The 113,532-nt window shown below is 73.1% G+C and carries 108 protein-coding genes (2 of these 108 running past the window's edge); 56 read left to right on the top strand and 52 right to left on the bottom strand.

Annotated features, from left to right (window positions below):
• From ggt to IEX42_RS15860, 5 genes are all read right to left on the bottom strand, one after another.
• Positions 1-1,113, bottom strand: the 5' portion of a protein-coding gene (gene ggt / locus IEX42_RS15880) for a gamma-glutamyltransferase (RefSeq protein WP_188780652.1). It extends 699 nt beyond the left edge of the window; only the first 1,113 of its 1,812 coding nucleotides appear in the window; it begins with the start codon at positions 1,111-1,113; its stop codon lies beyond the left edge, outside the window.
• A gap of 246 nt (positions 1,114-1,359) precedes the next feature.
• The gene (locus IEX42_RS15875; protein WP_188780651.1) at positions 1,360-2,925 is read right to left on the bottom strand and encodes an alkaline phosphatase D family protein; all 1,566 of its coding nucleotides are present in this window, start codon (positions 2,923-2,925) and stop codon (positions 1,360-1,362) included.
• Positions 2,926-2,979: 54 nt separating this feature from the next.
• Positions 2,980-3,756: an SDR family NAD(P)-dependent oxidoreductase gene (locus tag IEX42_RS15870; protein WP_188780650.1), complete on the bottom strand. Its 777-nt coding sequence runs from the start codon at positions 3,754-3,756 to the stop codon at positions 2,980-2,982.
• 21 nt (positions 3,757-3,777) lie between these two features.
• Entirely contained in the window at positions 3,778-4,677 is a 900-nt protein-coding gene (gene dapF, locus IEX42_RS15865) for a diaminopimelate epimerase (RefSeq protein ID WP_229660915.1), read from the bottom strand.
• Between the two features lie 62 nt (positions 4,678-4,739).
• On the bottom strand, positions 4,740-6,437 hold the full coding sequence (locus tag IEX42_RS15860) for a CapA family protein (protein ID WP_188780649.1): 1,698 nt from the start codon (positions 6,435-6,437) through the stop codon (positions 4,740-4,742).
• 81 nt (positions 6,438-6,518) lie between these two features.
• Here IEX42_RS15860 and ccmA point away from each other — a divergent pair, with 81 nt between their 5' ends.
• Entirely contained in the window at positions 6,519-7,151 is a 633-nt protein-coding gene (gene ccmA, locus IEX42_RS15855; RefSeq protein WP_373286194.1) for a heme ABC exporter ATP-binding protein CcmA, read from the top strand.
• Entirely contained in the window at positions 7,148-8,611 is a 1,464-nt protein-coding gene (locus IEX42_RS15850) for a DUF6297 family protein (protein ID WP_188780648.1), read from the top strand. Before ccmA ends, IEX42_RS15850 begins: the two co-directional genes overlap by 4 nt.
• Here the strand turns inward: IEX42_RS15850 and miaA are convergent.
• Entirely contained in the window at positions 8,571-9,527 is a 957-nt protein-coding gene (gene miaA, locus IEX42_RS15845; protein WP_188780647.1) for a tRNA (adenosine(37)-N6)-dimethylallyltransferase MiaA, read from the bottom strand. The two genes, IEX42_RS15850 and miaA, sit on opposite strands and share 41 nt — an antisense overlap.
• An 88-nt stretch (positions 9,528-9,615) precedes the next feature.
• On the opposite strand from miaA, the gene IEX42_RS15840 reads away from it, so the two are divergent.
• From IEX42_RS15840 to IEX42_RS15835, 3 genes are all read left to right on the top strand, one after another.
• Positions 9,616-9,801 (top strand): antitoxin, encoded by a 186-nt coding sequence (locus tag IEX42_RS15840; protein WP_188780646.1) that lies wholly within the window; start codon positions 9,616-9,618, stop codon positions 9,799-9,801.
• A gap of 97 nt (positions 9,802-9,898) precedes the next feature.
• Complete coding sequence (locus IEX42_RS18265) at positions 9,899-10,033, top strand: hypothetical protein (RefSeq protein ID WP_268236447.1); 135 nt, start codon at positions 9,899-9,901, stop codon at positions 10,031-10,033.
• A 28-nt stretch (positions 10,034-10,061) separates the two neighbouring features.
• Positions 10,062-10,316: a hypothetical protein gene (locus tag IEX42_RS15835; RefSeq protein ID WP_188780645.1), complete on the top strand. Its 255-nt coding sequence runs from the start codon at positions 10,062-10,064 to the stop codon at positions 10,314-10,316.
• Positions 10,317-10,323: 7 nt separating this feature from the next.
• Here the strand turns inward: IEX42_RS15835 and miaB are convergent, their stop codons facing one another.
• From miaB to IEX42_RS15820, 3 genes are read right to left on the bottom strand one after another with little or no spacing between them, the layout of a single operon-like run.
• Positions 10,324-11,820, bottom strand: a complete 1,497-nt coding sequence (gene miaB / locus IEX42_RS15830; protein WP_188780644.1) for a tRNA (N6-isopentenyl adenosine(37)-C2)-methylthiotransferase MiaB — start codon at positions 11,818-11,820, stop codon at positions 10,324-10,326.
• A gap of 46 nt (positions 11,821-11,866) precedes the next feature.
• The gene (locus IEX42_RS15825; protein ID WP_188780643.1) at positions 11,867-12,004 is read right to left on the bottom strand and encodes a hypothetical protein; all 138 of its coding nucleotides are present in this window, start codon (positions 12,002-12,004) and stop codon (positions 11,867-11,869) included.
• Between the two features lie 47 nt (positions 12,005-12,051).
• The gene (locus IEX42_RS15820; RefSeq protein ID WP_188780642.1) at positions 12,052-12,516 is read right to left on the bottom strand and encodes a hotdog fold domain-containing protein; all 465 of its coding nucleotides are present in this window, start codon (positions 12,514-12,516) and stop codon (positions 12,052-12,054) included.
• 248 nt (positions 12,517-12,764) lie between these two features.
• Between IEX42_RS15820 and IEX42_RS15815 the strand changes: the two genes are divergently transcribed.
• Together IEX42_RS15815 and IEX42_RS15810 are read left to right on the top strand one after the other, a co-directional pair.
• Positions 12,765-14,462: an alkaline phosphatase D family protein gene (locus tag IEX42_RS15815; protein ID WP_188780641.1), complete on the top strand. Its 1,698-nt coding sequence runs from the start codon at positions 12,765-12,767 to the stop codon at positions 14,460-14,462.
• 55 nt (positions 14,463-14,517) lie between these two features.
• Positions 14,518-15,648 carry a glycoside hydrolase family 3 N-terminal domain-containing protein gene (locus IEX42_RS15810; protein ID WP_188780640.1) on the top strand — a complete coding sequence of 377 codons (1,131 nt, stop codon included), beginning with the start codon at positions 14,518-14,520 and terminating at the stop codon, positions 15,646-15,648.
• Positions 15,649-15,656: 8 nt separating this feature from the next.
• Here IEX42_RS15810 and IEX42_RS15805 read toward each other — a convergent pair whose 3' ends face one another.
• The 3 genes from IEX42_RS15805 to IEX42_RS15795 all read right to left on the bottom strand — a co-directional run bounded on the left by IEX42_RS15805 (position 15,657) and on the right by IEX42_RS15795 (position 19,689).
• Positions 15,657-16,199: a regulatory protein RecX gene (locus IEX42_RS15805; RefSeq protein WP_188780639.1), complete on the bottom strand. Its 543-nt coding sequence runs from the start codon at positions 16,197-16,199 to the stop codon at positions 15,657-15,659.
• A 292-nt stretch (positions 16,200-16,491) separates the two neighbouring features.
• Positions 16,492-17,538: a recombinase RecA gene (recA, locus tag IEX42_RS15800; RefSeq protein WP_188781187.1), complete on the bottom strand. Its 1,047-nt coding sequence runs from the start codon at positions 17,536-17,538 to the stop codon at positions 16,492-16,494.
• A 306-nt stretch (positions 17,539-17,844) separates the two neighbouring features.
• Positions 17,845-19,689 (bottom strand): bifunctional metallophosphatase/5'-nucleotidase, encoded by a 1,845-nt coding sequence (locus tag IEX42_RS15795; protein WP_188780638.1) that lies wholly within the window; start codon positions 19,687-19,689, stop codon positions 17,845-17,847.
• Positions 19,690-19,822: 133 nt separating this feature from the next.
• Here IEX42_RS15795 and IEX42_RS15790 point away from each other — a divergent pair, with 133 nt between their 5' ends.
• Together IEX42_RS15790 and IEX42_RS15785 are read left to right on the top strand one after the other, a co-directional pair.
• Positions 19,823-20,017: a DUF3046 domain-containing protein gene (locus IEX42_RS15790; protein WP_188780637.1), complete on the top strand. Its 195-nt coding sequence runs from the start codon at positions 19,823-19,825 to the stop codon at positions 20,015-20,017.
• Between the two features lie 23 nt (positions 20,018-20,040).
• On the top strand, positions 20,041-20,511 hold the full coding sequence (locus IEX42_RS15785) for a GNAT family N-acetyltransferase (RefSeq protein ID WP_229660914.1): 471 nt from the start codon (positions 20,041-20,043) through the stop codon (positions 20,509-20,511).
• 11 nt (positions 20,512-20,522) lie between these two features.
• Here the strand turns inward: IEX42_RS15785 and IEX42_RS15780 are convergent, their stop codons facing one another.
• Positions 20,523-20,999 carry an SRPBCC family protein gene (locus IEX42_RS15780; RefSeq protein WP_188780636.1) on the bottom strand — a complete coding sequence of 159 codons (477 nt, stop codon included), beginning with the start codon at positions 20,997-20,999 and terminating at the stop codon, positions 20,523-20,525.
• 55 nt (positions 21,000-21,054) lie between these two features.
• Between IEX42_RS15780 and IEX42_RS15775 the strand changes: the two genes are divergently transcribed.
• The 5 genes from IEX42_RS15775 to IEX42_RS15755 all read left to right on the top strand — a co-directional run bounded on the left by IEX42_RS15775 (position 21,055) and on the right by IEX42_RS15755 (position 25,054).
• Complete coding sequence (locus IEX42_RS15775) at positions 21,055-21,432, top strand: ankyrin repeat domain-containing protein (RefSeq protein WP_188780635.1); 378 nt, start codon at positions 21,055-21,057, stop codon at positions 21,430-21,432.
• Between the two features lie 235 nt (positions 21,433-21,667).
• Positions 21,668-22,621, top strand: a complete 954-nt coding sequence (locus tag IEX42_RS15770) for an ABC transporter ATP-binding protein (protein ID WP_188780634.1) — start codon at positions 21,668-21,670, stop codon at positions 22,619-22,621.
• Complete coding sequence (locus IEX42_RS15765) at positions 22,618-23,379, top strand: ABC transporter permease (protein ID WP_188780633.1); 762 nt, start codon at positions 22,618-22,620, stop codon at positions 23,377-23,379. Before IEX42_RS15770 ends, IEX42_RS15765 begins: the two co-directional genes overlap by 4 nt.
• Positions 23,376-24,449 (top strand): sensor histidine kinase, encoded by a 1,074-nt coding sequence (locus tag IEX42_RS15760; RefSeq protein WP_188780632.1) that lies wholly within the window; start codon positions 23,376-23,378, stop codon positions 24,447-24,449. The genes IEX42_RS15765 and IEX42_RS15760 overlap by 4 nt, the downstream gene beginning before the upstream one ends.
• A complete protein-coding gene (locus IEX42_RS15755) occupies positions 24,446-25,054 on the top strand; it encodes a response regulator transcription factor (RefSeq protein ID WP_188780631.1) in 609 nt (202 codons plus the stop codon). Before IEX42_RS15760 ends, IEX42_RS15755 begins: the two co-directional genes overlap by 4 nt.
• A gap of 9 nt (positions 25,055-25,063) precedes the next feature.
• Here IEX42_RS15755 and IEX42_RS15750 read toward each other — a convergent pair whose 3' ends face one another.
• The 3 genes from IEX42_RS15750 to IEX42_RS15740 form a co-directional block, all read right to left on the bottom strand.
• Positions 25,064-26,323 carry an ABC transporter permease gene (locus IEX42_RS15750; protein WP_188780630.1) on the bottom strand — a complete coding sequence of 420 codons (1,260 nt, stop codon included), beginning with the start codon at positions 26,321-26,323 and terminating at the stop codon, positions 25,064-25,066.
• Positions 26,320-26,775, bottom strand: coding sequence for a MarR family winged helix-turn-helix transcriptional regulator (locus IEX42_RS15745; protein ID WP_188780629.1), 456 nt, complete (start codon positions 26,773-26,775; stop codon positions 26,320-26,322). Before IEX42_RS15745 ends, IEX42_RS15750 begins: the two co-directional genes overlap by 4 nt.
• A 93-nt stretch (positions 26,776-26,868) precedes the next feature.
• Positions 26,869-27,726, bottom strand: a complete 858-nt coding sequence (locus IEX42_RS15740) for a S1 family peptidase (protein WP_229660913.1) — start codon at positions 27,724-27,726, stop codon at positions 26,869-26,871.
• A 117-nt stretch (positions 27,727-27,843) separates the two neighbouring features.
• Between IEX42_RS15740 and IEX42_RS15735 the strand changes: the two genes are divergently transcribed.
• From IEX42_RS15735 to IEX42_RS15725, 3 genes are all read left to right on the top strand, one after another.
• On the top strand, positions 27,844-32,472 hold the full coding sequence (locus tag IEX42_RS15735; protein ID WP_229660912.1) for an ATP-dependent helicase: 4,629 nt from the start codon (positions 27,844-27,846) through the stop codon (positions 32,470-32,472).
• 221 nt (positions 32,473-32,693) lie between these two features.
• Positions 32,694-33,464 carry a DNA-formamidopyrimidine glycosylase family protein gene (locus IEX42_RS15730; RefSeq protein ID WP_188780627.1) on the top strand — a complete coding sequence of 257 codons (771 nt, stop codon included), beginning with the start codon at positions 32,694-32,696 and terminating at the stop codon, positions 33,462-33,464.
• A gap of 36 nt (positions 33,465-33,500) precedes the next feature.
• The gene (locus IEX42_RS15725) at positions 33,501-34,541 is read left to right on the top strand and encodes a hypothetical protein (RefSeq protein WP_188780626.1); all 1,041 of its coding nucleotides are present in this window, start codon (positions 33,501-33,503) and stop codon (positions 34,539-34,541) included.
• Between the two features lie 173 nt (positions 34,542-34,714).
• Here IEX42_RS15725 and IEX42_RS15720 read toward each other — a convergent pair whose 3' ends face one another.
• Both IEX42_RS15720 and IEX42_RS15715 read right to left on the bottom strand, forming a co-directional pair.
• Entirely contained in the window at positions 34,715-35,371 is a 657-nt protein-coding gene (locus IEX42_RS15720) for a response regulator (protein WP_188780625.1), read from the bottom strand.
• Positions 35,368-36,633 carry an ATP-binding protein gene (locus IEX42_RS15715; protein ID WP_188780624.1) on the bottom strand — a complete coding sequence of 422 codons (1,266 nt, stop codon included), beginning with the start codon at positions 36,631-36,633 and terminating at the stop codon, positions 35,368-35,370. The genes IEX42_RS15720 and IEX42_RS15715 overlap by 4 nt, the downstream gene beginning before the upstream one ends.
• 143 nt (positions 36,634-36,776) lie before the next feature.
• Between IEX42_RS15715 and IEX42_RS15710 the strand changes: the two genes are divergently transcribed.
• The 5 genes from IEX42_RS15710 to IEX42_RS15690 all read left to right on the top strand — a co-directional run bounded on the left by IEX42_RS15710 (position 36,777) and on the right by IEX42_RS15690 (position 40,849).
• Positions 36,777-38,009 (top strand): PspC domain-containing protein, encoded by a 1,233-nt coding sequence (locus IEX42_RS15710; protein ID WP_188780623.1) that lies wholly within the window; start codon positions 36,777-36,779, stop codon positions 38,007-38,009.
• Complete coding sequence (locus IEX42_RS15705) at positions 38,006-38,290, top strand: hypothetical protein (RefSeq protein WP_188780622.1); 285 nt, start codon at positions 38,006-38,008, stop codon at positions 38,288-38,290. The genes IEX42_RS15710 and IEX42_RS15705 overlap by 4 nt, the downstream gene beginning before the upstream one ends.
• On the top strand, positions 38,287-38,505 hold the full coding sequence (locus IEX42_RS15700; protein WP_188780621.1) for a PspC domain-containing protein: 219 nt from the start codon (positions 38,287-38,289) through the stop codon (positions 38,503-38,505). The genes IEX42_RS15705 and IEX42_RS15700 overlap by 4 nt, the downstream gene beginning before the upstream one ends.
• Before the next feature lie 116 nt (positions 38,506-38,621).
• Complete coding sequence (locus tag IEX42_RS15695) at positions 38,622-39,287, top strand: sortase domain-containing protein (RefSeq protein ID WP_188780620.1); 666 nt, start codon at positions 38,622-38,624, stop codon at positions 39,285-39,287.
• Entirely contained in the window at positions 39,284-40,849 is a 1,566-nt protein-coding gene (locus IEX42_RS15690; RefSeq protein WP_229660911.1) for a spermidine synthase, read from the top strand. The genes IEX42_RS15695 and IEX42_RS15690 overlap by 4 nt, the downstream gene beginning before the upstream one ends.
• Positions 40,850-40,970: 121 nt before the next feature.
• Here the strand turns inward: IEX42_RS15690 and IEX42_RS15685 are convergent, their stop codons facing one another.
• Entirely contained in the window at positions 40,971-41,711 is a 741-nt protein-coding gene (locus IEX42_RS15685; RefSeq protein ID WP_188780619.1) for a MerR family transcriptional regulator, read from the bottom strand.
• Positions 41,712-41,831: 120 nt separating this feature from the next.
• On the opposite strand from IEX42_RS15685, the gene lon reads away from it, so the two are divergent.
• The 3 genes from lon (at position 41,832) to IEX42_RS15670 (ending at position 45,899) form a co-directional block, all read left to right on the top strand.
• Entirely contained in the window at positions 41,832-44,234 is a 2,403-nt protein-coding gene (lon, locus tag IEX42_RS15680) for an endopeptidase La (RefSeq protein ID WP_188780618.1), read from the top strand.
• Between the two features lie 160 nt (positions 44,235-44,394).
• Positions 44,395-45,168: an MBL fold metallo-hydrolase gene (locus IEX42_RS15675; RefSeq protein ID WP_188780617.1), complete on the top strand. Its 774-nt coding sequence runs from the start codon at positions 44,395-44,397 to the stop codon at positions 45,166-45,168.
• 17 nt (positions 45,169-45,185) lie between these two features.
• Positions 45,186-45,899: a sulfotransferase family protein gene (locus tag IEX42_RS15670; RefSeq protein ID WP_188780616.1), complete on the top strand. Its 714-nt coding sequence runs from the start codon at positions 45,186-45,188 to the stop codon at positions 45,897-45,899.
• A gap of 1 nt (position 45,900) precedes the next feature.
• On the opposite strand, the gene IEX42_RS15665 is transcribed toward IEX42_RS15670, so the two are convergent.
• The 3 genes from IEX42_RS15665 to IEX42_RS15655 are packed head-to-tail and all read right to left on the bottom strand — an operon-like array spanning position 45,901 to position 48,378.
• The gene (locus tag IEX42_RS15665; RefSeq protein ID WP_188780615.1) at positions 45,901-46,335 is read right to left on the bottom strand and encodes an SRPBCC family protein; all 435 of its coding nucleotides are present in this window, start codon (positions 46,333-46,335) and stop codon (positions 45,901-45,903) included.
• Position 46,336: 1 nt separating this feature from the next.
• Positions 46,337-47,176, bottom strand: coding sequence for a phosphoenolpyruvate hydrolase family protein (locus tag IEX42_RS15660; RefSeq protein WP_188780614.1), 840 nt, complete (start codon positions 47,174-47,176; stop codon positions 46,337-46,339).
• A complete protein-coding gene (locus IEX42_RS15655) occupies positions 47,173-48,378 on the bottom strand; it encodes a Tm-1-like ATP-binding domain-containing protein (RefSeq protein ID WP_188780613.1) in 1,206 nt (401 codons plus the stop codon). Before IEX42_RS15655 ends, IEX42_RS15660 begins: the two co-directional genes overlap by 4 nt.
• A 53-nt stretch (positions 48,379-48,431) precedes the next feature.
• On the opposite strand from IEX42_RS15655, the gene IEX42_RS15650 reads away from it, so the two are divergent.
• On the top strand, positions 48,432-48,818 hold the full coding sequence (locus tag IEX42_RS15650; RefSeq protein WP_188780612.1) for a VOC family protein: 387 nt from the start codon (positions 48,432-48,434) through the stop codon (positions 48,816-48,818).
• A gap of 18 nt (positions 48,819-48,836) precedes the next feature.
• Here the strand turns inward: IEX42_RS15650 and IEX42_RS15645 are convergent, their stop codons facing one another.
• The 4 genes from IEX42_RS15645 to IEX42_RS15630 form a co-directional block, all read right to left on the bottom strand.
• Positions 48,837-49,742, bottom strand: coding sequence for an NAD-dependent epimerase/dehydratase family protein (locus IEX42_RS15645; RefSeq protein ID WP_188780611.1), 906 nt, complete (start codon positions 49,740-49,742; stop codon positions 48,837-48,839).
• A gap of 215 nt (positions 49,743-49,957) precedes the next feature.
• A complete protein-coding gene (locus IEX42_RS15640) occupies positions 49,958-50,863 on the bottom strand; it encodes a pirin family protein (RefSeq protein ID WP_188780610.1) in 906 nt (301 codons plus the stop codon).
• The gene (locus tag IEX42_RS15635) at positions 50,860-51,447 is read right to left on the bottom strand and encodes a TetR/AcrR family transcriptional regulator (protein ID WP_188780609.1); all 588 of its coding nucleotides are present in this window, start codon (positions 51,445-51,447) and stop codon (positions 50,860-50,862) included. Before IEX42_RS15635 ends, IEX42_RS15640 begins: the two co-directional genes overlap by 4 nt.
• Positions 51,448-51,470: 23 nt before the next feature.
• Positions 51,471-52,445 carry a glycerophosphodiester phosphodiesterase family protein gene (locus IEX42_RS15630; protein ID WP_188780608.1) on the bottom strand — a complete coding sequence of 325 codons (975 nt, stop codon included), beginning with the start codon at positions 52,443-52,445 and terminating at the stop codon, positions 51,471-51,473.
• Between the two features lie 80 nt (positions 52,446-52,525).
• Between IEX42_RS15630 and IEX42_RS15625 the strand changes: the two genes are divergently transcribed.
• The 7 genes from IEX42_RS15625 (at position 52,526) to IEX42_RS18375 (ending at position 62,014) form a co-directional block, all read left to right on the top strand.
• Positions 52,526-53,068, top strand: a complete 543-nt coding sequence (locus IEX42_RS15625; RefSeq protein ID WP_188780607.1) for a YbaK/EbsC family protein — start codon at positions 52,526-52,528, stop codon at positions 53,066-53,068.
• 47 nt (positions 53,069-53,115) lie between these two features.
• Complete coding sequence (locus IEX42_RS15620) at positions 53,116-54,804, top strand: ABC transporter transmembrane domain-containing protein (protein WP_229660910.1); 1,689 nt, start codon at positions 53,116-53,118, stop codon at positions 54,802-54,804.
• On the top strand, positions 54,801-56,540 hold the full coding sequence (locus IEX42_RS15615) for an ABC transporter ATP-binding protein (protein WP_188780606.1): 1,740 nt from the start codon (positions 54,801-54,803) through the stop codon (positions 56,538-56,540). Before IEX42_RS15620 ends, IEX42_RS15615 begins: the two co-directional genes overlap by 4 nt.
• 186 nt (positions 56,541-56,726) lie before the next feature.
• On the top strand, positions 56,727-57,758 hold the full coding sequence (locus IEX42_RS15610) for an LLM class F420-dependent oxidoreductase (protein WP_188780605.1): 1,032 nt from the start codon (positions 56,727-56,729) through the stop codon (positions 57,756-57,758).
• A 19-nt stretch (positions 57,759-57,777) separates the two neighbouring features.
• Positions 57,778-60,405 carry a bifunctional FO biosynthesis protein CofGH gene (locus IEX42_RS15605; RefSeq protein ID WP_188780604.1) on the top strand — a complete coding sequence of 876 codons (2,628 nt, stop codon included), beginning with the start codon at positions 57,778-57,780 and terminating at the stop codon, positions 60,403-60,405.
• A gap of 83 nt (positions 60,406-60,488) precedes the next feature.
• A complete protein-coding gene (locus IEX42_RS15600; protein WP_188780603.1) occupies positions 60,489-61,913 on the top strand; it encodes an OFA family MFS transporter in 1,425 nt (474 codons plus the stop codon).
• Positions 61,910-62,014 carry an MFS transporter small subunit gene (locus tag IEX42_RS18375; RefSeq protein WP_444543245.1) on the top strand — a complete coding sequence of 35 codons (105 nt, stop codon included), beginning with the start codon at positions 61,910-61,912 and terminating at the stop codon, positions 62,012-62,014. The genes IEX42_RS15600 and IEX42_RS18375 overlap by 4 nt, the downstream gene beginning before the upstream one ends.
• Positions 62,015-62,320: 306 nt before the next feature.
• Here IEX42_RS18375 and IEX42_RS15595 read toward each other — a convergent pair whose 3' ends face one another.
• The 3 genes from IEX42_RS15595 to IEX42_RS15585 all read right to left on the bottom strand — a co-directional run bounded on the left by IEX42_RS15595 (position 62,321) and on the right by IEX42_RS15585 (position 65,873).
• Complete coding sequence (locus tag IEX42_RS15595) at positions 62,321-63,745, bottom strand: sugar ABC transporter permease (RefSeq protein ID WP_188780602.1); 1,425 nt, start codon at positions 63,743-63,745, stop codon at positions 62,321-62,323.
• Positions 63,746-63,766: 21 nt separating this feature from the next.
• The gene (locus tag IEX42_RS15590) at positions 63,767-64,543 is read right to left on the bottom strand and encodes an ATP-binding cassette domain-containing protein (protein ID WP_188780601.1); all 777 of its coding nucleotides are present in this window, start codon (positions 64,541-64,543) and stop codon (positions 63,767-63,769) included.
• 121 nt (positions 64,544-64,664) lie between these two features.
• Positions 64,665-65,873, bottom strand: coding sequence for a sugar ABC transporter substrate-binding protein (locus IEX42_RS15585; protein WP_188780600.1), 1,209 nt, complete (start codon positions 65,871-65,873; stop codon positions 64,665-64,667).
• Positions 65,874-66,042: 169 nt separating this feature from the next.
• Here IEX42_RS15585 and IEX42_RS15580 point away from each other — a divergent pair, with 169 nt between their 5' ends.
• Positions 66,043-67,215, top strand: coding sequence for an ROK family protein (locus tag IEX42_RS15580; RefSeq protein ID WP_188780599.1), 1,173 nt, complete (start codon positions 66,043-66,045; stop codon positions 67,213-67,215).
• Between the two features lie 29 nt (positions 67,216-67,244).
• Here IEX42_RS15580 and IEX42_RS15575 read toward each other — a convergent pair whose 3' ends face one another.
• Positions 67,245-68,525 carry a cytochrome P450 gene (locus IEX42_RS15575; RefSeq protein WP_188780598.1) on the bottom strand — a complete coding sequence of 427 codons (1,281 nt, stop codon included), beginning with the start codon at positions 68,523-68,525 and terminating at the stop codon, positions 67,245-67,247.
• 127 nt (positions 68,526-68,652) lie between these two features.
• Here IEX42_RS15575 and IEX42_RS15570 point away from each other — a divergent pair, with 127 nt between their 5' ends.
• From IEX42_RS15570 to IEX42_RS15550, 5 genes are all read left to right on the top strand, one after another.
• Positions 68,653-70,056 (top strand): NAD-dependent malic enzyme, encoded by a 1,404-nt coding sequence (locus IEX42_RS15570; protein ID WP_188780597.1) that lies wholly within the window; start codon positions 68,653-68,655, stop codon positions 70,054-70,056.
• A gap of 28 nt (positions 70,057-70,084) precedes the next feature.
• Complete coding sequence (locus IEX42_RS15565) at positions 70,085-70,585, top strand: hemerythrin domain-containing protein (protein ID WP_188780596.1); 501 nt, start codon at positions 70,085-70,087, stop codon at positions 70,583-70,585.
• A gap of 24 nt (positions 70,586-70,609) precedes the next feature.
• The gene (locus IEX42_RS15560; RefSeq protein WP_229660998.1) at positions 70,610-71,353 is read left to right on the top strand and encodes a dihydrofolate reductase family protein; all 744 of its coding nucleotides are present in this window, start codon (positions 70,610-70,612) and stop codon (positions 71,351-71,353) included.
• Positions 71,350-72,252 carry a dihydropteroate synthase gene (locus tag IEX42_RS15555; protein WP_188780594.1) on the top strand — a complete coding sequence of 301 codons (903 nt, stop codon included), beginning with the start codon at positions 71,350-71,352 and terminating at the stop codon, positions 72,250-72,252. The genes IEX42_RS15560 and IEX42_RS15555 overlap by 4 nt, the downstream gene beginning before the upstream one ends.
• 157 nt (positions 72,253-72,409) lie before the next feature.
• Complete coding sequence (locus IEX42_RS15550; RefSeq protein WP_188780593.1) at positions 72,410-74,290, top strand: CocE/NonD family hydrolase; 1,881 nt, start codon at positions 72,410-72,412, stop codon at positions 74,288-74,290.
• Positions 74,291-74,394: 104 nt separating this feature from the next.
• Here the strand turns inward: IEX42_RS15550 and dapC are convergent, their stop codons facing one another.
• A complete protein-coding gene (dapC, locus tag IEX42_RS15545; protein ID WP_188780592.1) occupies positions 74,395-75,492 on the bottom strand; it encodes a succinyldiaminopimelate transaminase in 1,098 nt (365 codons plus the stop codon).
• Complete coding sequence (fdxA, locus tag IEX42_RS15540; protein ID WP_188780591.1) at positions 75,489-75,812, bottom strand: ferredoxin; 324 nt, start codon at positions 75,810-75,812, stop codon at positions 75,489-75,491. The genes dapC and fdxA overlap by 4 nt, the downstream gene beginning before the upstream one ends.
• Before the next feature lie 55 nt (positions 75,813-75,867).
• Here fdxA and IEX42_RS15535 point away from each other — a divergent pair, with 55 nt between their 5' ends.
• A complete protein-coding gene (locus IEX42_RS15535) occupies positions 75,868-76,812 on the top strand; it encodes a GNAT family N-acetyltransferase (protein ID WP_188780590.1) in 945 nt (314 codons plus the stop codon).
• A gap of 54 nt (positions 76,813-76,866) precedes the next feature.
• Here the strand turns inward: IEX42_RS15535 and IEX42_RS15530 are convergent, their stop codons facing one another.
• Both IEX42_RS15530 and IEX42_RS15525 read right to left on the bottom strand, forming a co-directional pair.
• Positions 76,867-78,657 carry a VanW family protein gene (locus tag IEX42_RS15530; RefSeq protein ID WP_188780589.1) on the bottom strand — a complete coding sequence of 597 codons (1,791 nt, stop codon included), beginning with the start codon at positions 78,655-78,657 and terminating at the stop codon, positions 76,867-76,869.
• 22 nt (positions 78,658-78,679) lie between these two features.
• Positions 78,680-80,167 carry a GntT/GntP/DsdX family permease gene (locus tag IEX42_RS15525; RefSeq protein ID WP_188780588.1) on the bottom strand — a complete coding sequence of 496 codons (1,488 nt, stop codon included), beginning with the start codon at positions 80,165-80,167 and terminating at the stop codon, positions 78,680-78,682.
• Between the two features lie 117 nt (positions 80,168-80,284).
• Between IEX42_RS15525 and IEX42_RS15520 the strand changes: the two genes are divergently transcribed.
• Positions 80,285-81,178, top strand: coding sequence for a LysR family transcriptional regulator (locus tag IEX42_RS15520; protein ID WP_188780587.1), 894 nt, complete (start codon positions 80,285-80,287; stop codon positions 81,176-81,178).
• A gap of 128 nt (positions 81,179-81,306) precedes the next feature.
• On the top strand, positions 81,307-82,635 hold the full coding sequence (locus IEX42_RS15515; protein WP_188780586.1) for an enolase C-terminal domain-like protein: 1,329 nt from the start codon (positions 81,307-81,309) through the stop codon (positions 82,633-82,635).
• Between the two features lie 162 nt (positions 82,636-82,797).
• Here IEX42_RS15515 and IEX42_RS15510 read toward each other — a convergent pair whose 3' ends face one another.
• From IEX42_RS15510 to mshB, 5 genes are all read right to left on the bottom strand, one after another.
• Positions 82,798-83,709 carry an AEC family transporter gene (locus tag IEX42_RS15510; protein WP_188780585.1) on the bottom strand — a complete coding sequence of 304 codons (912 nt, stop codon included), beginning with the start codon at positions 83,707-83,709 and terminating at the stop codon, positions 82,798-82,800.
• A gap of 97 nt (positions 83,710-83,806) precedes the next feature.
• Complete coding sequence (locus IEX42_RS15505; RefSeq protein ID WP_188780584.1) at positions 83,807-85,027, bottom strand: L-talarate/galactarate dehydratase; 1,221 nt, start codon at positions 85,025-85,027, stop codon at positions 83,807-83,809.
• Positions 85,024-86,628 (bottom strand): aldehyde dehydrogenase (NADP(+)), encoded by a 1,605-nt coding sequence (locus tag IEX42_RS15500; protein ID WP_188780583.1) that lies wholly within the window; start codon positions 86,626-86,628, stop codon positions 85,024-85,026. Before IEX42_RS15500 ends, IEX42_RS15505 begins: the two co-directional genes overlap by 4 nt.
• Positions 86,628-87,542 carry a 5-dehydro-4-deoxyglucarate dehydratase gene (gene kdgD / locus IEX42_RS15495; protein ID WP_188780582.1) on the bottom strand — a complete coding sequence of 305 codons (915 nt, stop codon included), beginning with the start codon at positions 87,540-87,542 and terminating at the stop codon, positions 86,628-86,630. Before kdgD ends, IEX42_RS15500 begins: the two co-directional genes overlap by 1 nt.
• 111 nt (positions 87,543-87,653) lie before the next feature.
• Positions 87,654-88,586, bottom strand: coding sequence for an N-acetyl-1-D-myo-inositol-2-amino-2-deoxy-alpha-D-glucopyranoside deacetylase (mshB, locus tag IEX42_RS15490; protein ID WP_188780581.1), 933 nt, complete (start codon positions 88,584-88,586; stop codon positions 87,654-87,656).
• A 42-nt stretch (positions 88,587-88,628) separates the two neighbouring features.
• Between mshB and IEX42_RS15485 the strand changes: the two genes are divergently transcribed.
• Together IEX42_RS15485 and IEX42_RS15480 are read left to right on the top strand one after the other, a co-directional pair.
• Positions 88,629-89,450, top strand: coding sequence for a class I SAM-dependent methyltransferase (locus IEX42_RS15485; RefSeq protein WP_188780580.1), 822 nt, complete (start codon positions 88,629-88,631; stop codon positions 89,448-89,450).
• The gene (locus tag IEX42_RS15480; RefSeq protein ID WP_188780579.1) at positions 89,447-89,728 is read left to right on the top strand and encodes a hypothetical protein; all 282 of its coding nucleotides are present in this window, start codon (positions 89,447-89,449) and stop codon (positions 89,726-89,728) included. The genes IEX42_RS15485 and IEX42_RS15480 overlap by 4 nt, the downstream gene beginning before the upstream one ends.
• A 126-nt stretch (positions 89,729-89,854) precedes the next feature.
• Here IEX42_RS15480 and IEX42_RS15475 read toward each other — a convergent pair whose 3' ends face one another.
• Entirely contained in the window at positions 89,855-90,214 is a 360-nt protein-coding gene (locus IEX42_RS15475) for an NUDIX domain-containing protein (RefSeq protein ID WP_229660909.1), read from the bottom strand.
• Positions 90,215-90,278: 64 nt separating this feature from the next.
• Here IEX42_RS15475 and IEX42_RS15470 point away from each other — a divergent pair, with 64 nt between their 5' ends.
• Positions 90,279-91,310: a hypothetical protein gene (locus IEX42_RS15470; RefSeq protein ID WP_188780577.1), complete on the top strand. Its 1,032-nt coding sequence runs from the start codon at positions 90,279-90,281 to the stop codon at positions 91,308-91,310.
• 4 nt (positions 91,311-91,314) lie between these two features.
• Here the strand turns inward: IEX42_RS15470 and IEX42_RS15465 are convergent, their stop codons facing one another.
• Positions 91,315-92,142, bottom strand: coding sequence for a thioesterase family protein (locus tag IEX42_RS15465; RefSeq protein WP_229660908.1), 828 nt, complete (start codon positions 92,140-92,142; stop codon positions 91,315-91,317).
• Between the two features lie 19 nt (positions 92,143-92,161).
• On the opposite strand from IEX42_RS15465, the gene IEX42_RS15460 reads away from it, so the two are divergent.
• Positions 92,162-93,034: a deoxyribonuclease IV gene (locus tag IEX42_RS15460; RefSeq protein WP_188780576.1), complete on the top strand. Its 873-nt coding sequence runs from the start codon at positions 92,162-92,164 to the stop codon at positions 93,032-93,034.
• A gap of 73 nt (positions 93,035-93,107) precedes the next feature.
• Positions 93,108-93,662 carry a hypothetical protein gene (locus IEX42_RS15455; protein ID WP_188780575.1) on the top strand — a complete coding sequence of 185 codons (555 nt, stop codon included), beginning with the start codon at positions 93,108-93,110 and terminating at the stop codon, positions 93,660-93,662.
• Between the two features lie 64 nt (positions 93,663-93,726).
• On the opposite strand, the gene IEX42_RS15450 is transcribed toward IEX42_RS15455, so the two are convergent.
• The 4 genes from IEX42_RS15450 to IEX42_RS15430 all read right to left on the bottom strand — a co-directional run bounded on the left by IEX42_RS15450 (position 93,727) and on the right by IEX42_RS15430 (position 96,562).
• Positions 93,727-94,002 (bottom strand): HU family DNA-binding protein, encoded by a 276-nt coding sequence (locus tag IEX42_RS15450; RefSeq protein ID WP_188780574.1) that lies wholly within the window; start codon positions 94,000-94,002, stop codon positions 93,727-93,729.
• Positions 94,003-94,400: 398 nt separating this feature from the next.
• Positions 94,401-95,042, bottom strand: coding sequence for a histidine phosphatase family protein (locus IEX42_RS15445; RefSeq protein WP_188780573.1), 642 nt, complete (start codon positions 95,040-95,042; stop codon positions 94,401-94,403).
• Positions 95,033-96,118: a nitroreductase/quinone reductase family protein gene (locus tag IEX42_RS18220; protein ID WP_229660907.1), complete on the bottom strand. Its 1,086-nt coding sequence runs from the start codon at positions 96,116-96,118 to the stop codon at positions 95,033-95,035. The genes IEX42_RS15445 and IEX42_RS18220 overlap by 10 nt, the downstream gene beginning before the upstream one ends.
• Positions 96,119-96,148: 30 nt before the next feature.
• A complete protein-coding gene (locus tag IEX42_RS15430; protein WP_308422241.1) occupies positions 96,149-96,562 on the bottom strand; it encodes a cupin domain-containing protein in 414 nt (137 codons plus the stop codon).
• A 66-nt stretch (positions 96,563-96,628) separates the two neighbouring features.
• On the opposite strand from IEX42_RS15430, the gene IEX42_RS15425 reads away from it, so the two are divergent.
• From IEX42_RS15425 to IEX42_RS15415, 3 genes are read left to right on the top strand one after another with little or no spacing between them, the layout of a single operon-like run.
• A complete protein-coding gene (locus tag IEX42_RS15425) occupies positions 96,629-97,171 on the top strand; it encodes a 2Fe-2S iron-sulfur cluster-binding protein (protein WP_188780572.1) in 543 nt (180 codons plus the stop codon).
• Positions 97,168-98,175 carry an FAD binding domain-containing protein gene (locus IEX42_RS15420; RefSeq protein ID WP_188780571.1) on the top strand — a complete coding sequence of 336 codons (1,008 nt, stop codon included), beginning with the start codon at positions 97,168-97,170 and terminating at the stop codon, positions 98,173-98,175. The genes IEX42_RS15425 and IEX42_RS15420 overlap by 4 nt, the downstream gene beginning before the upstream one ends.
• Positions 98,172-100,259 carry a xanthine dehydrogenase family protein molybdopterin-binding subunit gene (locus IEX42_RS15415; RefSeq protein WP_188780570.1) on the top strand — a complete coding sequence of 696 codons (2,088 nt, stop codon included), beginning with the start codon at positions 98,172-98,174 and terminating at the stop codon, positions 100,257-100,259. Before IEX42_RS15420 ends, IEX42_RS15415 begins: the two co-directional genes overlap by 4 nt.
• Before the next feature lie 6 nt (positions 100,260-100,265).
• Here IEX42_RS15415 and IEX42_RS15410 read toward each other — a convergent pair whose 3' ends face one another.
• Together IEX42_RS15410 and IEX42_RS15405 are read right to left on the bottom strand one after the other, a co-directional pair.
• Positions 100,266-100,724 carry an SRPBCC family protein gene (locus tag IEX42_RS15410; RefSeq protein ID WP_188780569.1) on the bottom strand — a complete coding sequence of 153 codons (459 nt, stop codon included), beginning with the start codon at positions 100,722-100,724 and terminating at the stop codon, positions 100,266-100,268.
• Positions 100,725-100,750: 26 nt separating this feature from the next.
• Positions 100,751-102,364: a peptide chain release factor 3 gene (locus IEX42_RS15405; RefSeq protein WP_229660906.1), complete on the bottom strand. Its 1,614-nt coding sequence runs from the start codon at positions 102,362-102,364 to the stop codon at positions 100,751-100,753.
• A gap of 72 nt (positions 102,365-102,436) precedes the next feature.
• Here IEX42_RS15405 and IEX42_RS15400 point away from each other — a divergent pair, with 72 nt between their 5' ends.
• Together IEX42_RS15400 and IEX42_RS15395 are read left to right on the top strand one after the other, a co-directional pair.
• Positions 102,437-102,994, top strand: a complete 558-nt coding sequence (locus IEX42_RS15400; RefSeq protein WP_188780567.1) for an isochorismatase family protein — start codon at positions 102,437-102,439, stop codon at positions 102,992-102,994.
• Positions 102,995-103,047: 53 nt separating this feature from the next.
• Positions 103,048-104,850, top strand: a complete 1,803-nt coding sequence (locus tag IEX42_RS15395) for an acyl-CoA dehydrogenase (RefSeq protein WP_188780566.1) — start codon at positions 103,048-103,050, stop codon at positions 104,848-104,850.
• Positions 104,851-104,958: 108 nt separating this feature from the next.
• Here IEX42_RS15395 and IEX42_RS15390 read toward each other — a convergent pair whose 3' ends face one another.
• Positions 104,959-105,885, bottom strand: coding sequence for a ferredoxin family protein (locus tag IEX42_RS15390; protein WP_188780565.1), 927 nt, complete (start codon positions 105,883-105,885; stop codon positions 104,959-104,961).
• Positions 105,882-107,099, bottom strand: coding sequence for a cupin domain-containing protein (locus IEX42_RS15385; protein WP_229660905.1), 1,218 nt, complete (start codon positions 107,097-107,099; stop codon positions 105,882-105,884). Before IEX42_RS15385 ends, IEX42_RS15390 begins: the two co-directional genes overlap by 4 nt.
• Before the next feature lie 490 nt (positions 107,100-107,589).
• Between IEX42_RS15385 and IEX42_RS15380 the strand changes: the two genes are divergently transcribed.
• The gene (locus IEX42_RS15380; RefSeq protein WP_229660904.1) at positions 107,590-107,925 is read left to right on the top strand and encodes a VOC family protein; all 336 of its coding nucleotides are present in this window, start codon (positions 107,590-107,592) and stop codon (positions 107,923-107,925) included.
• Positions 107,926-107,940: 15 nt separating this feature from the next.
• Here the strand turns inward: IEX42_RS15380 and IEX42_RS15375 are convergent, their stop codons facing one another.
• The gene (locus IEX42_RS15375; protein ID WP_229660903.1) at positions 107,941-108,894 is read right to left on the bottom strand and encodes an FKBP-type peptidyl-prolyl cis-trans isomerase; all 954 of its coding nucleotides are present in this window, start codon (positions 108,892-108,894) and stop codon (positions 107,941-107,943) included.
• A 159-nt stretch (positions 108,895-109,053) separates the two neighbouring features.
• Here IEX42_RS15375 and IEX42_RS15370 point away from each other — a divergent pair, with 159 nt between their 5' ends.
• Positions 109,054-109,482 carry a DUF2251 domain-containing protein gene (locus IEX42_RS15370; protein ID WP_188780563.1) on the top strand — a complete coding sequence of 143 codons (429 nt, stop codon included), beginning with the start codon at positions 109,054-109,056 and terminating at the stop codon, positions 109,480-109,482.
• Positions 109,483-110,672: 1,190 nt separating this feature from the next.
• On the top strand, positions 110,673-111,083 hold the full coding sequence (locus tag IEX42_RS15365) for an ester cyclase (protein WP_188780562.1): 411 nt from the start codon (positions 110,673-110,675) through the stop codon (positions 111,081-111,083).
• A gap of 98 nt (positions 111,084-111,181) precedes the next feature.
• Here the strand turns inward: IEX42_RS15365 and IEX42_RS15360 are convergent, their stop codons facing one another.
• Positions 111,182-111,964 carry an alpha/beta fold hydrolase gene (locus IEX42_RS15360; RefSeq protein WP_188780561.1) on the bottom strand — a complete coding sequence of 261 codons (783 nt, stop codon included), beginning with the start codon at positions 111,962-111,964 and terminating at the stop codon, positions 111,182-111,184.
• A gap of 316 nt (positions 111,965-112,280) precedes the next feature.
• Positions 112,281-113,357: a redox-regulated ATPase YchF gene (ychF, locus tag IEX42_RS15355; RefSeq protein WP_188780560.1), complete on the bottom strand. Its 1,077-nt coding sequence runs from the start codon at positions 113,355-113,357 to the stop codon at positions 112,281-112,283.
• Between the two features lie 52 nt (positions 113,358-113,409).
• On the opposite strand from ychF, the gene IEX42_RS15350 reads away from it, so the two are divergent.
• Positions 113,410-113,532, top strand: the start of a protein-coding gene (locus IEX42_RS15350) for a DinB family protein (protein WP_188780559.1). Its footprint extends 453 nt past the window's final position; only the first 123 of its 576 coding nucleotides appear in the window; its start codon is at positions 113,410-113,412; its stop codon lies off the right edge, out of view.

Genomic DNA, 113,532 nt, shown 5'->3' with positions numbered 1-113,532 from the left:
GGCCCGGGTCTTCGCGAAGTCGTCGGAGAGCAGACGCTGCTGCGGTATGTCGACGTACGCCGGGTCGCCGACGTAGGCGTTGCGGTCCGCGAAGGCCAGCGAGCCGGCCTCGAGGTAGTGGTGCAGGGCGTCGTCGCGGGAGAGCTTCGACATCGGGAAGTGCTCGAGGATGTTCAGCGCCTCGCCGACGGTGGTGCCGCCGCTGCTGGAGGGCGGTGCGCCGTACACGCCGTAGCCGCGGTAGCCGACGCGGGTCGGCTCCTCGTCCTTGACCGCGTAGCGCGCCAGGTCGTTCGCGGTGAGGTAGCCGGCGGGCACCGGCAGCGTGGTGTCGCCGCGCTTCGGCGGGTGCTGCGCGGTCTGCGCGATCTGGTCGGCGAGCGGCCCGCGGTAGAAGGCGCGGGTGCCCTCCCGGGCGATCAGCTTGTACGTGTTCGCGAGGTCGGGGTTGCGGAACACCGACCCGACCGCCGGCGCGTCACCGCCGGGCAGGAACAGCTTCCGGGTGGCGTCGAAGGCCCCGAAGCGGTCCTTGTTGTCCAGGGTCTGGGAGCGGAACGTGTCGTCGACGACGAAGCCGCGCCGGGCCAGGGCGACCGACGGCTGGAGGGTCTGTGCGAGGTCCCGGGTGCCCCAGCGGTCCAGCGCGCGCTGCCAGGTGGCCAGCGACCCCGGGGTGCCGACCGAGACGCCGCTGGTCACCAGCTCGGGGGTGAAGTTGTACGGCTCGCCGGTGCCGGGGTCGATGAACGCGTCGTGGGGCATCCGCGCCGGCGCGGTCTCGCGGCCGTCGATCGCACCGACCTTGCCGGTCCCGGCGTCGTACACGACGAGGTAGCCGCCGCCACCGATCCCCGAGCTGTACGGCTCGGTCACCCCGAGCGCGGCCGCGGTGGCGATGATCGCGTCGACCGCGTTGCCGCCGCGCTTGAGGACCTGGAGGCCGATCTTGCTCGCCTCGGGGTCGACCGAGGTGACCGCCCCGCCGGTGCCGGTGCTGGTCGGCGTCTTGGTCGAGTAGTGGTCCTCGGGCTTCGCCTGGGCGATCCCGGCGGTGGTCGCGACCAGCGCCGCGGCGACGAGCAACGAGGTGGTACGGACGGTACGACGCATGGGGGCCTCCGGGTGCTCAGGAGACCTGAGCCAACCACCGGCGTACGAGGCATGGCAAGGGCGGTGGGCGGCACCTGCCGGGTCGAGTGGTGCCTTCTGCAGGCTCGAGTTGCGTCTTCTGCAGGCTTCAGCTGCGCCGTCTGCCGTCACGCCCGCCGTCGGACCTGCAGAACCCACCACTCGGACCGGCAGAACTGACGACTCGACCCAGCAGGGGGCACCACTCGGCCCAGCAGGGCGTACCACTCAACGGGGAGGGGCGGGCTCCAGCGTGCGGCGGTACCGCTCCTGGCCGAGGCCGTTGCGCAGGGAGACGGTGAACCGGTCGTGGCGGTCGATGTCGACGTGGCCGAAGAACGTCTTCTCCCCGCGCGGGGCCTGGTTCGCGTAGTCCGCCGGCTCGACGAAGTCCGCGCGCGGTCCGAAGGTCGCGTCGAGCGTGTTCGGCCCGAAGCTGCCGGCGCTGATCGGGCCGGTGACGAACTCCCAGAACGGGTCGAAGTCGGTGAAGGTCGCGCGCTCGGGCGAGTAGTGGTGCGCCGCCGTGTAGTGCACGTCCGCGGTGATCCACACCGTGTTGCGCACCCCGGCCGCCTTGAACCGCCGCAGCACGCGGGCCAGGTCGTGCTCCCGGCCGAGCGGACGGCCCGGGTCGCCGTTGCTCAGCGACTCCTCGTTGCTGCCGTCCGGGACTACCAGCCCGAGCGGCAGGTCGTTGCTGATCACCTTCCAGGTCGCGGTCGACGCAGCCACCTCGCGGACCAGCCAGTCGATCTGCTCCTCGCCGAAGATCGGTGTGCGCGCGTCCTCGAGACCCGTGGTGTTGGGCGACTTGTACGAGCGCATGTCCAGGCAGAACACGTCCAGCTGCGGCCCCCGGGAGATCTTGCGGTAGATCCGCTCCGCGGCGAACCCGTCCCGACCGCGTCCGGTGACGTCGGTGGTACGGATCGGCTGGTACTCCTGCCAGGCCTGCCGCGCACGGGCGGCCAGCACGTCGACCCGCTTCTCGGTGTAGGCGGGATCGGTGAGGACCTGGCCGGGGTACCAGTTGTTGTGCGTCTCGTGGTCGTCCCACTGCGCGATGACGGGCACCTCGGCGTAGAAGCGCCGCACGTTCTCGTCGAGCAGGTTGTAGCGGTGCCGGCCGCGGTACTCCGCCAGCGACTCCGCGACCTTCTCCACCCCCTCGGCGACCACGTTGCGCCAGATCCGGCCGTCGGGCTCGGTGACGCTCTCGGCGACGGGCGAGTCGGCGTAGATCGTGTCCCCGGAGTGCACGAAGAAGTCGGGGCGGGTACGCCGCATCGCGTCGTACGTCGCCATCCCGCCGATGTCGGGGTTGATCCCCCAGCCCTGGCCGGCGGTGTCCCCCGACCACACGAAGCTGGTGCCGCGCCGGCCCCGGTCCGGTGCGGTGCGGAACGAGACCCGCCGGCTCTCCCCGCGGGTGCCGTCGGCGGCCTCGAACCAGAGCTCGGCGATGTAGTCGCGCCCGGCCGGCAGGTCGGACAGGTCGATCCGGGCGGTCAGGTCCGAGCTCGCGTCGGCCACCGGCCCGCGCAGCAGGGAGCGCCGACCGCCGGACACCAGCCGCGCGGCGAGCCGCCCCTCGCCGCTGGAGCGCGCCCACAGCGTGGCGCCGTCCACGCCCACGTCACCGCTCTGGACGCCGTACGGCAGGCTCAGCCGGCTGCGGACCTGCGCGACGGCGGGAGGAGTCCAGCCGGTCGCGGCGAGGACCCCGCCGGTGGCAGCGGCTCCGCCCAGGACGGTGCGGCGGCGTACGGGAGCGGGGTCGGGGGTGCTCATGCCCCCACCGTCACGCGACCGGGTGACCCGGGGGTGACGGTGAGGTGAACGTGGCTACTTGGGTGGCATCCGGATGCCGCCGTCGACCCGGATGACCTCGGCGTTCATGTAGGAGTTGGTGATCGTCTCCACCACCATGCTGGCCAGCTCGTCCGGGACGCCGAGGCGCTTGGGGAACAGCACGGACTCACCGAGCTTGGCCTTGAACTGCTCGGCCTGCTCGCCCTCGCCGTAGATCGGGGTGTCGATCAGGCCCGGGGCGACGGTGTTGAGCCGGATGCCGGCGGCGGCGAGGTCGCGCGCGACGGGGAGGGTCATGCCCACGACGCCGCCCTTGGAGGCGGAGTACGACGCCTGCCCGATCTGACCGTCGAAGGCGGCGACGGAGGCGAGGTTGCAGATCGCCCCCTTGCACCCGTCGGCGTCGGCCTCGTTGCGGCTCATCGCGGTGGCGGCCGTACGCGTGACGTCGAAGGTGCCGATCAGGTTGATCGCGACGACCTTGGTGAAGGCCTCCAGGTCGTGCGCGGAGTCGTACTCCCCGTCCCGGCCGATGGTGCGCTGCGCCCAGCCGATGCCCGCGGAGTTGACGACGGCACGGAGCGGGCCCTGCTCGGCCGCGACCTCGACGGCCGCGCGCACCTGGGCGGTGTCGGTGACGTCGAGCTGGGCGAAGACGCCACCGATCTCCTCGGCCAGGGCACCGCCCTTGTCGGCCTGGAGGTCGGCGACCACGACCGTCGCGCCCTTGGCAGCGAGCTGGCGGGCGGCGGCGGCACCGATGCCGGACGCGCCACCGGTGACGAGGGCTACTGCTCCGTTGAGGTCCATGGTTCGGACCCTACTCACGGGTCAGGACGGCACGGCGACGGGCTCCTCGACGGGTTCTGCCACCGCCTCCTCCGCCAGGGTCACCCAGCCCTCCGCGACCAGCACCGCCGGTCCGGTCATCAGCACGGTGCCGGCCTCGGTCCACTCCAGGTGCAGCCGGCCGCCGGGGACGTCGACGACGTACGTCGTCCCCCGCGGCGCCTCGTCCGCGGTCGCCACCGCCGCGAGGACCGCGCACGCACCGGTGCCGCACGACCGGGTCTCCCCCGAGCCGCGCTCGTGGACCCGCATCGCGACGTGGTGGTCCTCGGGAGCACCGACGCGGGAGACGAGCTCGACGTTCACGCCGTGGGGGTACGTCGCCTCGTCGTACACAGGTGCCGGGAGCGGCGTGGGCAGGGTGTCGAGCCCGACCTCGACCAGCGCCACCGCGTGCGGGTTGCCCAGGTCGACGTGGGTCGCGGTCCAGGACTGCTCCCCCACCGAGACCCGGGTCTCGCCGAGCAGCGAGGGCGTACCCATGTCGACGGTGATGCCGACCTCGCCGAACGTGACGGTCTTGATGCCGTCCCGGGTCGCGATCGGCAGCGGCTCGCGCGCGTCCACGTCGGCGTGGGTGGCGAGGTAGAGCGCGAGCACGCGTACCCCGTTGCCACACATCTCGCTCAGCGACCCGTCGGCGTTGCGGTAGTCCATGAACCAGATCGCCTCGCCCCGCGCCGCCACCGCAGCCGGGTCGTCGGTCGCGTCCGTGCGCACGACGCGGATGACGCCGTCGGCGCCGAGACCCACCCGCCGGTCGCACAGCGCCGCGACCTGTCCGGGGCTGACCTCCAGCGCGCCGTTGGCGTCGGGCAGCAGCACGAAGTCGTTCTCCGTGCCGTGCCCCTTCACGAAGGGGGTCTCGACGGGCAGCTCCACGATCACGATCGTAGGTCGCCGGCTCCCCTCCGCACCGACCGGTCGTGCCACGAGCGGGGCGCTCACCGGTCGGGGGCGGCGAAGTGCTGGTAGTCCGGCTCGGAGAAGTCACCGCCCCAGGTCCAGCCCAGGCGGTCGAACACCCGACGGACGACGGCACCGTCGCGGACCACGCCGCGCCCGGGGAACGTGGCACCCGTGCGGTCGACGCCGACGTACGACGACCCCGCCGGCGGGCGCGCCGCGCCGCGCACGACGTACGGGTTCTGCACGGGGTTCACGTCGACCGCGCGCCCGTAGGCGTGGTCGGACCAGGTCGTCGTCCCGGCGACGCGACGGCAGTTGTACGCCGAGGTGTTGTTCGCCGCCATCGAGGCGTCGTCGTCCCCGTCGTAGTCGTCGACCAACCGCATCTGCTGGATCGGGAAGCGAGCGGCGTACATCGCCGCGAAGGCCTGCGTGACGTCGCCCACGACGGACGCGGCCACCACCATCTCGCCGACGCGGTCGCGCCCGTCGAAGCCGACGTACGACATCCTCAGGAACCGCAGGTCCGAGAGGGGGACCGGGCAGCCCTCGCCGTGGCTGCGCCCGACCATGCGCCGCGCGAGGACGCTGTCGACCGGGCGGGCGACCGCGTGGAACCCCGCCAGCCCCGCCTCCTCGTCGTCGGCCCGCTCCCCCGGAGCGCTCGCCAGGTCGGTGCAGCCGCGCAACCCTCGCCAGAGGGCCTGCTCGGTGCCGGCGGACGCCCCGGTGACCGGTCGCGGCGCACCCCCCTGACGGGGGATCCGACCCGGCGCCCACTCGTCGTCGACGACGCGGCCGCCCTCGACGGTGAGCTCGAGGACACCGGTCTGCGGGGTGTTCCCGTGATACCAGAAGAAGTTGCCCAGCCCGTACGAGACGTACGTCGACCCGACCGCGCCGGCGCCCGAGGGCACGTGCGCGTGCGTCCCGACGACCACGTCGGCGCCCGCGGCCGCCAGTGCGCTCGCCAGCACCTGCTGGTCACCGGTGGGGCAGGCGCTGCCCTCCTCACCCCAGTGCAGGTAGACCACCACGACGTCGTCGCGCGCGTCGGCCTCGCGCACGGCGGCGAGGAGGCGGTCCGGGTCGCGGGCGATACCGGGCCCGGTGCCGGGACCGACCGACCACGTCGGGTCGGCGCTCTCCCGGGGTGAGGCGTCGGCCGCGAGGACCGCGACGTCCACGCCGCGCACGCTCCGGCGGACCGGCGCGAACGCCTGCTCCTCGTCCAGGCCGGCGCCGACCGCCGCGACCGGCGACGCCGCCGCGGCGGCGAGCGTGTCGCGCAGCCCGGCAGCGCCGTAGTCGGCCGCGTGGTTGTTGGCCACCGACACCACGTCCACACCGCTGCGGGCGAGGACGTCGAGCGCGGCCGGCGGGGTACGGAACCAGTAGCGGTCCGCCGGGTCCTCCAGCTCCTTGCGCGCCGGCTGCGTACGGGTCGTCACGGCGGACTCCAGGTTGACCACCGACAGGTCGGCGTCGGCCAGGCGCCCGGCCAGCGGGCCGAGGGTGCTCCCGGGGCGGCCGGGGACGGAGGCCAGTCCCCCCGCGAAGTGCACGTCGCCGGCGAACGCCAGCGTGATCGGCGCGCTCGGCTCCGACGGACCGGTCCGGCGCCCCGGCGTCTCCGCCTCGTCCGGCGCCCCGCTGCACGCCACCAACGCCCCGCACAGGAGTGCCACGGCGATCCCGACGACCGCGCCTCGTCGACGTCGCGTGTGCGGCATGGGCGTCTCGTCTCGGGAGGAGGGGTGGTCGTCAGTGTGGCCGGGGTCGCCAAGTCGGGGCGGCGTGCTTGGCTGGCTCGCGTGCCCGACTCCCTCCTCACCGTGCGCAGCCTGACCCGCTCGTACGGCGACCACCTCGTCCTCGACGGGCTCGACCTCGACGTCGCGCCGGGCGAGGCGGTCGCGCTGGTCGGCCCGAACGGGTCCGGCAAGTCGACGCTGCTGCGCTGCGTGGCCGGTGTCGACGAGCCGAGCGCGGGGACGATCGAGCTCGCCGGCCGACCACTGGACGAGCGCGACGCCGAGATCCGCGCCGCACTGGCGGTGGTGATGGACGACCTCGACTTCTTCCCCGACCTGTCGGTGGTCGAGCACCTGGACCTGTTCGCCAAGGCGCACGGCCTCGCCGACGCCGAGGCGCAGGTGAACGAGGTGCTCGAGGAGGTAGGGCTGACCACCGCGTCGGCGCAGCTGCCCGGCACGCTCTCCTCCGGGCAGCGTCGACGGCTCGCCCTGGCCAGCGCGTTCGTCCGACCGCGCCGGCTGCTGGTCCTCGACGAGCCCGAGCAGCGGCTCGACGTCGGCGGGGTCGAGTGGCTCGGCGAGCGACTGGTGCGCGAGCTGGCCGACGGGCTCGGGGTCCTCCTGGCCAGCCACCACCCCGCGCTGGTCGAGCGCGTCGCGGACCGGGTCGTCGACCTGGGCGCCCCGTGAGCGCTTCGCAGGTCCGTGAGCTGCGGGCCGACGTACGACACTGGCGCCGCGGGCGGGCGTCGGCCACGCTCGGGCAGGTCCTCTCCGACGCGTACGTCGGTGTCTTCACCGCAGTGGTCGTCGGGGCGATGCTGGCCAGCACCGTCGTCGGCCTGCGTCGTGAGCTCGGCGTCGGCTGCACGGCCGGTGACTGCGCGGCGGGACGGGACCTGCTGCCGTGGCTGGTCGCGCTGGGGGCGGTGCTGGCCGTGCTCTCGCTGGCGCGGCTGTTCGGGCCGGTCTTCGTGACGCCCGCGGTCGGCTCGTGGCTGCTCACCGCCCCGGTCGACCGTACGGCGGTGCTGCGGCCGCGGCTGCTCGGCGCCGTGGGCGCGGCGGTCGTCGTCGCCCCCGTCGCCCTGGTCGCCGCGACGCTGGGCGGGCTGAGCCCGGTCGCGGTGGCGGCGCTGACCCTCGGCGCCACCGTCCTGGCGATCCTCGGGGTCGCCGGAGCGGCGGTGTCACAGGAGCGCGAGGGTCGCGGCGGCGGGCTCGTCGCCGCCGCCGTCGGGATCGTCCTCTGGCTGCTCCTCCTCGCCCTGGCGACCGGACGGGCCCCGACCCGCTTCCTCCCGACGGCTCTGTGGTGGCCGCTGGTCGCGGTGCTGGCGGTGCTCGCCGCCGGGCTGCTGGGCCTCGCGCTGCGTGGCCTGGCCGGAGTACGCCACCGGCAGGCCACCGCCGGCGGGTCGCTGGCGCCGGGCGTCTCCGGCGCGCTGGCCTCGCTGGACCTCGCCCTCGTGCACGACCTGGTCATCGAGCACCGCTGGCGGGCCGTGGAGTCCGTACGACCGGCGCGCGGCGGTCCCGGCGGCGTGGCCGCACTGGTCTGGCCGGACGTGGTCCGCCTGCGCCGGGCACCGTCCCGGCCGGTCGTGCTGCTGGCGAGCGCCGTCGTGGCGTACGCCGTGGCCACCGTCGGCGCGGGACGGCTGACCGTGCTGGTCGCCGCCGTCGTCGGCTTCCTCGCCGGCCTGCCGATGCTCTCCGCGCTCCGCGTCCTGACCCGTACGCCGGCGCTCGTACGGATGCTGCCGTTCCCGGTCTCGACCGCACGTGGTGCGACGGTGGTCGTCCCCGGCGCCCTGCTGCTGGTGTGGGGCCTGGCCTCGGTGCCGGCGCTGCACACCGCGCTGGGCGAGCCGTGGGGCGACAGCGTCCTGGCCGGCGTCGGGGTCGCCGCCGCGGCGCTGGCCGGAGCGGCACGCTGGGTGACCGGCCGCCCGCCGGACTACGGCCGGCCGCTGGTCTCCAGCCCGGCCGGGGCGGTGCCGACGAACCTCTACGCCAGCGCGTTCCGCGGCTTCGACATCGCCGTGCTCGGCGTCCTGCCGCTGCTGCTCCTCCCGGAAGCCACGGGCGCGCTGCTCTCGGTGGCGCTCAGCGCGGGGGTGCTGAGCTACCTCCTCTCACGGAAGTAGCAACCGCCTCGACCGCCCGCTCCACCCGCTCCCCGTCGTCGTAGCGCACCCAGACGACGCGCGGGTCCTTGCGGAACCAGGCGTCCTGGCGGCGCGCGAAGCGCCGGGTGCCGACGACGGTCCGCTCGATCGCCTCCGCCTCGGTGCACTCCCCTGCCAGGTACGAGAGCACCTGTGCGTAGCCCAGTGCGCGGCTCGCCGTCCGACTCTCCCGCAACGGCGCGCCGAGACCTCGTACCTCCTCGACCAGGCCGGCCTCCCACATCGCTCCCACCCGTCGCTCGATGCGTGCGTCGAGCGTGGCCCGGTCGATGTCGACACCGATCTGGACGGTGGACGGGTCGAGGTACGCGGGCTCGGGGAGCCGGGCGGCGAACGGACGGCCGGTGAGCTCGACCACCTCCAGCGCCCGGACGGTACGACGACCGTTCGACGGCTCGATCGCCTCGGCCGCGGCCGGGTCGACCGAGCGCAGCCGGTCGTGCATGGCGGTGGCCCCCACCTGCGCGAGCTGGTCCTCCAGCCGCGCCCGGACGGCCGGGTCGGTGCCGGGGAAGTCCAGCCGGTCCACGACGGCACGGGTGTACAGCGCGGACCCGCCGACCAGCACCGGGACGGCGCCGCGGCGCCGTACGTCGGCCACGACGGCGCGCGCCTGCCGCTGGAAGACCGCGACGCTGGCGTCCTCGCCGACGTCCATCGTGTCCAGCAGGTGGTGCGGGATCCCGCGCCGCTGCGCGACCGGCAGCTTCGCGGTGCCGATGTCCATCGCGCGGTAGACCTGCATCGAGTCGGTGTTGACGACCTCGCCGCCCAGGCGCCCCGCGAGGTCCAGGGCGAGCTCGCTCTTGCCGGCCGCGGTCGCGCCGACGACGGCGACGACCGGGGGGACGGACGGTGACGACACGGGCGCCATCCTGCCAACTCGCCGGTCGCCCCTTGCCCGTGGCGTCCACGGTTGGCAGGCTGGAGATCCGCTCGCTCCCCACCCTCAAGGATGTGTCATGGGAATCTTCGACAAGGCCAAGGACTTCGCCCAGGAGAACGCCGACAAGGTCAGCGACGCGGTCGACAAGGCGGCGGACTTCGCTGACGAGAAGACCGGTGGGAAGTACTCGGACAAGATCGACAAGGCCTCCGACTTCGTCAAGGACCAGGCCGACAAGGCCGGCGGCGAGAAGAAGGCCTGACCCGCCTTCACCGCACTTCCGCGAGGGGCCACCGCGCAGTCTGCCCGTGCGGGGCCCCTCGTGGCATGCCTGGACCAGGCGCGGGTACCCCCGACGCATGAGCCACCCCCAGGACGAGGACCGGCCCGACGAGCACCCCGACGAGCAGCAGTCCGCCCCACGGCCCGGCGAGGACCCCGAGGGCGTGGCCGACGAGGGCGGTCCGACCGACCCGCAGAACCCGACCGGCTGACCGACTCCACCGCACCGAGGAGACGCAGATGACCGCCCAGCACCCCGGCGACCAGCCCGAGCCCACCACCGACGCCGCCCCGCCCGTGGGCCCCGGCGGACCCGACGCGGTCCCCGACTGGGAGGACGCCGGCGAGGAGTCGACGGTCCCCGACCCGCCGCGCTCGGCCCAGGTCGAGGAGGACAAGGTCCCCGACGAGATCGACGAGCCGGACAACGAGGTCCCGGAGGCGGCCGGCGACGGCGAGGACGCCCCCTCGGGTGACGAGGAGCCCGCCGACTGAGGTCCGGCTAGGCCGGGAGCCCGACCGTCGGCAGCCCCAGCGAGACGCGGGTGTCCGGCGCGGTGGGCGCCGTGTTGCGCAGCTCCCACGCGTCGCCGGACCGGGTACGCCGCACCCGGACCGCCCCGTCGGCCACCAGGTGGTGCGGCGCGGCGTACGTCACGGTCGTCTCGACCAGGTCGCCGGGTCGTACGTCGACCGTCGCGCCCGCCTCGTCGACCGGCGTGAAGTGCACCAGCCGGTTGTCCGGCGCCCGGCCGGAGAGCCGGTGGGTGGTCTGGTCCTTGCGGCCCTCGCCCTCGGCGACCAGGAGCTCCACGCGGCGGCCGAGCTGGCGCTGGTTCTCCTCCCAGGCGATCCGGTTGACCGCCTCGACCAGGCGCTCGTACCTGTCCTGCACGAGTGCCGGGTCGATCTGGTCCGGCAGGTCCGCGGCGGGCGTGCCAGGGCGCTTGGAGTACTGGAACGTGAACGCGCTGGCGAACCGGGCCTGCTCGACCACGTGCAGGGTCTGCTCGAAGTCGGCCTCGGTCTCGCCCGGGAAGCCGACGATGATGTCGGTGGTGATCGCGGCGTCCGGCATCGCGGCGCGCACCCGGTCGATGATCCCGAGGAACCGGTCCTGGCGGTAGGACCGGCGCATCGCCCGGAGCACGGCGTCCGACCCGGACTGCAGCGGCATGTGCAGCTGCGGCATGACGTTCGGGGTCTGCGCCATCGCCTCGATCACGTCGTCGGTGAACGAGGACGGGTGCGGAGAGGTGAAGCGCACCCGCTCGAGCCCGTCGATCTCACCGCAGGCCCGCAGCAGCTTGCCGAAGGCGAGCCGGTCGCCGAACTCGACGCCGTAGGTGTTCACGTTCTGCCCGAGGAGCGTCACCTCGCTGACGCCTTCGGCCACGAGGGCCTCGATCTCGGCGAGGACGTCGCCGGGGCGACGGTCCTTCTCCTTGCCGCGCAGCGCGGGGACGATGCAGAACGTGCAGGTGTTGTTGCACCCGACCGAGACCGAGACCCAGGCGGCGTACGCCGACTCCCGCTTCGTGGGGAGCGTGCTCGGAAAAACCTCGAGCGACTCCTCGATCTCGACCTGGGCCTCCTCGGCGACCCGGGCCCGCTCGAGGAGGACCGGCAGCGAGCCGATGTTGTGGGTGCCGAAGACGACGTCGACCCACGGCGCGCGACGGGTGATCTCCCCGCGGTCCTTCTGGGCCAGGCAGCCGCCGACCGCGATCTGCATGCCCGGCCGCTCGGCCTTGACCGGCGCGAGGTGCCCGAGGTTGCCGTAGAGCCGGTTGTCGGCGTTCTCCCGCACCGCGCAGGTGTTGAACACGACGACGTCGGCGGTCTCGTCGGCCGGCGCGGCGACGTAGCCTGCGTCCTCCAGCAGCCCGGTCAGCCGCTCGGAGTCGTGGACGTTCATCTGGCAGCCGTAGGTGCGCACCTCGTACGTGCGCGGCCCTGCGGCCTGCTCGGCGGTCTGCTCGGTGGTGGGGGCGCTCATCGCCGGACAACGATAGGCGACGTGCGCGAGCGGCCACTCGCTCCGCTCAGGGACCGACGGGCTGCGGGGCCGGTGTCGGCTCCGGTCCGACCGGCTCGGGTCCCGGGCTCGGGACCGGTCGCGGCTCGGGTACGGGAGCCAGCGGGTCGGGCACGGGGGCGGGCTCGATCGGCGGTGCGGTCACGACTTCTCCTCAGCGGTGGACGTCGTTGCCCGTACGAACCTATCGGGTCACGGTTTCCGCGGGGTGACCCACAGCCGGATGACGCCCTCGACGACCACCGTGCCGTCGGTGCGCTCGCCGCGCACGCGGACCCCGACGTCGGGGTCCTCGCCGTCCCACTGGGACTGGTCGGTCTCGGCGATGCAGGTGATCGCGCTGGTCGCCTTCGCCGTGTAGGAGACCTCCATCCCCTTCGGGATCCAGCGCTTGTCGGCGGGGATCGACGACTCGGCCAAGGCACCCATCGCCGCCTCGAGCCCGTTGCACAGCGCGATCGCGTGCACGGTGCCGATGTGGTTGTGCACGCCGATCCAGTTCGGCACGACAAGCTCGACGTGGTTCGGCTCGACGACCGTGAAGCGCGGGCGCACGGAGGCGAAGTACGGCGCCTTCAGCGCGAAGCCGGCGGAGAACAGCCGCTTGCCGAGCGGGAGTGGCGCGAGCCGGTTGTACAGCGAGAGGACCCTGCTCATGCGAGCGAGGTTACCTGCGAGTAACCACGTCTGTGGAGCCGCTCGTACGCGGCGGGTCTCGACGCGCTCGCTGCTCGACCACCCCACACCCGAGGTGGTCGAGCCCGAACCGAGCGCGGCGAGGCGGTGTCCTGAGCCTGTCGAAGGGACGTCGAGACCACCGCGTGCGGGAACTGGCTGAGTGCCGTTCACCTGCCGTCCGTACGGCGTCCACTCCCCGCGAACCCTCGTGTCCCAGCGTGAGCGCCATGACCTCTCGGGAACCCCAGCTGTCCAGCACCCGTCGTACCGTCCTGCGCGGAGCCGGCGTCGTCGCGGCCGCCGGCGCCGTCAGCGTCCTCGGCACCAGCGCCGCACCGGCGGACCTGCGCCCCTCGGCCGCCACCTCTCCACTGCCGCAGACACCGTTCACCCTGGGGGTCGCCAGCGGCGACCCCGAGCCCGACGGCTTCGTGATCTGGACCCGCCTGGCGATCAGGCCGCTGGCCGCGAACGGGCGTGGCGGCATGCCCTCGCAGCGGTACGACGTCGAGTGGGAGGTCGCGACCGACGACCGGTTCCGGCGCGTCGTACGCCGTGGGACCGTGAGCGCCGGACCGGAGTCGGCCCACGCCGTGCACGTCGAGGTGACCGGCCTCGGCCCCGGCCGCGAGTACTGGTACCGCTTCCGTGCGGCGGGCTACGTCTCCGAGACCGGGCGCTCGCTCTCGGCGCCCTCGCTGAACAAGATGCCGACCGCGCTGGCGATGTCGTTCGTGTCCTGCTCGCAGTTCGAGCACGGCTGGTTCACCGCCTACCGCGGGCTGGCCGAGGACCGGCCCGACCTGATCCTGCACCTGGGCGACTACCAGTACGAGTACACGGCCAACGCCTACGTCGCCGACTCCGGGAACGTCCGCGACCACGCGGGACCGGAGACCACCACGCTGGCCGGCTACCGCCAGCGCTACGCGCAGTACCGCACCGACCCCGACCTCCGCGCCGCCCACGCGGTCGCCCCGTGGCTCGCGGTCTTCGACGACCACGAGGTCGACAACAACTGGGCGGGCTTCACCCCCGAGCACCCCGAGGACCAGGCGGGGTTCCGGCAGCGGCGTCGCGACGCGTTCCGGGCGTACTACGAGAACCAGCCGCTGCGGCGCACCTCCGTGCCCAACGGTCCGCACATCCAGGCCTACCGCCGCCGCCACTGGGGTCGACTGGCCACCTTCCACGTGCTCGACACCCGCCAGTTCCGCGACGACCAGGCCTGCGACGACGGCTACGACGCCTGCCCGGCGGCGTACGACCCCAAGCGCTCGATCACCGGCGACACCCAGGAGAAGTGGCTGCTCGACGGCTTCCGCGAGTCCTCCGCGCGCTGGGACCTGATCAGCCAGCAGGTGTTCTTCGCCCAGCGCGACTCCGACGCCGGACCGGTGACCGTGACCTCGATGGACGCCTGGGACGGCTACGTCGGCTCCCGCGACCGGATCACCAGGGGCTTCGTCGACGCCGGCGTGCGCAACCCCGTCGTCCTGACCGGCGACGTGCACGCGCACTGGGGCTCCGACCTGTACGACGACTACGCCGCCGACAACCCGCGCACGGTCGGCTCGGAGCTGGTCACGTCCTCGATCACCAGCGGTGGCGACGGGTACGACTCCCCCACCGGCGAGCACCCGTGGTTCCCCCAGAACCCGAACCTGCGGTTCTGGACCAACCTGCGCGGCTACGTCAACACCCTGATCACGCCCGACTCGATGAGTGCGGACTACCGGGTCGTGCCGAAGGTCTCGGTCAAGGACCAGCCGGTCCTCACCCGGGCGACGTACGCCATCGAGGACCGCTCCCCCGGGCTCCAGCAGGTCTCGAGCACGCCGGTGCCCAGCCCGATGCGGGCCGCCACGCCGCGCAGCGACGCCCAGATCATCAAGGACACGATCGGGCAGGCCGGCACGGTCTGACGGACCCCGGGGTGGCAGGTTGACCCGGGCGCTCCGCTTCGTCACCGTGAGGGGCATGGACTCGGGCCTGACTCGGCGGACCACGCTCCTCAGCGGTATCGGCACCCTCGGCGCGGCCGGCGTCGTCGCTCGTACGGGCGCGGCGCGCGAGGGTGCCGAGGCGACCTCCGTCGCCTCGCTCACGCACCTGACCGCGCGACAGCAGGCCGGACAGCGGGTGATCTGGTCGTACCCGGGCGCCAGCGTCCCGCAGGCGCTGCTCGACGCGGCCACCCGCGGCGAGGTCGGCGGGGTGATCTTCTTCGGCGAGAACATCCCGGACAAGCCGACCGTCGCCGAGGCGTGCCGCCGGCTCCGCGCCGCTCACGCCTCCGGTCCCGCTCGAGGGCTCCCCCTCGTGCTGACGACCGACCAGGAGGGCGGCACCGTCCGTCGCCTCCCCGGTGCGCCCGAGCCGTCCGCCAAGCAGGTCGGCGCCTCCCCGGACCCCGCGACCGCGGCACGGATCGCCGGCGACGGCGCCGGCCGCAACCTGCGCTCGGTCGGGATGAACCTCAACCTCGCCCCCGTGCTCGACGTCTTCCGGGAGCCCGGCAACTTCGACGACCAGTTCGGGCGGTCGTTCTCCCGCGACCCGCGCGTGGTGGCGACGTGCGGGGCCGCCTTCGCCGCCGCGCAGCGCCGGACCGGCGTCGCCTCGACGCTCAAGCACTTCCCCGGGCTGGGCGCCGCACCTGCCGGTGCCAACACGGACCTGACGCCGGTACGCCTCGACGTCCCGCTCGCCGAGCTTCGCCGCGTCGACGAGGCACCGTTCGGCGAGGTCGTCCGCAGCGGTGCGGAGCTGGTGATGGGGTCGTGGGCGATCTACCCCGCGCTGGACGCCGATCGCCCGGCCGGGCTGTCGTCGAGGTGGCTGCGTGGCGAGCTGCGCGGCCGGCTGCGGTTCGGCGGGGTCACCATCACCGACGCGCTGGAGGCCGGCTCGCTCTCGGCGTACGGCGACGACGGCCAGCGTGCCGTCCTCGCCGCCGAGGCGGGGATGGACATGCTGCTGGCGTCCGGCCGCGACGTCGAGCAGGGCCGCGCCGTCGTGGACGCGCTGACCGCCTCACAGCGGCGGCTCACGCCGCAGTGGTACGCAGCGCTGCTGCGCGTCGCCGCGATGCGGCGACGACTGCCCTGAGGCGACGCTCAGGTGTCGTGCTCGGGGTCGCGCAGATCGGCTCCGAGCTCCTCACGGACCACCCGGAACGCGATGCCTGACGAGTGCCCCTTGCGGGCCAGCATGCCCACCAGCCGTCGCACCGCCTTCTGCTCGTCGAGCCCCTGCACCGACCGGAGCTTCTTGCGCACCAGCTGACGGGCCGCCTCGACCTCGTCGTCGGTGTCGACCTCCTCGAGCGCCTCGGCGGCCACCTCGTCGTCGATGCCCTTGCGGCGCAGCTCGTGGGCCAGGGCACGCCGGGCGAGCCCCTTGCCACGGTGGCGCTGCTCGACCCAGGAGCGGGCGAACGCCTCGTCGTCGATGAGCCCGACCTGCTCGAACCGGTCGAGCAGCTTCGTCGCCACGTCGGCCGGCACCTCGCGCTGGGCGAGCTTGGCCGCCAGGTCGTGCCGGCTCTTCGCCTGCGCGGTGAGCTGGTCGAGCAGGATCGTGCGCGCCACCGACTCCGGGTCCGGCTCGGGGCCGAGGTCGTCCGCGTCGGCGGGTGGTCGCTGGGTGCGTCGGGTCACGGTTTCCTCTCGGCTCGCGGTCGCCGGTCTCGACGACCACTCACTCGCTGGCGCTCGCTCGCTGCTCGACCTTCGGTGGTCCCGCGCGCCTCTCGTCTCGCCGGGTCTCGACGTCGCTCGTCGCTAGCGCTCCTCACGGCTCGACCACCTGTCGGTGGTCGAGCCGGTGCGAGCCCTGCGAGCGGGGCGGTGTCCTGAGCAGACGACTGAGGAACGAGGTCGTCGCGTCGAAGGGACGTCGAGACCCCCGCAGCCCAGGCAGAGCGGCGACCACGCTCGCTGCGAACGGGGCTCAGAAGTCGATGCCGTCGGGGTCCATGCCGGGGACGTCCGCCTTGAAGTCCTCGGCGGGCTCGTCGACCTTCGGGCCGACGCCGAGCTTCTCCAGGATCCGCTTCTCGATCTCGTTGGCCAGGTCGGGGTTGTCGCGCAGGAACCCGCGGGAGTTCTCCTTGCCCTGGCCGAGCTGGTCGCCCTCGTAGGTGTACCAAGCGCCGGACTTGCGGACCAGGCCCGCCTCGACGCCGACGTCGATCAGCCCACCCTCGCGGGAGATGCCCTGGCCGTACATGATGTCGAACTCGGCCTGCTTGAACGGCGGGGCGACCTTGTTCTTCACGACCTTGCACCGCGTGCGGTTGCCGACCGGCTCGCCACCGTCCTTGAGGGTCTCGATGCGGCGCACGTCCAGGCGCACGGAGGCGTAGAACTTCAGGGCCTTGCCGCCCGTGGTCGTCTCGGGCGAGCCGAACATGACGCCGATCTTCTCGCGCAGCTGGTTGATGAAGATCGCGGTGGTCTTGGAGTTGTTCAGCGCACCGGTCATCTTGCGCAGCGCCTGGCTCATCAGCCGGGCCTGCAGGCCGACGTGGCTGTCGCCCATCTCGCCCTCGATCTCGGCGCGGGGCACCAGCGCCGCGACGGAGTCGACCACGATCAGGTCCAGCGCGCCGGAACGGATCAGCATGTCGGCGATCTCCAGCGCCTGCTCACCGGAGTCGGGCTGGGAGACCAGCAGGGCGTCGGTGTCGACGCCGAGCTTCTGGGCGTACTCCGGGTCGAGCGCGTGCTCGGCGTCGATGAAGGCGACGATGCCGCCGGCGCGCTGGGCGTTGGCCACCGCGTGCAGGGCGACCGTCGTCTTGCCGGAGGACTCCGGGCCGTAGATCTCCACGACGCGACCGCGCGGCAGGCCGCCCAGGCCGAGGGCGATGTCGAGGGAGATCGCCCCGGTGGGGATGACCTCCAGCGGCGCACGGGTCTCGTCGCCCAGGCGCATCACTGCGCCCTTGCCGTACTGCTTCTCGACGTTGGCGACCGCTGCGTCGATCGCCTGCATCTTCGGGTCGGTGCTCGCGGGACGCTCGCTGGCGGTCTTCGCGGCGCTCTTGGTCTGTGCGGCCATGGTGCTCATCCGTCCGGTTCGGGCCGTCTCGCGGCCAGTGGGGTGGCGGGTCTGGAACTGATCAGGAGCGACGCTAGGCGGGACCTCCGACAGTCCCGGCGAGGCGTGTCGCGACTGTGGAGGAGATGCCCGTCAGGACTCCTTGTGGATCCAGAACGTACCCGAACGCGTGTTCGGATCGGGTACGCCGACGGCGTGTCGCACCGACGTGCCCCGTCGTCCCCGGTCCGAGGCTCGGGACTACCGGGTGATCCGGTTCAGCGCCGGCGGCGTGTACGGCGAGACGCTCGTCAGGTAGGCCGCGAACGCGTCGATGTCCAGGCCCCCGAAGTAGACGTCCTGACCCTGCGTGAACGCCGGGAACCCGTCGCCACCACCGGCGAGGAAGTTGTTGGTCACCACCCGGTACGTCGCACCCTTGTCGACCGGCTGCCCGTCCAGCGTCACCGAGCCGTCCACCGCGCCGCTCGCACCGAGGCGGTAGGCGAAGCCCTTCGAGACCTGCAGCACCTTCGGCGCACCGGCGTTGGCACCGGTCACCTGCTGGGCGAGCAGGTCGTAGATCTGCTGACCGGTCAGGTCGAGGGAGACCAGGTAGTTGTTGAACGGCTGCACCGTGAACGCCTCGTCGTAGGTGACCTCCCCGGGGGCCTCGCCGTACGGGCTGTTGGCGTACGTCAGGTCGGCGCGGACGCCGCCGGGGTTCATGAACGCGACGACCGGCGTCTTGCCGCCGGTCACCACGGACGGGTCGGCCAGCTGAGCGTCGGCGATCAGGTCGCCCAGCGCGGTCTCGCCGGCGGCGTTCGGGGTGCGGTTGACGTCGGTCGAGATGGTGCCGAGCACCTTCGCCGCGATCGGGCGCACCAGCGCGGTGAACCGCTCGATCAGGCTGGTCTGCGCCGGGTCCTTGCGCACGTCGCGGGTGACCACCTGGTTGGTGGCGTGCACCGAGGTCCGCACGATGTCGCGGGTCTGCCGGTCGTAGGTCAGCTCGGTGTCGGTGAACAGGCGCCCGAACGAGCTGGCCGAGGTCACCATCCGCGGGTTCCCGGCGGGGTCGGGGACGTCGCAGACGTACGGCTGGTGGGTGTGCCCGGAGACCACCATGTCGATCGAGGGGTCCAAGCGCTTCGAGATGTCGAGGATCGGCGAGGCGGCCGGGTCGAGCGAGGCGCCCTTGCCGCAGGCGGCGTCGTACGTCGGGTTGACCTGGGAGGTCTTGCCCGTCGCCGGGTCGGTGTAGGTCTGCGTGGTCGGCACGCCGCCCTGGTGGATCAGCACGACGATCGAGCTGACGCCCTTCTTGACCAGCTTCCGGGCGACCGCGTTGGCCGTGGTCACCTCGTCGGTGAACCGCAGGCCCTGCACACCGGCCGCGGTGACGATGTCGGGGGTGCCCTTCAGCGTCATGCCGATGAAGCCGATACGGGCGTCGCCGACCTTCTTCACCGCGTACGCCGGCAGGATCGTGCGCTGGGTGCCGGCGTACTTCACGTTGGCCGCGAGGATGTCGTAGTCCGCACCCCGGAACTTCCCGTCCGGGCAGGAGTTCTGGTTGTTCGCGCCGTCGCCGTCGGGCAGGCAGCCGCCGTTCGCCAGACGCTGGATCTCCTTGTAGCCCTCGTCGAACTCGTGGTTGCCGACCGAGGTGACGTCCAGGCCCAGCTTGTTCATCGCGTCGACGGTCGGCTCGTCGTGGAAGGCCGCCGAGAGCAGCGGGCTGGCACCGACGATGTCGCCGGCCGCGACGGTGACCGTACGACCCTGGTGGCCCTTGCGCGCCTGCTTGAGGTGGGTGGCGAGGTACTCGACGCCGCCGGAGTCCTGGGTCACGTCGACCGGCTGACCGGTGGCGGGGTCGATCCGGTGGTCGACCACCGTGCGCCCGGAGGAGCCGCTCGGCGCCTGCAGGTTGCCGTGGAAGTCGTTGAACGAGAGCATCTGCAGCTGCTCGTAGCGCCCGGGGTCCCCGGGCGCGGGCTCCTGCCCGCTGGCCAGCGAGGGTGCGCCGGTCGCGGCCAGCAGCAGGGCGCTCGCGCCGAGCGCGGCAGCAGTGGTCAGGCGGGTCCTGCGAGCGTGCATCGGGGGTCTCCTGCGGGGGCCGGGCGGGACGGATGAGTCGCACCCTAGGGCGCCGTACCCCCGCCGGAGGTCACGGAAGGGTTGCAGTCGGGCGAACGTCGGGTGCCGGTCGCTCGGCGTGCACACTGGCCGGGTGAGGCACACCGAGTTCTGGGACCGGATGGACGCCGCGCTGGGCTCGTCGTACTCCCGGGTCTGGGCGAGCCAGCAGGTGCTCCCCGGCCTGGAGGGGCGCACCGTCAGCCAGGCCCTGGACGCGGGCGTCGACCCCAAGCGGGTCTGGCGGGCGGTCTGGGACCGGCTCGAGCTGCCCGACCGCGAGCGGTGAGCGGGGTGTCCGGGACGGTCCTGGTGAGAGACGCCGTGCCCGACGACCTGGAGGCGGTCGTGGCGATCTACCAGCACGAGGTGGACACCGGCGTCGCGACGTTCGAGACCCGCGCCGTCGACGCCGAGGAGTGGCGGGCCAAGATCACCGGCCCGGAGCCGATGCTCGTGGCCGAGGAGGACGGGACCGTGCTGGGGGTGGCGTACGCGAGCCCGTACCGGGCACGGCCGGCGTACGACCGGACGCGTGAGACCTCGGTCTACCTCGCCGCCGTGGGCCAGGGCCGTGGCCTCGGCACCGCGCTGTACGACGCCCTGCTCCCCCGGCTGCGGGACGGCGGCTTCCACACCGCGCTGGCGATGGTCGCGCTGCCCAACGAGGCGAGCGTCCGGCTGCACGAGCGGGCCGGCTTCGAGCGCGTCGGGGTGCTGCGCGAGGTCGGCCACAAGCTGGGTCGGGTCGTCGACGTGGCGGTGCTGCAGCTGATGCTGTGAGCCGAGGGCGCTCAGGCCTCCCGGGCGCCGAGGTGGTCGAGCAGGTTGGCGGAGAACTTCCTCCCCATCCCGGCGAGGACCCCCTCGAGGGCCTTGCGGACCGCCGGACCGGTGGCCTTCGGGAACGGCAGGTCGACGCTCACCCCGAGCTCGATCCCGAGATCGGTGGTGCCCTCGCCCGCGTCGCCGAGGGTGTAGACGCCCTCGACGCCCGCCCACTCCTTCTCGCCCTCGGGCGGGGCGTGGGTGAACCCGATGCGGGTCTTCTCCGTGAACGACATCGCCTCGGTGAACGTCGGCGCCAGGTCCTTGCCCAGGATGCTGACCGAGCTCATCGTCCACACCCAGGTGTCACCGTCCGCGGTGATCTGCTTGAGGAACGGCGTCAGCTTGGCCAGCAGGTCGGGGTCGGTCAGCGCCTCCCACACGGCGTCGCGGGTCGCCTCGACCGTCGCGGTGGAGGTGATCTTCTGCTCGAACCAGGTCATGGGCCGATCCAACCAGCGATCCCGGGACCCCCTGGGGTGAACCTAGGCTGGCGGCGTGAGTGAGGAACCGGACCCGCAGCTGGTCGAGATCGCGCACCAGTGCTTCGACTGGGCCCGCGAGGGTGCGACCGAGCGGCTGGCGGCGTACGTCGAGGCCGGGGTCCCCGCCGACCTGACGGACGCGAGCGGCAACACGCTGCTGATGCTCGCGGCGTACCACGGGCACGCCGCGACGGTCCGGGCCCTGGCCGAGCGCGGCGCCGCCGTCGACGCCCTCAACGACCGCGGGCAGTCGCCGCTGGCGGGGGCGGTCTTCAAGGGCGAGGACGAGGTGGTCCGCACCCTGCTCGAGCTCGGCGCCGACCCCGACGCCGGCTCGCCGACCGCCCGCGCGACCGCGGCGATGTTCGAGCGGACCGACCTGATCGGCTGAGAGGCCGCGCCTGGTCAGGTGCGCAGTCGTCGTGCGGGTCTCGACAGCCGTTCCTCGCTGGCGCTCGTCACTGCTCGACCACCGGTGGTTGCGGTACGGCCACACCTGCAGCGCTCGATGTCCTGAGCCTGTCGAAGGGGAGGACGTCGAAACCACCTCCAGATGACACCTGTCATCGCCGTCCGGTGACACCACGGCACTGCCCGGGCAGAGCCAGGCCGACCAGGCTGACGTCATGCCCGCCGCCGCACCTCCTGCCACCGACGCCGTCGCGCTCCGGGGCCTGCTGAAGATCTTCCGGTCCGCCGAGGGCGCGCGCGTGCGCGCCGTCGACGGCCTCGACCTCGTGATCCGCCCGGGCGAGATCGTCGCCCTGCTCGGCCCGAACGGCGCGGGCAAGACCACGACCATCGACCTGCTCCTCGGGCTGACCGAGCCAGACGCCGGGAGCGCGAGCGTCTACGGCCTGCCGCCTCGCCGTGCGGTGCTCGACGGACGCGTCTCGGCAGTGCTGCAGACCGGCGGCCTGCTCGCCGACCTGACCGTCCGCGAGACCGTGCGCGTCGTCGCCTCGACGTACCCGCGCCCCGCCGACGTCGCCGAGGTGATCGAGCGCACCGGGCTGACCGCCCTGGCCGGACGCCGGGTCTCCCGCTGCAGCGGGGGCGAGCAGCAGCGGCTGCGGTTCGCCCTCGCGCTCCTCCCCGAGCCGGACCTGCTGGTGCTCGACGAGCCCACGGCGGGGATGGACGTCGGCGCTCGGCACGAGTTCTGGGCCACGATGCGCGCCGAGGCGGCCACGGGTCGCACCGCCCTCTTCGCGACGCACTACCTCGAGGAGGCCGACGCGTACGCGCAGCGCACCGTGATGGTCGCCGGCGGCCGGGTCGTCGCCGACGGGCCCACTGCCGAGATCCGTGCCCGCGCGAGCGGCCGGGTGGTGTCCGCGAGCGTCCCCGCCGACCGCACGGCCGACGTCGTACGACGTCTCGAGGCGCTGTCGGGGGTGCGCACCGTCGACCTCCAGGGCGACCGCGTCACGGTCACCTCGGCCGACTCCGACGAGGTGGCCAAGGCCCTGCTCAACGATCTCGGCGGCACCGGCCTGGAGGTCGCGACGGGGTCGCTGGAGACCGCGTTCCTCCAGCTCACCGGGACCGACGCCGCCCACGAGGAGACCAGCCGATGAACACCACGTACTTCGCCACCGAGCTGCGCCGCAAGCTGCGCGACGTCGTCTCGATGTTCTTCGTCGCCCTGCTGCCGGCGTTCTTCTTCCTCATCTTCGGCGCGTCCCAGGACTTCGGGGACGAGTCGATCGGGAACGGCAACGTGACGCTCTACGTGATGATCTCGATGGCCGCGTACGGTGCCGTCACCGCGACCGTCGGCGTCGGCGGCGGTGCGGCGGTCGAGCGGCTGCAGGGCTGGGGGCGCCAGCTCGGGCTGACGCCGATGACCGACGCCGGCTTCGTGCTGGTGAAGGCGTCGGTGGCGGTGGTCGTCGCCGCCGTGCCGATCACGCTCGTCTACGTGCTCGGGGCGCTCACCGGTGCCCGCGGGAACGCCGTCGCCTGGGTGCTGAGTGCGGTCGTCGTGCTGCTCGGCGCGGCTCTGTTCGCGCTGTGGGGGCTGTGCTTCGGGCTCGCCTTCCGCTCGGAGTCGGCGATCGGTGCGGCCAGCGGCACGATCGTGGTGCTGGGCTTCCTGGGCAACATCTTCTTCCCGCTCTCGGGCACACTGCTGGCCATCGCGAAGTTCACCCCGCTCTACGGCTACGTCTCCCTGGCCCGCTACCCGCTGACCGAGAAACACCTCGCCTCGGCAGACGGGGCACCGGCCATCCAGGAGGCGCTGTGGGTCCCCGCGCTCAACGTGGTGGTGTGGACGGCGCTGCTGGCCGGGCTCGCGGTGCTGCTGGTGCGCAAGGGCCGCAGGCGGCAGTGAGCGAGGACAACCGGCATCCGTGGGAGCAGTACGGCCTGGTCTTCTCCGCCGTCTGGCTGATCTTCCTCGGCTTCCCCGTGGTCTCCGTCCTCACCGGCGACCACGGTCCGGGTGGCGTCGCGGTCGGGCTCACCGCGATCGTCGCCTTCGGCGCCGTGTACGTCGCCGGGTTCGCGCGCTTCGAGCTCGACGGCGCCGTCGGCGGCACGCACCGTGCCGCCCCGGCCTACCTCGCCGCGATGGTGCTGCTGATCGGCGTCGTCTGGGCGGTGATCGGCGCAGAGTCGCTCGGGATGGCGGCGTTCGTGGTCAGCTTCGCGATGTTCACCCTGCCGCTGGCCGCCGCTCTCGTGACCAGCGGCGCCGTGCTCGTGGTCAGCGTCGTCGCGCCCATCGTGTCCCGCGAGCCCGGCGAGCTGGCGCTCGTGCTGATCGTCCTGCTGGTCGGCCTGGTGACCGGCGCGCTGCGCGTGATGCTGCAGCGCGGCGCCGAGCACGAGGCGCTCGCCGCGGAGATGGCGCTGGTCGCCGAGCGGGAGCGCGTGGCGCGCGACGTGCACGACGTGCTCGGGCACAGCCTCACCGTCGTCACCGCGAAGGCCGAGCTGGCCGCGCGACTGGTCGACGCCGACCCGGCGCGGGCCGTCGAGGAGATGCGCCAGGTCGCGGCGCTGAGCCGCGAGGCCCTCGGCGAGGTGCGCCACACCGTCGGCGGCCTGCGCGTGGCCCGGCTCGGCGACGAGGTCACCTCGGCCCGGTCGGCGCTGGACGCGGCCGGGATCGGCGCCGACGTGCACGGTGAGGTGGTCGACGTCGACCCTCGGCACCGACCGGTGCTGGCCTGGGTGCTGCGCGAGCTGGTCACCAACGTCGTACGCCACAGCGGCGCGAGCCGGTGCGAGGTACGCCTGGCCACCAGCGGCGTGACCGTGCTCGACGACGGGCGGGGGTGCCCCGCGGGCGCCGAGGGCAACGGGCTGCGCGGGGTGCGCGAGCGGCTGGCCGCGACCGGCGGTGTGCTGGTGCTGACCCGTACCGACCCCGGGACCCGGGCGGAGGTACGACTGTGACGATCCGCCTGCTGCTCGCCGACGACCAGGCCCTCGTCCGCGGCGCCCTCGCCGCACTGATCGGTCTGGAGCCCGACCTGGAGGTCGTCGCCGAGGTCGGCCGGGGCGACGAGGTCCTCGCCGCCGCCCGCGACTCCTCGGCCGAGGTCTGCCTGCTCGACATCGAGATGCCGGGGGCGGACGGGATCGAGGCCGCGCGCCAGGTCGCCGCCGCTCTCCCGGGCTGCCGGTCGCTGATCGTGACCACGTTCGACCGCCCGGGCTACCTGCGCCGCGCGATGGAGGCGGGAGCGTCCGGCTACGTCGTCAAGGACACCCCGCCCGAGGAGCTCGCCGACGCGGTGCGCCGCGTGCACGCCGGCGAGCGCGTGGTCGACCCGGCCCTGGCCGCCGACTCGCTGTCCGGCGGTCCGAGCCCGCTCACCGACCGCGAGCGCGACGTGCTGCGCGAGGCGATCGGTGGCGCCTCGGCCGCGGTGATCGCCGGTCGGCTGCACCTCTCGCACGGCACCGTGCGCAACTACCTGTCCAGCGCGATCGGCAAGACCGGGACCAGCACGCGCGTCGAGGCCGCCCGTACCGCCGAGGAGCGCGGCTGGCTGTGACGCCCGGCCTCAGTCGCCGGCCACCACCGCGGAGGCCGCGCCCACGCCGGACCCGCTCTCCACCTCGTCCTCGCGCTCCTTGGAGTCGTCCTCCTCGTGCGCGGCAGCCGCCGCGGCGGCCATCGCCCCCTGCGCGGCCTGCATCATCGTCGGGGGCTTGCCGGCCGCCTTCCGGCGCGCCTGGCGAGCCTCGTGGTACGGCTTGCCGACGGCGCTCAGGACCAGCCCGACGACGAGGTAGCCGAGCAGGACGAGGAAGCCGGTCCCCGCGCCCGGGCCCACGTCGTACACGATGTCGCGCATCACGTCGAGCACGCCCGCGGCGGAGCTGACGTGGTGCAGCCACGCGAACGGCTCCGGCACGAGCTCGGGTGGGAAGGCGCCGGTGGACGACGGGATGTTGAGGAACACGAAGATCAGCAGCGCCACGCCGGTGACGAAGCGTCCGAAGAAGTACGCCAGCCCGTTCACGACCGCCCCGATGGCGACCGTCGTCGCCCAGCCGACGCCCAGCATCGCCCAGAAGTGCCCGGTCACGGCGCCGACGACGACGTCGACGAGGAGGCTGCTGAGCAGCGCCGTGACCAGCCCGGAGCCGACGATGATCGCGGCCCTCGTGCGGTGGCTGAGCGCGGCGCCCATCATGCCGACGAACATCGCGACCATGTAGCCGCCGATCGTCCACACCAGCACGAGGTAGAACAACGACGTCCCGTAGGAGTCCTGCGACGGCAGCGGCGCGAGGTCCTGCACGTCGAGCTCGGCACCCTGGGCGGCGGCGACCGGTTGGAAGGTCGCCGCGGCGACCGCCTCGAGCTGGTACTGCGCGCCGCTGGCCACGAGCAGGGTGGCCTTCTGCCCCTGGCCCGCGGCCGGGGCGTACGCCGCCACGAGGTCGCCGGAGGCCACGGCGTCGCGGGCCTGGGAGGCCGTGACGACGGTGCTGACGTCCAGCACGCCCTTGCTGTTGCTCTCGAGCCCGGTGGCCAGCTGCCCCACGGCCGCCGGCTGGCCGACGACCGCGACCGGCAGGTCCTTCGGCGCGGGGCTGTGGAAGGCGTAGACGTAGCACAGGCAGAAGGCGACGACGAACACCAGCGGCAGCCACATCTGCAGCCCGATCATCTGCAGGGCCGGTGGGAGCCGGGAGTACCACCGCCGGTAGCGACCCCACGGTGTCGGCCTCGGCTCGGCGTGGCTGTGCGGGCCGTGGTCGGTGCGCGGCGTCACGGCGGGGCCGCTCGCGGCGCGGTGCTGTGTGCTGGTCACGCTTCTCCTGGGGGTGGGTGCGCGCGAGCGGCGTCGCCGCAGCGCTGGAGTGTCTCGACGAGGGCCGCCGCCTCGGACGGGCTCAGCGGCGAGAGCAGCTCGTCGTACGCCGCCTCGGCGGCCGCGAGGGCGTGGGCGAGGGTGTCGCTCCCCGCAGAGGTGAGCCTGGCCGCCAGCCCGCGGGCGACCGTCGGGTGCGGGGTCCGCTCGAGCAGCCCACGCTCGGTCAGGCGCAGCACGAGCTGGTTGGCCGCCTGCGGAGTGATCTCGAGTGTCCGCGCGAGCTCGGCGTTGGTCGCCCCGGGGAGCGCCGAGATCGTCCCGAGGAGGTGCAGCTCGGAGAGGACGAGGGCATACGGCGCGATCGCCTCGGCGACGAGGTGCCCCAGCGCCCGCTGGAAGCGCCAGCTCGCGCTCCCGAGGGAGGCGCTCGTGGAGGCAGGCGTCGACATGTCAGGTGACTTGATATCAGGTTTGTTGACACAGTCCAGACCCGCCGTCCGACGGACGGCGGGTCTGGTGGTGCGGCGCGGTGGCGGTGCCGGCTACGGCTTGGTCAGCAGGCAGCCGGCCTTGGTGAGGTCGATGGCACGAGAGGCAGTGAGGCAGGTGGTGAACCAGTACGTCTCCTGGCCGTAGTTCTGCCCCTCCGTCGCAGTCGTGGAGCCGTCCGTACCGACCTCGCACGGGTTGTTCAGCTCGCAGACCTCGCCGTCCTCGTTGGTCGTGTTGTTGATCCCGACGACCTTCCCGGATGCGTCGTCGACGATCGGGGAGCCGGACGTGCCGCCGATGGTCACGCAGTCGCTGTCGGGGTAGCCGTACCGGATCGAGTCGTGCCAGGTCCACTGGCCCTCCCGCAGTGTGGGGACGAAGCCCTGGACCGAGCAGCGGTAGGTGGTCTTCCAGTACGACGACGGGATCGAGATCGCCGAGCCGGCCACCGGCTTCGAGGTGCTCAGGGTCAGCGGCTTCGCGCCGGTGCTGCGGCTGATCGAGTCGTACGTCGAGGTGAGGCGGTAGAGCGCCACGTCGGTGCCCGTCATCGTGGCGTACAGCAGCCGATCGGCGCGGACCGTGGCCAGCGTGCGGGCGTTGGCGTCGAGCAGCTTGCCGGTGCGGCTGCTCGCCTTGTTCTGGATGACCTGGCCGTCGGCGAGGAAGCCGCCCTCGTAGCAGTGGCCGTTGGTGAGCAGCAGTCCCCGGTCGGTGCCCGCGCTGGAGGGGTAGCGGACCAGGCTGCCGGAGCAGTTGTTCAGCGCGATGGTCGAGGCCAGGGTGGGGGCGGCGACGGCAGGGGCCGGCGAGTGGCTCTTCGCCGTCGCGGCACCCGCGCCCGACAGGGCGAGGACGAGGGCGGACGCGGCGCCGGCGGCGCGCAGGACGGTACGACGTGTGCTCACAGTGGTGCTCCCGAGAGGTGAGTGATGGTGCGCTCACCCAATCCGCCAGGCGTCGACCCGGTCAAGGGCCCTCCGGGGGTGGACCGGCGTGTCGGTGGGCTGCGCGAGACTGACCGGGTGAGTGAGCAGCTGCCGTTCTCGGACCCGACCCGGGTCTGGTTCGAGGCTGCCTTCGCAGCGCCCACACCGGCTCAGGTCGGGGCCTGGCGCTCGATCGCGGCCGGGCAGCACGCGCTCGTGGTCGCACCGACCGGGTCCGGCAAGACGCTCTCGGCGTTCCTGTGGTCGCTGGACCGGTTGGCCTCGACCCCGCCCCCGGAGGAGCGGAAGAAGCGCTGCCGGGTGCTGTACGTCTCCCCGCTCAAGGCGCTCGCCGTCGACGTCGAGCGCAACCTCCGTGCACCGCTGGCGGGGATCCGGCACACCGCCGAGCGGCTCGGGGTGTCCGTCCCCGACGTCACCGTCGGCGTGCGGTCCGGCGACACCCCCGCCGCCGAGCGGCGGCGGATCGCCACGCACCCGCCGGACATCCTCATCACCACGCCCGAGTCGCTGTTCCTCATGCTCACCTCGCAGGCTCGCGAGGCGCTGGCGGGCGTGGAGACGGTGATCCTCGACGAGGTGCACGCCGTGGCCGGCACCAAGCGCGGCGCCCACCTCGCGCTGACCCTCGAGCGGCTCGACGCCATGCTCGAGAGGCCGGCGCAGCGGATCGGGCTGTCTGCGACGGTGCGGCCGGTCGAGGAGGTCGCCCGCTTCCTCGGCGGGTCGGCCCCGGTCGAGGTCGTCGCGCCGCCGTCGGAGAAGTCCTGGGACCTGCAGGTCGTCGTGCCGGTCGAGGACATGACGGAGCTCGGCCTGTCGGGGGGAGCGGAGGAGGACCTTCGTTCCGGCCCGGCGGCGGGCGGTGCCCGGCACGCCTCGATCTGGCCGCACGTCGAGGAGCGGGTCGTCGACCTGGTCGAGCAGCACCGCTCGACCATCGTGTTCTGCAACTCCCGACGTCTCGCCGAGCGGCTGACGGCGCGCCTCAACGAGATCCACGCCGACCGGCTCGGTCTGGAGGCGCCGTCGCCGAACGACCGCACGCCGGCCGAGATGATGGCGCAGTCCGGGCAGACGCGCGGGTCGACGCTCGGCGAGGACGGCGTCGCGCCGGTGATCGCGCGCGCCCACCACGGGTCGGTGTCCAAGGAGCAGCGGGAGATCGTCGAGGACGACCTCAAGCGCGGTCGGCTTCCCTGCGTCGTCGCGACCTCGAGCCTCGAGCTCGGCATCGACATGGGCGCGGTCGACCTGGTCGTGCAGATCGAGTCGCCGCCGTCGGTCGCCAGCGCACTGCAGCGCGTCGGCCGCGCGGGCCACCAGGTCGGCGAGACCTCGCACGGCGTGCTGTTCCCCAAGCACCGCGGCGACCTGGTCCCCACCGCGGTCGCGGTCGAGCGGATGCGCGAGGGCGGCATCGAGGCGCTGCGGATCCCCGCCAACCCGCTCGACGTGCTCGCCCAGCAGGTGGTCGCGGCGACCGCGCTCGACGCCTGGGACGCCGACACGCTCTACGACGTCGTACGCCGCAGCGCGTCGTTCGCGGGGCTGCCGCGCTCGGCGTACGACGCCACCTTGGACCTGCTCTCCGGGCGCTACCCCTCCGACGAGTTCGCCGAGCTGCGTCCGCGGATCGTGTGGGACCGGGTGTCCGGGGAGCTGACCGGGCGACCGGGCAGCCAGCGCCTCGCGGTGACCAGCGGCGGCACCATCCCCGACCGCGGGATGTTCGGCGTGTTCCTGGTGGGCGAGCAGAAGTCACGGGTCGGTGAGCTGGACGAGGAGATGGTCTACGAGTCGCGCGTCGGCGACGTGTTCACCCTCGGCACGACCAGCTGGCGGATCGAGGACATCACCCACGACCAGGTGCTGGTCTCCCCCGCGCCCGGCCAGCCTGGCCGGCTGCCGTTCTGGACCGGCGACACCCTCGGCCGGCCGGCCGAGCTCGGCGCCGCCGTGGGCGCGTTCACCCGCGAGGTGGCGGCGCTGGGCGAGAAGTCGGCGCTCGCGCGCTGCCGCGAGGCGGGCCTGGACCAGTGGGCGGCGGACAATCTCGTGGCGCTGCTGGCCGAGCAGCGCGAGACCACCGACGTGGTGCCCAGCGACACCCGGCTGCTCGTCGAGCGGTTCCGCGACGAGCTCGGCGACTGGCGGATCGTGGTGCACTCGCCGTACGGCGTCCCCGTCCACTCCCCGTGGGCGCTGGCGATCAACGCGCGGCTGCGCGAGCGCTACGGCATGGACGCCCAGGCGATGGCCGCCGACGACGGGATCGTGCTGCGGATCCCCGAGACCGACCAGGACCCGCCGGGTGCGGAGCTGATCGCCTTCGAGCCCGACGAGATCGAGCAGATCGTCACCGCCGAGGTCGGCGACTCCGCACTGTTCGCCTCCCGCTTCCGCGAGTGTGCGGCCCGGGCGCTGCTGCTCCCCCGCCGCGACCCGGGCCGCCGATCCCCGCTGTGGCAGCAGCGGCAGCGCAGCGCCCAGCTGCTGGAGGTGGCCACGAAGTACCCCTCCTTCCCGATCGTGCTCGAGGCCGTCCGCGAGGTGCTGCAGGACGTGTACGACGTGCCGTCGCTGGTCTCGCTGCTCAAGCGCGTCGACCGGCGCGAGGTGCAGCTGGTCGACGTGACGACGAGCTCGCCCTCGCCGTACGCCCGCTCGCTGATGTTCGGCTACGTCGCCGCCTTCATGTACGAGGGCGACTCCCCGGTCGCCGAGCGGCGCGCGGCGGCGCTCTCCCTCGACCAGGGGCTGCTGGCCGAGCTGCTCGGCCGGGCCGAGCTGCGCGAGCTGCTCGACCCCGAGGTGCTGGTGGAGGTCGAGGCCGAGCTGCAGCGGACCGCACCGGACCGGCGGGCGAAGGACGCCGAGGGACTGGTCGACCTGCTCCGGCTGATCGGTCCGCTCTCGGCCGGCGAGCTGCGCGAGCGGGTGACCGACCCGGACCGGGTCGCCGAGTGGACCTCGATGCTGGCCGAGGCCCGGCGGGCGGTCGAGGTGCGCGTCGCCGGCGAGGACCGGTGGGCCGTCGTCGAGGACGTCGCCCGGCTGCGCGACGGGCTCGGTGTCCCGGTGCCGCCGGGCACCCCGGACACCTTCGCCGAGGCGGTCGAGGACCCTCTCGGCGACCTGGTCGCCCGCTACGCCCGCAGCCACGGACCGTTCGTCGTCGCCGACGTCGCCGGCAGGCTGGGCATCGGTGTGGCCGTGGCGCGTCAGACGCTCGCCCGGCTCGGCGCCTCGGGCCGGGTGCTGGAGGGCGAGTTCCGGCCCGCGGGCGCCGGCGAGGAGTGGTGCGACGCAGAGGTGCTCCGCCGGCTGCGTCGCCGGTCGCTGGCCCGGCTGCGCCAGGAGGTGGAGCCGGTCGAGCCGGAGACGCTCGGACGCTTCCTGCCTGGGTGGCAGCACGTCGTCGCCCGGGGGTCGAGCAGCAAGGGTCTGCGCGGGGTGGACGGGGTGCTGACCGCCGTCGACCAGCTCGCCGGGTGCCCCGTCCCCGCGTCGGCGCTGGAGTCCCTGGTGCTGCCGGCGCGGGTCGTCGACTACTCGCCTTCGTACCTCGACGAGCTGACCTCGACCGGCGAGGTGCTCTGGGCCGGTCACGGCACCCTGCCGGGGTCGGACGGGTGGGTGTCGCTGCACCCGGCCGACACCGTCGAGCTCACCCTGCCCGACCCCGGCGAGCTCGACCTCTCGCCGGTGCACGCCGCGGTGCTCGATGCGCTGGAGGGCGGCGGGGCGTACTTCTTCCGACAGCTGGCCTCGGCGGTCGCCGAACGCGTCGAGGACGCCGCTCCGACCGACGCCGCGCTCACGGCCGCCCTGTGGGAGCTGGTCTGGTCGGGGCGGGTCGGCAACGACACGCTGGCGCCGCTGCGGGCCCTGGTGGGAGGAGCCGGCGGCAGCGGACGTGGCCGACCGGCGCACCGGAGCCGTCGTCCTCCCCCGCGAGCCCGTGCCGCCCGACCCGGTCGACCTGGCCGCGGCGGCCTGCCAGCCCGGTCGGGGTCACCGGACACGGCCGGGCGCTGGTCGCTGCTGCCCGACCCGGAGCCGGACGCCACCCGGCGTGCCCACGCGGTGGCCGAGGGGCTGCTGGAGCGGCACGGCGTGGTGACGCGCGGGGCCGTGGTGAGCGAGCGGGTTGCCGGGGGGTTCGCCGGCGTATACAAGGTGCTCGCGGCGTTCGAGGAGACCGGACGGTGCCGTCGTGGGTACTTCGTCGGCGGCCTCGGCGCCGCCCAGTTCGGGGGCGTCGGCGCGATCGACCGGCTGCGCGCGAGCGGCGGTGACGACGCCCGCCCCGGCGAGAAGCCCGAGGTGGTGACGCTGGCGGCGACCGACCCGGCCAACCCGTACGGTGCCGCCCTGCCCTGGCCCGAGACGGGCGAGGGCCACCGTCCCGGCCGCAAGGCGGGAGCCCTGGTGGTGCTCGTCGACGGGCGGCTGCTCGTCTACGTCGAGCGGGGCGGGAAGACGATGCTGACGTTCAGCGGGGAGGACGAGGAGTCGCTCTCGGTCGCCGTCGCGGACCTGGCCGACGCCGTACGCCGTGGCGCGCTGGGCCGGCTGAGTGTCGAGCGTGCCGACGGCGCCGAGATCCTGGGCACCGACCCGCGCGCCACCGCCCTGCGCCGGACGCTGGAGTCGGCCGGCTTCGTGGCGACGCCGCGCGGGCTGCGGCTGCGGGGCTAGGGCATGTCTTTCAATTCTGGCCGACCGCTGAACGTCGTCCAGCGCGTGCGCTGGCAACTCCGGGGTCCCTGCGGGAGCGCGAGCGCAGCGAGCGCTCTCCTGGGGTGGTGGCTTGGCGCGGGAGCGAAGCCGGGCCGGGGCCCGTCGAGCTCACGCAACGCAGCCAGCGTGCGTGAGGGGCGGCGGACAGCAGGCCACGAATTGAGAGACGTGGCCTAGGCGTGCCCGAGGGCGACACCGTCTGGCGTACGGCACGCAGCCTCGAGGCCGCCTTGGCCGGGGCGGACGTGGTGGCCGACCTGCGCGTGCCGTCGTTGGCCGAGGTCTCGCTGTCCGGTCGGGTGACGACGCTCGCCAGGGGCAAGCACCTCCTGACGCGGTTCGACGGTGGCTGCACGCTGCACACCCACCTGCGGATGGAGGGGTCGTGGCACCTCTACCGGCCGGGCGAGGCGTGGCGCCGTCCGGCGCACCAGGCCCGAGCGGTCCTCGCCTCCCCCGAGTGGACCGCGGTCGGGTTCTCCCTCGGGGTGGTCGAGGTGGTCGCGACCGCCGAGGAGCACACGGTCGTGGGTCACCTCGGCCCCGACCTCCTCGGGGACTGGGACCCCGTGGAGGCGCTTCGCCGGCTGCGTAGTGACCCGTCCCGTCCGCTGCACCCGGCCCTGCTCGACCAGCGCAACCTGGCGGGCGTCGGCAACCTCTACGCCACCGAGCTGTGCTTCCTCGCCGGCGTCGCGCCGACCCGGCCGGTCGAGGCGGTCCCCGACCTGGAGCGTGTCGTCGACCGGGCGCACCGTCTGCTGCGGGCCAACGCCGAGCGGGCGCAGCAGACCACCACCGGCGACCTCAGGGCGGGACGGCAGACGTGGGTGTACGACCGCGACCGCCGCCCGTGCCGGCGCTGCGGCACCCGGATCACCTCGGTGCGCCTGGGCCCCACCGGGCAGGAGCGTCTGGCCGCCTGGTGCACGCGGTGCCAGCCGGGCTGACGGCTGGGACGCACGGGCGCGCGCACAATGGCGCGCATGGACCTCGGCACCCTCGGTCCACCCGCGACGCTGTGGCGGCGGTGGACCCTGCTCGCGGCGGACCACGCCGCGCGTGGCGAGCCCGGCGCGGAGGTACGACGCAGCGACGGGTGCGCACACCTCGACGGTCCCGACGGCGCCTGGCTGCGGATGCGGCGACTCGTCGGCGACCGTGCCGTGCTGTGGGGGCACCACCCCGGGCTCGTCTCCGACGCGCGCTTCACCGACGAGATGCGTGACAGCGCACCGGACTGGGCGTGGGACCCGGACACCGCGCACGCGCAGCGGCAGATCGGATTCCTGGCCTGGCACGCCCACGGACAGTGGTGGTCGGTCCCGAACGCCGTGCCGGCACCGGTCGGGACGATGCTCGCGCCGGTCTCCTCCGACGAGGCGCTGGTCGAGCGCTGGGGCGGTCTGTGGCCGACAGCCGACAGCCGCTCGCTCCGGGCGCTGCTCCAGGAGCCGGACCGGACCGGCTTCGAGCGGCTGGTGGGCGCACCGGGCGCAGGGCGCGCCGTACGCCAGGTCGAGCTCGGTGCGTCGTGGAGCGACCACCGGCTCTCGGGCACCGCGACGGCCAACCTGCGTGCGCAGGTGCACGCCCAGATGCGCGTCTCGCTCGAGCTCACCGACCGGGGCCACCCGCCGCGACCGCCGCTGCTGCGGCAGTGGGCCCGCGTGCACGGGCGCGGCACGCCGTTGCGCCACACCGTCTGCGCGCTCGGCACCGGCCGTGGACACGGCCTCGCGGCGGCCGGCGACGACAACGGGCTCACGGAGGCACAGCTGCGCACGCTCGACAACGTCCTGGTCGAGCTGCGGATGGCCGAGACCGACTCGCACTCGGGCGCGTGGCTGTTCGCGCAGGTCACCGGCGACGGGCGCACCGTACGCATGGAGCGGGCGTACGACACCTGGCCGGCCTGGTACGACGGCCCCGGCCCCGCGATGGCCGACCTCCACAGCGAGATGACCGAGCGGAGCCCGGCCTGGCGCCCTCGATGGTCGGGACTCCTGCCCACCGACCGCTTCTGAGACACCAGGGCTGTGCGCGTCCCCTACCCGTTGAGTCGTCAGTTCTGCGGGGCCGAGTGGTCAGTTCTGCCGGGTCCGATCGGCCTCCACCGGTGGATGGCACGACTCGACCCGGTAGAACTGACCACTCGAGCCGGTAGGGGGCACCACTCGACGTCGCAGGTGCCGCCCGCTCAGAGCAGGCGGCGCTCGGAGGCCCAGCGGGTCAGCTCGTGGCGCGAGGAGAGCTGCAGCTTGCGCAGCACCGACGACATGTGGGTCTCCACGGTCTTCACCGAGATGAAGAGCTCGGCGCCGACCTCCTTGTACGCATACCCGCGCGCGATCAGCCGCATCACCTCGCGCTCGCGCTCGGTGAGCCGGTCGAGGTCGGGGTCGCCGCTGGTCGCGGGCGCCTGCGCCGCGCCGCTGAACGCGTCGAGCACGAAGCCCGCCAGCCGGGGGCTGAACACCGCGTCGCCGGCGGCGACCCGACCGATCGCCTCGACCAGCTCAGTCCCGGTGATGGTCTTGGTGACGTAGCCGCGCGCCCCTGCCCGGATCGTCCCGATCACGTCGTCGGCGGCGTCGGAGACGCTGAGCGCAAGGAACCGGGTCGCCGCGACGTCGGACGCCGTACGACGCATCACCTCCGCACCCCCGCCGCCGGGCAGGTGCACGTCGAGGAGGACCACGTCGGGTCGGTGCTCGAGCACCGCCGCGACGGCGGAGCCGACGTCCTCGGCCTCGGCGACGACCTCGACCCGGCCTTCGGCGCGAGCGAGCTCGGCACGCACCCCGGCGCGGAACATCGCGTGGTCGTCGACGACCACGACCCGGACCGCGCTCACGAGTCGTCCTCGACGAGGTCGACCGCCAGGCGCACCTCGGTGCCCTGGCCGGGTGCGCTGCGGACCCGGGCGGTGCCGCCGTGACGTTCCATACGACCCACGATGCTGTGCCGCACGCCGTGCCGGTCGGCAGGCACGCCGTCCGGGTCGAAGCCGGTGCCGCGGTCGCGGACGAAGACCTCCACGTGCGCGGGACCGGCCTCGGCGTACACGTCGACGCGCGCCGCGCCCGAGTGCACCGCCGCGTTCACCATCGCCTCGCGCGCCGCCAGCAGCAGCGGTCGCGCGGCCTCGGGCAGGGTCCGCTCGCCGACGCCGACGACCTCGACGGCTACGCCGTGCGCGTCCTCCACCTCCGCGGCCAGCCGACGCAGGGACGCGGCCAGCGACTCCCCTGCGGGCTCCGGCTCCTCGAAGAGCCAGGAGCGCAGGTCGCGCTCCTGTGCCCGAGCCAGTCGCGCCACCTGGGCCGGGTCGTCGGCCGAGCGCTGGATCAGGGCCAGCGTCTGCAGGACCGAGTCGTGCAGGTGCGCGGCGACGTCGGCCCGCTCCTGCGAGCGCACCCGCTCGGCGCGCTCCTCGGAGAGGTCGGCGGAGAGCCGCACCAGCCAGGGTCCGACCATCAGCAGCACGCCGCCGACCCCGAGCACCGCCGCGACCGCCGCGTCCCGGGCGACGCCGACCCCGCCGCCACGGACCAGCAGCAGCACGATCGCGCCGACGAGGAGCACCAGGCCCGAGCCGATGCGTGCGTACGACGCCCAGCCGCCGCCACCGAGCGCCACGCGTACCGGCCCGACCCCGGAGTCGCGCCACCGCTCTCGCTGCGCCTCGTCGGCCTGCCGCCACAGGACCGCGACCGCGACGACCGCGAGCACCAGCGGCCACAGGTTCACGCCGATCAGGCTGCCCAGCAGCAGCACCAGCCCGGCCGCGACCGCCGCGACGGCGACCAGCGGTCCGAGGTCGCGCAGCACCCGCGGCCCGCGTCCGGGTCGGCGCCCCTGGCGCGACGCCGCCGCCAGCCCGGGGGCCACGTCGCCGAAGTGCCGCTCCGCGGGCAGCAGCAGCCACAGCGCGGCGTACGTCAGCAGCCCGAAGCCGCCCACGACGGTGCTCAGCAGGAAGAACGCGCGCACCCACAGCACCGGCAGCGCCAGGTGCCGGGCCAGGCCCGCGGCCACACCGCCGACGTACGCCGCGTCGAGGTCGCGCCGCGCGCGCCGGGGCACCCAGACGGCGGTGGTGGGCAGGGCGGGCATGACCGGCTCATCGTCACACGCAGCGACGCCCCCGGGCATCGGGGAGAACCCTGAGGGGCCGCGCCGGGGACCAGGGTCGAGCAGCGAGGAACCAGGGGTTTCCCCGATGGTGCGCGCGCGGCGCAGCGCGAAGGATCTCCGGCATGGACGACGAGACCAGACCGATCCAGGGCGACGGGGACGAGCGCGGTACGACCGCGACCAATCCGCCGCCACCGGCGAGCGACCCGGACACCGGGCCCCGTGTCACCGGCGCACAGGCCCGCGACCTCGACCGGCTGCGCCGCAGCGCCGACGAGCGGCGCCTCGGCGGCGTCTGCGGCGGCCTCGCCCGCCACCTCGACGTGGACCCGACCGTCGTCCGCGTCGTCACCGTGGTGCTGGCACTGGTCGGCGGTGCGGGTCTGCTGCTCTACGCCGGCGCCTGGCTGTTCGTGCCCGACGAGCGCAGCGGCCGCGCCGTCATCCACCTCGAGGGCGGCGCACGTGTCGCCGCGCTGGTCGTCGTCGGCGTCATCGGCGCCCTGACGGCGCTCGGTCAGGGCTGGGGACCGCCGCTCGGCGGCGGCTGGTTCTTCCTCACACCGTTCCCGCTGCTGGTCGTGCTCGTCGTGCTCGTCGGGGTGTGGATGTCCCGGCGCAGCGCGCACCCAACCACCGCCTCGGCCGACCCGACTCCTGTCGCCGCCACCGCGGCGGCACCTGCCCCCTCTCCTCCTGCCGGCACCACCGCCGGGCGGCTGCTGCCGTCGTACACGCCCCCGCGTCCGCGCTCCGGCCCCATCCTGTTCTGGCCCACGCTCGCCGTGATCGCCGTCGCGCTCGGCGCGCTCGGTCTGTACGACGCCTCCGGCGGCCCGGTCGCGGACGGGGCGTACCCCGCGCTGACGCTCGCGCTCACCGGCGCCGCCCTGCTGGTCGGGGCGTTCTGGGGACGCCCCGGCGGCCTGGTGCTGCTGGCACTGGTCGGCGTCGCCTCGACCGCCCTCGGCGTCGTCGTCGGCTCGACCCCCTCGGGCCAGGAGGTACGCCCGTACCCCACCTCCGCCGCGCAGGTCGCGCCGTCGTACGGGATCGGCAACGGCACCCTGACCCTCGACCTGAGCCGCGTGTCCGACCCGGCGGCGCTCGACGGGAGGACCATCGACCTCACCGCCCGCAGCGGCGTCGTCGAGGTGGTCCTCCCGCGGGGTGTCGGCGCCCGGGTCGAGGCCGACGTCGATCTCGCCGGTGCGATCGAGCTGCCCACCTCCGAGTCGGCCGTGGGCTTCGCCCCGCACCTGGCGGGCGAGGTCCCCGCGGCGGCCGGGGCACCCACCCTCGACCTCGACATCGACTCGCGCCTCGGCGCCATCACCGTCAGGAGCCAGTCATGACCACTCCCCTGCCCCAGCCCACGGCCGCGCCGCCACGCCGACCGGTCCGGATCGGCTACCTCGTCAGCGGGCTCGCCGCCCTCGGCCTCTCCGGTGCGTGGGCCCTGTGGGCCGCCGGTCTCGTCGACGGCGCCCAGCTGTCCTGGCTGCTGCCCCTGGTCCTCGTGGTCGCCGGCCTGCTCGGGCTGACCGCCCTGGCCGTCCCGGCCCGACGCACCACCGACGCCCCGCACGACGCCCCGTACGACGACACCGCCCACCACACCGAGGAGCACCGATGAACGACACCACCCCCACCCCCGCCGCGACCGCCCCGCGACGCCTCACCCGTGCCGCCGACGACCGGATGATCGCCGGCGTCTGCGGCGGCCTGGCGAGGTACGCCGACGTCGACGCCACCCTCGTACGCGTCCTCGCCGTGGTCCTGCTGGTCGTCGGGGTCTTCCCCGTCGTCGTGGCCTACGCACTGCTGTGGGTGCTGATGCCCCGCGCTTGACCGCGATCACCTCGGCCCGGTACGGGTGCCCGGTTCGTGACGTCCTGTCACACTGGGCCCCGACCGGGCCCTCGCGCTCCCGCGAGGTGGTGCCGGCCTACGGAAGGGGCCGCGACGTGAGCGACGTGTCGACCCTCGACCGCGACCCGGGCGAGCGCGAGAAGCGCCCGCGAGGCGTGGTCTTCTGGTGCGGCGTGCTGCTGATCGTCGTGGGGCTCGGCCTGCTCGGCTACGTCGGCTGGCAGATGTTCGGCACCAACGTCGTCTCCCGCCACGAGGCCGGTCAGATCCGCGAGAGGACCGAGCGGGCCTGGGAACGGGGCGAGGAGGGACCGAGCAGGGCGCTGCTGCACGTGCCGCGGTTCGGTGCGTCGTACTCCGTGCCCATCGTCCAGGGCTTCACCGACGACAACCTCGCCAAGGGCGTCGCGCGCTACACCGACGGCGCGAAGGCCGGCGGCCTCGGCAACTACGTCCTCGCCGGGCACCGGGTCACGCACGGCGAGCCCTTCAGCAAGTTCCCGGACCTGCGCAAGGGCGACCTCGTCGAGGTCGAGACGCGCACGGCGACCTACACCTATCGGCTCCGCAACTCAGGGACGGACACCATCGTCGACTTCACCACCGCCTGGCCGCTGTGGCCGGTGCCCTCGCCGAGCGCGAAGGGCGCCGCCCCGACCCAGCACCTGATCACGCTGCTCACCTGCTCCGAGCTGTTCCACACCGACGACCGGTCGGTCGTCGTGGGCGACCTCGTGAAGACCAGGAAGGTCGACCGGTGACGGCGCAGCTGGACCGTACCGAGGGCGGCACCGACCAGCCGGCGCGGTCGTACTCCCTGCCGCTGGGTGTCGTCGTCTTCGTCACCGGCTCGGTCTCGCTCGGCGCGGAGATCGCCGCGACCCGCCTGCTCGAGCCGTGGTTCGGCGCCTCGACGATCGTGTGGGCCAACACGATCGCCGTGGTGCTGGTCGCGCTGTCGGTGGGCTACTCGATCGGTGGTCGCCTGGCCGACCGGGACCCGAGCATGGCCGGGCTGTCGCGGATCATCCTGGTCGCGTCGGTGCTGATCGCAGCGGTGCCGTTCGTGGCCAACCCGTTCCTGCGGGCCTCGGTCGATGCCTTCGACTCGCTGTCCGTCGGGACGTTCGCGGGCTCGCTGCTCGGGGTGATGGTGCTGATCGCCGTGCCGCTGCTGCTGGTCGGCGCGGTGTCCCCGTACGCCGTCCGGCTGGCGGTGGACCGCGTCGAGGACTCCGGCCGGGTGGCCGGGCGGCTCTACGCGATCTCCACGTTCGGCTCGCTGGTCGGCACCTTCGCCGCGGCGCTGGTGCTGATCCCGTTCGTCGGCACCCGGCGCACGTTCCTGGTCTTCGCGCTGCTGCTGGCCCTCGCCGCCATCGCCGGCCTGCGCAGACACCGGCTGCCGGCGCTGATCGTCCCTGCCCTGATCCTCGTCCTGATCGCGCTGCCGACCGGGATCCTCAAGTCCGGCACCGCGGGATCGACGGTGATCTGGGAGAAGGAGACGCGCTACCAGTACGGCCGCGTCTTGCAGGCCGCCGACGGCGAGCGGACGCTGGAGCTCAACGAGGGCCAGGCGGTGCACTCGCTCTACCGGCCCGGGAGCTACCTCACCACCGGCTACTGGGACCAGCAGCTCGCACTGATGTGGGCCGGCCGCTCCGACCTGCGCTCGGTGGCGATCCTCGGCTCCGCGGCGGGGACGACCGCGCGCGCGCTCGGTCACTACTCGCCCACCACGCACATCGACGCGGTCGAGATCGACAAGGCGGTCACGCAGGCCGGACGGAAGTACTTCGACCTGCAGGCGCCGGACCTGCAGACGTACGCCGACGACGCGCGGCCCTGGCTCGAGCGCACGACGACCAAGCAGGACGCGATCGTGATCGACGCCTACCGGCAGCCGTACATCCCGTTCTACCTGACCACGAAGGAGTTCTTCGCCCTCGTCCGCGACCGGCTCGCACCCGGTGGCGTCGTCGTGGTGAACGTGGGGCAGCCGGCCGGGTCGACGAAGCTGGAGAAGGTGCTCGCCGCGACGATGCGCACCGCCTTCGGTGACGACCGTGTCTACCGGGACCCGGCCCAGCGCACCAACACCCTGCTGGTCGGCACCACCGACGACACCGAGCCGGCCGACGCGCTGCGCGCCAAGGCCCCGACGCTGCCGGCAGAGGTGGAGCAGGTCCTCGACGGCAGTGCGTCGCGGATCGAGCCCGCCCTGACCGGCGGCGACGTCTACACCGACGACAAGGCCCCGGTGGAGTGGCTGGTCGACCTGTCCCTGGCCAAGGTCGCCGAGACCGGCGAGGGCCGCTGACCCCGCGAGACGTCCCGAACACGCGACGCCTCGCGCACCGCCCACCCCGAGACGTCCCGAACACGCGACGCCTCGCGCACCGCCCACCCCGAGACGTCGCGAACACGCGACGCCTCGCGGGCTAGCGCGTCAGCGAGCGGCGGATGACCTCGTCGGCGGCGCGCTGGTAGCCGCTCACGACGGCGGTCATGGTGAGCTCGCGGAGCTCGGTCATCATCTCCTCGAAGCGCGCGGTGTCCTCCTCGGTGTGCTCGCGCTGCCGGAACGGCGCGACCACCTTGCTGCGGAGCACCTCCGTCAGCTCGTCGGCCAGGCCCTCCATGTGCCGGGCGATGGCGGTGTTCGCCTCGAGCAGCGAGTCCACGGGCAGGCCGAGGCGGATCAGCCGGTACGGCGCCTCGACGTCGGTGAGCACCTCGTACCGACCGGGCTCGAGGACCCGCAGCGTCTGCAGCCGCACCATCAGCTCGACCTCGTCGTCGCTCAGCGTGTCGCCGACGCGGCGCTCGAGCTGGGAGCGGGTGAGCACCTCCGTCGGGCTCGGCTTCCACGACGTGAGCATCACGCGCTGCGCGGCGAGCGCCTCGGCGCTGGCGTCCTCGGGGAGCCGGGAGAAGTAGCGCTCGATCGCGGCGAGGGTGAACCCGTGCTCCTGCAGGGCGCGGATCAGCTCCAGCCTCGCCTTGTGCACCCCGGTGTAGTACGCCATCCGCCCGCGGCGCTGCGGCGGCGGGAGCAGCCCGAGCCCGGCGTAGTAGCGCGTGTTGCGCACCGTCGTCCCGGTGGCCACGGCCAGCTCGTCGACGGTGAGCAGGCCGGAGGTCTCGGAGTCATCGGTGGCGGCGGTCTGCGAGGAGGGCATCGTGACAGCAATACTGGCACAGTGCGACGCCGCGTTCGCCCACGGTGAACCGCGGAAGCGCCCCCCCGGGGTCAGGGTTGAGTCCTCACCACTCAAGCACGAGACGAACCGAGGCGCACCATGTCCGACCCCACGTCCGCCCCCGAGCCCGGGCAGCCCACGACCCGCGACCTTCCCGTCCTCTTCCTCCCCGACGTCGTGATCCTCCCCGGCATGGTCGTGCCGGTCGAGCTCGACCTTGACGAGGGAGCGGCCCGTGCCGCCGTCGACGCGGCGCGCACCACGACCGACGACGAGCTCCTCGTGGCCCCGCGCCTCGACGACCGCTACGCGACGTACGGCGTCGTCGCACGCGTCGAGCAGGTCGGCCGGTTCAGCTCCTCGCGCCCCGCCGCGGTGCTCCGTGCCGTCCGACGCGCCCGCATCGGCTCCGGCGTCCCCGGTCCCGGCGCGGCGCTGTGGGTCGAGACGACCCAGGCGCCCGAGCCCGAGGTGACCGAGCGGGTGCGCGAGCTGGTCAAGGACTACCGCTCGCTGGTGATCGCTGACCTGCAGCGCCGCGAGGCCTGGCAGGTGGTCGACCAGTTCAGCGCGCTGACCGACCCCGACGCGATCGCGGACACCGCCGGCTGGGCGGCGTACCTCTCCGCCGAGCGCAAGCGCGAGCTGCTCGAGACCCCCGACCTGGAGGCCCGCCTGGAGCGCCTGGTTGAGTGGACCCGCGAGCACCACGCCGAGGCCGAGGTCTCCGACCGGATCGGCGCCGAGGTGCGCGAGGGCATGGAGAAGACGCAGCGCGAGTACCTCCTGCGCCAGCAGCTCGCCGCGATCCGCAAGGAGCTCGGCGAGGGACAGCCCGACGGGTCCGACGACTACCGCGCCCGGGTCGAGGCCCTCGTCGCCACCGACGGGTTCCCCGCGCCGGTCGCCGAGGCGCTCGAGCGCGAGGTCGACAAGCTCGAGCGCTCCAGCGACCAGAACCCCGAGACCTCGTGGATCCGCACCTGGCTGGACACCGTGCTGGAGCTGCCGTGGACGAAGCGGACCGTCGACACCACCGACATCGCTGCCGCGCGCGCCGTCCTCGACGCCGACCACCACGGCCTCGAGGACGTGAAGGACCGGATCGTCGAGCACCTCGCCGTGCGCGCCCGCCGCGCCGAGCGCGGGCTGGAGCTGGTCGGCGGCCGCGGCTCGGGCGCCGTCCTGCTGCTCGCCGGGCCCCCCGGTGTCGGCAAGACCTCGCTCGGCGAGTCGGTCGCCCGCGCCCTGGGCCGCGACTTCGTCCGGGTCGCCCTGGGCGGCGTGCGAGACGAGGCCGAGATCCGCGGGCACCGGCGCACGTACGTCGGGGCCCTGCCCGGCCGGATCGTCCGTGCGGTCAAGGAGGCCGGCTCGATGAACCCGGTCGTCCTCCTCGACGAGGTCGACAAGGTCGGCGCGGACCAGCGCGGTGACGTGGCCTCGGCCCTGCTGGAGGTGCTCGACCCGGCGCAGAACCACACCTTCCGCGACCACTACCTCGAGCTCGACCTCGACCTGTCCGACGTGCTGTTCATCGCCACGGCCAACGTGGTCGAGCAGATCCCCGGCCCGCTGCTGGACCGGATGGAGCTGATCACGCTCGACGGCTACACCGAGGACGACAAGGTCGCGATCGCCCGCGACTACCTCGTGCCGCGCCAGCTCGAGCGCGCCGCGCTGACCTCCGACGAGGTCGAGGTCACCGACGACGCGCTGCGCGAGCTCGCCGCGAACCACACCCGCGAGGCCGGGGTACGACAGCTCGAGCGGCTGCTGGCCAAGGCCTTCCGCCGCGCGGCCACCCGGCTGGCCGAGGGCGCCACGGCTCCGGTGCGGGTCGACGCCGACGGTCTGCGCGACCTCGTCGGCCGCGCCCGGTTCACCCCGGACGCGCACGAGCGGACGTCCGTCCCCGGCGTGACGACGGGCCTGGCGGTGACCGGACTCGGTGGCGACGTGCTCTACGTCGAGGCCGGCGCGCTGCCCGAGGGCTCCCCTGCGCTGTCGCTGACCGGTCAGCTGGGCGAGGTGATGAAGGAGTCCGCGCAGATCGCGCTGACGTTCGTCCGCTCGCACGCCGCCGAGCTCGGGATCGACGTGTCGGTCCTCGACCACCCGGTGCACGTCCACGTGCCCGCCGGCGCAATCCCCAAGGACGGGCCGTCCGCGGGCATCACGATGGTCACCTCGCTGGCCTCCCTGGCCACCGGCCGTCCGGTGCGCGGCGACGTGGCGATGACCGGAGAGGTCTCGCTGACCGGCAAGGTGATGCCGATCGGCGGGCTGAAGCAGAAGCTGCTCGCCGCCCAGCGCGCCGGGATCACCGAGGTGTTCGTCCCGGCCCGCAACGAGCCGGACCTGGACGACGTACCCGCCGAGGTGCTCGACGCGCTCACCGTCCACCTGGTCTCCGACGTCCGGGACGTCGTCGCCGGGGCCCTGGAGCCGGCCGAGGACGAGAGCGGCGTACGGGACGACGGCGCTGCCGCGGCGGCCTGAGCCGGTCTGCGGGTTGCCCACGGCATGCAGGGCGACCCGCAGACACCACGACGAACCCGCACTGCCCATGGGTCATCACCCACCGGCAGTGCGGGTTCGTCTGCATACCGTGGTCAACCGCACCGTCGGCGCCCGGCGTACGGTGACCAGCGATGCACCCATGATCAGCACCGTCACCACTCCCGTCACGTCCGGCGTGCACCACGTCGAGGGGCAGGCGGCGGGCTGGACGATCCTCACCGACGGCGCCCCGCGTCGAGGTGCGGCGTGGACGCTGGTCGACGCCGGCTACCCCGGGTACGCCGCCGCCGTCCGCGGCAGCGCGGAGGCCCTCGGCCTGCGGCTCGCGGACCTCGCCGCCGTGCTCGTCACCCACGGGCACGTCGACCACGTCGGCGGGGTCGCGGAGCTCGTCGGCGGCCGGGACGTCCCCGTCCTCACCGGGGAGGCCGAGGTCGCGCACCTGCACGGCGAGGTCACCGAGAACACCGGGCCGCGCGACCTGCTGCCACGGCTGCACCGGCACGGGATGCTGCCGTGGGTGGTCCACGTCAGCCGGCACGGTGCCACGGCACACCCCCGGCTGCCCGCGGCCGGCGGCGCGCCCGACGGCGTACCCCTCGACCTGCCCGGCCGACCCGTCCCGCTGACCACGCCCGGGCACACCAGCGGCCACACCTGCTGGCACCTCCCTGACGCCGGTGCCCTGATCACCGGCGACGCCCTGGTGACCGGGCACGCGCTGTCCCGTGACACCGGGCCGCAGGTGCTGCCCGGGTTCTTCCACGCCGACCGCGCAGGGATGCTCGCCTCGCTGGACCTCATCGGCGACTCCGGGGCCGGCACGCTCCTCCCCGGCCACGGCGCGCCGTGGCACGGCCCCGCCGCCGAGGCCGCGGAGCAGGCCGCTCGTACCGCCCAGTCCCACCTGTGAGACGAGAGGACCCCACCATGCGCTTGATCGGCGCCGCACTCCCCCGCACCGGCACGATGTCGCTGAGCCACGCGCTGCGCGACCTCACCGGTGAGGGGTGCTACCACATGACCGAGATGTTCCACCGCCCGCACGACGCCGTGACCTGGCGTGCGGCGTCGCGCGGCGAGAGCGTCGACTGGCGCGGCTTCCTGGCCGGGTACGCCGCCGGCGTCGACACCCCGCTGTGCGTCCACTGGCGCGAGATCAGCGAGGTGTTCCCCGACGCGAAGATCCTGCTGACGCGGCGCAAGGACGCCGCGACCTGGTGGTCCTCGATGGAGGCGACGGTGCTCCCGCACATGCGGTCCATGCACGGGTACGCCGCCTCCGGCGCGGCCCCGCGGGACGGCGAGGGCCCGCCGTGGCTGCAGGAGGCCGACCCCGCGGACCGGGAGGCGCTCGTCGAGGTGTTCGGCAGCCTGGCGGAGCAGATCCTCGGCTCGGCCGAGGCGATGGACGACCCCGCCCTGGGCGTGGCCGCGTACGACGCGTGGCTGGCCGACGTCCGCGCCGCCGTCCCCGCCGAGCGACTGGTCGAGTGGCAGCCCGGCGACGGGTGGGAGCCGTTGTGCGCCGCGCTCGACGCGGCGGTGCCGGAGCGGGAGTTCCCGCACGACAACTCCCGCGAGGACTTCACCGCGCGCTCCCAGGACGGCGGCGGGAAGCCGCCGCGGCCCGGAGCCGAGTAGGTCAGCCGAACCGCTCGACCAGCGCGTCGATCCCGCCCTTGAAGACGCCGCCGCCGAAGGTCTTCGCCAGCTTCTCCTCGTCCGCGGCCTCGGCGTCGAAGTCGGCGTACCACTCCATGAAGGTGCCGCCGGTCGCGCTCACCGGTGCGAGCCGGTAGGTCGAGACGTACGAGCGCGCCGGGAAGGGGCCCGGGTCGGTGAAGCAGTAGGTCGTCGAGCGTGCGACGTCGTCGATCGCCAGCAGCTTCTCGCTGACGCTCCCGCCGCCCTCGAGCGCGAGCCGTCGCACGGCGCCGAGCTGGCCGTCGGTGCCCTCGACGATCTCGCTGCCGGCGATCGCCGGGTGCCACTCGGGCAGCTCGTTGAACCCGCGGACCAGCGCCCACACCTCGTCGACGGGCGCGGCGATCACCGCGCTGTAGTAGGCCTTGGCCATCTCATGCTCCCTCTCTTCGGATCTGCTTGAACGCCTTGGTCTGCGCGGTCAGCGCCTGCTCCGTGGGCAGCCGCTCCATCGAGCTCGCGCCGTAGAAACCGTGGCAGCGGGTCGTGCGGGACAAGACGTACGTCGCGTCCTCCGGCGAGGACACCGGTCCGCCGTGGACGAGCACCAGCACGTCGTCGCGCTCGGCCAGAGCAGCTGCCGACCACTCCTCGACGAGGTCGACGCACTCGTCGAGGCTCTTCGCGGTGCCGGCGCCGATCGCGCCGCCGGTGGTCAGCCCCATGTGGCACACGATGATGTCGGCGCCGGCGCGGGTCATCGCGACGGCGTCGTCGGCGCTGAAGACGTACGGCGTGGTCAGCAGCTCGGCCTCCCGCGCTGCCGCGACGAGGTCGACCTCGAGCGCGAAGCCCATCCCGGTCTCCTCGAGGTTGGCCCGGAAGACGCCGTCGATCAGCCCGACGGTGGGGAAGTTCTGGATGCCGGCGAAGCCCAGCTCGCGCAGCCGGCGGAACAGGTCGTCGCGGATCATGAACGGGTCGGTGCCGTTGACTCCCGCGAGCACCGGCGTGTGCTCGACGACCGGGATGACCTCCTTCGCCATGTCGAGGACGATCTCGTTGGCGTTGCCGTAGGCCAGCAGCCCGGCCAGCGACCCGCGACCCGCCATTCGGTAGCGCCCGGAGTTGTAGATGACGATCAGGTCGATCCCGCCGGCCTCCTCGCACTTGGCCGAGAGGCCGGTGCCGGCACCGCCGCCGACGATCGGCTCGCCACGGGCGGCCATCTCCTGGTAGCGGGCGACGAGATCTGCTCGCGTCAGTCGGGTCACTGCGGGTCCTCCTGGAGGGTCGGGGCGACCTCGGCCAGCGCGGCGAGCACGGCCTCGACGAACTCGTCGTCGTTCACGGCGGCGGGGACGCGGCGCACGACCCGGTCGGCGGTCTGGCGTACGCCCGCCTCGATCGCGGCGAACAGCGCCTCGTCGGCCTCGGGGTCGTGGAACGGCTGACCGGGGACGTCGATCAGCGACAGCCCGCCGGTGGGGAGCAGGAAGCGCACCGGGCCGTCGCAGGCGTTGAGCTTCTCGGCGATCACCGCGCCGAGGTGCGCGCACTCCTCCGCGGTGGTCCGCATCAGGGTGACCTGCGCGTTGTGGACGTGCAGCAAGCGGTTCTCGAACCGCTCGGGGACGCTCTCTCGGGCGCCGAAGTTGACCATGTCCAGCGCGCCGCAGGAGCCGACGTACGGCGTCTCCGTGCGCGCCACCGACCCGATCCGGTCGGGCCCGGCGGTGAGGATGCCGCCGACCTCCTCGTCCGCGATCTCGGTCGTGGTGACGTCGAGGACCGCCGCCACGAGCCGGTCGTCCACCAGCTTCTCCATGGCCCGCCCACCGGCGCCGGTGGCGTGGAAGACCAGGCAGTCGTGGTCGGCCTCGAGCCGGTCGACCAGCGCGGTGACGCACGGCGTGGTGACGCCGAACATCGACAGCGCGACCGCCGGGCGGTGCTCGGCCTCGGGCACGGGCGACGCGACCATCCCGGCCAGCGCGTGCGCGGCGTTGCCGAGCACGACGCGCGAGATCCGGTTCAGCCCGCCGACGTCGGTGACCGAGTGCAGCATCGCGATGTCGCTGGCACCGACGTACGCCGCGACGTCGCCCGACGCCATCGTGCTCACCATCAGCTTCGGCAGCCCGACCGGCAGCGCCTGCATCGCCGGCGTGACCAGGGCGGTCGCACCGGAGCCGCCGGCGCCGAGGATCCCGACCAGCTCGCCGGCGGGCAGCGCGAGGACGTGACGGGTGAACGCCTCGGCCATCGCCGCCACCGCGCTGCCGCGCTCGCCGGTGAAGACCTCCGCCGTCCCCGCGACGTCGGCGGGTGTCACGTCCGCCGGGGAGTCCCACCCCTCGACCGTGGTGAGGTCGACGGTGCGCACCTCGACCCCCGCGGCGCGGACCAGGTCGGCGACGTACGTCAGCTCGCGACCCTTGGTGTCGACGGTGCCGACGACGTACGCGTACCCCACGCCGGTGACTGTAGTCACAGCCGCCGACACCGCGGCAGGGGCAGGATCGAGGGGTGCGGATCAACCGGCTCGACCACCTCGTCCTCACCGTCGCCGACCTCGACGCGACGCTCGCGTTCTACTCGGGGGTGCTCGGGATGGGGGTGGTCACCTTCGGCGAGGGGCGTACGGCGCTCACCTTCGGCGCGAGCAAGATCAACCTGCACGTGGCCGGACACGAGATCGACCCGAAGGCGGCTCGGCCCACCCCCGGCAGCGCGGACGTCTGCCTGGTCGTCGACGACGACCTCGACACCGTGCTGGACGAGCTCGAGGCCGCGGGCGTGCCGGTCGAGGAAGGCGGCACCGTCGACCGTACGGGCGCGATGGGCCCGATCCGCAGCGTGTACGTCCGCGACCCCGACGCCAACCTCGTCGAGCTCAGCGCCTACGTGCGGTAGTCGCCGGCACGCCGACCCTCAGCCGCGCGGGTCGGCGAGGACGTCGCGCCAGGAGTGCTGGGGCGTGTAGCCGAGCTGCTCGCGCGCCTTGTCGATGCAGAAGAACGTCTCCCGCTCCCCCATCTCGCGGCGCACCTCGACACCGTCGTAGAAGTCCCGGACCAGCTCGTCGGTCGTCGCCGCGACCGAGTGGTCGGCGTTGGCGATGTTGAAGACCTCGAAGCCCAGCCCGTCGGTGGTCAGGCAGCGGTCGATCGCCTGGGCGAGGTCGCGGACGTCGATGTAGGCGAACAGGTTCCGGCGCCGCTGCGCGGGGTCGGTGAGGAAGCCGGGGAACAGCTCGGCGTACTCGTGCGGCTCGATGACGTTGTTGATCCGCAGGCCGTAGACGTCGGCCCCGGTGCGCCGCTGGAACGAGCGGGCCGTCACCTCGTTGGCCACCTTCGCCATCGCGTAGGCGTCCTCCGGCACCACCGGGTGCTCCTCGTCGACGGGGACGTACTCGGGCCTGCGGTCGCCGCGGCCGAAGCAGATCCCGTACGTCGTCTCGGACGAGGCGAAGACCACCTTGCCGATGCCGACGGCCTCGGCCGCCTCGAGCACGTGGTAGGTCGAGAGCACGTTGTTGGCGTACGTCTCGGCGTCGGTGCTCAGCCAGGGCCGCGGGATGGCCGCGAGGTGCACGACGGCGTCGTACGGCGGGATCGGCTCGTCGCCGGGCAGGTCGAGGTCGTCCGGGGAGGCCGGCATCCGCATCGCCGAGACGACCTGCCCCAGGTCGGTCAGGTCGGCCGTCAGGTCCTGCACACCGGCCAGGCCGAGCGGGCGCCGGTCGAGGTTGGTGACGGTGTGGCCCTGCTCGAGGAGGTACGGGACGACGTGGTGACCGGCCTTGCCGGTGCCACCGGTGAGGAGTACGCGCATGCGCGTCCCGTGCCCAGGCCGGACCGAGTCATGCGGTCCGGGAGGTGCCTGCGTCGCCGGGTCTCGACGCGCTCGTCGCTGGCGCTGCTCGACCACCGGTGGTCGCGCCTGTCGAGACCGGCTACCGCGACCGCAGGCGAGGTGGTCGAGCCCGAACTGAGCGCAGCGAGGCGGTGTCCTGAGCCTGTCGAAGGGGAGGACGACGAGACCACCGGTCAGCGCGACCGCAGACGCACCCCGCGCGGCAGCTCGGGCGCCGGGATGGTCGGGTGCCGGTCGTCGTCGGGCAGGGTGAAGCGGTCCTGCTCCTCGCCGGCGAGGAGCGCCTGCCACTGGGCGCGGTACTCGACGACCTCCTCGTGGCTGCGGCCCACGAAGTTCCACCACATGACGATCTGCTCGTCGAACGGCTCGCCCCCGATGACCAGCACGCGCGCGTCGGTCCCTGCCGTGAGCACGAGCGACGTGGCGCCGGGGGCGACGTACGCCAGCGTGGACGGCGGCACCGGTGACCCGTCGACGCTCAGCGTCCCGGCGTCGACCAGGACCCCGTGCTCGTGCGCGGCGTCGAGGGCGACCTCCAGCGTCGTGCCCGCCTCGAGCGTGACCTCGGCGCCGGTGAGCGGCGTGTACGTCGTCACCGGCGACGTCGAGCCCAGCAGCGCCCCGAGGAACACCCACGCCCGCCAGCCGTCGCCGGAGACGGGCTCGGGTGCGTAGTGCTCGAAGCCGGGGTCGACCGCGCGCGACCCGTCCGGCAGCACCACCCACAGCTGCGCGCCGTGCAGCACGCGCGTCGAGTCCGGGGAGATCTCGGAGTGGCTGATCCCGCGGCCGGCGGTCATCAGGTTGACCTCGCCGGGCCGCACCATCGCCCGGTGGCCCGCGGAGTCGCGGTGCTCGATCTCCCCCTCGAAGAGCCAGCTCACGGTCTGCAGCCCCGTGTGGGGATGCGGCGCCACGACCATGCCGCCGGTCTCGGCGACCTCGTCGGGCCCGTAGTGGTCCAGGAAGCACCACGCGCCGACGGTGGTGCGCCCTCGCGCCGGGAGGGTACGACGTACCGTCATCGCCCGGAGCCCGCCCAGCGGGACCTCGCGCGGCTCGATCAGCTCGCTCATGCGTCCTTCCCCACGTCCGGCTCCGGGTCGGGGGGCCCGGCCAGGACCCGCATCATCGTGCGCACCTCGCGCTCGGTCGGGCGGGGCAGGCCGTTGCGGCCGTGCGCGAAGCCGATCCCGGCGTACACGAGCAGGCCGGCGCGGACCCGTGCCTCGTGCGGCTCGTGGCCGACGTCCTGCAGGGTCCGGGTCAGCAGGTCCAGCGCGAAGCGGTCGGACTCCTCCACGACCGTGCGGACCGAGTCTTCAGTCGCGGCCCACCCGCGGACGGCCCGCTCGGCGCTCCACCAGGAGTCGTCGACCAGCCGCAGCGTCATCAGCTCCAGCCGCTCGCCCGGCGGCAGCGTGCCGACACGGCCGAGCTCCTCGAGGACCGCGCGGGTCTCGGCGCGCCAGCGCTCGGCCACGGCCGAGCGGAGCTCGGCGACGTCGGCGAAGTGCCAGTAGAAGCTCCCCCGGGTCACACCGAGCTCGCTGCACAGCCGGTTGATCTGCAGCGCCTCGACCCCCTCGGCCTCCAGCAGGTGCAGCCCCGCGACGGCCCAGTCCTCCGCGCTGAGGCGGGTGGCGGGCCGGACGGTCACGCCGCCGAGCCTACCCAGGAGCGCTACCCTGCACGGGTGCCCGCGACCTTGCTCCGGCCGAGGGCGGCGACGTCCGGCACGTCGCTGATGAGGCCGCTGACCCCGGCCTCGAAGAGCAGCCTCGCCTCCTCGGCGGCGAGCCCGTGACCGAACTCCGAGGTGCCGACGCGCAGGCTGCGCGGGAGATGGGTGTTCTCCGCGCGGTGGGTCCAGACCAGGACGTCGAGGCCACGCCGCGCCGCCTTCGCGACCAGGTCGGAGGACCGGCCGACGCGGCCGTTCTCGCGGGGCAGGACGGCCTTGCGTCGTACCCCGACGGCCTGGGCGTACGTCGCCGCGTCGCCGAGGTGCCGACCCTTGGGCGTCTTGGCGTACAGCTGCACCAGCGGGCGCCGCGTCCCGCGCGCCGCCATCCGCCGGAGCACGGTGTCGTCGAAGCTCATCCAGCTCAGCCGTGGCCGCTCACGCTGCTCGGCGGGCAGCGCGTCGAGCAGCTCGGGCACGCAGAAGCCGCTCGACTCGAGGAAGTCGGGGTGCTTGAGCTCGGCGTGGACCCCGAGCCGGCGGCCCGCCCGCTCGGACTCGCGGTCGACCAGGTCGCACAGCTTGGCGAAGGGCAGCACCGGGTAGCGGCCGTCGTACGAGGCGGAGAACGGTCGCTTGCGCGGCCACCGCTCCGTGCACCGCAGGGTGCTCAGCTGTGCCCACGTGAGGTCGTGGACGAACCAGCCGGTGAGCTCCTCCCCGTCGACCTCCAGCGTCCGGCGCAGGTGGGCGAGCTCGGGACGCCGGGCGACGTCCGTCGTGCGCGAGAGTTCGAGGTCGTGGCGGCACACCAGCACGCCGTCCCGGGTGGGCAGCAGGTCCAGCTCGACCGAGTCGGCGCCGAGGCGGAGGGCGAGGCGGTACGCCGCCGCGGTGTGCTCGGGGCGGTGGCCACTGGCACCGCGGTGGCCGATGACGAGGGGCCCGGTCCGGGTCATCGACGGCTCTGTCACGCGCAGAGCGTGACCCGCGGGCATGGCCACGCAGTGGCCGCCAGGTGACAGCGGCACGAACGACGGCACAATCTGGATCCATGAGCCTCCCCACGATCGGCGACCTGCCCTCCTTCCCCGCCCTGGAGCGGCCCGAGCTGCTGGCCGCGCCGGTCGCGACCGTGCTCGCCGACTGGCCGTACGCCGACCAGGTCGCCGTGGTCGAGATCGACCCCGACCTCGCCGACACCGAGGCCCTCAACGACGCCTACGGACTGGACCCGCTGGCCAGCGCGAACTGCGTGATCGTCAGCGGCAGGCGCGCCGGCGAGGAGCGGGTCGCCGCGTGCGTGGTCCGCGCCGACACCCGCGCCGACGTCAACCGCACCGTCAAGGGGCTCCTCGACGTCCGCAAGTGCTCCTTCCACCCGATGGACCGCGCGACCGGGGAGACGACGATGGAGTACGGCGGCATCACGCCCGTCGGCCTGCCGCCGGAGTGGCGGCTGCTGATCGACTCGCGGGTCGCCGAGATCCCGGTGGCGCTGATCGGCTCGGGCCTGCGCCGCTCGAAGCTGCTGGTCCCCGGCGCACTGCTGGCCGAGCTCCCCGAGGCCGAGGTGGTCGAGGGCCTCGCCGGCTGAGCGCGGCCCCTACCGGACCAGAACTTAGGGTCGGCTAACCTGTCGTCGTGTCAGGAGCCGTCGCGACCCCGACCACCGGGCTCGGCATCCTGCGCCGCGCCGTGTGTCGACACCGTCGGGTGCTGGCGTACGGCTTCCCGCTCCTGGCCGCCTGGCAGGTCTGCGAGACCCTCGTCCCCGCCGCCATCGGTCTGGTCATCGACCGCGGTGTGGCCACCGGGTCGGTCGGCGGCCTCGTCCTGGGTCTCGCCGCGCTGATCGCGGTCTTCGCGGTGCTCTCCAACGGCTACCGCTTCGGGTCGAGGTTCGTCGTGCGCGGCATCGAGGAGGAGGGCCACCTGCTGCGTACCGAGCTCGCCGCGCACCTGCTCGACCCGCGGGGCGTACGCACTCCCCTGCTCTCGGGCGAGACCCTGTCCTTGGCGACCTCCGACGCGACGCTGGTGCCGATGGTGTTCCGCCAGCTCGGGTTCGCGGTCGCCGCCACGGCAGGGCTCGTGGTCGCGGCGACGTACGTCCTCCTCGTCGACGTCCGGGTCGGGCTGCTCGTGCTGCTCGGCGTGCCGGCGGTGGTGGCGATCGTGCAGCTGGTCAGCCCGGTGGTCGCCCGGCGTACGCACACCCAGCAGGAGCGCACCGCCGCCGCCTCCGGCCTGGCCGGGGACCTGCTGTCCGGCCTGCGCGCGCTGAAGGGGATCGGCGGAGAGGACGTCGCGGCGCGGCGGTACGCGGGCGCCAGCGCGGACGCCCGGGACGCCACGATCCGCCTGGCGCGCTCGTGGGGCGCGCTCGACGGGCTCACCCTCGCGCTGAGCGGGCTGCTGCTCGCCGCGGTGACGCTGCTCGCCGGGCTGCGGGCCCTCGACGGCGACATCAGCGTCGGCGAGCTTGTCGCGCTGGTCGGGATCACCCAGTTCCTCGCCGAGCCGCTGACCGCGCTCGGGTCGCTGAGCGCCCAGTTCGCCCGCTCCCGGGCGTCCGCCCAACGGATCGCGGACCTCTTGGCCGCCCCACCGCTGCTGCCGAGCGGGGACGCGACACCGGTCGGCGACCTGCGTCTCGACGGCGTCGTCGCCGACCCGCTGGCCGGTCTCGACCTGGCGCCGGGTGACGGCGAGCTGGTCGCCGTGGCGGTCGAGGACCCCGACAGCGCGGAGGCGCTGGGTGCGGTGCTGAGCGCGCTGCGCCCTACCGAGCAGGGGGCGGCGACGCTGGGCGACGTACCCCTCGCGGAGGTGGACGCCCGCCACCGTCGCGCGCACCTGCTCGTCGCGCCGCACCACGCGACCGTGTTCGAGGGCACGCTGCGCTCGGCCGTCGACCCGGGCTCGGAGCTGAGTGCCGAGCGGCTCGAGGAGGTGCTCGCCGCCTCCGCCGCCGACGAGGTCGTCTCCCTGCACCCCGACGGGCTCGAGCGCGCCGTCCGCGCGGCCGGTACCAGCCTGTCCGGCGGCCAGCGGCAGCGCCTCGCCCTGGCGCGCGCGCTGGCCGCCGACCCGCCGGTGCTGGTGCTGCAGGACCCCACGAGCGCGGTCGACGCGGTGACAGAGCAGAACGTCGCCGACGGCGTACGACGCGTTCGGGCCGGCCGCACCACGATCGTTCTCACCACCAGCCCGGCGCTCCTCGCAGCCGCCGACCGGGTGCTGCTCGTGCGCGAGGGACGGGTGGTCGCCGAGGGCTCGCACGCCGACCTGCTCGGCGAGTCGGCGTACGTCGAGGTGGTGCTGCGATGAGCGCCCGCGAGCTGCTGCCCACCGCCACCGGCCGCGACACGGCGCGGCTCGCCTGGACGCTGGTGCGCCGGCGGCCGGGTGCGGTGTGGCTGACGCTGCTCGCCTTCGTCGGCGCGGGCGCCGCGGGTGTCGTCCCGGTCTGGCTGATCGGGCAGGTGGTCGACGCCGCCTTCGGCGAGGACGCCTCGACCGGCACCGTGGTGCGCGCGGCGCTGGGCATCGCGGTGTCCGCCGTGGTCTGGGGGGCCCTGACCGCGGTCGCGATCGCCGCCCTGACCCGGGCCGTGGCGCCGGCCCTCGCCACCCTGCGCGAGGACGTGCTCGACCGCGCGCTGCACCTGCCCAGCCAGCGCGTCGAGGCCGCGGGCGTGGGCGACGTCGTCGCCCGCGTCGGGGACGACGTACGCACGCTCACCGAGTCGCTCGACGAGGCGGTCCCGGCCCTGCTCACCGCACTGGTGACGATCGTGTTCACCGTCGGCGGACTGTTCGGCCTGGACTGGCGCCTCGGCGTCGCCGGCCTCGCCTCCGCGCCGGCGTACGTGCTGGCGGTGCGCTGGTACCTCCCCCTCTCGCTGCCGTGGTACCAGCGTGAGCGGATCGCCGAGGGCGAGCGCGCGCAGGCCCTGGTGACCGGGATGCAGGGCGCGGCGACGCTGCGCGCCTTCGGTCGCGAGGACCGCGCGCTGGCCGCGATCGACCGCAGCTCACGCGGCGCGGTCGAGATCACGGTCGGGGTCTACCGGCTGCTGACCCGCTTCGGCGCGCGGCTCAACGGGTCGGAGCTGCTCGGCCTGACGGCGGTGCTCCTGGCCGGCTTCTGGACCGTGCGTGCCGGCGGCACGGTCGGCGAGGCGACGGCGGCGGCGCTGTTCTTCCACCGGCTCTTCAACCCGATCGGCGCGGTGGTGCACACCTTCGACACCGTGCAGTCCAGCGGCGCGGCGCTCGCCCGGCTCGCCGGCGTGGCCGGTCTGCCGGTCGCACCCGCACCCGCCCAGGCCCCGGCCGAGGGGGACCTCACGCTCGCCGGGCTGCGGCACGCGTACGAGCCGGGGCACGACGTGCTGGCCGACGTCTCGCTGGTCCTCGCGGCGGGCGAGCGCGTGGCGGTGGTCGGGGCGACCGGCGCCGGCAAGTCCACGCTGGGCGCGGTCGTGGCCGGGGCCGTGAGCCCGACTGCCGGCCGCGTGCACCTGGGCGCGTGGGAGCTCACCGCCGCGGCCGAGGCCGACGTACGACGCCGGGTCGCGCTGGTGACGCAGGAGGTGCACGTCTTCGCCGGCTCGGTGCGCGACAACCTCGGTCTCGCCGCCCCGGACGCACCTGACGACGCGCTGCTCGAGGCGCTGGACCGGGTCGGCGCGCGGCGCTGGGTGGGCGCGCTGCCCACCGGGCTGGACACCGTGGTCGGCGAGCACGGCCACCCGCTGACCGCGGCGCAGGCCCAGCAGCTCGCACTGGCCAGGGTGCTGCTGCGGGACCCCGTGCTGGTCGTCCTCGACGAGGCCACGGCCGAGGCCGGCTCGGCCGGCGCCCGCGACCTCGATGCCGCCACCGACGCCGTGGTCGCGGGGCGTACCGCCCTCGTCGTCGCGCACCGCCTCGACCAGGCCCGCGCCGCCGACCGGGTCCTGGTCATGGAGGCGGGGCGCGTGGTCGAGCAGGGCCCCCACGACGACCTCCTCACCGCCGGCGGCCGCTACGCCGCCCTCTGGGCCGCGTGGTCCCGCTGAGTGCGCGGCACCTGCCCGTCGAGTTGTCGGTTCTGCTGGCTCGAGTGGTGAGTCGTACCGGCGGCTGCGGCAGAAGGCGCAACTCGAGCAAGTAGGAGGCACCACTCGACGGGTAGGGGACGCAGGCGACAGTGACAGCGATACTGTCAGTGTCGTACGTCAGCCAGCCCGACCCAGGAGCATCCGATGAAGCTGTCCACCCTGCTGCAGTACGCCGGCAACCCCCGCGAGGCCGCCGACGAGGTCGCCGCGCTCGAGAAGGCGGGCCTGGACACGGTCTGGGTGCCCGAGGCGTACGGCTTCGACTCCCCCACGCTGATGGGCTACCTCGCCGCGCGCACCGAGACGGTCGAGATCGGCGCCGGCATCCTCAACGTCTTCTCCCGCACCCCGAGCGCGATCGCGCAGACCGCCGCCGGCCTGGACAACGTCTCCCAGGGCCGCGCCGCCCTCGGCCTCGGCGCGTCCGGCCCCCAGGTGATCGAGGGCTTCCACGGCGTGCCGTACTCCAAGCCCCTGACCCGCGTCTCGGAGTACGTCGACGTCATCCGCGCCGGGCTGCGCCGCGAGGTCCTCGAGTACGACGGCAAGACCGTCACGCTCCCCCTCCCCGAGGACCAGGGCACCGGGCTCGGCAAGCCGCTGAAGATGCTCACCAAGCCCGAGCGCGCCGACGTCCCGGTCTGGATCGCCTCGCTCGGCGAGAAGAGCGTCGAGCACACCGCCCGCAGCGCCGACGGCTGGCTTCCCTTCCTGTTCGTCCCGGAGCTGCACGACAAGGTCTGGGGCGACGCGCTGGCCAAGGGCAAGGCCGAGCGCGACCCCTCGCTCGGTCCGCTCCAGATCAGCGCCGGCGGCATGGTCTGCGTCGGTGAGGACGTCAAGGGCATGCTCGACCTCGCCCGCCCGACCGTCGCGCTGTACGTCGGCGGCATGGGCGCACGCGGCAAGAACTTCTACAACGACCTCGCCTGCTCCTACGGCTTCGAGGACGCCGCCAAGGAGATCCAGGACCTCTACCTCGACGGCAAGAAGGACGAGGCCGCCGCAGCCGTCCCGACCGAGCTGCTCGAGCTGGGCAACCTGGTCGGGCCCGAGTCGTACGTCAAGGAGCGGATCGCCGCCTTCGACGAGGCCGGGGTGACCCACCTGCAGATCGTCCCCGTCGCCGAGGACGTGCCGGCACTGGTCGAGACGCTCAAGGGCTGGGTGTCCTGAGCGCTCCTAGGCTGGTCGCGTGACTGCGCCCCCCACCCCCGCCCAGGTACGCCGCTCCCTCGTCCGCGCCGAGCGCGGTGCCGCGCTCGACGTGACAGAGGCGACCGCACTGCTGGCCGCGCGCGGCGACGAGCTGGACCGGCTGTGCACTGTCGCCGCGCGGGTCCGTGACGCCGGCCTGGTCGATGCGGGCCGACCGGGGGTCGTGACGTACTCCCCGAAGGTGTTCATCCCGGTCACGAGGCTGTGCCGGGACCGCTGCCACTACTGCACGTTCGTGGAGTCGCCGGGGCACGCGGCGCGCGAGGGCCGGGCACCGTACCTCTCCCCGGACGAGGTGCTCGACGTCGCCCGCCAGGGTGCCGAGCTGGGCTGCACCGAGGCGCTGTTCACCCTCGGCGACCGTCCCGAGGACCGCTGGCCGGAGGCCCGGGAGTGGCTGGACGCGCACGGCTACGACTCGACGCTGGCGTACGTCCGTGCGCTCTCGGTGCAGGTGCTCGAGGAGACCGGGCTGCTGCCGCACCTCAACCCCGGCGTCATGAGCTGGGAGGAGATCAACCGCCTCAAGCCCGTCGCGCCGTCGATGGGGATGATGCTGGAGACCACCTCGCGGCGGCTGTTCGAGGAGAAGGGGCAGGCCCACTTCGGGTCGCCGGACAAGGACCCGGACGTCCGCCTGCGGGTGCTCGAGGACGCCGGCCGGCTGAGCGTGCCGTTCACGACCGGTGTGCTCGTCGGCATCGGCGAGTCGCTCGAGGAGCGCGCCGAGGCGATCTTCGCGATCCGGCGGGTGGCGAGGGCCTACGGCCACGTGCAGGAGGTGATCGTCCAGAACTTCCGCGCCAAGCCCGACACCGCGATGCGCCACGCCGACGACCTCGGGCTGGAGGAGTACGTCGCGGCCATCGCGACCGCCCGCGTCGTCCTCGGCCCGCGGATGCGGGTCCAGGCACCGCCGAACCTCGTGGACGCCGAGGAGTGCCGCCGGCTGCTCGCCGCCGGGGTCGACGACTGGGGCGGCGTCTCGCCGCTGACCCCGGACCACGTCAACCCCGAGCGACCGTGGCCCTCACTGGACCGGCTGCGCACGCTGAGCGCCGACGCCGGGTTCGAGCTGCGTGCGCGGCTGACCGCCCACCCCGCGTACGTCCGCACCGGTGAGCCCTGGATCGACCCCCGGGTCTCCGGGCACGTCGCCGCGCTGGCCGCCCCCGACGGGCTGGCCCGCGACGGCGTACGACCCGAAGGCCTGCCCTGGCAGGAGCCGGACGGCGGGTTCGCGGCCGTGGGCGACGGAGTGGGCCGCACCGACCTGAACGACTCCATCGACACCGAGGGGCGGACGACCGACCGCCGCGCCGACTTCGACAGCGTGTACGGCGACTGGGCCGCCGTTGCCGAGGCCGCCGGCGACGGCGCGCGCGCACCTCACGGGGTCTCGACGTCCTCCCTCGCTAGCGCTCGGTCAGGCTCGACCACCGGAGAGCGGGTGGTCGAGCCCGACGCGAGCTCTGCGAGCGAGGACGTCGAGACCACCCTCACCCGACCGCGGCCCTCAGCCGAGTTCGCCGCCGCGATGGCCGCCGCCGAGGCCGACCCCGGCTCCTTGAGCGTCGAGCACGCGCACGCACTCATCACCGCCGAGGGCGACGAGCTGGCGGCGGTGACGCGCCTGGCCGACGACCTGCGCCGGCAGGCGGTCGGCGACGACGTGACGTACGTCGTCAACCGGAACATCAACTTCACCAACGTCTGCTACGTCGGCTGCCGCTTCTGCGCGTTCGCCCAGCGGCGTACCGACGCCGACGCGTTCTCCCTCTCGCTCGAGCAGGTTGCCGACCGCGCCCAAGAGGCCTGGGACCTCGGCGCCACCGAGGTGTGCATGCAGGGCGGGATCGACCCGGAGCTGCCGGGCACGGCGTACTTCGACCTCGCCGCCGCCGTGAAGGCCCGCGTCCCCGACATGCACGTGCACGCCTTCTCGCCGATGGAGATCGTCAACGGCTCCAGCCGCACGGGATTGTCGTACGAGGACTTCCTCATCAAGGCGCGCGAGTCGGGCCTGGGCAGCGTCCCCGGCACCGCCGCGGAGATCCTCGACGACGAGGTGCGCTGGGTCCTCACCAAGGGCAAGCTGCCCGCCGCCGCGTGGATCGAGATCATCTCCACCGCGCACCGCGTCGGGATCCCGACGACCAGCACGATGATGTACGGCCACGTCGACAACCCGCGCCACTGGGTCGGCCACCTCGACGTGCTGCGCGGCATCCAGCGCGAGACCGGCGGGTTCACCGAGTTCGTGCCGCTCCCCTTCGTGCACACCTCGGCGCCGATCTACCTCGCCGGCGTCGCCCGCCCGGGACCGACGCTGCGCGACAACCTCGCCGTGCACGCCGTCGCCCGGATCATGCTGCACGGCCACATCGACAGCATCCAGACCAGCTGGGTCAAGCTCGGCGTCGACGGCACCCGCGCGATGCTGCAGGCCGGCGCCAACGACCTCGGCGGCACGCTGATGGAGGAGACCATCTCCCGGATGGCCGGCTCCGCCCACGGCTCCGCCAAGACCGTGGCCGAGCTGGAGGACATCGGCGCCGGCATCGACCGGCCCGTACGCCAGCGGACCACGCTCTACGACGGCTGAGCCGCCCCGCCGGACCGAGCCGAGGAGTGACCGACGGCTCGACTAGTGTGATCGCGACCACACCCTCTCCGGAAGGCGGCCGCATGACCGCGACCTCGCCAGAGACCTCCGCCAGCCCCTGGCTGCCCGTGCCGCTGCGCCGGGAGTCGATCGTCGCGCCCCCGGGGTTCAGCCGGTGGCTGATCCCGCCCGCGGCACTCGCGGTGCACCTGTGCATCGGGCAGGTCTACGCCACCAGCGTCTACAAGAACGCTCTCGTCGACCACTTCGACTCCAGCCTCACCGCGGTCGGCCTGATCTTCTCGATCGCGATCGTGGTGCTCGGCGTCTCGGCGGCGGTCTTCGGCACCTGGGTCGACCGCAACGGCCCGCGCGCGGCGATGGTCGTCGCCGCGGTGTTCTGGTCGGCCGGGTTCCTCGTCGGGGCGCTCGGCATCGCGGTCGGCCAGCTGTGGCTGGTCTACCTCGGGTACGGCGTCATCGGCGGCATCGGGCTCGGGATCGGCTACATCAGCCCGGTCTCCACGCTCATCAAGTGGTTCCCCGACCGTCCCGGTCTGGCCACCGGCATGGCGATCATGGGCTTCGGCGGCGGTGCCCTGATCGCCAGCCCGCTCAGCAGCCGCCTGCTCGCCCTGTACGACTCCTCGTACGACGCCTCCGACGCCGGCTCGGTGGCCAGCGGGTCCGCGGTGGCCGGGCTCTTCGTGACCCTCGGGATCGTCTACCTCGCGTTCATGCTCTTCGGGGCATGGACGGTGCGCGTGCCCGCCGACGACTGGAGGCCGGAGGGCTGGGACCCCACGGAGGTCCAGCGGAAGTCGCTGGTCACCACGGCCAGCGTCTCCGCGGCGAACGCGATCCGGACCCCGCAGTTCTGGCTGGTCTGGATCGTGCTGTTCTGCAACGTCACCGCCGGGATCGGCATCCTCGAGCAGGCCGCACCGATGATCCAGGACTTCTTCCGCGACGGGTCCGCCTCGAGCGTGACCGCCGCCGCGGCCGGCGGCTTCGTCGGGCTGCTGTCCATCTTCAACATGGCCGGCCGCTTCGTGTGGTCCTCGACCTCGGACGCGATCGGCCGCAAGCCGGTCTACGCGCTCTACCTCGGCGGCGGCATCGTGCTGTACCTGCTGCTCGCCTTCGTCGGTCAGTCCAGCACGGCCCTGTTCGTGATCCTCGCCGCCCTGATCATCAGCTTCTACGGCGGCGGGTTCGCGACCGCCCCGGCGTACCTCCGCGACCTGTTCGGCACCTTCCAGGTCGGCGCCATCCACGGCCGGCTGCTGACCGCCTGGTCGCTGGCGGGTGTCGTCGGGCCGCTGATCGTCAACGGGTTCCTGGACGCCGAGGGCGAGCCGGGCCAGCTGACGTACGACGCGTACCACCCCGCACTGATCACGATGGTGGTCCTGCTCGCGGTCGGCTTCGTCGCCAACCTGCTCGTCCGCCCCGTCGCCGAGCGCTTCCACGAGCCGGAGCGTCGTACCCAGGAGGTCTCCGCATGAGCACCACCCGCATCGCACTGAGCTGGGCCCTGGTCGGCGTACCGCTGCTGTACGGCGTCGTCGAGACGGTGCGCAAGGCGGCGACGCTCTTCACAGGTTGACCGGTTCCGCGTCGGCGGCGACAGCCCCCACCCCCACCACCCTGCGGCGCGGGCGAGGCCGACGGGGGCGGTACGGGGGCGGAGCGGATGGGGGTCCAAGGAGCCTGAAAGAGGCGTGGCGGCCAGTCGCACCGGCCACGGTGCCGGAGTCTGCCGACACGGCGACCCAGCGACGGGACCCCCAGCAGCGCAGACCCCGGACCGACCGGGCCGCCGAGCGGTGCCACACCGCGCTAGCGCACACATGAGTTCCGCGCCGGGCACGACCTGTGGGTCCTGCCCGGCGCGGAGTCGGGGGGAGACGGCTCAGCCGCGGGTGGCGCGTCGACGCGAGACGGCGTCGACGGCGGCGGCGACGAGGAGCACGACGCCGGTGATCACCTGCTGCCACTGGGCACCGAGGCTGGGGCGCAGGAGGAGACCGTTGGGGATGATCGCGATGACCAGGGCGCCGAGGATGGCGTTGAGCGGGCGACCGCGACCACCGAAGAGCGACGTTCCGCCGATCACGGCCGCGGCGACCGAGAACAGCAGCACGTTGCCCGACCCGAGGTCGAGGGAGGCCGACGACTGCGACGAGGCCAGCAGGATGCCGCCCACCGCTCCGAAGCCGGAGCACAGCGCGAAGGCGGTCACCTTCATGTGGGTGACGTCGATGCCGGCGCGACGGGCCGCCTCGGCGTTGCCGCCGGTGGCGTACAGGTGCCGGCCCCAGGTGGTCTTGGTCAGGGCGATCGTGCAGATGATCATCAGCACGATGAGGATCGCGGCGGGGACGGGGATGCCGCTGATCACCTTGTACGGGTTGGTGTTGCGGTTCTGGTTCAGCCAGAGGGTGAGGACGACCGCGACGACCGCGATGATCGCGCCCCGCAGCAGCACCAGCTGCAGGCCGTCGCGCGAGAGGCCGGCCCGGCGGGCCCGCAGCGACTTGTTGACCGTGTAGGCGATGAAGCCGCCGACGACGACCACCACGAAGATCCAGCTCCACAGCGGCGAGAGGTTGCCGTACGTCAGGTCGTGCCAGAGGGCGTACCGCGAGGTGTTGACCGGCTGACCGCTGAGCGCGAACTGGAGGACGCCCTGCCAGGCGAGGAACAGTGCCAGGGTGACCACGAAGCTCGGGATGCCGACCTTGGCCACGAGGTAGCCGTTGAAGACGCCGATGGCGACGCCGATGCAGATCGCGGCGATCAGCCCGGGGATGAGGTACTGGGTGAAGTTGGCGACCACCAGCACGAAGCCGACGGCGATCACCACGGCCGCGGAGTAGGCCTTCAGCCACACCGCCAGGGCCAGGCAGACCAGCAGCCCGACCAGCAGCGACCAGTACATCAGCCCGGGGAGCCCGTCGCTGAGGCTGCCGTTGCTGACGCCGACGGCGGTGATCGCGGCGGCGGCGCCACCGGCCGTACCGGCGGACAGGTCGATCTCGCCGAGCAGCAGCACGAAGACCAGGCCGAGCGAGATGGCCGCGATGTACGCGCCCTGGCCGGGGAGGTTCCCGAGGTTGAAGGCGGAGAGGAAGCGGTCGCTGACCAGGCTGAAGATCAGTCCGAGCGCGATCAGGCCCAGGACGGAGGGCAGGGCGCCGGGGTCACCGGTGCGGACCTTGCCGACCCAGTCGCTCACGGCGTCGCGCAGGGACCGCTCCTCGACGTCGAGGGCGAAGGCCGACCGCTCCTCGGCGCTCGCGGCACCGGTGGGGCTCTCGGGGGTCTTGGTGGACATGGGGCTCCTCGTGTACGGCGCTCAGGCCTGGCTTGCGACGACTGCCGGCAGACCGATGTCGCCACTGCGGCCGGCGGTGATCAGCTCGACGATCTGGGTGGTGCTGGTGTCCTGGGTGTGGACCTCGGCGGCGATCCGGCCCAGGTAGAGGGCCGCGACCCGGTCGGCGACCTCCATGACGTCGTTCATGTTGTGCGAGATGAGGACGACGCCGAGGCCCTGGTCGGCGAGGCGGCGGACCAGGTCGAGGACCTGGCGGGTCTGCGCGACACCGAGCGCCGCCGTGGGCTCGTCGAGGAAGACGATCTTCGAGTTCCACAGGACGGCCTTGGCGATCGCGACGGTCTGCCGCTGGCCGCCCGAGAGGTTGGCGACCTTCTGGCGCACCGACGACACGGTGCGCACCGAGAGGCTGGCCAGCGTGTCGCGGGCCTGGCGCTCCATCTCCCCGTCGGAGAGGAACATCCGCCCGCGAGTGGTCTCGCGGCCCAGGAACATGTTCTGGGTGATGTCGAGGTTGTCGGCCAGGGCGAGGTCCTGGTAGACGAACTCGATCCCGAGGTCGGTCGCGGCGCGCGGGTCGGCGATGGTGACGGGCTCGCCGTTGAAGCGGATCTCGCCGCTGTCGATCCCGTTGATGCCGGCGATGCACTTGACCAGCGTCGACTTGCCGGCGCCGTTGTCCCCGACCAGGGCGGTGACCTCGCCGGGGTAGACCGCGAAGTCCACGTCGTGCAGGACGTGCACGGGGCCGAAGCTCTTGTTCAGCCCTCGGGTCTCGAGGATGGGGTCGCTCACGGGGGCTCCGTTGCGTGTGGGGGTCGCCAGAGGACGACCCGGGTGGGGCAGGACGAGGGGCCGGCCGACCGGCCGGGTGCCCGGCGCCGAGCGGGTGGTCCGCCCGGCGCCGGGGTGAGGATCAGCTGACGCCGAACTCCGAGCACTGCTTGGTCAGGCCCTTGCAGACCTCGGAGACGTCGAGGCCGCCGTCCTTGACCGCGTCCTTGACGCTGTCCTGGGTGATGACCTGCGCCGGAAGCAGCACGGCCTTGATCTTGTGGCTGGGGCTCTGCGGGTCGTCGAAGTCCGTCAGGTCCAGGCCGGCCTGGGACGGGTTCTTGCCGGAGAGCAGGGCGACCGCCAGCCGCGATGCGGCGTCGGCCTCGAGCTGGACCTTCTTGTTGATGGTCATGCTCTGCGTGCCCTTGAGGACGTTCTGCAGGCCGGCCACGCTGGAGTCCTGGCCGGTGAGCACGACGTGCCCGTCGAGGCCCTGGTTCTTCAGCACACCGATCACAGCGTTGGCGATGTCGTCGTTGGCGGCGAGCACGCCCTGGACGTTGCCGCCGGCGGCGGTGAGCGCCTGGTTGAACGCAGGAGCGGCGTTCTCGACCTTCCAGCCCTTGACGGTCGCCTCCTCGGCGATCTCCAGCTTGCCGTCCTTCTGCAGCGGGTCGAGCACCGCGTGCGCACCCTTGGAGAACAGCACGGCGTTGTTGTCGACGTCCGTACCGCCGTTCATCATGATGATCTTCGGGTCCTTGACGTCCTGCGCGTCGAGGCAGTCCACGAGCGTCTGCGCCTGCAGCCGGCCGATGTCCTCGTTGTCGTACGAGACGTAGTAGCCGGCCGTGCCGCCGAGGTTCACCCGGTCGTAGTCGATGACGTCGACACCGGCGGCCGCGGCCTCCTTCTCCACGCCGGCGCCGGAGGCGGCGTCGATGGAGTCGATCATGAGGACCTTGACGCCGCTGCCGATCATGCTCTGGGCGATGGAGGCGAACTTGTTGACGTCGCCCTGCGCGTTCTGCACGTCGACCTGGATCCCCGCCGAGCCGAGCGTCTTCTCCAGCAGCGGCTTGTCGTAGAGCGTGTAGCGGGTCGAGGACGTGGTGTCGGGCAGGATCACGCCGACCTTGCCGGAGGCCTTGCCGATCGGCGTGCTCGTCGAGGGTGCCTCGGCCTTGCTGGTGGGCGGGCTGTCGAGCTTGCAGGCCGCCTCGATCTTCGGGGCGTCAGCGCCCGAGCCGGACCCCGAGTCGGAGCTGCCACAGGCAGCGAGCATCGGCGTGGCGCCGAGCGCGAGCGCGGCGCCCCAGACGCCGACGCGACGAGAAACGATGGACACGAGATCCTCCAGTGCAGTGACGATGATGAAAGTCCGAGAACGGCCCTCGAAGTGTCACCCATCACAGGTTTGTCGTCAACAACTGAACGCAAATCGTGACCTGGAGTCGTACGAGCGCGTTCTTGTGCCGCTGATTGACCAATAGCGCCCCATCGGTCACCATCACCGCATGACCCTGGACGGATCGCTCGCGGCCCCTGGCTCCCAGGGGTCGCAGGGGTCCCTGCGCACCCGCAACCTCCGTCTCGTCCTCGAGCAGCTGCGCACGGCGCAGGAGCAGCCGCTGACGCAGGCCGAGCTGTCCCGGGCCACCGGTCTGGCCAGCGGCACCGTGTCCAGCATCGTCCGGGAGCTCGGTGCCGCGCGCCTCGTCGACACCGTCGCCGGAGCCGGACGCCGAGGTACGACGGTGGCTCTCGCTCGGGGAGCCGGCCTGGTGGCGGGCGTCGACTTCGGGCACCGCCACGTCCGGGTCAGCATCGCCGACATGACCGGCCGGGTGCTCGGCCAGGAGCGGGCCCCGCTCGACCCCGACCACGACCACCGCGCCGGCCTGGACCTCTCGGCGCGCCTCCTCGAGACCGCGCTGGCCACGCTCGGTGCGGAGATGGCCGAGGTCCGCAACATCGGGCTCGGCCTCCCCGCGCCGATCGCCGACGGCGTCGTGCTGTCCTCGGCGATCCTCCCGGGGTGGGTGGGCGTGCACGCGCAGGACGTCGCCGCCACGACCTTCGGGCGCGCGGTGCACATCGACAACGACGCCAACCTGGGTGCCCTCGCCGAGCACCGGCACGGCGCCGCCCGTGGTCACCGCGACGTCGTCTTCGTCAAGGTCTCCTCCGGGGTGGGCGCGGGGCTGATCGTGGACGACGCACTGTTCCGCGGCGCGAACGGCATGTCCGGCGAGCTCGGCCACCTGACCCTGGACGAGCAGGGTCCCCTGTGCCGGTGCGGCAGCCGCGGCTGCCTGGAGGCGTACACCGGCGTCAACACCGCGCTGGACCTCATGGCCGACCAGCTGCCCGGGGCCCGCATCGCCGATCTGGTCGAGGCCGCGCGCGAGGGCAACGCGGCAGCGGTCCGCGTCTTCGAGGACGCCGGCCTCCACCTGGGCTGGGGGCTGGCCACCGCGGTCAACCTGCTCAACCCCAGCATCATCGTGGTCGGCGGCGACATGGCCGCCGCCGGCGACCTCATCCTCGAACCCACGCGTACCAGCCTGCGGCGCCACGTGCTGGCCGGGGCGGAGAACACCGAGGTCGTCCAGGCCGCGCTCGGCGACCGCGCCTCCGCCGTCGGCGCGATGCTGCTCGCGCTGGACGCCACCGACCTGCTCACCTGACCCGGTTCCCGGGGTCACCAGGGGCGGGCTCACCCCAGGTGGACCGGCACGCTCTCCACGCCGTACACGATGCTCGAGGAGTAGTACGTCAGCTCGGCCGTCGGCACCGCGAGGCTCAGCTCGGGATACCGCTCGGCCAGCGCGCGGAAGGCGACCCGCAGCTCCAGGCGCGCCAGCTCGGCGCCGACGCAGCGGTGGAAGCCGTAGCCGAAGGCCAGGTGGGAGGTGGACGCCTCCTCCGGAGCCAGGGTGTCCCCCGGCGTCGCGCGCGGGTCGCGGTTGGCGGCCGGCAGCGAGGCGAGGACGACCGAGCCCTTGTGCACCGGGCAGCCGCCGATCTCGACGTCCTTCTTCGGGAAGCGCGGGAAGGCGACCTGGACGACCGACAGCGTGCGGAGCAGCTCCTCGACGATGTCGTCGACCGACTCGGGCTCGGCGCACAGCCGCTTCCACAGGGCGCGGTCCTCGAGCAGGGTCGCCGTCCCCAGCGCCAGCATGGACGCCGAGGTCTCCAGCCCGCCGGTGAAGACGCCGTCGGCGAGACCACCGAGGTCGAAGTCGCTGATCTCGTCCCCGTGCTCGCGGATGATCTGCCCGATCAGGCCGGGCCCCGGGTCCGTGCGCTGGCGCGCGGTCTCGGCCAGCAGGAACTCCCGCGAGCCGCCGATCGCACCGACCGTCCCCTTGCCGCCGGCGGTGACGTCGAAGCGTGCGGTCGCCAGGGTGGAGAAGTGCTCGCGGTGCTCGGCCGGCACGCCCAGCAGGTCGCAGATGACCAGGAAGGGCACCGGGAAGGCGTACGTCGGCACCAGGTCCACCGGCTGCCCGGGCGCGGCGGCCGCGGCAGCCGCCATCTCGTCGAGCTGCCGCTCGACGATGTCGTGGATCATCGGCTCGAGCCGGGCGAGCCGGCGCCGGGTGAACTCGGGGGTGAGGAAGCGCCGCTGCCGGGTGTGCTCGGGCGGGTCGGTGAACCCGAGCCCGCCGAAGTCGCCGCCCTCCTCACCGCTGCGTCCCATCAGCGGCCGGATGTCGGTGGAGTAGTCGTCGCGTGCCCCCAGGACCTCGCGGGTCTCCTCGTGGCCGGTGACCAGCCAGATGTCGAGGCCGAGGAACGAGGTCAGCTTGTGCACCGGCTCCTCGTCGCGGACAGCGGACAGACGCGCGGACGGGGACGTGCCGTCGCGGGTGAGCGGCCAGGCCAGGCTGTCGGGCACCTTGTCCAGGCGGGTGAGGTCGATGCCGCTGCTCCGGGAGAGCAGAGCACGACGGACCAGGCCCTTGGCCGATGCGAGCGCAGTTCGCAGCACCAGGATCGTTCCCTTCCCCCTCGATGGCTCGCCGCACTATATCGACCCGATACGTCGAGCCGGCACACACCAGGTTCTTTTCGACCACTACTTGGTGGTACCAGGCCCTACCCGCGAGGCTGTCGCCATGAGCGTGACCACCTCGTCGTACTCGATCACCATGCGACTGCACACCCCGCCCGACCCGCAGGTGATCGGCACCCTGGCGACGACGGTCGCCGAGGCCGGCGGGATCGTCACCGCGATGGACATGGCCGAGTCCCGCCACGACCGGCTGGTCGTCGACGTGACCTGCTCGACCGGCGACGCCGAGCACAGCAACCGGGTCGTGGAGAAGGTCGAGGCGCTCGACGGCGTCACGGTGCACAAGGTCTCGGACCGTACGTTCCTGCTGCACATCGGCGGGAAGATCGAGGTCACCTCGCGGGTGCCGCTGAAGACCCGCGACGACCTGTCCATGGCGTACACCCCCGGTGTCGGCCGGGTCTCCAAGGCGCTGGCCGACCACCCCGAGGACGTCCCGCGGCTCACGGTGAAAGGCAGCTCGGTCGCCGTGGTCACCGACGGCTCGGCCGTGCTCGGGCTGGGCAACATCGGGCCCGGCGCCGCCCTGCCGGTGATGGAGGGCAAGGCGGCGCTGTTCAAGCAGTTCGCCGACATCAACGCCTGGCCGATCTGCCTCGACACCCAGGACACCGACGAGATCGTGCGCGCCGTCGAGCTGATCGCTCCGGGGTTCGGCGGGATCAACCTCGAGGACATCGCCGCACCGCGCTGCTTCGAGGTCGAGCGCCGGTTGCGGGAGTCGTTGGACATCCCGGTGTTCCACGACGACCAGCACGGCACCGCGATCGTGGTGCTGGCCGCGCTGACCAACGCGATGCGGGTGGTCGGCAAGCGGCTCGACGAGGTGCGCGTGGTGGTCTCCGGCGGCGGCGCCGCCGGGTCGGCGATCGTCACCCTGCTGCTGGCCGGGGGCGTCACCGACGTCCTCGTCTGGGACCGCGAGGGCATCCTCTCCGCGGACGACGACTCGCTCTCCCCCGCCAAGGCCGAGCTCGCCGCGAAGACGAACCGCGACCGCCGCCGCGGCGACCTGCACGACGCGGTCACCGGCGCCGACGTGTTCATCGGCGTGAGCGCGCCGAACGTCCTGCACAAGGACTGGGTCGCGGACATGAACGACGACGCCGTCGTGTTCGCCCTGGCCAACCCCGACCCCGAGATCGACCCCATCGACGCCTCGGAGCACGCCGCCGTGGTCGCGTCGGGCCGCTCGGACTACCCGAACCAGATCAACAACGTGCTGGCGTTCCCCGGCGTCTTCCGCGGGCTGCTGGACGCCCGCGCCTCGGACATCACGCTGGAGATGCTGCTGCGCGCGGCCGCCGCGATCGCCGGCTGCGTGAAGGACGACGAGCTGAACCCGTCGTTCATCATCCCGTCGGTCTTCAACTCCGAGGTCCCCAAGGCCGTCGCGCGCGCGATCGCGGAGCGGGAGCAGCCGCCGACGCCGACCCCTGGCGACTGATCCGGCGGCAGTGGGGTACGACGTACCCATGGCCGACATCATCGCTGCGATCTACGACGACCACGACTGGTTCCGCCGGCAGTTCTTCCTGCTCGACGAGGCGCGTACGCCCGAGCAGCTCGCCGCCGTCTGGGAGCCGCTGGCCTCGCGCCTGGACGCCCACGCCCAGGCCGAGGAGGAGATCTTCTACCCCGAGCTGTTGCGGCTCGGCAAGGAGGATCCGGCCGAGGAGACCGACGACGCCATCGGCGACCACAACTCGATCCGCGACGCGGTCCGCGACTCCCGCTCGGCCGAGGTGGGCAGCGAGGAGTGGTGGGCCGCCGTGACCAAGGCCCGTGAGGAGAACGGCGAGCACCTCGAGGAGGAGGAGCGCGAGGGGATGGCCGACTTCCTGCGCCAAGCGCCGCTGGAGCTGCGCCACGAGCTCGGCCTGAAGTGGGAGGAGTTCCACACCACGCACTGGGGCGGTGCCGGGGTGGACGACTCCGACAAGGACCCGCAGGACTACATCGAGGCCAACTCCTGACCGCGTAGGTTCGCTGTCGTGAGGATGCTTCTCGGTGGCGACGGCCCGGACGACGCTCTCGGCACCGACCTGGACGCCGGTCGGATCCGCGACGCCTACCCGTGGCCCGACGAGGGTCGCTGGGTCCGGGCGATGATGGTGACGACGCTGGACGGGGCCGCCGGCGGACCCGACGGTCTGAGCGGCTCGATCTCCTCGGGCGCGGACCGGGAGGTGTTCGGCGCCGTACGCCGGCTCGCCGACGCGGTCCTCATCGGCGCCGGCACGATGCGCGCCGAGCGCTACGGACCGATGACCGCGGACCCGTCCGACGCGGAGCGGCGGGAGGCCGACGGTCAGGCGCCGGCGCCCCGGCTCTGCGTCCTGTCCGGGACGCTCGACCTCCCGTGGGGCGAGGACGTGTGGTCGCACTCGACACTCACCCCGCTCGTGCTGACCGGGGGTGACGCCCCCGAGGAGGCACTGTCGGCCGCGCGCGAGCACGTGGAGGTGTGCGTGCTGGACGAACTCTCCCCCGCGACCCTGCTCGACACCCTGGAGCAGCGAGGGCTGCGCCGGGTGGTCTGCGAGGGTGGCCCCGGGCTGCTCTCGGCGATGGTCGAGGCCGGTTTGCTGGACGAGGCCGACATCACGCTGTCGCCGGTGTTCGCCGGCGGGACGGTGCCCTCGTCCGGGCCGGAGATGGGCTCGGTGCACGGCTTCGCGCTGCGGCACGTGCTCACCGGCGAGGACTGCCTGATGATGCGCTACGTCCGGGAGGGTGCGTGATCGACCTGCGCTCGCTGGCCCTGCTGGCCACCGAGCACGCCGACGCGCTCGACCTGCCCGTCGAGCCGTTCCGGGCCAAGGGGCGGGTGCTGGACACCGACGTACGCCCGTCGGTGATGGGGGTCGTGAACCTGTCGCGGGACTCGACGTACCGCGAGAGCGTCGCACCGACCACCGCCTCGGCCGTCCGCCGCGGGCTGGTGATGGCGGCCCAGGGAGCCGACCTGGTGGACGTCGGCGCGGAGGGGTCGGACGCCTCGAACGCGCGGGTCGGGGCCGACGAGCAGGAGGCCCGGCTGCTCCCCGTGGTGGAGCAGCTCGCCGCGCAGGGCGTGCTGGTCTCGGTCGAGAGCTACACGCCGCGGACGGTGCAGGCGTGCCTGACGGCCGGGGCCGCAGTGGTCAACCTGACCGGCTCCGAGCACGACGAGGAGATGTTCGCCCTCGCCGCCGAGCACGACGCCGGCGTGGTGCTCTGCTTCGTCCAGGGTGCCCACGCCCGCGAGCTCGTCACCGACGACGTCGAGACCGACCCGTTCCCGGCGATGGAGGAGCAGTTCGCCTCGCGCGTCGCCGCCGCACGCGCCGCGGGCGTGCGCGGGATCGCCATCGACCCCGGACTCGGCTTCGGCTTCCGCCTCGACGACCCCGTGGGCCGCGCCCGGCACCAGTCCAGCGTGCTGCTGTCGTCGTTCCGCCTGCGGCGGCTGGGTGTGACGCTGTGCCACGCGCTGCCCACGGCGTACGACCTGTTCGAGGAGCAGCTGCGCACCGCTGAGGGCTTCTTCGCGGTCCTGTCCTCGCTCGGTGGCACCGGCATCCACCGCACCCACGAGGTGCCGCACGTGCTCGCCGTCCTCAACGCGATGTCGCAGCTGCCCGTCCTCCCCGAGACCTGACCGGAGGCACCTGCCCCGTCGAGTGGTGGGTTCTACCGGTCCGAGTGGCGGGTTCTGCTGGTACGAGCGGTGCACTCTGCAGGTGCGCACCGGCAGGCGTACGGTGAGGCTTCCTGGCCGGTCATCTCGGGCCGCCAGTCTCGGAAGGTACGACCACATGTTGCGACCCCTTCTCGCCGGTACGAGCGCCGCGGCCCTCCTGGCCGGCGTCCTCATCGCCGCCCCCGCCACCGGCTCGCCGACCGCGAGCCCCGCCGCCCCCGACCCGGCTGGCGGCGTCACCCACGACGAGAACCCGGGCGTACCGGTGGGCGCCGCGTGGAGCAACGCCTACTTCCCCGCCGCCCAGGCCGACTCCCCCACCGCCGTCACCCTGCACGCCGACGTGCTGCGGCCCGAGGGCCTGAAGGCGAGCGACAAGACGCCGGTGATCGTGTCGGTGGGGCCGTACTTCAACCACTCCGGGCAGACCGACCGCGAGACCGACACGTACCAGCCCAGCTCCCGCTTCGACGACCTGATCGACGGGGCCAAGCTGATGCAGCGCGGCTACACCGTGGTCCTGGTCGACAACCGCGGCTTCGGCGGCAGCACCGGCTGCCTGGACTGGCTCGGCTCCGGCGAGCAGGCCGACATCACCGCTGCCGTCCAGTGGGCGGCCACGCAGCGCTGGTCGACCGGCAAGGTCGGCATGTACGGCAAGTCGTACGACGCCGTGACCGGGCTGTGGGGCGCGGACCTGAAGCCGAAGGGGCTCGACGCCGTGGTGGCGCAGGAGCCGCTGTGGGACATGTACCCGTACCTCTACAGCAACGACGTGCCGCGGCCGAACCAGACCGGGACGCCGCTGGCGTACAACTCGATCGCCTCGCTGGGCGGGACGACCGGTGACTCGGCGCGCTACCAGAAGGCCGCGGCGTACGAGAAGCAGCACCCGGAGTGCCTCGCGCGCAACCTGCACGACAACGTGGTCAACACCAGCCACGACTCGACGTACTGGACGCTGCGCGACCAGGCCGCCAAGGCCAAGGGCGCGACGACGCCGCTGTTCGTGACCCAGGGCTTCACCGAGTCGAACACCAAGCCCGAGGAGATGCAGGAGTACCTCCGCAACCACGCCGGCTCGGTGCACGCGTGGTTCGGGCCGTGGGAGCACGTGCGCGGCAACGAGGTCGACACCCAGACCGGGCAGCTCTCCCAGGGGCGGGCCGGCTTCTTCGACGAGGTGGTGCGCTTCTACGACCAGCACCTCAAGGGGATCGCGCCGAGCGTGCAGGACCCGGCCTTCGCCGTCCAGGACAACTTCGGGCACTGGCGCGCGCAGAAGACCTGGCCGCAGGTCGACCGTCGTACGAGCGTGGCGCTGCAGCCCGGGCAGTACCTCGACGCCGGTCCGGTCTCCTCCGCGACGGCGGCCAAGGCGCTGACCTCCGACCAGCGGGCGGCGGTGCAGCAGCGCGGCGTACCGGCCCGGACCGTACGCCGTCCCGCAGGCGGCGACCTGGACCAGCTCGTCCGCAGCTCGCTCGGCACCCAGGCGGAGCGGAGCACCCGCGACCTGGCCGCCGCGGCCAGCACGCCGACGTCGTACCAGACCTGGTCGAAGGCGGTGCCCGCCGACGTCCGCGTCACGGGTACGCCCCGGATCGCGCTGCGCACTCGCGGCACCGGCGAGGTGTACGTCTCGCTGTGGGACGTCGACCCCGCCGCGGGCAAGGCGACCGTGATCAACGAGAACGTCGCCCAGCTCAGCGGGTCGGGGCGCACCTTCGACCTCAAGGGGATGGACTGGACCCTGTCGAAGGGGCACCGGCTCGTGGTCACGATCGGCACCATCGAGACCGGCGGGTGGAACGCCCTGCCGTCCGGCCGCCTGGTCCAGGTCAAGGACGCCACGCTGAACCTGACCACCCAGTCGACGGCCGGCGACGTGCCGACGCAGGGCTCGGCCTCCCCGTGGCTGCAGCGCTACATCGCCGACAACACGATCGAGGCGGGCACCCCTCAGCCGGCGACCTTCACCGTCCCCCAGCCCTGAGGGCGGCACCTACCCGTTGAGTGGTGCCTTCTGCCGGCTCGAGTGGCGGGATCTGCCGGAGCCGACCGGCAGAACCCGCAACTCGAGCCGGTAGAACTGAGGATTCAACCCTGCAGGCGGGCGACCGCGGCGGCGACCCGCTCGTCGGTCGCGGTGATCGCCACGCGGACGTGGCGGGAGCCCGCGGCGCCGTAGAAGCTGCCCGGGGCGACCAGGATGCCGCGCTCGGCGAGCCAGGCGACGGTGTCCCAGCAGTCCTCGTCCTTGGTCGACCAGAGGTAGAGCGCCCCCTCGGAGTGGTCCACGCGGAAGCCGGCGGCCTCGAGGGCGGTACGCAGGGCGTCGCGCCGGGCGGCGTACCGCGCGTGCTGCTCGGCGACGTGGGCGTCGTCGCCGAGGGCGACCGCCATCGCGTGCTGCTGGGGGTCGGGCATCTGCAGCCCGAGGTTCTTGCGCACCGCGAGCATTTCGGCGACGAGCGCGGGATCACCGGCGACGAAGGCACAGCGGTAGCCGGCGAGGTTGGACCGCTTCGACAGCGAGTGCACGGTGAGCAGACCCTCGAACGACCCGCCGCACACGCTCGGGTGCAGCGCGGAGACCGCGGCCCCCTCCCACACGCACTCGAGGTAGCACTCGTCGACCACGACGACCGCGCCGTTCGCGCGGCCCCAGGCCACGATCTCGGCCAGCCGCTCGGCGGTCAGGATCTTCCCCGTCGGGTTGGCCGGCGAGTTCACCCAGACCAGGGCCGGCGTGCGCTCCAGCGTCTCGGGCGCGTCCGTCACGGCGACGTCGCAGCCGGCGAGCACCGCCCCGACCTCGTACGTCGGGTACGCCAGCTCCGGCTGCACCACCAGGTCGCCGGGACCGAGCCCGAGCTGGGTCGGGAGGTGCGCGATCAGCTCCTTGGAGCCGGTGACCGGCAGGACCCCGTCGATCCCCAGACCCGTGACGCCGAAGCGCCGCTCCAGCCAGTCGACCACCGCCTGCCGGGTCGCCGCCTGACCGATCGTGGCGGGGTAGCCCGGCGAGTCCGCCGCCGCGGCGAGCGCCTGCTGCACCACGTCGGGCGTCGGGTCGACGGGCGTGCCGACCGAGAGGTCGACGACCCCGTCGGGGTGCGCCTGCGCGGTCGCCTTCGCCTCGGCGAGGTGGTCCCAGGGGAAGTCCGGGAGCCGCTCGGAGACCGGCTGCCTCACTCCTGGTTCTGCGGCGGCAGCGCGGCGATCATCGGGTGGTCGGCGTCGATCTCACCCTTGCGGGCGGCACCACCGGGCGCGCCGAGGTCGTCGAAGAAGTGCACGTTGGCGTCGTAGTACTCCTTCCACTCCTCCGGCGTGTCGTCCTCGTAGTAGATCGCCTCGACCGGGCACACCGGCTCGCAGGCGCCGCAGTCGACGCACTCGTCGGGGTGGATGTAGAGCATCCGCTTGCCCTCGTAGATGCAGTCGACGGGGCACTCGTCGACGCACGCCTTGTCCTTCAGGTCGACGCACGGCTGCGCGATGACGTAGGTCATCAGGTCCTCCACGGGGCAGAGAAGTTCGGAACGTCAGCAGCCTAGTATCCCGACGATGGACTCAGACGCGCGGCCCGAGGGGCGGACCGGCCAGCACGGCCTGGGCCCGCACGTGGTGGGGCAACGGGTCGTCGTACGCCGCCTCCTGCGCGGCGGGAGCGGCGAGGTCGAGGTCGGCCCGACCGGTGGCCCGGCGATGACCGACGTACTGGGTGTGTGCGAGGTCTTCGAGCCCGGCGGCGAGGCCGTCGTACGCCGCGAGGACGGCGAGGTGGTCCGCATCCCCACAGCGGACATCGTCTCCGGCAAGCCGGTGCCACCGCGCCCCTCACCCCGGCTGAGCGTCGATGCCCGTACGGCCGAGGCCCACGGCCGGGTGCTCTGGCCGCACGTGGAGCGGGTCCCCCTGGGCGAGTGGGAGCTGCGCACGGAGGCGCGGCCGATCGGCCGGCCGCGCAAGCGCGCCAACTCCTGCCTCGCGATGGGCGACCCGGGGATGGCCGCCGAGGAGGCCGTCGAGGCGGTGCGTGCGTTCTACGCCGGCCGCGAGCGCCCCGCGATCGCCCAGGTCGAGGCGGACTCGGCACAGGAGGCGGCGTTCGCCGCGGCGGGGTGGGCGCCCGTACCGGGCGGCGACGCGGCGTACCTCCTGGCGCCGGTCTCGCGCACGCTGCGGCTCCTGCGGGGGTACGGCACCCGCGCCGAGGTCACCGGTGACGTCCGGGTCACCGCCGAGGTCCGCCTCGCGACGCAGGTCGTCGCCACGGGGCAGGCCGGCCTCGACGGCGACTGGGCGGGCGTCCACGGTCTCCACGTCCTCCCGACCCGCCGCCGCCAGGGACTCGCGCTGGAGGTGATGGCCGGCCTGCTCGAGCGCGCGGCCGAGCAGGGCGCGACCACGGCCTGGCTGCACGTGGAGACCGACAACGCCCCGGCGATCGCGCTGTACGAGCGACTCGGGTTCACCGAGCACCACCGGCTGCGCTACCTGCAGGCCTGAGTCAGTCGGTCGTGTGCTGGAGTGGTCGCCAGCGCGACCACTCCAGCACACGACCTACTCCCGCGGGGCGGCGCAGACGACGGAGTTCGTGACCGGGTAGACGCTGGTCAGCGCATCGCGCCTCGGCGCCCCTCCCCCGACCGGCGTCAGCACGCGCTGCAGGCGGATCGTGAAGCCGGCGGCCCCGACCGTCGCGGCGCAGTCGCCGGCCGTGCGGGTCAGCACGCGCGGGGCGGCGCGGGCGAGGGGCTTGCTGGCGGTGATCGAGACGTCGTACCGCTTGGTCGACCACAGCGACACCGTGACCGCGCCGGGCGAGCCGCCGGTCGTCGAGGCCGTGAGGAGGACGCCGTACGGGCTGTCGTTGGTGAACGCGAGGTCCTGGGCGCCGTACCGCACGGTCGCCTCACGGCCGAGCGGGAAGCGCGGCGAGTGCGAGGCACCGATGGTGCGCTGGGTCGGGGTGAGTCCCGCGGGCAGCATCGCGTTGAACAGCGTCGAGGCGAGCTGGGACAGCCCGGCGCCGGGGTCGGCGACGAAGACGCTTCCACGAAGCGACCGTCCCGCTGAGAACCCGCGCTTGGCCGTCGGCTCACCGACCGCCCGGTTGAACGAGAACCTCTGCCCCGGCTTCAGCAGGGTGCCGTCGATCCGGTCGGCGCCGCGGGCGATGTTCTGCTGGCCGCCGCCGACGATGCCGGAGTACCCGAAGCGGGAGGTGTACGTCCCGACCCGGCGGCGCACCTTGAGAGCCCGGGCGTCGGCGGTGGTGAACGCGGGGTCCGCCGAGACCCCCCGGACGGCCGCCACGCGCTTGCCGGCCGGGGCCAGGGCCGCGACGAGGAACTTCTTCTCCAGGTCGGTACGGTCGAAGGTCACCCCCTTGCGCGAGGAGACGACCACCGGCCTGCCGCCCCGCACCACGACCCGGGCGGGTTGCGGCGCACCGGGCACGGAGTCGATCACCGGCGCGAGGGCCTTGAACAGCGCGTCGACATCGACCTCGGGGCGCAGCTTCCCGTCGTCGGGGACGAGGTCGACACCCGCGGCGTAGAGCCGCGGCGGGGCGGTGACCGACTGCTCCCCCACCGAGAGCCGGACCGGCGCCGACGTCAGCGGGACGCCGTACGTCCTCAGCGCCCGCGCGACCTGCGCAGAGGAGATCGTCGGTCGCAGCGTGGTGACCGGCAGGTCGACCACGGGCCGGACCTGGCCGGCCCGTGCCACCCGGTCGACCAGCGCGCGGGCGGTGTCGCCCTGCCGCAGCCGGCGTCCGTCGGCGGGCTCGACCGGCGTGGGCCGACCGCCGGTGAGCAGGACGTCGCCCTCGGTGAGGGGCTCGTCCACCGCGACGCCGACGGTGCCGACGGCCTCGCGGAGCTTGTCGCGGTCGACGCTGACCTCGGCGGGGACGTCGTGATCACCCAGGTAGTAGCGCCACAGTCGCCTCGGGGTGTAGCTGTGCCCGCCGCCCGCGGCGCGCACTGACGCGGCAGCATCGAGGGTCAGTCCCGCGGCGCGCGGCTCGACGTCCTGACTGACGCCTCCGCCGGTCACCCGGATCGGCTCGGCCATCCGCTCCGGGAGACGCGCCCGGAGCCGCTCGACCGCCGCCGCGGGCTGCAGCCCCCCGACCGCGACACCGTCGACCCGTGCGTCCCCGGGCAGGCGTGGCCCGGCGACGACGCAGAGAGCGGCGTACCCGCCGACCAGCAGCGCGGCCCCGCCGAGCAGCACCCAGAACAGCGGCCCGTCGAGCGGCGCCGACCCGTGGCGGCGCATCCGGCGCAAGCGGTAGCGGAGGTCACCCCACCGGTCGCTGTTCACCCGCCTGCGCCCTGCCACCGGGACAGACTAGGCGGTGGGCTCAGCCCACGAGAGCGTTCATCAGCAGCACTCCGCCCAGCCCGATCAGGGCCAGGACGGTGCTGTAGGTCGTGCGGACCTTGATCGCCTCCACGACGGAGAGGTTGAGGTACTCCTTGAACAGCCAGAACCCCGGGTCGGTGACGTGGGAGAAGGCGATGCTGCCGCAGGTCACGGCGAGCACCATCAGCTCGGGGGGCACGCCGGAGGGCCCCACGAGCGGGAGCACGATGCCGGCAGCCGTCACCACGGCGACCGAGGCCGAGCCGATGGCGATCCGGATCATGGCGGCGATCACCCACGCCAGGATGATCGGCGAGATGTCCCAGCCGTTGGTCAGCTGGGTGATGTAGTCGGCGATCCCGGAGTCGATGAGGACCTGCTTGAACGCGCCGCCGGCGCCGATGACGAGCATGATCATCGCCATCGGCTTGACGGCCTCGCCGGCGGAGTCCATCGCGGCCTGGAACCTGCTGCGGGCCGGCGGGACCGAGACGTCGGCGGACTCGTCGAGCGCGACGGAGGACGCACCGTCGCCGGCGCCGGTTCCGAGCTGACCCTGGCGGCTGAGCTTGAACTTCCCGGTCGCCGTACGGCCCCGGTCCGCGGCCACGGTGACCCGCGAGCGCGCCACCTTGTCGATGTTGCCTCCGACGAGGAGCACCGCCAGCACCAGGGCGACCAGCAGCGCGACGGGCGCCTCCCCGAAGAACTCGAAGTAGCGCAGGGCGGGCGCGTCCTTGTCCATGCTGAGCTCGGCGACCGCGGACGCGGCCATCATGAGGACCGGTACGAGCACGATACCCACGCAGGTGCCGAAGCCCGGCATGTCCTCCTCGGCGATCTTGTGCTCGGTGATCAACCCCTTCGGGATCGAGGGCGTGATCGAGCGGACGAACACGAGACGGGGCCAGGTGAAGGCGAGCGCCGACGCCGCGACGATGGCGATCGGCAGGCCGTACAGGAGAGTCAGGCCCTGGCTGGCCTCGAAGGTCTCGGTGACGGCGGCCGGGCCGGGGTGCGGGGGCAGGAAGCTGTGCATCGTGGAGAGCGTGATGGACATCGGCAGCCCGACCCACAGCAGCGGCAGCTTGTACTCGCGCACCAGCGTGAAGACGAGCGGGATGAGGAGGACGAAGGCGACCTCGTAGAACAGCGTGATGCCCAGGCAGACGGCGGTCAGCATCATCGCCAGCTGGACCTTCGAGATCCCGAAGACGTCGACGAGTCGGGTCGCGATCCGTTGCGCGGCACCGCTGTCGGCGAGGATCTTGCCCAGCATCGCCCCGAAGCCGAGGATCAGCACCAGGTCGCTGAGCTGGTCGCCGATGCCGGCCGTGGCCGACTCGTAAACCTCCAGCAGCGGCATGCCCTGCAGCAGGCCCACCATGAGGGCGACGGCGAAGAGTGCGATGAAACCGTTGATGCGGAACTTGGTCATCAGGACCAGGAGCACCACCACCGCGAGGGCGACGACCAGGACTGGCATGCGGATCAACTCGATTCGTCTTCTCGTGTGAGTGCAATCACTCGAAGCACGACGCTAGGGCGATCGACGATGCAGGTCCAACGCCGTTTAGGCATGGTCTGATACTTTGCGAGCATCATGTTCTCCCTCGAGCAGCTCCGGGGCTTCGTCGCGGTCGCGGAGGAGCTGCACTTCGGGCGGGCGGCCGAGCGGCTGGCGATGACCCAGCCGCCGTTGAGCCGACAGGTCATGAAGCTCGAGCGCGCGGTCGGCGTACGCCTGCTCGAGCGCGACAACCGCGGCGTCGAGCTGACCGCTGCGGGAGCAGCCTTCCTCGAGGAGGCCAGGCGTCTGCTGCGGCTGGCCGAGACCGCCCCGGACCGGGCCCGGCAGATCGCCGCGGGGGCGACCGGCACGCTGCGGATGGGCTTCACCGCCGCCTCCGCGTACGCCGTCCTGCCGCCGGTCCTGCGCCACCTGCGACGCGAGCTGCCCGACGTCGAGCTGGACCTCGAGGAGCGGGTCAGCCGGGAGCAGGTCGCGGCCCTGCTCGGCGGCGAGATGGACCTCGGCATGGGCCGACCGCCGTTCGACCCCGCCCTGGCCTCTCGCCTGCTCGCGCGCGAGGCGCTGTGCGTGGCGGTCGACGAGGAGCACGAGCTGGCCGGGCTCGACCGTCCCGTCGAGGCCGAGGACGTGCGTGGGCTCCCGGTCGTGATGCACGACCCGGTGGCGGCCCGCTACTTCCACGAGCTGGTGGTTCGCTCGGTCGACGTCGATCCCCGCGCCGTGGTGCACACGGTCAGCCAGGTGCTCACGATGACCCTGCTGGTCTCGGCCGGGATGGGGCTCGCCTTCGTACCCGCCTCGGTCGGCCGACTCGGCATCGAGGGGGTGCGCCTGCTGCCGCTGCGGACCTCGACACCCGAGCCGGTCGAGCTGCACCTGCTGTGGGACCGGCACTCCCGCAACCCGGCCCTGCCGCGAGTCCTGCACGCTCTCGAGGACTGGCACCCGCTCGTCGACGACTGACACCACGTCCCTCGATGCCCTGAGCGCATCGGACCATGCCCAGCCAGACCTGGACGGGCATCGCACGCGCTCCGTACGGTCGCACGCAGCGTCCGGCAGCGGCCGGCCGCCGAGACCAGGAGGTCCCCGTGGACATACGCCCCACCGTCGTCGAGGTCGAGGTCGTACCGGTCGCCGGCCAGGACTCGATGCTGCTCAACCTGAGCGGGGCGCACGGCCCCTACTTCACCCGCAACATCGTGCTCCTCACTGACTCCGAGGGCCGCGTCGGCCTCGGTGAGGTGCCCGGCGGCGAGGAGATCACGCGCACCATCCGCGACGGCGGCGCCGAGCTGGTCGGGCAGCCGGTGGCGGAGTACGGCCGCCTGCTGCGCCACGTCGCGGCGCGCTTCGCCGACCGCGACGCCGGCGGACGCGGGCTGCAGACGTTCGACCTGCGCACCACCATCCACGCGGTGACCGCCCTCGAGTCGGCCCTGCTCGACGTGCACGGGCAGGCCCTCGGCGTGCCGGTCGCCGAGCTGCTGGGAGAGGGCGTCCAGCGCACCAGCGTGCCGGTGCTCGGCTACCTGTTCTTCGTGGGCGACACCTCGCGCACCGACCTGACCTACCTCACCGACGACTCCGGAGCCGACTCCTGGGAGCGCATCCGCCGCGCCCCGGCCATGACGCCCGACGCCGTGGTCGCCCTGGCCACGGCGGCCGCGGAGCGCTACGGCTTCTCCGACTTCAAGCTCAAGGGCGGCGTGCTGCCCGGCGAGGAGGAGATCGAGGCCGTCACCGCGCTGGCCGAGGCCTTCCCCGACGCCCGGGTGACCCTCGACCCCAACGGCGGCTGGCTGCTCGACGACGCCGTGCGCCTGTGCCGCGGCGCGCGCGACGTGCTGGCCTACGCCGAGGACCCCTGCGGCGCCGAGGCCGGCTACTCCGGGCGCGAGGTGCTGGCGGAGTTCCGCCGGGCGACGGGCCTGCCGACCGCGACCAACATGGTCGCCACCGACTGGCGCCAGATGGCCGCGGCCATCCGCACCGAGGCCGTCGACATCCCGCTCGCGGACCCGCACTTCTGGACGATGCGCGGCTCGGTCCGGGTCGCCCAGATGTGCAGCGACTTCGGCCTGACCTGGGGCTCGCACTCCAACAACCACTTCGACGTCTCGCTGGCGATGTTCACCCAGGTCGGCGCCGCGGCACCGGGCCCGATCACCGCGCTCGACACGCACTGGATCTGGCAGGACGGCCAGCACCTGACCCGCGAGCCGCTCCTCATCCGCGACGGCGCGCTGAGCCTGCCCGAGCGGCCGGGGCTGGGCGTCGAGATCGACCGGGAGGCGCTCGGCGCGGCCCACGAGCTCTACCGCGCCAACGGTCTCGGCGCTCGCGACGACGCTGCCGCGATGCAGTACCTCGTACCCGGCTGGCGCTTCGACCCCAAGCGTCCCGCGCTGGTGCGCTGAGCCCGAGGACCTTCCTCGCCCGCCGAACCGTGCCGCCCGCTCGCCGCGGGCATCGCCCCGTGAGCGCGCCCGCACCCGGGCAGCGGCGGTCCGAGCCCCGGTGCGAGGGCTTGTCTCTCGACTCCGACGGCCTGGTGCACGGCCAGAGCTGAGAGACGTGCCCTAGCCGAGCAGCACGGCCGCCAGGAGGATCACCGGCAGGCTGCCCAGGGTCGTCAGCAGCACGCCCTCGCGCGCGACGTCCTCCCCCACCCGGTAGCGGGTCGCGTGCAGGAAGACGTTCTGCGCCGTCGGCAGCGCCGCGGTCACCACCACCCCGAGGAGCACCTGCCCCTCCAGGCCCGTGGCGGACCCGACCAGCCAGGCCACCAGCGGCATCACGACCAGCTTGAGCACGGTCGCGGTGACCACCTCGCGGTTGCGACCCGCGCGACCCGGACCAGGGCTCAGGCGCAGGGCCGCGCCGTACGACATCAGCATCAGCGGGATGGCGGCCCCGGCCATCAGTCGCAGCGGCTGGTCGAGGAGCGCCGGGAGCGGGGCTCCGGTCACCGCCAGCACGACGCCGACCGCGGCGGCGACGGTGAGCGGGTTGGTCAGCAGCCGGCGCAGCACCGCCCGGCCGCTGCTGCCTCGACCCGCCTGCCGGTCGAGCATGACGAGCGCGAGCGGCTGCACCGCGAGCATCTGTACGAGCAGCGTGGGCACCACGACGGTGATGTCGCCGACGACGTACGCCGCGATGGCGATGCCCAGGTTGCCGGCGTTCGCGTACGACGCGGTGAGACCGCCGACGACCACCTCACCGGAGTCCTGGCGCCACCGCAGCCGGGCGAGAGCCGTGTAGGTGACGAACGCGACGAGCAGGCTGAGCGCCGAGGCCAGCAGGTTGGGCCCGGCGCCCCCGACGTGCACCTCGCTGATCGTGGTCACCATCAGGGCGGGCGAGGCGACGAAGAAGGCGATCTCGCCCAGCGTCCGCTGCGAGCGGGTGTCGAGGACGCCGGTGTGCGCCAGCGCGGAGCCAGCGGCGATCGCGGCGATGATGGTGACGAAGCCCGTCAGCAGGCCCACGGCGACCTCCGGTCGTGACCGGGGCGCGCGTCCCGGGCGTGCGCACCGACGCCCGGGACGGTGGTCCCGGGCGTCCGCGTGGCGTGGTGTGCGGGTCTCAGGGGCGCTTGCCGACCTCGGCGCGCGCCACCGTCCAGGCCCGGGCCTGCTCGGTGAGGGTGAAGCCCAGCCCCGGGCGCTCGGAGACGTACATCCGCCCGTCGCGGGTCTCCAGCTCCTCGTGGAACAGCGGCGAGAGCCAGTCGAAGTGCTCGACCCACGGCTCGATCGGGTACGCCGCCGCGAGATGCAGGTGGATCTCCATGGCGAAGTGCGGGGCGAGGTCGAGGTGGTGGTGCTCGGCGTACGCCGCCAGCTTGAGGAACGGCGTGATCCCGCCGACCCGCGGTGCGTCGGGCTGCACGACGTCGGAGGCGCCGGCGTCGATCAGCCGGACGTGCTCGGCGACGCTGGAGAACATCTCGCCGGTCGCGATCGGGGTGTCCAGCCGGCGGGTGAGCGAGGCGTGGCCCTCGGCGTCGTAGGCGTCGAGCGGCTCCTCGATCCAGACCAGCCCGAACTCCTCGAGGATGCGGCCCATCCGCATGGCGGTGGCGCGGTCCCACTGCTGGTTGGCGTCGACCATCAGCGGCACGTCCGGGTCGAGTGCCTCGCGGACCGCGGTCACCCGGGCCACGTCGAGGCGCCAGTCGGGCTGGCCGACCTTGAGCTTGATGCCCCCGATGCCCGCCTCGAGGCTGGCCCGGGCGTTGTCGATCACCTGCTCGATCGGGGTGTGCAGGAAGCCGCCGGAGGTGTTGTAGGTGCGCACCGAGTCGCGGTGGCTGCCGAGCAGCTTGGCCAGCGGCAGCCCGGCGCGCTTGGCCTTGAGGTCCCACAGCGCGACGTCGATGGAGGCGATGGCCTGCGTGGCCAGCCCGCTGCGGCCGACCGAGGCGCCGGCCCAGGTGAGCTTGGTCCAGATCCGAGCGGTGTCGGCGGGGTCCTCGCCGACCAGCACCGGCGCGATCTCCTGGGCGTGCGCGAACTGGGCCGGCCCGCCAGCGCGCTTGGAGTAGCTGAACCCGATGCCGCTCGCGCCGGACTCGGTGGTGATCTCGGTGACGAGGAAGACGACCTCGGTCATCGGCTTCTGCCGGCCGGTGAGCACCTTGGCGTCGCTGATCGGGGTGGCCAGCGGCAGCACCACCGACGACAGCGCGACGTGGGCGATCCGGTCGACCGTGGCCGGGCCGGGGGCGGCGGCGATGCGCGCGGCGTCCGGGCCGCTGAGCGCGCTGGCGGGTCGCGTGGTCCGTGCGGTGAGGGTGTCGGTCATGAGGTCTCCTGCGTCGGCGTGTCGGCTCGTCCGTCGATGCGGCGGAAGACCCGCCACGGGTTGTCGTCGTGCAGCTCGGGCGGCAGCAGCGCCGCGGGAACGTCCTGGTAGGCCACCGGACGCAGGAAGCGCTCGATCGCCCGGGCGCCGACCGACGTCGTCCCCGGCGCGGTGGTCGCGGGGAAGGGGCCGCCGTGGACCATCGCGTGGTTGACCTCGACGCCGGTCGGCCAGCCGTCGAAGAGCACCCGGCCGGCCACGAGCTCGAGGCGGCCGAGCAGGTCAAGGGCCAGGTCGGTGTCGGCGGCGCCGACGTGCAGCGAGGCGGTGAGCTGGCCCTCGAGGCCGGCCACGATCTGGTGCAGCTGGTCCTCGTCGCGGACCTGGACCACGAGGCCGGCAGGCCCGAAGACCTCCGCGGCGAGATCGGCGTCGGCGAGGAACCGGTCACCGGTCGTGGTGAACAGCGCGGGCCGGCCCGGGACCGCCGGGCCCTGCTCGGCGGTGTCGCCCTCCGCGACCCGCTCGACCCCCTCGGCGTCGCCCAGACGGCGTACGCCGCTGACGAAGGCCTCGCCGATGCCGGGGTTGAGCAGCGCCGTGGTCGGCACCGCGGCGACCGCGCGGGCTGCGGCCTCGAGGAACGTGTCGGTCGCGTCCCCGTCGAGCGCGAAGACCAGGCCGGGCTTGGTGCACAGCTGGCCCCCGCTACCGGTCAGCGAGCCGGCGAAGCCGGTCGCGACCTGCTCGGCCCGCTCGCCGAGCGCGCCCGGCAGCAGGAAGACGGGGTTGACGGCCGACATCTCGGCGTAGACCGGGATCGGCACCTCGCGCCCGGCCGCGAGCCGGGAGAGTGCGAGCCCGCCGCCGCGCGAGCCGGTGAAGCCGACGGCTGCGATCCGCGGGTCGGTGACCAGCGCCTCGCCGAGCTCGTTGCCCGCGCCGTGCAGCAGGGCGAACGTGCCCGCCGGCAGGTCGTGGGCGGCGAGCGTCTCGACGATCGCGCGGCCCACCAGCTCGGAGGTGGCGGGGTGGGAGGGGTGCGCCTTGACGACCACCGGGCAGCCCGCGGCCAGCGCGGACGCCGTGTCGCCGCCGGCGACCGAGAAGGCCAGCGGGAAGTTGCTGGCGCCGAAGACGGCGACCGGTCCCACGGGCACGGAGCGCTGGCGTACGTCGGGGCGCGGCGCCGGGCTGCGGGCGGGGTCGCCGGGGTCGATGCGGACGTCGAGCCAGCCGCCCTCGCGCAGGTCGGCGGCGAACATCCGCAGCTGCCCGCTGGTCCGGCCGGTCTCGCCCTTCACCCGGGCCTCGGGCAGGCCGGTCTCGGCGGGCACGGTGGCCAGCAGGTCGGGGCCGATCGCGTCGATCGCGTCGGCGACGGCCTCGAGGAAGCGGGCGCGGGTCTCGGGCGTCGTACGCCGGTAGACCTCGAAGGCCGCCGCGGCGGCCGCCGTGGCCTGCACGACCTCGGCGGCGCCGCACTCGGCGTACGCCGGCTCCAGCTGCTCGCCGGTGGTGGGGTCGACGGCGTGGAAGGCGGGGCCGGAGGCCCGTACCTCCGCCCCGTCGATGAACGAGACACCGAGGGGGCTGCTCATCAGGCCTGCACCTTCCGGACCAGCACCTCGAGCTGGGCCAGCTCGTCGGCGTCGAGGTCGCTCAGCGGAGCGCGGACGGGGCCGGCGGGCCGCCCGATGACGGTGAGGCCGGCCTTGACGATGCTGACCGCGTAGCCGTTGGCCCGGTTGCGCAGGTCGCAGTAGGGGATCACGAAGGAGTCCAGTGCGCCGAGCACGTAGGCGGTGTCGCCGCGGCGCACGGCGGCGTAGAAGTCGAGGGCGAACTCCGGCAGGAAGTTGAAGATCGCCGACGAGTACGTCGTCAGCCCGAGGCTCGTGTAGGGCAGCGCGTACATCTCCGCGGTCGGCAGCCCGCCGACGTAGATCAGCCGCTCACCGACCCGCGCCGCGATGCGGGTCATCTGGTCGACGTCACCGACGCCGTCCTTGAAGCCGATCAGGGTGGGACAGACGGCCACGAGGCGCTCGACGGTCTCGGGCGCGTAGCGGGCGTTGGCCCGGTTGTAGACGATCACGGGCAGCGAGGTCGCGGAGCAGACGCTGCGCACGTGCTCGAAGAGCCCGTCCTGGCTCGCCTCGGTGAGGTACGGCGGGAACAGCAGCAGCGCCGTGGCCCCGGCCGCCTCGGCGTCGCGGGCCAGCTCGATCGCCGTGGCGGTGCCGTAGCCGACCGGCGCGACGACGGGCAGGCCCTCGGGCGCACCCTCGACGGCCGACCGCACGACGCGGCCGACCTCGGCGGGCGTGAGGGAGAAGAACTCACCGGTGCCACCAGCCGCGAACAGGCCGGCGACGTCGTGGCCGCCGAGCCAGTCGATGTGCCCGGCGTAGGCGTCCAGGTCGAGCTCGCCGGTCGCGGTGAAGTGGGTGACGGGGAAGGACAGCAGCCCGGACCCGAGACGGGCGGCCACCTCCTCGTGGGTGCTGGTCATGCGGCTGGCTCCTCGGCGTTGGTGTGGCTGGACACCTCCGAACCTAGGAGAGGTCGGTGATTCACGTCCAACACCGAGTCGGGATTGAGCGATGCCCTCAGGGCATCGTCGTCACAGGCCGGCGAACAGGTCGCTTTCCAGCCCGTCGCCGCCGACCGGGCCCAGCACTCCCTTGGCCAGCCGGAAGAACTCGACGCCCCAGACCTCGTCGCCGACGTTGTTCGACAGTGCGAAGAAGGGCCCGTCCACGGAGATCTGCGTCGCGTGGGCCCGCATCGCGTCCATCTTCTTCCCGACGTACGCGGTCGCCTCGACGCGGGCGCTCAGCACGTCGTCCTCGACGGCCATCGGCGGGAGCCGGTCGGGGTCGAACCCCTCGAAGGCGTTGTCGTCACCGGCCTCGCGGAGCCGCCGGATCCCGTCGCGCATCCGGCTGGCCGACATCGCGCTCCAGTAGATCTTGGCGATGTCCCAGGGCTCCCCGAGGTCGGGCCGATACGACGGCACCGCCGCCAGCGCCGCGGCGTACGTCGCGACCCGGTGCGCCTGGATGTGGTCGGGATGGCCGTAGCCGCCGAACTGGTCGTAGGTGACCAGCACCTGGGGTCGTACCTCCCTGATGACCGCCACCAGGTGGTCGGCCGCCTCGGTCAGGTCGGCCTCCCAGAACGCGCGCTCTGGCGCCTCGTCCGCCGGGATCGCCGAACCGTGGTGCGGGTGCCCCTCCGGCGCCCACTGCATCCCCGAGTCGCTGTAGGTGCCGAAGCCGCCGAGGTAGCGGTGGTCGGTGACCCCGAGCTCGGTCATCGCCGCGTCCAGCTCGCCACGGCGGTGCTCGGCCAGCCCGCCGTCGCGCTCGTACGCCAGGTGCTCGAGCTCGGGGACGAGGATCTCACCGAGCTCGCCGCCGGTGCAGGTCACGAGGGTGACTCCGGCGCCCTCGGCGACGTACCTCGCCATCGACGCCCCCTGCCCGATCGTCTCGTCGTCGGGGTGGGCGTGGACCAGGAGCAGGCGGCGCTCGGCGGGGTCGAGAGAGGGCATGCACCGATCCTCTCCCCCCTCGCACCGTGGCAGGCTGGTGGGGTGGGCGACGACGAGCTGGTCGGCGAGCAGCTGACGATGCTGATGACCCTGCGGATGCATGCGCGCGACGCACTCTCCACGGTGCCGGTCCTCGGCGACGAGTACGCCGCCGAGGTGCTCGAACGCGCAGGTCACCCGCTGCGGGAGGGGTTCGGCGTCGACGGCAACCTCTACGCGATCTGTGCACGGGCGCGGCTCGTCGACGCGCAGGTGCGGTCGTTCCTCGACGAGCACCCCGACGCCGTCGTGCTGCACCTCGGCTGCGGTCTGGACAGCAGGGTGCTCCGCGTCGAGCGCGGACCCGGCGTGGAGTGGTACGACGTCGACCAGGCGCCGGTGATCGCGCGGCGCCGTGAGGTGTACGACGACCTCCCCGGGGTCACCCTGCTCGCCGCCCGGGTCGAGGACCCGGGCTGGTGGGCGCAGGTGCCCGCCGACCGGCCTCGGTTCGTCGTGGCCGAGGGCCTGCTGATGTACCTCACGCCCGAGATGCTCCGCACCACCCTGGCGCACGCGGTCGTCGGCGCGGGCGCGTTCGGGCTGGTCGCCGACACCGTCGCCCCGTGGGTCGCGGTCGCCGCCGCGGTGCACCCGGTGATGCGGTCGGCCGGCACCGGGTTCGCCTCGACCACCCGCGACCTCACGCGGGCCGCGACGGACCTGGGACTGCGACGTCGTACGCCGCTCCCGGTGGCGGCGGAGGCGGCCCGTCGTACCCGCGGAGTCACCTCGCTCGCCCTGCGCGGCTTCTCCCTCGTCCCCGTCCTGGGCAGCAGCTCGATGCTGGTCGACCACTACGAGACCGGGGACGAACCCCGGTGAGCGGCACCCGCGGCATCTTCTTCGAGGAGGCTCACGCCCTGGCGGCGGTGAGCCGCCTGCGGCGCGACGGGTACGCCGCCGACCTCACCCGCGACCGCTTTGCCGGCGAGGACGACGACGAGGACCACCCCTGGGTCGTCTCGACCGACGCTCCCGACATCACCCTCGAGCTCCTCGTCGAGGAGTACGACGGCTGGCTCGACGTCCCCGAGGACACCTCCGCGCCGATGCCACCGCTGCAGCTGCCCGACTCCCCTCGCAGGCGGCACCGGGAGTAGTGCGCCCGGGTCTCGACAAGCTCGACCACCGGTGGTCGAGCCGAGCGAGCGCCAGCGAGCGAGACGTCGAGACCCCCTCAGCCGACACACCACCGCCGCCCCGGCGGTCGAGCCTGTCGAGACCCCTCAGCCCAGCTGGGCCACGAACGACACGTCCGCGGGCAGCCAGTCCAGCCTGCCCAGCAGATCCGTCGGCACCCACCACAGCGCGTCGTGCTCGAGCGGGCGCGGCTCGCCGGACACCAGATGCGCGAGGGCGACGCGCAGCTCCATGCCCTGACCGAGGGCGACGGCTCCCTCGAGCCATCCGGTCACCTCGACCTCGCACCCGAGCTCCTCGCGCAGCTCGCGGACCGCCGCGTCCGCCGGCTCCTCGCCGGCCTCGACCTTGCCACCGGGCAGCTCCCAGCCCACCGGTGGCCGGGCGCGGTGGGCGGCCAGCACCCGGCCGGCACGACACAGCGCCACTCCCACGACCACCTGCACGCGCTGGACCCTTGGGCGTGCCTCGCCCCTAGGCTCGATCCGCACCCGATCTCCAGGAGGCACCATGCCGGCGTACGGCGTCCACCTGACCCGCCGGGCGGCGAGGACCACCCGGCTCCCCGGCCTGCCCGACCCGGTCGGGCTCGCCGGCGTCCTGGACGGCCTCGACCGTCGGCTGACCCCGGCCGACGCACCCGGCGCCGCCCCGGCCCGCGCCTGGACCTGGGAGGGCGAGGACGCCTCCACCGCCTCGTGGTACCCCCAGGGCGTCACCACCTCCGCCGACGCCAGCCCGTCCGGTCGCGTCGCGGGCCGGGAGATCGTGATGACCAGCTGGTACTCCACGCGCAAGGGCGAGCACAACCAGGGCTCCCGGATCAGCGTCCTCGACGTGGAGGCCGAGCGCTACCAGCACGTCCTGGTGGTCCGACCGACCAAGGACGGCCCGCGACCGCTGCGGATCCACGCCGGCGGCCTGCTGTGGTACGGACCGCACGTCCACCTCGCCGCCACCAGGCGCGGGCTCTACACCGCGCACCTCGACGACGTCGTCGAGGTCGAGCCGAGAACCGAGACGGCCGGCCACCGGTTCGTGCTCCCGGTCCGCTACGCGTACGACGCGCAGACCGCCGAGGGCACGGAGCCGCTGCGGTACTCGTTCTGCTCGGTCGACCGCGAGGCCGACCCGCCCGAGCTGCTCGTCGGCGAGTACGGCACGGGCGCCCAGACCACCCGGATCGCGCACTGGCCGCTGGACCCGGAGACCGGTCTCCTCGCCGGCGGCGAGGAGGACACGGTCGCGCCCCTGTCGCTGGACGAGCGCGGCGTCGGGCACATGCAGGGCGTGGCGAAGGTCGGGGGCCGCTACTACGCGACGGTCAGCCGTGGCACCCGCAAGCGGGGCCGGGTGTACGTCGGAGTGCCCGGCCGGATGCGTCCCTACCGCTGGGCGCTGCCGCCGGGCCCGGAGGACATCTCGTACTGGCCGCAGCGCGACGAGCTCTGGACGCTCACCGAGCACCCCGGCCAGCGCTACGTCGTGGCCATGGAGCGCGCACGGCTGAGGCGGTTCCCCTGGCCGTGGCGGCACCGCTGAGGGGTCAGCCGCGGGGCGTCTTCGCCAGCTGCCGGGCCTGGGCGACGAGCCGGCCGGCGGAGTCCCAGACCTCGCAGTCCTCCTCGAAGTAGCCACCGGCGAGGTTCGTCGTCACGTGCCGCAGCGCCAGCCAGCCCGGCGCCGGCCGCGCCCGCACGTGGACGCTCATCTCGACGGTCGGTGCCCATCCCGGGCGCCCGAGCTCGAAGGTCGTCGGCGGCAGGGCGTCGGCGGCCAGCAGCAGGCTGATCGGGTCCGGCTCACGGCCGTCGACGAGCCGGAACCACCCCTCCATCACGGCGCGCCCACCGGGCGTCCCCGAGGCGAAGCCGAGGCAGGCCGGGTCCAGCCGCAGCTCGAAGCGGTGGGAGAACTCGGGCGCCATCGGGTCCTCGGAGGTGGGCACGCACTGCTCGACCGGCGCCAGCGCGGGCGGGGTCGCGGTCGTGGCGACCTCCGGGGTGAGCGAGCCGAGGTCGACGTACGACGACAGGACGGTGAGCCGCTGCACGCCGTCCTGGGTCAGCGTCCCGGACAGGGTGCTGGTGCCGCGGCCGGCGCGCAGCACCTCGACGCGCGCCTGCGCGGGGCCCGGCGTCGCGGCGGAGAGGAAGTAGGCGCTCAGTGCCAGCGGGTCCGGGTGCCCCAGGTCGCGCGCCCGGCGCGAGACCGCCCTCCCCAGCGTGGCCATCAGGTAGCCGCCGTTCAGTCCACCGCCGACCGTCCACCCGGCCGACAGGTCGGCCTCGTAGCGACCCTCCTCGACCGTCGGGCGTACGTCGGTGTCCCTGTCGAAGCCGCTGCCGAAGCCGCTGTCGTACGTCTGCGTCACCTGCGGCAGCCTAGGGCGGGTGCCCGCCCCGACCGATGCCGCCTGCCGCAACCCTGTCGGCTCCCACGTCCGGGTCGGCCGCGACCTGGTGCGCGGCGCCCTGGCGACCGCCGAGGCGATCGGCGCCGAGACGCTGCAGGTCTTCACCGGCAACCCACGCGGCTGGGCAGCCAGCGAGGGCGACCCGCGGGTCGACGAGGCCTTCCGCACCGCCTGTGCCGAGCGGCAGGTGCGCGCGTTCGTGCACGCGCCGTACCTCGTGAACCTCGGCAGCCCCACCGCCACGACGTACGAGCGCTCGGTGGCCACGACCGCGCACACCCTGCGCCGGGCCGCGGCGATCGGCGCCGAGGGCGTGGTCGTGCACACGGGCTCCTGCGTCGCCCATGGCTCGTACGACGCCGCGCTGCGGCAGGTGCGCGAGGGCCTGCTCCCCCTGCTCGACGACCTGGGGGACGACGGGCCTCGGCTGCTGCTGGAGCCGACCGCGGGCCAGGGCCGTTCGCTGTGCGCGGGGGTCGAGGACCTCCCTGCGTACCTCGGCGCGCTGGACCACCACCCCCGCCTCGGGATCTGCCTGGACACCTGCCACGTCTTCGCCGCCGGGTCGCCCCTCGACGAGCCGGGTGGCACGACCAGCACCCTGGACCGCCTGGCGCAGACCTGCGCCGGCGTGCCGCTCGCGCTGGTGCACGCCAACGACTCCCAGGACACGCGCGGCTCGGGCAAGGACCGGCACGAGCGGATCGGCGAGGGCCGGATCGGCGCCGGCGCCTTCGCCGAGCTGCTGGCCCACCCGGGGACGGACGGGGTGCCGCTCGTCTGCGAGACGCCCGGCTCGGGTGAGGACGGCGGCTGCCTGGCCACGCTCAAGGCGCTGCGGGACGACTGACCCGCGGGGAGTGGTCGGGTACGGTCGGGCGCGCCCGTACCCTCGATCGCCGCCCGGAGGCCTGATGAGCCCGGTGAGCTCCCTCTCCACGCGTACGACCACCCGCTTCGCCGGGCTGCTCGCCTGCGCCCTGCTGGTCGGTACGACGCTCACCGCGTGCGGTGGCGACGACGACGACCCCTCGAGCACGCCGAGCCTGGATCCCACCCAGACGATCAGCTCGACGCCGACGAAGGCCGACATCCCGAAGAAGGTGCGGCCGGGCGACATCTCCACCAAGACGACGACCTCGGTCGCGCCGGTGCCGAAGGGTGGACCGAAGCGGATCGCGAACTTCCCGGTCCCGCGCGGCTACAACATCAAGGGCCCGAAGCCGCAGACGCAGTCCTGGCAGTTCGACGTCATCACCGACGAGCCCGACGACGTGCTCGCGTTCTACCGCAAGGCGCTGGCTGACGACGGCTACCGCGTCCGCACCGACGTCAACGAGATGGTCGGGGTGGAGAAGGTGCACTACGACATCGAGTTCACCGGCCCGGCCAAGGGCTACGTCGTCGCCGACCCCACCGCCGGGTCGGTGTTCGTCCTCGTGGAGTCGCTGCCGCAGATGGAGCCACCGACGAGCTGAGCCGAACGACGACGGGGCGCGCACCGAGACTCGGTGCGCGCCCCGTCGGCGTGGTGGGCTGACCTCAGCCGGCGATCTGCTTCTTCAGCGCGGCGGCCGGCTTGAAGCCGGCGACCTTGGTCGCGGCGATCTTGATCGACTCGCCGGTCTGCGGGTTGCGACCCTCGCGCGCGGAACGCTCACGGCGCTCGAAGGTGCCGAAGCCGGCCAGGGTGACGTTGTCGCCCTTGGCGACGGCCTCCGCGATGGAGTCCAGTGCGGCCTGCACGGCCTTCTCGGCCTGACCCACACCGAGGTCGGCTGCGTCGGCGACCTTCTTGCTCAGCTCTGCCTTGTTCACTACGAGTTCCTCTCGTCGGGTTCGTCGGCCCGGGCAGTCCTCTGACGGGCCCGGGGTGAGAACCCCACCCTGCCCGGTCCGAGGCCCGGAGGGAACACCGGGGGGTGGTCGGCGTGTCGCTCCGGGGTCGGCACACAGCCCGGCGCAGCGGGCGATCCGGGCGAGACGGTCCTATTCGTCACGTCCGTGGTGGAGCCATTGGGGCGCGGAGCGAGGTCGCCATCGGGCAGCTCGCTCGGAGGTGTCCGGGACCCGGCACCGCCCCACGGTCGCCGACAGCCACGACACGACCGCGGGGGCGGTGCTCCGACCGAGTGCCGCACGGGCATCCGTCGGTGGGTGTCTCGGAAGTTACCCGGGTCGGACCTGTTGTTGCAAGCAGTTCGCAATAGGGGCGCTCACTGGGCACCTGGATCCTCGGCCAGCGGCGCCGGAGGACCGGGCACGTCGCGCGCGTCCCACTCCAGCAGTCGCCACCTCTCACCTGCGCGTTCGATCCGGATCACCGCCGTGTTGCGCAGGGGACGCTCGCGCAGCGACTCCGGGTTCAGCCCCTGCACCCGCGCGCCGCACCACGCCCGGAGGACGGCGCCGTGGCTGACGACGAGGACCCGCTCGTGGCCGCTGGCCAGCGCCTCGTCGACGACCGCGTCGAACCGCGCGAACACGCTGTCGGGCTGCTCCCCGCCGGGGATCCGGGCGCTCACGTCCCCGGTGAGCCAGGCGGCGACGGTGGTGGCGTACTCGCTGCGGCGCTCCTCGCTGGTGGACATCTCCCAGTCCCCGGCCGAGATCTCGACCAGCCCGTCACGCAGCTCGGGTTCGAGCCCGAGCGCGGCGGCGAGCGGTTCCGCCGTGCGGCGTGTGCGCAGACGGGGCGAGACGTACATCGCGCCCACCGACGTCCCGGCGAGGTACGACGCGACGTCCGCCGCCTGGCGCGCGCCCAGGTCGGTGAGGTCCGCACCCGGGTGCGCGGTGTCGATCGCGCGGGAGACGTTGGACGTCGTCTCGGCGTGCCGGACCAGGATCAGCTCCACGGAGGCACCGTAGGGGTCAGGCGCAGCACCGGGATGACCCGGTCCGTGCGGGCCTGGTAGTCGGCGAACGCCGGGCGGTCGGCCGCCTGGGCGGCGTAGACCTCGTCGCGCTCGGCGCGCGGCAGCTCCTCCGCCCGCACCGCGATGACCTCGTCGCCCACCTCGATCCGGGCGTGCGGGTGAGCCTTGAGGTTGTGGTACCACGCCGGGTGGTCGTCGGCGCCGGCCTTGGAGGCGAAGACGAGGTAGGAGCTCCCCTCCGGCCGGTAGACCATCGGGTGCAGGCGCCGCCGACCGCTGCGCGCCCCGGTCGAGTGCAGGAGCAGCATCGGCGAGCCCTCGAACGGCCCGCCGACCCGTCCGTGGTGCGCCCGGAACTCCTCGACCACGCCCGCGTTGAAGTCACTCATGACCGCGGCCTGCTCCTCGGGCGTGCCCGAGCGCGAGGCCTCGGCCGCCCGGCGCTGGGCCGCGGCGGGGTCCGCATCCTGCGCTGCGTGGTCGCAGTGCGCTGCATGCTCGGAGGCGAGCAGGCCGTACACCGCGTTGTCGGTCCACTCCCCCTTGCTCCACCAGTCCTGGCGAAGGTGGGCCTCCTTGGTCATCCCGAGCCGCTCGCACATCCGCGCGGACGCGGTGTTGCGCGGGTCGAGGTCCGCCTTGACCCGGTGCATCCGGTAGTGACCGAAGGCCAGGTCGAGCACCGCGCACACGGCCTCGGTGGCCAGACCACGCCCCGTCCAGTCGGGGTGGAAGACCCAGCCGACCTCCCCGCGCGACAGCGTCTCGTCCGCCGGCCACAGCCCCACGTCGCCGACGACGCGCCCGGCGTGCTCGGCCACCAGCGAGAGCCCGGAGCCGACACCGTCGACGTGCCGGCGGCGCAGCCGCTTGTCGAGCTGGCGCTGCGCCTCCTCCCGCGTCCACGGCTCCTCGAGCAGGTAGCGGGCGACCTCGGGTCGAGACTGGTAGTCGAGCACCGCGTCGAGGTCGGTGGGCAGGTGCAGCCGCAGCACCAGCCGCTCGGTGCGCAGCGGCAGCTCGGGCGGCGGCACGGCGAACGGCCTGAGGTCCATGGACGGCACCATAGGCCCGTCGGCCGACATTCAGGCCAGCTCGAAGTCCTCGAAGTCGAAGCCCGGCGAGACCAGGCAGGACACCAGCGCGTCGGCGTCGGTCGGCACGGTGCGCTGCCACGTCCCGGCGGGTACGACGACCTGCCCCTCGTGCTCGGTTCCGACCAGGGCGCGGCCCGTGGCCTGTGGCCCGGCACCCGCGCCGCCGAGCTCGAGCGTGACGACGCCGGTGTGCGCCAGCCAGACCTCGTCGGAGGAGACCCGGTGCCACGCCGAGGAGTCCCCGGCGGGCAGCAGGAACCAGATCAGCGTCGCGCTGGGTCGTACCCGACCGTCGGGCAGGTCGACGGGCGGGGCCGCCCAGGTCTGGCGGAACCACCCGCCCTCCGGGTGCGGCTGCAGGTCGAGGCGCTCAGCGGTCTCGGGGCGCGCCACGTCGCTCACGGGGACCAGGTTAGCTCGCAGCACCGTCCGGGCATGAAGCGTCCGGCGCGGGGAACCGTCAGACCCATGAGGACCCGAGCGCCCGGCGCGTCCACCCCGATGACCCTTGCCGTCGACGGCACCGAGCACACCGTCGACGTCGACACCCGCACCACCCTGCTCGACGCGCTGCGCGAGCGGCTCGGTGTCACGTCGGTCAAGAAGGGCTGCGACCACGGCCAGTGCGGGGCCTGCACGGTGCTGCTCGACGGCCGGCGCCACCTGACCTGCTTGAGTCTCGCGGTCGCCCACGACGGCGCCGAGGTCACCACGGCCTCCGGGCTCGGCGAGGACGACGAGCTGCACCCGGTGCAGCAAGCTTTCCTCGACCACGACGGCTACCAGTGCGGCTACTGCACGCCGGGCCAGGTGTGCTCGGCCGTCGGGGCGCTCGACGAGCTGAAGGAGGGTCACCCCAGCCACGTCACCGAGGAACTCGAGGGGGAGGCGGAGCCGACTGAGGAGGAGCTGCGCGAGCGGATGAGCGGCAACCTGTGCCGTTGCGGGGCGTACGCCGGCATCCTCGCCGCCGTGCGCCAGGCTGCGGGCGAGCAGGAGGTGGCCTCGTGAGGGAGCTGACCTACCTCGAGCCCGACGACACGACCGAGGCCGTCGCCGCGGTCAGCGGCGACCCGGAGGCGGCGTACCTCGGCGGGGGCACCAACCTCGTCGACCACCTCAAGCTCGGCCTGGCCACGCCGAGCACGCTCGTCGACGTCACCGGCCTGCCGATGGACACAGTCGAGGTGCACACCTCGGGTGCCGAGCCCGTGATGCGGATCGGTGCCAACGTCCGCAACTCCGACCTGGCCGCCCACCCCGTGCTGCGCGCACACCTGCCGGTGGTCAGCCGGGCGCTGCTCGCCGGCGCGTCCGGGCAGATCCGCAACCAGGCGACCACGGGCGGCAACCTGCTCCAGCGCACGCGGTGCGTCTACTTCCAGGACACGACCACGCCCTGCAACAAGCGTGAGCCCGGCTCGGGCTGCTCGGCGCTGCAGGGCTACGGCCGCTACAACGCTGTCCTCGGCGCCAGCGACGCGTGCGTCGCCACCCACCCTTCCGACCTGGCCGTCGCACTGGCTGCGGTCGACGCCGTCGTGCTGGTCCAAGGGGTCGACGGAGAGCGGCGGGTGCCGTTCGCCGACCTGCACCGGCTGCCCGGCGACGAGCCGGAGCGGGACACGACGCTCGCGCACGGTGAGCTCGTCACGGGCGTCGAGCTCACCGCCTCGCCCGCGTCGCGGACCTCGACCTACGCGAAGGTGCGCGACCGGGCGTCGTACGCCTTCGCCCTCGTCTCCGTGGCCGGCGCGCTCGACCTGGACGAGGACACCGTCCGCGACGTCCGGATCGCCTGGGGCGGCATCGCCCACAAGCCGTGGCGGGCCACCGTGGCCGAGGACGCGCTGCGCGGCAAGCGGCTCACCGAGGATGCCGTGCGCGAGGCGGTCGAGGCCGAGCTGGCCGACGCCTCCACCACCGACCAGAGCGCCTACAAGCTGCCGATGGTGCGCAACACCACCGCACACACGCTGCTCACGCTCGCCGGACAGGCAGGGGACCCCCGATGACCGCCACTCCCATCACTGCCCGCTCGATGGGCACGTCGCTGGACCGTCAGGACGGCCGGGAGAAGGTCACCGGTCACGCGACGTACGCCGTCGAGCACCCGGTCGACGACGTCCTCCAGGTCTGGATGGTGCAGGCCCCGGTCGCGCGCGGCACGGTCCGCCGCGTCGACGCCGGAGCTGCGCTGGCCCACCCCGGCGTGGTGCGGGTGCTCGACCACGAGTCGGCGCCGCGGATGCCCGCCGACGACGACCGCGACCTGGAGTACTCCGTGCTCCAGGACGACCGGATCCGCTTCCGCGGTCAGGTCGTGGCGCTGGTGCTGGCCGAGTCCTCCGAGGCCGCCCGCGAGGGCGCGCGACTGGTGCGGGTCGACTACGCCGAGGAGCCGCACGCGGTCACGATGGACGACGCGGAGGCCTATGCCCCCGAGAGCGGCGTCAACGGCGGCCACGAGACCGACTACGCCGACGGCGACCTCGACGCCGCGATCCACGACTCGGCCGTCGTGGTCGAGCAGACCTACACGACCCCCCACGAGTTCAACAGCCCGATGGAGCCGCACGGCGCCACGGCGCTGTGGGACGGCGCGATGCTGACAATGTGGGACTCGACCCAGGCCGTGCACGCGATGCGCTCGACGTTCGCGCCGCTGCTGGGGCTCGGCGAGGAGCAGGTCCGGGTGCTGGCGCCGTACGTCGGCGGCGGCTTCGGCTCCAAGGGCGGCCCCAAGGCGCCCGACGTCGCCGCAGCGTTGGCGGCACTTGCGGTCGAGGGGCGTCCGGTGCGGCTGGCCACCACCCGGCAGCAGATGTTCTCCCTCGCCGGCTACCGCACCCAGACCGTCTCCCACGTGCGACTCGGCGCCGACGCGGACGGTCGTCTGCGTGGGGTCGGCCACGAGGCGATCAGTCAGACCTCCGGCTTCAAGGAGTTCGCCGAGCAGACCGCGAGCGCGGCGCGCATGCTCTATGCCGCTGAGGCGCGCAGCTCCACCCACCGGGTCGTCCCGCTCGACGTGTCCGTGCCGTCGTGGATGCGAGCGCCCGGCGAGATGCCCGGCATGTTCGCCCACGAGGTGGCGATGGACGAGCTGGCCGTCGCCGCTGGGATCGACCCAGTCGAGCTGCGGGTGCGCAACGAGCCCGACGTCGACCCCGAGACCGGCAAGCCGTTCAACGACCGGCGGCTGGTCGAGTGCCTGCGCAAGGGCGGCGAGCGCTTCGGCTGGACCGGGCGGACCGGGCCGACGCGCGCTACCGACGGCGACTGGTGGGTCGGCACCGGCGTCGCGGCCTCGACGTACCCGACGCTGTGGATGCCGGGCAACACGTGCCGCATCGAGGTGCTCGACGGGGGTCGGTACGCCGTCTCCATCGGCGCCGTCGACATCGGCCAGGGTGCGCGCACCGTGCTGACCCAGATCTCCGCGGACGCGCTCGGCGTCGACCCGTCGGCCGTCGACCTCGCCGTCGCCGACAGCGACCTGCCCGTGGCCACGGTCGCCGGAGGCTCCGCCGGCACCGGCTCGTGGGGCACCGCGATCGTGCAGACCGCCCAGCAGCTGCGCGCTGACCACGGCGCAGACCCCGAGGTGGGGGTGCACACGACGAGCACCACCGAGGAGTATCCGGACATGGAGGCTCACGCGCTGCACTCCTTCGGCGCGGTCTACGCCGAGGTGCGCGTGCACCGCTGGACCGGCGAGCTGCGGGTGCCCCGGCTGCACGGCACGTTCTCGGTCGGCCGGGTGATCAACCCCGTCACCGGCCGCTCGCAGCTCCTCGGGGGTCTGGTGATGGGGCTCTCCGGCGCGCTGTTCGAGGAGGGCTGGCGCGACCCGCGCTACGGTCACGTCGTCACCCAGGACCTCGCGTCCTACCACGTCGCAGCACACGCTGACGTGAAGGACGTCCAGGCCTTCTGGCTCGACGAGGAGGACCCGCTGGCCACGCCGTACGGCGGACGCGGCATCGGCGAGATCGGCATCGTGGGCACGGCGGCCGCGATCGCCAACGCGGCGTACGACGCCACCGGCATCCGGGTCCGCGACCTGCCGCTGACTGCAGACCGGTTCCTGGGGTAGCGGCGCTCAGGCGAGGACGTCGGCCAGTCGCTCGAGCGTGGCGGCCATGTCCTTGCCGGGGTCGCCGGCGGCCTTGGCGACCAGTGCCCGGTTCTTCTCCCCGCGCAGGTCCCAGGTCTCGGTGACCCGGGTCGCGCCGCCCTCGGGGTCCAACCGGTACGACCAGGTGCGGCCGCCGATGAGCAGCGAAAGCGGGAAGGTGAGCGGACGGGTCGACCAGGTGATCAGCCGGTCGGGCTCCAGCTCGGTGACGGTGTTGCGGGTGGAGTAAGCGAACCCACGCTTCATGTGCATGTCGAAGGTCGATCCGACGCGCAGCGGAGTGCGCGACTGCTTCACCGCCTTGACGGTGCCCGAGCCATCCAGCCGGACCTGCTGCTCGGGGTCGATGAGCAGTGCGAAGACGCGCTCGGGCGGGGCGTCGAGGAGACGGTCGACGGAGACGACGTACGCGGAGTCTGGCATGACCCGAGCCTAGGTCGCGGCGCCGCTCACGCCTCGCCCGCCAGCAGCGGCTCGAGGGTCAGCTCGGGGTGGTCTCGCTCGATGGTGCTGATCCGCCACTTGTCCGGCGCGAGCAGCAGGTAGCTGCCGTCGTTGCGCTGCAGGACCTCGACGCTGCGCAGCGAGTCGAGCTCGGCGGCGGAGGCGGCGTCGGTGCGCCGCGCCTGGGTGTACGACAGCGTCTCGAGCCGGATCGCGGCGCCGAACTCCGCCTCCATCCGCGCCTGCACGACCTCGAACTGCATCGGCCCCACGGCGGCCAGCACCGGCGACTGGTTGCCGCGCAGGTCCGAGCGGAGCACCTGCACGACCCCCTCGGAGTCGAGCTGGTCGATGCCCTTGCGGAACTGCTTGGACTTGGAGGTGTCCGCGCTGCTGGCCACGGCGAAGTGCTCGGGCGCGAACGTCGCGATCGGCGGGAACTCCACGGGCGCGTCGAGGTAGAGCGTGTCGCCGGGCTTGAGCGCGCCGGCGTTGACCAGGCCGATGATGTCGCCCGGGTACGCGGTGTCCAGCGCGCTGCGCTCGCGCCCGAAGATCGCCTGGGCGTACTTGGTCGCGAACGGCCGTCCCGTCTGGGCGTGCGTGACGACCATCCCGCGCTCGAAGGCGCCGGAGGTGACCCGGGCGAACGCCACCCGGTCGCGGTGCTGGGTGTCCATCCCCGCCTGCACCTTGAACACGAACGCGCTGAACGGCTCGCCGACCTCGCGCCGCTCGGGTGTGCCGCCCTTGTCGTAGGCGAACGCCGCCGCGGGCGGCGCGAGCTCCACCAGCGTCTCCAGCAGCGCCGCGACCCCGAAGTTCGAGATCGCCGAGGCGAACAGGACCGGCGTGGTGATCCCGTCGAGGAACAGCTCCTGGTCGTGCGTGGCGCCGTCGGCCTCGAGCAGCTCGCTCTCCTCGACCGCGGTCGACCAGTCGACGCCCTCGCGGGCGGCTGCGGCGTCGGCGTCCATCCACTCCTCGGGCGCGCGCGTGGCACCGCCGGCGGTGCGGGTGTAGGCGACGTACTCCCCCGTCCTCCGCTCGAGGACCCCCTTGAAGTCGCCGGCGATCCCGACCGGCCAGGTCAGCGGGGTCGGCTGCAGGCCGATGTCGCGATAGATCTCGTCCATCAGGGCCAGCGCCTCGAGCCCGGGACGGTCCCACTTGTTGATCACCGTGATGACCGGCAGCCCGCGTGCCTTGCAGACGCGGAAGAGCTTCAGCGTCTGCGGCTCCAGCCCCTTGGCGGCGTCGATCAGCATCACGGCCGCGTCGACCGCGGACAGCACGCGGTAGGTGTCCTCGGAGAAGTCCGAGTGCCCCGGGGTGTCGACAAGGTTGACGACGTGGTCGCCGAAGGCGAACTGCAGGGCCGCGGACGTGATCGAGATGCCGCGCGCCTTCTCCATGTCCATCCAGTCCGAGACGGTGCTGCGCCGCCCCGCCTTGCCGTGCACGGCACCCGCTTCGTTGATCACCTGGGCGTGCAGCGCCAGCGCCTCGGTCATCGTCGACTTGCCCGCGTCGGGGTGGGAGATGATCGCGAAGGTACGCCGCCTCGCCGCCTCGCGGGTCGCGTCGGCGGTCGCTGCTGGGGCGGTGTCGGTGCTCACGGGTTCCTGAGGGGGTGCGAAGTGTCGGACCCCCATCCTAGGTTGGCGGAACCCCACCACCGGAGGCCCGTCATGACCACTCTCACCGACCGCCCTGGCACCGCGCTGCTCGTGATCGACGTCCAGACCGGAGTCGTCGAGGGCAACGTCGACCGCGACGGCGTCGTCGCCCGCATCGCCGGGCTCGTCGACCGGGCGCGCGACGCCCGGACGCCCGTCGTCTGGGTGCAGCACTCCAACCCGGACGAGGGGCTGGTCGAGGGCGCGCCCGGCTGGGAGTACGTCCCCGAGCTGGTCCGCGCCGTCGACGAGGCGCTCGTGCACAAGACGTACGGCGACTCCTTCGAGGACACCGACCTCGAGGCGGTACTCGCCGGCCTCGAGGTCGGTTCGCTCGTCGTCTGCGGTGCGCAGAGCGACGCCTGCATCCGCTCGACGCTGCACGGCGCGCTAGCGCGCGGGTACGACGCCCTCCTCGTCTCCGACGCGCACACCACCGAGGACCTCTCGGCGTACGGCGCTCCCCCGCCGGACCAGGTGGTCGCGCACACCAACCTGTACTGGTCGTTCACCTCGGCGCCGGGGCGTACGGCCGGCACCGCACCCGCTGCCGAGGTCTCGTTCGCCTGACGCGCCGGGCCCGGTAGCGTCGGCGCAGCCCACGACGGACGAGGAGATCAGCCATGGCCCGGTCGACGGTGATGTCCGCGCGCGACATCGAGTTCCTGCTCTACGAGTGGCTGGACACCGCCTCTCTCCCCGAGCGGGAGCGGTACGCCGAGCACGACCGGGAGACGTTCGACGGCGTCCTCGCGCTGGCCGAGCAGCTCGCCACGGACGTCTTCGCCCCGATCAACCGGCTGGTCGACACCGACGAGCCGCGGATGGACGCCGAGGGGCGCGTCGTGCTCCCCGCCGAGGTGGAGAAGGCACTCGCGGCGTACTCCGCATCGGGGCTGCCGAGCAGCGTCTTCGACGCCGAGCTGGGCGGGATGCAGCTGCCGTTCGTCGTGCACGCCGCCTGCTCCGCGTGGTTCCAGGCCGCCTGCGTGGGCGCCTTCGCGTACCCGTTCCTCGCCGAGGGCAACGCCAACCTGCTGGTCTCGCACGGCTCCCCCGAGCAGGTCGCGACGTACGCCGTCCCCGTGATCGAGGGCCGGTGGTACGGCACGATGGCGCTCTCCGAGCCGCAGGCCGGGTCGTCGCTGGGCGACATCACCACCCGCGCCGTGCGCCAGGACGACGGCAGCTACCGGCTCTCGGGCACCAAGATGTGGATCTCCGGCGGCGACCACGAGCTCGGCGAGAACATCGTCCACCTGATGCTGGCACGCACCCCGGACGCACCGGCGGGTACGAAGGGCATCTCGCTGTTCGTGGTGCCCAAGCACCTCGTGGACGAGGACGGCTCGCTCGGCGAGCGCAACGACGTCGTGCTGGTCGGGCTGAACCACAAGATGGGCTACCGCGGCACCACCAACACCCTGCTCAACCTCGGCGAAGGCGGGCACACCCCCGGCGGCGAGGCCGGAGCGGTCGGCTTCCTCGTCGGTGAGGAGGGGCAGGGCCTGCAGGCGATGTTCCACATGATGAACGAGGCCCGGGTCTCGGTGGGTGCGGGCGCGATGGCGCTGGGGTACACCGGCTACCTGCACGCGCTGGCGTACGCCCACGAGCGCACCCAGGGCCGCGCGCTGGGCCAGAAGGACGCCTCCACGCCGCCGGTGCCGCTCACCGCGCACCCGGACGTCCGCCGGATGCTGCTGGCGCAGAAGTCGTACGTCGAGGGCGCGCTGGCCCTGGTGCTCTACTGCGGACGGCTGGTCGACGAGGTCACCACCGGCGCCACCGAGCAGGAGCGGGACGAGGCCGACACGCTGCTCGGCGTGCTGACCCCGATCGCCAAGTCCTGGCCCTCCCAGTGGTGCCTGGCCGCCAACGACCTGGCGATCCAGGTGCACGGCGGCTACGGCTACACCCGCGACTACGCGGTCGAGCAGCACTATCGCGACAACCGGCTCAACCCGATCCACGAGGGCACCCACGGCATCCAGGCCCTCGACCTGCTGGGCCGCAAGGTGGTGCTCGGAGGCGGACGCGGGCTCGGGCTGCTCGCCGCTCGGGTGCAGCGCACGATCGAGCGGGCCGACGCGGCGGGCGGCGACGCGGCGACGTACGCCGTCGAGCTGCGAGGACGCCTCGACGACCTGCTGCGCACCACCGCGACGCTGTGGGAGGGCGGCGATCCCGAGCTCGCCCTCGCCAACGCGTCGGTCTACCTCGAGGCGACCGGGCACCTCGTCGTCGCGTGGCTGTGGCTGGAGCAGCTGCTGGCGGCGGGCGAAGCCGAGGGGACCTTCTACGACGGCAAGCGGGCGGCGGCCCGCTACTTCTTCCGCTTCGAGCTGCCGAAGGTCGGGCCGCAGCTGGACCTGCTGGCCTCGCTGGACCGCACCACCCTCGACCTCGACCCGGCCGTGCTGTAGGTCTCGACAAGCTCGACCTCCGGTGGTCGAGGCCGCCGCCACTGCGGCGGTCGAGCCCGTCGAGACCCCCGCAACCCCGGAGGTCGAGCCCGTCGAGACCCCGTCCGGCTAGCGCAGCGTCACGCCCCGGTAGACCCGCGCGCGTACGCCCTGCGGCCCGCGGCAGGTGAGCTTGTTCGGCTCCGAGATCTCGGTCGCCATCACCGCGGTGACCGGTCCGTGCGCGCTCTGCAACCCGACTGTCGTGGTGCCGTCCTCGAGCTTCTCGATACCGGTCACCGCGAAGGCGTCCCGCCGGGTCTCGGCGAGGCGCTCGTGGGCGAAGACCAGCGCCGCCTGGGCGACCGGCGGAAGGCCGGCGCGACCGCGCATCAGCCCGGGCACCACGTCACCGGCCTCGATCCGGTCGACGAAGTCGGAGGCGGCGAACGGCAGGACGCGGCCGTACATCTCGCCGTACGGCAGCACGAGCAGGTTCGCGGCGAAGCGGTCACCACCGACGTGGGTCGTCTCCCAGACCCGTCCGGGGCGTACCTCCGCCAGCGCGGTCGCCACAGGCCGGCCTCGCAGGGCGCAGCAGGCGTCGTGCTTGCCGTGGGTGCACACCAGGTAGACCGGGTCGCGGTCCTCGACCGCGTCGTCGGGGGCGACGAGGTCCGCCGGCGCGTCGGGCGACCGGCGCGCCAGCTGCTCCAGGAGCTCGGCCAGGTCGTCGACCCGCCACCACCAGGTCACCTGCTGCCCGTCGCGGGTGTCGGCCAGCGCGACCCGGTGACCCTTCGCGCGTCCGGCGTGCCTGGCCGGCTCCCGGATCGCCTGCATCCGCGCCCCTCCGGCCGCGGCGAGCTCGTCGACCTGCCGGGCGAGGTCGGCGTCGGCGCGGCTCTCGGTCAGCCCCCGCGGCCCCCAGGGCCCGGCCTGCTCGACCAGCAGGAGGCGGGAGGCGGGCGGCGCCGTACCGGCCATCGGGTCACCGCGCAGCTGGGCCTGCAACGCGCACCGGCTGGCCGACTCCCGCGGGACGGGCCCGCTCACCGCGACGAGTCGGCGGGCACCACGACGCCCTCGCGCAGGAGGCGAGCCGCGAGCGTCACCGCATCGGCCTCATCGACCCCTGGCAGGCCGGCAAGCACGTGGTCGTCGCGGTCGAGCAGGGCCTCCACGGCCCCGCGCACCGAGCCAGGAAGGCTCAGCGACTTGTCCGGCAGGTCGAGTCGTACTCCGTCACCGGCCGTGACGAGGTGGCAGCGCAGGCCGGGACGCAGCCGGACCGCGAACGCGGCCGAGAGCGCCTCGGCCGCCTCGAGCTGCGCCAGCGGGGACAGCGGAGCGGGCCGGGTGGTGGCGCCGAGGTGTCGTCGTACGGCGCCGGCGACCTGCTGGTCGTCGAGGCGGTCGATGGCGGCGTGCAGCGCCTCGCGGGTGGCCTTCAGCTCGGGTCCGAGCACGTCGGGCTCGGCGAGGTCCGTCCCGACGGGGAGCGAGCGTCGCAGCTCGACGTCGGAGGACAGCGTGCCGAGCACCTGCTCGGCGAGGAAGGCGCGGGTCACCGGCTGCACACCGATGGTCAGGTGGCCGGAGACGGCGCCGAGCGCGCTCGCGGAGTGCAGGTAGCCGCGCGGCAGGTAGAGCACGTCACCGGGCTCGAGCACCGTGTCGATCACCGGCTCGCCCTCGGCCTTGGCCGCGACGGCACCGCGTCGCTGGTCCCAGGGCTGGTCGCGCAGCGGCGCCTCGAGCACCGGCTCGTGGATGCGCCAGTGCTTGCGGCCGGCGAACTGCAGAACGAAGACGTCGTGCACGTCGTAGTGCGGGTCGAAGCCGCGGTTCTGCGCCGGCGTGATGTACGCGTTGACCTGCGCCGGGTGGCCCAGCTGCGCGGTCAGCGCGGCGATCAGCTCGACGACCGGCGGCCACATCCGGTGCAGCCCCTGCAGCACGAGGGTGCTGCCGGCGGCCAGCTCGGCGAGGACCTTGTCGTCGGCGGCCTGGTCGGCGATCTCGGCACCGGCCCCGCCGGCCCGCGTGTACGAGCCTGCGCTGCGCACCTGCCCCTCCCGCGCCATCCGCAGGAACGGGGTCCGCAGCCCGCGGCGCGAGACCAGCTCGTCGACCGAGGGCAGGTCGAGCACGTCGGCGAACCCGTCGCCGGGGAGCTCAGCGGCGCGCCGCAGCAGCGGCGCCTTGGCCCAGTGCCTGTCGGCGAACTCCTCGACACTGAGTCCGGTCAGGCGGCGCAACGGGTCCACGGGTCAGATCATCTCCCATCGGTGTGCGGGGGGACGGCACGGCCGGGGCGGCGCCCACCTGGGCACCACCCCGGCCGGGAGGTCGTACGACGCTCAGGCGCCGCCGTCGGCACCGCCGTCCTGCACACCCGGCGTACCCGAGGCACCACCGTCAGCGGGACCCTCGGCCCCACCATCGGCACCGCCGTCCTGCACACCCGGCGTACCCGAGGCACCACCGTCAGCGGGACCCTCGGCCCCACCATCGGCACCGCCGTCCTGCACACCCGGCGTACCCGAAGCGCCGCCGTCCGCGGGGCCCTCGGCACCGTTGTCGCCAGAGGTCGTCATGTCGTCGTCGTCGAGCACGTCGGATCCCTACTTCCTTCTCGGCTGGTCGTGGCACCGGAGCCGGTGCCACCGAATGACCGGTGCCCGCTCGGCGCGGGCTCAAACCTGGACGCCCCGCACGAGTCGTGGTCTGCTCGGCGACGTGCCCGTGGAGCGGATCGTGCCGAACCTGACCGTGCCGGACCTGGCCGCCGCCGTGGCCGAGCACACGGCCGTCCTCGGCCTGCGTCCGGTGATGGACCACAGGTGGATCGTGACCCTCGCGGACGCCGACGGGCACCAGCTCAGCCTGATGACCACCGACGCCACCGCGACAGTCAACCCCGACGTCTCGATCTTCCTCGTCAGTCTCGCCGAGGTGGAGGCTGCCCACGACGCGGCCACGGCAGCGGGACTCGCCGTCGTCCACCCGCTCAGCCGGGAGGAGTGGGGCGTGACCCGCTTCTTCTACCGCGACTCGGCCGGCCGCGTGGTCAACGTCGGCACGCACACCTGAGGGGTGTGGGACCGGCTACTTCGTGCCGGTCACGTCGATCACGAACCACAGCGTCGCGTTGGCGGGGATGGTGGGCGGGCTGCCCTGCGCGCCGTACCCGTACGCGGGCGGGATCTGCAGCAGCACCCGGCTGCCGACCTTGACGCCGGTGAGCCCGATCGCCCAGCCCTTGATCAGACCGCTCAGCGGCTGGCTCAGCGGCTGCTTGGTGTAGCTCTCGTCGAACGGGGTGGTCCCCTTGTAGGTCGAGCCGAGGTAGTTGACGGTGATCGTGTCCGTCGCCTTGACCGCCGCGCCGTTGCCCTGCTTGAGCACGACCCGCTGGACGGGGGTGTCGAGCGCCGGCTCGTCGACCCCGGCGAAGTCGAGGCCGGACGGCTTGCCGCCCTTCTCGACGACCTTCGGCTGCTCGCTCGCCGGGGCGGTCTGCACCTTGTCGCTGGACGGCGTCGGGGAGACCGGCGCCTTCTTCACCAGGTCGACCACGATGACGACCGGGTCGCTGCCGCCGACACCGAGCTGCGGGTTGCCCGACGGGGAGCCGAACAGGTCGCTGCCGGTGGTCACCGCGGCGCGGCGGGAGCCGTACGTCGCACCGTCGAACAGCGAGCCGAGCACGCCGCTGACCTGTCCGGCCGGGATCGGCTCGGACGCGCCGTTCTTGTAGTCGTCGTACACCGTCTTCTTCGACTTGCCGCTGCCGATCCAGACGTACGTGCTGACCGTGTCGTCCTTGGCGATCTCGTCGCCGGACCCCTTGACCACGGTAGTGGCCTTGCTCGACTTCTTGCCGGAGAACTTCTCCGGCCACGAGGCCTTGATGCTCTTGCCGACCCCGCCGGAGAGCGAGACCCCGGCGACGTCCGTGTCGCTCTTGTCGTCGCCACCCCCACCGCACGCGGCGAGGACGGGAGTGAGCAGGACGACGGCGCCGAGAGCGGCCGCGGTACGGCGGGTTCCGTGCAGCAAGGGGGTCCGACCTTCCAGGATGGGTACGTCGTCCTGCACCGTAGCCACCGACCCTGAGCACCCGCTGAGGCGCCCGTGCCCTGGACACGCCCCAGGCGAGGTGGTCTGCTCGTCTCGTGCCGGCCTCGGCGACCGGCACCCAGTCGTCCAGGGGGTCCGATGCTGCACGAGGCGAACGCCATCGAGCTCACCGTCGGGTCGACCGACGACGACGGGTCGGGGCCGTTGCTGCCGAGCAGCTCACCGACCGGGGTCGGTCAGGTCGTGTTCGAGGACGACGGGGAGACCGGCTACTTCTACGCCGTACTCCCACGTCCCGCAGGCGAGGAGATCGCCGACGCCCTGCACGTCTACGACGTCGAGCAGGTGACCGATCGGCACCTCCCCTGCCGCGCCGCCATCGCCTGGAACACGGCCGGCAACGTCGCGGCGCTGCTGATCAACGACCATGCGCATGCGGTCTTCGACTTCACCGCCGAGCGCGGCTGGTGCCGTACGGGTTTCCCACCACCCACCCGCACGGGCTTGTGGCGTCGGCAGACCAGCCACGAGTGGGACGCCACGGCCGACGCGCTGCTGGACAGCTGACCTCTTGCCCAACGCCGAGCTCGGAGGTCGACGAGACTAGACGTTGAAGCGGAACGATGATCACACTTTTCGTCGTCTGCGATCAGTGGTCGGAAACGCCCTCTGACCTGGGCAAACACCGCCCTGTCGCGTCTCTTCGTCTTCTATAGTTTTGGGTCTCTGACGGTTCTACTGAGGGCAGATTGACGGCAGACGAGGGCCGGAGCCATCGACTTTCGGGTGTCCTAGAGGGCTTGGGTGAGGCCTGGTGGGCGTTTCCAATCACCCGCAGACGAAGCCCGAGCACCGCTGTTCTTCGTGGACCGCAGCCTCGGACGCTTTCGGGTACCTCGTCTCCTGCGGGCGGAGGGTTGTCGCTACTGACGATGGCCGAGCACTACGGCGACCAGGCTGGTCAGAGCGTCGCCGACACCGACTGGCTACATCTCGCCGGCGAGAACGGCTGGGCCGTGCTGGAAGGATGAACGAATCCGGTATCGACCGGCAGAACGTGCCGCAATCATTCGCCATGGCGTCCGAGCCTTCTACCTCACCTCGGGCAACCTGACCGCTGAGCAGATGGCCGAGGCCTACATCGCGAGCCAGCAAGTCATTTGGACGCAGGCGACGGGCGAGGGGCCCGGCCCGTTCGCGGTGCCCCGGACATCGATTCGCGAGATCGATCTGTCCAGTTGAGCTGCTGCAGACGTGCGTTCCGCACCGCATGCCCGGCGAGGCCCGACCTGCCCCTGAAAGAACAAGCCGCCCTCAAGTCAGAGGTTTCACCGCCACGACGGCTCCCCCACCACCGGGACGATCGGACCGGATCGCACGGTGGCCAGGAAGCCCGACTGAGCTGTGAGCTTCGGCGGGCTGAGGATCGTCGGATCGACCGGACGGTGCACGGCGGCCTCAACGGCGTGCACGCCTTGTAGACCGCGTCGAGATCCGGGGTCCGACGACCATCACGTCGATGTCGTGCGGAGCCGGCCCGGCGACTCCTTTCAGCCGTGCGGCGAAGGACCCCGTAGAGGAACGCCGACTCGATTCCGTCAATGCGCCCGAGCCCCTCGGCCAGCAAGGCCACCGGGCCGCCGGCGACGGTGAGGATCTCCCGCAGAGGGGAGTCAGCGGACTTTGGCACCCAGTGTTCACTCGTCGAGGAGCGACCCGGGCGACCGTCCTGGGGACCATCAGCTGAGGAGAGTCAGATGAGCAAAGAAACCAACACCGCGGCCCAGCAGGCGTTCGGCGAGGCCGTCAACACCGGTGACCTAGAGGCTCTGCACGGCTTGGTCGCTGACGGCAAGGTCGACCACGACCCGGCTCCCGGTCAGGTCGACGGCCCCGCGGGCTTCGTCGCATTCTTCGACGAGATGCGCACGGCCTTCCCCGACCTGCACGTCGAGGTCGAGCACCTCGTGGCTGACGACGACAACGTCGCCTTCGCCTACACGCTCACCGGCACCCACGAGGGCGTCTTCCAAGGCCACGAGCCCACCGGCAAGTCCTTCGCGGTCCGCGGCGTGCAGATCAGCAAATTCGACGGCGACGCCAAGCTGGTGGAGCGCTGGGGCAGCACGGATGAGGCCGGCATCATGTCGCAGCTCGGACTCACCTGAGCACCACTGACCGACCGGTCGTCCCTGGCCGACGGCTTCCGTCCTGCGTACCGCAGCCGGAGCTCGAGACCCGGTCGCGATACCGCCGGCCTGACGCCTCAGCCGGTGCTGTCCAGAATCAAGCGCGTCGCTTCACTCGGTGAGTCCCACTGCGGGAAGTGACCACACCGCTCGAACCAGTGCAGCACCGCGTCGGGAAACAGCTCTGTGGCGCGTGCAGCCTGCCTCGGCAGGGTCACCAGGTCGCGTCGACCCCATCCGATCGTGACCCGGCCGGGCACGGTGCCCGCCGGGGCGCCCTCCTGCTTGGGGCCCTTGATCAGAGCATCCAGAGCATCGCCCGTGGACGGGGAGTCTGCCAGGCCGAGCACGTCTGGCAGCACCGTGTCGCGAGACAGAGCCCAGGGCCGTGCGGACAGCTGCGCCAACAGAAGAGTCCTGCCCGCCGGGTTGCCGAGCAGCGACGGGAGCGCGCCTCGGAGCGCACGGACCAGAGCGATCGACGGACGCAGCGTCGCCCCGAAGACGGCCTGCTCACGGCCGTTCCAGAAGCCGCCCGGGTCCAGAGCCACGGTGTCGCCGCCGAGCCTGCGCCGCGCGAGCTCGAGCACGATGCGCCCACCCATCGACTGACCCACGGTGGAGACCCCGTCCAGCCCCTGCTCGTGGATGAAGTCCGCAACGGCATCGGTCAGGGTCGCGATCGAGACCTCGCCGGTCAACGCCGGCGTCTCACCGAACCCCGGCAGGTCGACAGCGATGACCTCGCGGCGCTCGGCCAGGTCGTCGACGATGGGAGCCCAGGATCGCGATCCAGCGCCCAGACCGTGCACCATCAGCAATGGACTGCCGCTTCCGCGTCGGACCTGGTGCAACGTCATGTCCTCGACGCTACTCCCGGGGGGTTGGGCGGTAAGACCGCCGACGACGCGCCCGCGGAACCCCGCACTCGGCAACGTTGCCCGTGCCCGCACCACGAGTGCCCGCAGCCGGGCATCTCGACACCGACTCGGCGGGTGCGCACACCGACCACGATGCCGAACGATCACGCCCAGCGTCAGCGGACCGAGGAGGACCGAAAGCGACGCGACTGCACGCACTAGTTGGCAGAGTCAACCGATCTACCGAGGGCACTGTGAGGGCAGAAACGGGCTCTACGCAGACCGGACCCCTCTGACTTGGGCTTTTGCAACCCACCTACACGTTGAAGCGGAACTCCACGACGTCGCCGTCGGCCATCACGTAGTCCTTGCCCTCGATGCGGACCTTGCCGGCAGACTTCGCGGCGTTCATGGACCCGGCGTCGACGAGGTCGTCGTACGACACGATCTCGGCCTTGATGAAGCCCTTCTGGAAGTCGGTGTGGATCACGCCGGCGGCCTCGGGGGCGGTGGCGCCCTTCTTGACCGTCCAGGCGCGCGACTCCTTCGGCCCCGCGGTGAGGTACGTCTGCAGCCCGAGCGTGTCGAAGCCGACGCGGGCGAGGGTGTCCAGCCCGGGCTCCTCGACGCCCATCTCGGCGAGCATCTCGCGCGCCTCGGCCTCGTCGTCGAGCTCGACCAACTCGGCCTCGAACTTCGCGTCGAGGAAGATCGCCTCGGCCGGGGCGACCAGGTCGCGCATCTGCTGCTTGAGCGCCTCGTCGGCCAGCTCGTCGGCGTCGCAGTTGAAGACGTAGATGTACGGCTTGGCGGTCAGCAGCGACAGCTCGCGCAGCAGGTCGCGGTCGATCGAGGTGGCGATGATCGGGGTGCCGGCCTCGAGCGCGTCCTTGGCCTCGCGCACCGCAGCCGCCCTGGCCTGCGTCTCCTTCTTGATCTTCGCCTCCTTCTCCAGCCGTGGCAGCGCGTTGTCGACGGTCTGGAGGTCGGCCAGGATCATCTCGGTCTGGATGGTGGAGATGTCCGACCCCGGGTCGACCTTGCCGTCGACGTGGGTGACGTCGTCGTCGGTGAAGACCCGCGTGACCTGGCAGATCGCGGCCGCCTCACGGATGTGGGAGAGGAACTTGTTGCCCAGCCCCTCCCCCTCGGCGGCGCCCTTGACGATGCCGGCGATGTCGACGAACTCGACCGTCGCGGGCAGCACCTTGGCCGACTCGAACATCTCCGCGAGCACGCCGAGCCGGGAGTCCGGGACGCCGACGACGCCGACGTTCGGCTCGATGGTCGCGAACGGGTAGTTCGCCGCGAGGACGTCGTTCTTGGTCAGAGCGTTGAAGAGGGTCGACTTGCCCGCGTTGGGCAGGCCGACGATGCCGATGGTGAGAGCCACGGGAGGTCACTCTACGGTTGCGCGGCAGCGCCGCCGACGGCAGCGTGGGCCCATGGCGGCCCTGGACTGGAACACCCTGCTCGTCGACCAGCTGGACTGGCAGTGGACCCACCAGACACGCCCACGGCTCGAGGGACTCAGCGACGAGGAGTACCTCTGGGAGCCCGTACCGGGG

The sequence above is a fragment of the Marmoricola endophyticus genome, from assembly GCF_014644415.1.
GTDB classification, from domain to species: Bacteria; Actinomycetota; Actinomycetes; order Propionibacteriales; family Nocardioidaceae; genus Marmoricola; species Marmoricola endophyticus.
This window is presented reverse-complemented; position numbering and strand designations above follow the sequence as displayed.

Bases quoted from the DNA above. Each gene is read 5' to 3' on its own strand.
- IEX42_RS15875 (WP_188780651.1), bottom strand. From the start codon at position 2,925: ATGAGCACCCCCGACCCCGCTCCCGTACGCCGCCGCACCGTCCTGGGC.
- IEX42_RS15870 (WP_188780650.1), bottom strand. From the start codon at position 3,756: ATGGACCTCAACGGAGCAGTAGCCCTCGTCACCGGTGGCGCGTCCGGC.
- IEX42_RS15860 (WP_188780649.1), bottom strand. From the start codon at position 6,437: ATGCCGCACACGCGACGTCGACGAGGCGCGGTCGTCGGGATCGCCGTG.
- miaA (WP_188780647.1), bottom strand. From the start codon at position 9,527: ATGGCGCCCGTGTCGTCACCGTCCGTCCCCCCGGTCGTCGCCGTCGTC.
- IEX42_RS15840 (WP_188780646.1), top strand. From the start codon at position 9,616: ATGGGAATCTTCGACAAGGCCAAGGACTTCGCCCAGGAGAACGCCGAC.
- IEX42_RS18265 (WP_268236447.1), top strand. From the start codon at position 9,899: ATGAGCCACCCCCAGGACGAGGACCGGCCCGACGAGCACCCCGACGAG.
- IEX42_RS15835 (WP_188780645.1), top strand. From the start codon at position 10,062: ATGACCGCCCAGCACCCCGGCGACCAGCCCGAGCCCACCACCGACGCC.
- miaB (WP_188780644.1), bottom strand. From the start codon at position 11,820: ATGAGCGCCCCCACCACCGAGCAGACCGCCGAGCAGGCCGCAGGGCCG.
- IEX42_RS15820 (WP_188780642.1), bottom strand. From the start codon at position 12,516: ATGAGCAGGGTCCTCTCGCTGTACAACCGGCTCGCGCCACTCCCGCTC.
- IEX42_RS15815 (WP_188780641.1), top strand. From the start codon at position 12,765: ATGACCTCTCGGGAACCCCAGCTGTCCAGCACCCGTCGTACCGTCCTG.
- IEX42_RS15810 (WP_188780640.1), top strand. From the start codon at position 14,518: ATGGACTCGGGCCTGACTCGGCGGACCACGCTCCTCAGCGGTATCGGC.
- recA (WP_188781187.1), bottom strand. From the start codon at position 17,538: ATGCAGGCGATCGACGCAGCGGTCGCCAACGTCGAGAAGCAGTACGGC.
- IEX42_RS15795 (WP_188780638.1), bottom strand. From the start codon at position 19,689: ATGCACGCTCGCAGGACCCGCCTGACCACTGCTGCCGCGCTCGGCGCG.
- IEX42_RS15780 (WP_188780636.1), bottom strand. From the start codon at position 20,999: ATGACCTGGTTCGAGCAGAAGATCACCTCCACCGCGACGGTCGAGGCG.
- IEX42_RS15770 (WP_188780634.1), top strand. From the start codon at position 21,668: ATGCCCGCCGCCGCACCTCCTGCCACCGACGCCGTCGCGCTCCGGGGC.
- IEX42_RS15765 (WP_188780633.1), top strand. From the start codon at position 22,618: ATGAACACCACGTACTTCGCCACCGAGCTGCGCCGCAAGCTGCGCGAC.
- IEX42_RS15745 (WP_188780629.1), bottom strand. From the start codon at position 26,775: ATGTCGACGCCTGCCTCCACGAGCGCCTCCCTCGGGAGCGCGAGCTGG.
- IEX42_RS15725 (WP_188780626.1), top strand. From the start codon at position 33,501: ATGGACCTCGGCACCCTCGGTCCACCCGCGACGCTGTGGCGGCGGTGG.
- IEX42_RS15715 (WP_188780624.1), bottom strand. From the start codon at position 36,633: ATGCCCGCCCTGCCCACCACCGCCGTCTGGGTGCCCCGGCGCGCGCGG.
- IEX42_RS15710 (WP_188780623.1), top strand. From the start codon at position 36,777: ATGGACGACGAGACCAGACCGATCCAGGGCGACGGGGACGAGCGCGGT.
- IEX42_RS15705 (WP_188780622.1), top strand. From the start codon at position 38,006: ATGACCACTCCCCTGCCCCAGCCCACGGCCGCGCCGCCACGCCGACCG.
- IEX42_RS15700 (WP_188780621.1), top strand. From the start codon at position 38,287: ATGAACGACACCACCCCCACCCCCGCCGCGACCGCCCCGCGACGCCTC.
- IEX42_RS15685 (WP_188780619.1), bottom strand. From the start codon at position 41,711: ATGCCCTCCTCGCAGACCGCCGCCACCGATGACTCCGAGACCTCCGGC.
- lon (WP_188780618.1), top strand. From the start codon at position 41,832: ATGTCCGACCCCACGTCCGCCCCCGAGCCCGGGCAGCCCACGACCCGC.
- IEX42_RS15675 (WP_188780617.1), top strand. From the start codon at position 44,395: ATGATCAGCACCGTCACCACTCCCGTCACGTCCGGCGTGCACCACGTC.
- IEX42_RS15670 (WP_188780616.1), top strand. From the start codon at position 45,186: ATGCGCTTGATCGGCGCCGCACTCCCCCGCACCGGCACGATGTCGCTG.
- IEX42_RS15665 (WP_188780615.1), bottom strand. From the start codon at position 46,335: ATGGCCAAGGCCTACTACAGCGCGGTGATCGCCGCGCCCGTCGACGAG.
- IEX42_RS15645 (WP_188780611.1), bottom strand. From the start codon at position 49,742: ATGCGCGTACTCCTCACCGGTGGCACCGGCAAGGCCGGTCACCACGTC.
- IEX42_RS15640 (WP_188780610.1), bottom strand. From the start codon at position 50,863: ATGAGCGAGCTGATCGAGCCGCGCGAGGTCCCGCTGGGCGGGCTCCGG.
- IEX42_RS15625 (WP_188780607.1), top strand. From the start codon at position 52,526: ATGAGCCTCCCCACGATCGGCGACCTGCCCTCCTTCCCCGCCCTGGAG.
- IEX42_RS15615 (WP_188780606.1), top strand. From the start codon at position 54,801: ATGAGCGCCCGCGAGCTGCTGCCCACCGCCACCGGCCGCGACACGGCG.
- IEX42_RS15610 (WP_188780605.1), top strand. From the start codon at position 56,727: ATGAAGCTGTCCACCCTGCTGCAGTACGCCGGCAACCCCCGCGAGGCC.
- IEX42_RS15600 (WP_188780603.1), top strand. From the start codon at position 60,489: ATGACCGCGACCTCGCCAGAGACCTCCGCCAGCCCCTGGCTGCCCGTG.
- IEX42_RS18375 (WP_444543245.1), top strand. From the start codon at position 61,910: ATGAGCACCACCCGCATCGCACTGAGCTGGGCCCTGGTCGGCGTACCG.
- IEX42_RS15595 (WP_188780602.1), bottom strand. From the start codon at position 63,745: ATGTCCACCAAGACCCCCGAGAGCCCCACCGGTGCCGCGAGCGCCGAG.
- IEX42_RS15580 (WP_188780599.1), top strand. From the start codon at position 66,043: ATGACCCTGGACGGATCGCTCGCGGCCCCTGGCTCCCAGGGGTCGCAG.
- IEX42_RS15570 (WP_188780597.1), top strand. From the start codon at position 68,653: ATGAGCGTGACCACCTCGTCGTACTCGATCACCATGCGACTGCACACC.
- IEX42_RS15565 (WP_188780596.1), top strand. From the start codon at position 70,085: ATGGCCGACATCATCGCTGCGATCTACGACGACCACGACTGGTTCCGC.
- IEX42_RS15560 (WP_229660998.1), top strand. From the start codon at position 70,610: ATGCTTCTCGGTGGCGACGGCCCGGACGACGCTCTCGGCACCGACCTG.
- IEX42_RS15550 (WP_188780593.1), top strand. From the start codon at position 72,410: ATGTTGCGACCCCTTCTCGCCGGTACGAGCGCCGCGGCCCTCCTGGCC.
- fdxA (WP_188780591.1), bottom strand. From the start codon at position 75,812: ATGACCTACGTCATCGCGCAGCCGTGCGTCGACCTGAAGGACAAGGCG.
- IEX42_RS15535 (WP_188780590.1), top strand. From the start codon at position 75,868: ATGGACTCAGACGCGCGGCCCGAGGGGCGGACCGGCCAGCACGGCCTG.
- IEX42_RS15525 (WP_188780588.1), bottom strand. From the start codon at position 80,167: ATGCCAGTCCTGGTCGTCGCCCTCGCGGTGGTGGTGCTCCTGGTCCTG.
- IEX42_RS15520 (WP_188780587.1), top strand. From the start codon at position 80,285: ATGTTCTCCCTCGAGCAGCTCCGGGGCTTCGTCGCGGTCGCGGAGGAG.
- IEX42_RS15505 (WP_188780584.1), bottom strand. From the start codon at position 85,027: ATGACCGACACCCTCACCGCACGGACCACGCGACCCGCCAGCGCGCTC.
- IEX42_RS15500 (WP_188780583.1), bottom strand. From the start codon at position 86,628: ATGAGCAGCCCCCTCGGTGTCTCGTTCATCGACGGGGCGGAGGTACGG.
- kdgD (WP_188780582.1), bottom strand. From the start codon at position 87,542: ATGACCAGCACCCACGAGGAGGTGGCCGCCCGTCTCGGGTCCGGGCTG.
- mshB (WP_188780581.1), bottom strand. From the start codon at position 88,586: ATGCCCTCTCTCGACCCCGCCGAGCGCCGCCTGCTCCTGGTCCACGCC.
- IEX42_RS15470 (WP_188780577.1), top strand. From the start codon at position 90,279: ATGCCGGCGTACGGCGTCCACCTGACCCGCCGGGCGGCGAGGACCACC.
- IEX42_RS18220 (WP_229660907.1), bottom strand. From the start codon at position 96,118: ATGGACCTCAGGCCGTTCGCCGTGCCGCCGCCCGAGCTGCCGCTGCGC.
- IEX42_RS15425 (WP_188780572.1), top strand. From the start codon at position 96,629: ATGAGGACCCGAGCGCCCGGCGCGTCCACCCCGATGACCCTTGCCGTC.
- IEX42_RS15415 (WP_188780570.1), top strand. From the start codon at position 98,172: ATGACCGCCACTCCCATCACTGCCCGCTCGATGGGCACGTCGCTGGAC.
- IEX42_RS15410 (WP_188780569.1), bottom strand. From the start codon at position 100,724: ATGCCAGACTCCGCGTACGTCGTCTCCGTCGACCGTCTCCTCGACGCC.
- IEX42_RS15400 (WP_188780567.1), top strand. From the start codon at position 102,437: ATGACCACTCTCACCGACCGCCCTGGCACCGCGCTGCTCGTGATCGAC.
- IEX42_RS15395 (WP_188780566.1), top strand. From the start codon at position 103,048: ATGGCCCGGTCGACGGTGATGTCCGCGCGCGACATCGAGTTCCTGCTC.
- IEX42_RS15370 (WP_188780563.1), top strand. From the start codon at position 109,054: ATGCTGCACGAGGCGAACGCCATCGAGCTCACCGTCGGGTCGACCGAC.
- IEX42_RS15365 (WP_188780562.1), top strand. From the start codon at position 110,673: ATGAGCAAAGAAACCAACACCGCGGCCCAGCAGGCGTTCGGCGAGGCC.
- IEX42_RS15360 (WP_188780561.1), bottom strand. From the start codon at position 111,964: ATGACGTTGCACCAGGTCCGACGCGGAAGCGGCAGTCCATTGCTGATG.